Annotated in this window: 106 protein-coding genes and 1 pseudogene (2 of these 107 only partly in view); 44 read left to right on the forward strand and 63 right to left on the reverse strand. The window is 69.0% G+C overall.

Translation table 11 applies throughout. The annotated features are described in order from the left end of the window. The 4 genes from AC3EO7_RS17850 to AC3EO7_RS17865 all read left to right on the forward strand — a co-directional run. On the forward strand, positions 1-330 hold the 3' portion of the coding sequence (locus AC3EO7_RS17850; RefSeq protein WP_435591798.1) for a haloalkane dehalogenase. The gene continues 549 nt to the left of window position 1, outside the view; the window shows 330 of its 879 coding nt (coding positions 550-879); its start codon lies off the left edge, out of view; its stop codon occupies positions 328-330. Positions 331-444: 114 nt separating this feature from the next. Next, entirely contained in the window at positions 445-1,332 is an 888-nt protein-coding gene (locus AC3EO7_RS17855; protein WP_431969207.1) for an RNA polymerase sigma factor, read from the forward strand. Positions 1,333-1,438: 106 nt separating this feature from the next. Continuing rightward, on the forward strand, positions 1,439-2,311 hold the full coding sequence (locus AC3EO7_RS17860; protein ID WP_431969209.1) for a haloalkane dehalogenase: 873 nt from the start codon (positions 1,439-1,441) through the stop codon (positions 2,309-2,311). A 20-nt stretch (positions 2,312-2,331) separates the two neighbouring features. After that, complete coding sequence (locus AC3EO7_RS17865) at positions 2,332-3,330, forward strand: RNA polymerase sigma factor (protein ID WP_435591799.1); 999 nt, start codon at positions 2,332-2,334, stop codon at positions 3,328-3,330. 6 nt (positions 3,331-3,336) lie between these two features. Here the strand turns inward: AC3EO7_RS17865 and AC3EO7_RS17870 are convergent, their stop codons facing one another. The 7 genes from AC3EO7_RS17870 to AC3EO7_RS17900 form a co-directional block, all read right to left on the reverse strand. Then, positions 3,337-4,356 carry a hypothetical protein gene (locus AC3EO7_RS17870; RefSeq protein ID WP_431969213.1) on the reverse strand — a complete coding sequence of 340 codons (1,020 nt, stop codon included), beginning with the start codon at positions 4,354-4,356 and terminating at the stop codon, positions 3,337-3,339. After that, the gene (locus AC3EO7_RS17875) at positions 4,349-5,671 is read right to left on the reverse strand and encodes a sensor histidine kinase (RefSeq protein ID WP_431969215.1); all 1,323 of its coding nucleotides are present in this window, start codon (positions 5,669-5,671) and stop codon (positions 4,349-4,351) included. Before AC3EO7_RS17875 ends, AC3EO7_RS17870 begins: the two co-directional genes overlap by 8 nt. Next, positions 5,635-6,324 carry a response regulator transcription factor gene (locus tag AC3EO7_RS17880; protein WP_435591800.1) on the reverse strand — a complete coding sequence of 230 codons (690 nt, stop codon included), beginning with the start codon at positions 6,322-6,324 and terminating at the stop codon, positions 5,635-5,637. Before AC3EO7_RS17880 ends, AC3EO7_RS17875 begins: the two co-directional genes overlap by 37 nt. Positions 6,325-6,434: 110 nt before the next feature. Continuing rightward, on the reverse strand, positions 6,435-6,887 hold the full coding sequence (locus AC3EO7_RS17885; protein WP_431969221.1) for a flavodoxin family protein: 453 nt from the start codon (positions 6,885-6,887) through the stop codon (positions 6,435-6,437). Between the two features lie 6 nt (positions 6,888-6,893). Beyond that, positions 6,894-7,397, reverse strand: a complete 504-nt coding sequence (locus AC3EO7_RS17890; RefSeq protein ID WP_431969223.1) for a hypothetical protein — start codon at positions 7,395-7,397, stop codon at positions 6,894-6,896. A gap of 52 nt (positions 7,398-7,449) precedes the next feature. Beyond that, positions 7,450-8,196: a 4-hydroxy-tetrahydrodipicolinate reductase gene (gene dapB, locus AC3EO7_RS17895; protein WP_431969225.1), complete on the reverse strand. Its 747-nt coding sequence runs from the start codon at positions 8,194-8,196 to the stop codon at positions 7,450-7,452. A gap of 217 nt (positions 8,197-8,413) precedes the next feature. Then, on the reverse strand, positions 8,414-8,830 hold the full coding sequence (locus AC3EO7_RS17900) for a MarR family winged helix-turn-helix transcriptional regulator (RefSeq protein ID WP_435591801.1): 417 nt from the start codon (positions 8,828-8,830) through the stop codon (positions 8,414-8,416). 33 nt (positions 8,831-8,863) lie between these two features. Between AC3EO7_RS17900 and AC3EO7_RS17905 the strand changes: the two genes are divergently transcribed. After that, complete coding sequence (locus AC3EO7_RS17905; protein WP_431969229.1) at positions 8,864-9,343, forward strand: MarR family winged helix-turn-helix transcriptional regulator; 480 nt, start codon at positions 8,864-8,866, stop codon at positions 9,341-9,343. Here the strand turns inward: AC3EO7_RS17905 and AC3EO7_RS17910 are convergent. Together AC3EO7_RS17910 and AC3EO7_RS17915 are read right to left on the reverse strand one after the other, a co-directional pair. Next, positions 9,324-10,208, reverse strand: coding sequence for an NAD(P)-dependent oxidoreductase (locus AC3EO7_RS17910; protein ID WP_435591803.1), 885 nt, complete (start codon positions 10,206-10,208; stop codon positions 9,324-9,326). The two genes, AC3EO7_RS17905 and AC3EO7_RS17910, sit on opposite strands and share 20 nt — an antisense overlap. Before the next feature lie 154 nt (positions 10,209-10,362). Next, the gene (locus tag AC3EO7_RS17915) at positions 10,363-11,469 is read right to left on the reverse strand and encodes a zinc-binding dehydrogenase (protein ID WP_435591804.1); all 1,107 of its coding nucleotides are present in this window, start codon (positions 11,467-11,469) and stop codon (positions 10,363-10,365) included. A gap of 194 nt (positions 11,470-11,663) precedes the next feature. On the opposite strand from AC3EO7_RS17915, the gene AC3EO7_RS17920 reads away from it, so the two are divergent. After that, on the forward strand, positions 11,664-12,059 hold the full coding sequence (locus AC3EO7_RS17920) for a VOC family protein (RefSeq protein ID WP_435591885.1): 396 nt from the start codon (positions 11,664-11,666) through the stop codon (positions 12,057-12,059). A 145-nt stretch (positions 12,060-12,204) separates the two neighbouring features. Here AC3EO7_RS17920 and AC3EO7_RS17925 read toward each other — a convergent pair whose 3' ends face one another. Further along, positions 12,205-13,605 (reverse strand): pentapeptide repeat-containing protein, encoded by a 1,401-nt coding sequence (locus tag AC3EO7_RS17925; protein ID WP_435591805.1) that lies wholly within the window; start codon positions 13,603-13,605, stop codon positions 12,205-12,207. A gap of 143 nt (positions 13,606-13,748) precedes the next feature. Between AC3EO7_RS17925 and AC3EO7_RS17930 the strand changes: the two genes are divergently transcribed. Further along, the gene (locus AC3EO7_RS17930; protein ID WP_435591806.1) at positions 13,749-14,144 is read left to right on the forward strand and encodes a hypothetical protein; all 396 of its coding nucleotides are present in this window, start codon (positions 13,749-13,751) and stop codon (positions 14,142-14,144) included. 28 nt (positions 14,145-14,172) lie between these two features. Here the strand turns inward: AC3EO7_RS17930 and AC3EO7_RS17935 are convergent, their stop codons facing one another. Next, positions 14,173-15,444 carry an MFS transporter gene (locus tag AC3EO7_RS17935; RefSeq protein WP_435591807.1) on the reverse strand — a complete coding sequence of 424 codons (1,272 nt, stop codon included), beginning with the start codon at positions 15,442-15,444 and terminating at the stop codon, positions 14,173-14,175. Positions 15,445-15,494: 50 nt separating this feature from the next. Here AC3EO7_RS17935 and AC3EO7_RS17940 point away from each other — a divergent pair, with 50 nt between their 5' ends. After that, positions 15,495-15,836: an ArsR/SmtB family transcription factor gene (locus AC3EO7_RS17940; RefSeq protein WP_435591808.1), complete on the forward strand. Its 342-nt coding sequence runs from the start codon at positions 15,495-15,497 to the stop codon at positions 15,834-15,836. On the opposite strand, the gene AC3EO7_RS17945 is transcribed toward AC3EO7_RS17940, so the two are convergent. From AC3EO7_RS17945 to rpsO, 4 genes are all read right to left on the reverse strand, one after another. After that, positions 15,837-17,216: a tetratricopeptide repeat protein gene (locus AC3EO7_RS17945; RefSeq protein WP_435591809.1), complete on the reverse strand. Its 1,380-nt coding sequence runs from the start codon at positions 17,214-17,216 to the stop codon at positions 15,837-15,839. 344 nt (positions 17,217-17,560) lie between these two features. Continuing rightward, the gene (locus AC3EO7_RS17950) at positions 17,561-18,856 is read right to left on the reverse strand and encodes a M16 family metallopeptidase (protein WP_431969243.1); all 1,296 of its coding nucleotides are present in this window, start codon (positions 18,854-18,856) and stop codon (positions 17,561-17,563) included. Between the two features lie 95 nt (positions 18,857-18,951). Beyond that, entirely contained in the window at positions 18,952-21,222 is a 2,271-nt protein-coding gene (locus AC3EO7_RS17955) for a polyribonucleotide nucleotidyltransferase (RefSeq protein ID WP_435591810.1), read from the reverse strand. Between the two features lie 479 nt (positions 21,223-21,701). Continuing rightward, positions 21,702-21,971: a 30S ribosomal protein S15 gene (rpsO, locus tag AC3EO7_RS17960; RefSeq protein ID WP_067847364.1), complete on the reverse strand. Its 270-nt coding sequence runs from the start codon at positions 21,969-21,971 to the stop codon at positions 21,702-21,704. A gap of 162 nt (positions 21,972-22,133) precedes the next feature. On the opposite strand from rpsO, the gene AC3EO7_RS17965 reads away from it, so the two are divergent. Further along, a complete protein-coding gene (locus AC3EO7_RS17965; protein ID WP_431969248.1) occupies positions 22,134-22,367 on the forward strand; it encodes a nuclear transport factor 2 family protein in 234 nt (77 codons plus the stop codon). A gap of 2 nt (positions 22,368-22,369) precedes the next feature. Here the strand turns inward: AC3EO7_RS17965 and AC3EO7_RS17970 are convergent, their stop codons facing one another. Together AC3EO7_RS17970 and AC3EO7_RS17975 are read right to left on the reverse strand one after the other, a co-directional pair. Beyond that, entirely contained in the window at positions 22,370-23,362 is a 993-nt protein-coding gene (locus AC3EO7_RS17970; protein ID WP_431969250.1) for a bifunctional riboflavin kinase/FAD synthetase, read from the reverse strand. A gap of 224 nt (positions 23,363-23,586) precedes the next feature. Beyond that, positions 23,587-24,006, reverse strand: a complete 420-nt coding sequence (locus AC3EO7_RS17975; RefSeq protein ID WP_435591811.1) for a LuxR C-terminal-related transcriptional regulator — start codon at positions 24,004-24,006, stop codon at positions 23,587-23,589. Between the two features lie 782 nt (positions 24,007-24,788). Between AC3EO7_RS17975 and AC3EO7_RS17980 the strand changes: the two genes are divergently transcribed. Next, on the forward strand, positions 24,789-25,457 hold the full coding sequence (locus AC3EO7_RS17980) for a metal-dependent transcriptional regulator (protein WP_431969538.1): 669 nt from the start codon (positions 24,789-24,791) through the stop codon (positions 25,455-25,457). 56 nt (positions 25,458-25,513) lie between these two features. On the opposite strand, the gene AC3EO7_RS17985 is transcribed toward AC3EO7_RS17980, so the two are convergent. Together AC3EO7_RS17985 and AC3EO7_RS17990 are read right to left on the reverse strand one after the other, a co-directional pair. Next, on the reverse strand, positions 25,514-26,323 hold the full coding sequence (locus AC3EO7_RS17985) for a hypothetical protein (protein WP_435591812.1): 810 nt from the start codon (positions 26,321-26,323) through the stop codon (positions 25,514-25,516). Between the two features lie 380 nt (positions 26,324-26,703). Further along, positions 26,704-27,813, reverse strand: a complete 1,110-nt coding sequence (locus AC3EO7_RS17990) for a LuxR C-terminal-related transcriptional regulator (protein WP_431969256.1) — start codon at positions 27,811-27,813, stop codon at positions 26,704-26,706. Positions 27,814-28,031: 218 nt separating this feature from the next. Between AC3EO7_RS17990 and AC3EO7_RS17995 the strand changes: the two genes are divergently transcribed. Next, complete coding sequence (locus AC3EO7_RS17995) at positions 28,032-29,483, forward strand: FAD/NAD(P)-binding protein (protein WP_435591813.1); 1,452 nt, start codon at positions 28,032-28,034, stop codon at positions 29,481-29,483. Between the two features lie 53 nt (positions 29,484-29,536). Here the strand turns inward: AC3EO7_RS17995 and AC3EO7_RS18000 are convergent, their stop codons facing one another. Both AC3EO7_RS18000 and AC3EO7_RS18005 read right to left on the reverse strand, forming a co-directional pair. After that, positions 29,537-29,959, reverse strand: coding sequence for an EF-hand domain-containing protein (locus AC3EO7_RS18000; protein ID WP_431969260.1), 423 nt, complete (start codon positions 29,957-29,959; stop codon positions 29,537-29,539). 161 nt (positions 29,960-30,120) lie between these two features. Then, positions 30,121-30,519 carry a DUF4345 domain-containing protein gene (locus AC3EO7_RS18005; protein ID WP_431969262.1) on the reverse strand — a complete coding sequence of 133 codons (399 nt, stop codon included), beginning with the start codon at positions 30,517-30,519 and terminating at the stop codon, positions 30,121-30,123. 138 nt (positions 30,520-30,657) lie between these two features. Here AC3EO7_RS18005 and AC3EO7_RS18010 point away from each other — a divergent pair, with 138 nt between their 5' ends. Beyond that, positions 30,658-31,248, forward strand: coding sequence for a TetR/AcrR family transcriptional regulator (locus AC3EO7_RS18010; protein ID WP_435591814.1), 591 nt, complete (start codon positions 30,658-30,660; stop codon positions 31,246-31,248). A gap of 58 nt (positions 31,249-31,306) precedes the next feature. Here the strand turns inward: AC3EO7_RS18010 and truB are convergent, their stop codons facing one another. The 5 genes from truB to AC3EO7_RS18035 all read right to left on the reverse strand — a co-directional run bounded on the left by truB (position 31,307) and on the right by AC3EO7_RS18035 (position 38,578). Continuing rightward, positions 31,307-32,233: a tRNA pseudouridine(55) synthase TruB gene (truB, locus tag AC3EO7_RS18015; RefSeq protein ID WP_435591815.1), complete on the reverse strand. Its 927-nt coding sequence runs from the start codon at positions 32,231-32,233 to the stop codon at positions 31,307-31,309. Beyond that, a complete protein-coding gene (npt, locus tag AC3EO7_RS18020; protein ID WP_431969268.1) occupies positions 32,233-32,901 on the reverse strand; it encodes a 4'-phosphopantetheinyl transferase Npt in 669 nt (222 codons plus the stop codon). The genes truB and npt overlap by 1 nt, the downstream gene beginning before the upstream one ends. Positions 32,902-32,998: 97 nt before the next feature. Continuing rightward, entirely contained in the window at positions 32,999-33,955 is a 957-nt protein-coding gene (locus AC3EO7_RS18025) for a metallophosphoesterase family protein (RefSeq protein WP_435591816.1), read from the reverse strand. A 114-nt stretch (positions 33,956-34,069) separates the two neighbouring features. Next, entirely contained in the window at positions 34,070-36,889 is a 2,820-nt protein-coding gene (locus AC3EO7_RS18030) for a SaeA-related protein (protein WP_435591817.1), read from the reverse strand. Between the two features lie 6 nt (positions 36,890-36,895). Then, positions 36,896-38,578 (reverse strand): Hsp70 family protein, encoded by a 1,683-nt coding sequence (locus AC3EO7_RS18035; protein ID WP_435591818.1) that lies wholly within the window; start codon positions 38,576-38,578, stop codon positions 36,896-36,898. Between the two features lie 104 nt (positions 38,579-38,682). Here AC3EO7_RS18035 and AC3EO7_RS18040 point away from each other — a divergent pair, with 104 nt between their 5' ends. Continuing rightward, entirely contained in the window at positions 38,683-39,177 is a 495-nt protein-coding gene (locus AC3EO7_RS18040) for a nucleotide exchange factor GrpE (RefSeq protein WP_431969276.1), read from the forward strand. A 7-nt stretch (positions 39,178-39,184) separates the two neighbouring features. Here AC3EO7_RS18040 and AC3EO7_RS18045 read toward each other — a convergent pair whose 3' ends face one another. The 10 genes from AC3EO7_RS18045 to rimP all read right to left on the reverse strand — a co-directional run bounded on the left by AC3EO7_RS18045 (position 39,185) and on the right by rimP (position 49,562). Beyond that, positions 39,185-39,889: a TIGR03943 family putative permease subunit gene (locus tag AC3EO7_RS18045; protein WP_435591819.1), complete on the reverse strand. Its 705-nt coding sequence runs from the start codon at positions 39,887-39,889 to the stop codon at positions 39,185-39,187. 23 nt (positions 39,890-39,912) lie between these two features. Further along, positions 39,913-40,914: a permease gene (locus AC3EO7_RS18050; protein WP_435591820.1), complete on the reverse strand. Its 1,002-nt coding sequence runs from the start codon at positions 40,912-40,914 to the stop codon at positions 39,913-39,915. Between the two features lie 53 nt (positions 40,915-40,967). Next, the gene (locus AC3EO7_RS18055) at positions 40,968-42,359 is read right to left on the reverse strand and encodes an MATE family efflux transporter (RefSeq protein WP_435591821.1); all 1,392 of its coding nucleotides are present in this window, start codon (positions 42,357-42,359) and stop codon (positions 40,968-40,970) included. A 3-nt stretch (positions 42,360-42,362) separates the two neighbouring features. After that, positions 42,363-43,364, reverse strand: a complete 1,002-nt coding sequence (locus AC3EO7_RS18060; RefSeq protein ID WP_435591822.1) for a DHH family phosphoesterase — start codon at positions 43,362-43,364, stop codon at positions 42,363-42,365. Between the two features lie 13 nt (positions 43,365-43,377). Beyond that, entirely contained in the window at positions 43,378-43,821 is a 444-nt protein-coding gene (gene rbfA, locus AC3EO7_RS18065; RefSeq protein WP_435591823.1) for a 30S ribosome-binding factor RbfA, read from the reverse strand. Between the two features lie 47 nt (positions 43,822-43,868). Next, the gene (locus AC3EO7_RS18070; RefSeq protein ID WP_068062976.1) at positions 43,869-44,159 is read right to left on the reverse strand and encodes a DUF503 domain-containing protein; all 291 of its coding nucleotides are present in this window, start codon (positions 44,157-44,159) and stop codon (positions 43,869-43,871) included. 112 nt (positions 44,160-44,271) lie between these two features. Further along, positions 44,272-47,292 (reverse strand): translation initiation factor IF-2, encoded by a 3,021-nt coding sequence (gene infB, locus AC3EO7_RS18075; RefSeq protein ID WP_431969289.1) that lies wholly within the window; start codon positions 47,290-47,292, stop codon positions 44,272-44,274. A 109-nt stretch (positions 47,293-47,401) separates the two neighbouring features. After that, entirely contained in the window at positions 47,402-47,680 is a 279-nt protein-coding gene (locus tag AC3EO7_RS18080; protein WP_431969291.1) for a YlxR family protein, read from the reverse strand. Between the two features lie 188 nt (positions 47,681-47,868). Beyond that, on the reverse strand, positions 47,869-48,897 hold the full coding sequence (gene nusA, locus AC3EO7_RS18085) for a transcription termination factor NusA (protein ID WP_068069413.1): 1,029 nt from the start codon (positions 48,895-48,897) through the stop codon (positions 47,869-47,871). Then, on the reverse strand, positions 48,894-49,562 hold the full coding sequence (gene rimP / locus AC3EO7_RS18090; protein WP_431969293.1) for a ribosome maturation factor RimP: 669 nt from the start codon (positions 49,560-49,562) through the stop codon (positions 48,894-48,896). Before rimP ends, nusA begins: the two co-directional genes overlap by 4 nt. A 291-nt stretch (positions 49,563-49,853) precedes the next feature. Between rimP and AC3EO7_RS18095 the strand changes: the two genes are divergently transcribed. Then, positions 49,854-50,381 carry a hypothetical protein gene (locus AC3EO7_RS18095; protein WP_431969539.1) on the forward strand — a complete coding sequence of 176 codons (528 nt, stop codon included), beginning with the start codon at positions 49,854-49,856 and terminating at the stop codon, positions 50,379-50,381. Next, positions 50,378-50,812 carry a ferritin-like domain-containing protein gene (locus tag AC3EO7_RS18100; RefSeq protein WP_431969295.1) on the forward strand — a complete coding sequence of 145 codons (435 nt, stop codon included), beginning with the start codon at positions 50,378-50,380 and terminating at the stop codon, positions 50,810-50,812. The genes AC3EO7_RS18095 and AC3EO7_RS18100 overlap by 4 nt, the downstream gene beginning before the upstream one ends. 224 nt (positions 50,813-51,036) lie before the next feature. On the opposite strand, the gene AC3EO7_RS18105 is transcribed toward AC3EO7_RS18100, so the two are convergent. Both AC3EO7_RS18105 and AC3EO7_RS18110 read right to left on the reverse strand, forming a co-directional pair. Next, positions 51,037-52,788 (reverse strand): acyl-CoA dehydrogenase family protein, encoded by a 1,752-nt coding sequence (locus tag AC3EO7_RS18105; protein WP_431969297.1) that lies wholly within the window; start codon positions 52,786-52,788, stop codon positions 51,037-51,039. A 291-nt stretch (positions 52,789-53,079) separates the two neighbouring features. Next, entirely contained in the window at positions 53,080-54,837 is a 1,758-nt protein-coding gene (locus AC3EO7_RS18110; RefSeq protein ID WP_431969299.1) for a proline--tRNA ligase, read from the reverse strand. A gap of 288 nt (positions 54,838-55,125) precedes the next feature. Here AC3EO7_RS18110 and yaaA point away from each other — a divergent pair, with 288 nt between their 5' ends. After that, the gene (yaaA, locus tag AC3EO7_RS18115) at positions 55,126-55,869 is read left to right on the forward strand and encodes a peroxide stress protein YaaA (protein ID WP_431969301.1); all 744 of its coding nucleotides are present in this window, start codon (positions 55,126-55,128) and stop codon (positions 55,867-55,869) included. 279 nt (positions 55,870-56,148) lie between these two features. On the opposite strand, the gene AC3EO7_RS18120 is transcribed toward yaaA, so the two are convergent. Then, complete coding sequence (locus AC3EO7_RS18120; protein WP_435591824.1) at positions 56,149-56,826, reverse strand: NADPH-dependent F420 reductase; 678 nt, start codon at positions 56,824-56,826, stop codon at positions 56,149-56,151. 745 nt (positions 56,827-57,571) lie between these two features. Then, positions 57,572-58,207, reverse strand: coding sequence for an HD domain-containing protein (locus AC3EO7_RS18125; RefSeq protein WP_431969305.1), 636 nt, complete (start codon positions 58,205-58,207; stop codon positions 57,572-57,574). A gap of 395 nt (positions 58,208-58,602) precedes the next feature. On the opposite strand from AC3EO7_RS18125, the gene AC3EO7_RS18130 reads away from it, so the two are divergent. Both AC3EO7_RS18130 and AC3EO7_RS18135 read left to right on the forward strand, forming a co-directional pair. Continuing rightward, complete coding sequence (locus tag AC3EO7_RS18130; RefSeq protein ID WP_435591825.1) at positions 58,603-59,334, forward strand: DUF7873 family protein; 732 nt, start codon at positions 58,603-58,605, stop codon at positions 59,332-59,334. 450 nt (positions 59,335-59,784) lie between these two features. Beyond that, a complete protein-coding gene (locus AC3EO7_RS18135) occupies positions 59,785-60,198 on the forward strand; it encodes a PPOX class F420-dependent oxidoreductase (RefSeq protein WP_431969309.1) in 414 nt (137 codons plus the stop codon). A 10-nt stretch (positions 60,199-60,208) separates the two neighbouring features. On the opposite strand, the gene AC3EO7_RS18140 is transcribed toward AC3EO7_RS18135, so the two are convergent. Beyond that, positions 60,209-61,669 carry an MFS transporter gene (locus tag AC3EO7_RS18140; RefSeq protein ID WP_431969540.1) on the reverse strand — a complete coding sequence of 487 codons (1,461 nt, stop codon included), beginning with the start codon at positions 61,667-61,669 and terminating at the stop codon, positions 60,209-60,211. A gap of 233 nt (positions 61,670-61,902) precedes the next feature. Next, positions 61,903-63,138, reverse strand: a complete 1,236-nt coding sequence (cobA, locus tag AC3EO7_RS18145) for a uroporphyrinogen-III C-methyltransferase (protein ID WP_435591886.1) — start codon at positions 63,136-63,138, stop codon at positions 61,903-61,905. Positions 63,139-63,850: 712 nt separating this feature from the next. Here cobA and AC3EO7_RS18150 point away from each other — a divergent pair. Further along, positions 63,851-65,350, forward strand: a complete 1,500-nt coding sequence (locus AC3EO7_RS18150; RefSeq protein WP_435591826.1) for an MDR family MFS transporter — start codon at positions 63,851-63,853, stop codon at positions 65,348-65,350. A 52-nt stretch (positions 65,351-65,402) separates the two neighbouring features. Here the strand turns inward: AC3EO7_RS18150 and AC3EO7_RS18155 are convergent, their stop codons facing one another. Together AC3EO7_RS18155 and AC3EO7_RS18160 are read right to left on the reverse strand one after the other, a co-directional pair. Beyond that, complete coding sequence (locus AC3EO7_RS18155; protein ID WP_435591827.1) at positions 65,403-66,758, reverse strand: DoxX family protein; 1,356 nt, start codon at positions 66,756-66,758, stop codon at positions 65,403-65,405. Continuing rightward, the gene (locus AC3EO7_RS18160) at positions 66,755-66,910 is read right to left on the reverse strand and encodes a hypothetical protein (RefSeq protein ID WP_431969315.1); all 156 of its coding nucleotides are present in this window, start codon (positions 66,908-66,910) and stop codon (positions 66,755-66,757) included. The genes AC3EO7_RS18155 and AC3EO7_RS18160 overlap by 4 nt, the downstream gene beginning before the upstream one ends. A 339-nt stretch (positions 66,911-67,249) precedes the next feature. Here AC3EO7_RS18160 and AC3EO7_RS18165 point away from each other — a divergent pair, with 339 nt between their 5' ends. Together AC3EO7_RS18165 and AC3EO7_RS18170 are read left to right on the forward strand one after the other, a co-directional pair. Further along, positions 67,250-68,380 (forward strand): phosphotransferase family protein, encoded by a 1,131-nt coding sequence (locus AC3EO7_RS18165; RefSeq protein WP_435591828.1) that lies wholly within the window; start codon positions 67,250-67,252, stop codon positions 68,378-68,380. Between the two features lie 7 nt (positions 68,381-68,387). Continuing rightward, positions 68,388-69,491, forward strand: a complete 1,104-nt coding sequence (locus AC3EO7_RS18170) for an Rv3169 family protein (protein ID WP_488186275.1) — start codon at positions 68,388-68,390, stop codon at positions 69,489-69,491. A 255-nt stretch (positions 69,492-69,746) separates the two neighbouring features. Here the strand turns inward: AC3EO7_RS18170 and AC3EO7_RS18175 are convergent, their stop codons facing one another. The 6 genes from AC3EO7_RS18175 to mqo form a co-directional block, all read right to left on the reverse strand. Next, on the reverse strand, positions 69,747-70,103 hold the full coding sequence (locus AC3EO7_RS18175; protein ID WP_431969321.1) for a cobalamin biosynthesis protein: 357 nt from the start codon (positions 70,101-70,103) through the stop codon (positions 69,747-69,749). A 165-nt stretch (positions 70,104-70,268) separates the two neighbouring features. Then, positions 70,269-71,954, reverse strand: coding sequence for a cobyrinic acid a,c-diamide synthase CobB (locus AC3EO7_RS18180; RefSeq protein ID WP_435591829.1), 1,686 nt, complete (start codon positions 71,952-71,954; stop codon positions 70,269-70,271). A 37-nt stretch (positions 71,955-71,991) separates the two neighbouring features. Continuing rightward, a complete protein-coding gene (gene cobO / locus AC3EO7_RS18185; protein WP_431969325.1) occupies positions 71,992-72,606 on the reverse strand; it encodes a cob(I)yrinic acid a,c-diamide adenosyltransferase in 615 nt (204 codons plus the stop codon). A 40-nt stretch (positions 72,607-72,646) separates the two neighbouring features. After that, positions 72,647-74,641: a magnesium chelatase subunit D family protein gene (locus AC3EO7_RS18190; RefSeq protein ID WP_435591830.1), complete on the reverse strand. Its 1,995-nt coding sequence runs from the start codon at positions 74,639-74,641 to the stop codon at positions 72,647-72,649. A gap of 520 nt (positions 74,642-75,161) precedes the next feature. After that, positions 75,162-75,611, reverse strand: a complete 450-nt coding sequence (locus AC3EO7_RS18195) for a GNAT family N-acetyltransferase (RefSeq protein ID WP_431969329.1) — start codon at positions 75,609-75,611, stop codon at positions 75,162-75,164. An 18-nt stretch (positions 75,612-75,629) separates the two neighbouring features. Next, entirely contained in the window at positions 75,630-77,138 is a 1,509-nt protein-coding gene (gene mqo, locus AC3EO7_RS18200; protein WP_435591831.1) for a malate dehydrogenase (quinone), read from the reverse strand. A gap of 295 nt (positions 77,139-77,433) precedes the next feature. Between mqo and AC3EO7_RS18205 the strand changes: the two genes are divergently transcribed. Continuing rightward, on the forward strand, positions 77,434-78,498 hold the full coding sequence (locus tag AC3EO7_RS18205) for an alpha/beta hydrolase (RefSeq protein ID WP_435591832.1): 1,065 nt from the start codon (positions 77,434-77,436) through the stop codon (positions 78,496-78,498). Here the strand turns inward: AC3EO7_RS18205 and AC3EO7_RS18210 are convergent. The 4 genes from AC3EO7_RS18210 to AC3EO7_RS18225 form a co-directional block, all read right to left on the reverse strand. Next, complete coding sequence (locus AC3EO7_RS18210; protein WP_431969335.1) at positions 78,478-79,041, reverse strand: alpha/beta hydrolase; 564 nt, start codon at positions 79,039-79,041, stop codon at positions 78,478-78,480. The two genes, AC3EO7_RS18205 and AC3EO7_RS18210, sit on opposite strands and share 21 nt — an antisense overlap. A 55-nt stretch (positions 79,042-79,096) precedes the next feature. Next, positions 79,097-79,489, reverse strand: a complete 393-nt coding sequence (locus AC3EO7_RS18215; protein ID WP_435591833.1) for a type II toxin-antitoxin system VapC family toxin — start codon at positions 79,487-79,489, stop codon at positions 79,097-79,099. Continuing rightward, entirely contained in the window at positions 79,486-79,752 is a 267-nt protein-coding gene (locus AC3EO7_RS18220) for an AbrB/MazE/SpoVT family DNA-binding domain-containing protein (protein WP_435591834.1), read from the reverse strand. Before AC3EO7_RS18220 ends, AC3EO7_RS18215 begins: the two co-directional genes overlap by 4 nt. A 171-nt stretch (positions 79,753-79,923) precedes the next feature. Continuing rightward, positions 79,924-81,156 (reverse strand): serine hydrolase, encoded by a 1,233-nt coding sequence (locus tag AC3EO7_RS18225; protein ID WP_435591835.1) that lies wholly within the window; start codon positions 81,154-81,156, stop codon positions 79,924-79,926. Between the two features lie 319 nt (positions 81,157-81,475). On the opposite strand from AC3EO7_RS18225, the gene AC3EO7_RS18230 reads away from it, so the two are divergent. Continuing rightward, entirely contained in the window at positions 81,476-81,952 is a 477-nt protein-coding gene (locus AC3EO7_RS18230; RefSeq protein ID WP_431969343.1) for an LppP/LprE family lipoprotein, read from the forward strand. A gap of 85 nt (positions 81,953-82,037) precedes the next feature. On the opposite strand, the gene AC3EO7_RS18235 is transcribed toward AC3EO7_RS18230, so the two are convergent. Both AC3EO7_RS18235 and map read right to left on the reverse strand, forming a co-directional pair. Next, a complete protein-coding gene (locus tag AC3EO7_RS18235) occupies positions 82,038-83,615 on the reverse strand; it encodes a cobyric acid synthase (RefSeq protein ID WP_435591837.1) in 1,578 nt (525 codons plus the stop codon). A 49-nt stretch (positions 83,616-83,664) separates the two neighbouring features. Further along, positions 83,665-84,528, reverse strand: a complete 864-nt coding sequence (gene map, locus AC3EO7_RS18240) for a type I methionyl aminopeptidase (protein ID WP_435591838.1) — start codon at positions 84,526-84,528, stop codon at positions 83,665-83,667. A gap of 119 nt (positions 84,529-84,647) precedes the next feature. Between map and AC3EO7_RS18245 the strand changes: the two genes are divergently transcribed. Then, positions 84,648-85,658, forward strand: a complete 1,011-nt coding sequence (locus tag AC3EO7_RS18245) for an LLM class flavin-dependent oxidoreductase (protein WP_435591839.1) — start codon at positions 84,648-84,650, stop codon at positions 85,656-85,658. A 1-nt stretch (position 85,659) separates the two neighbouring features. Here AC3EO7_RS18245 and AC3EO7_RS18250 read toward each other — a convergent pair whose 3' ends face one another. Further along, positions 85,660-86,310: a GntR family transcriptional regulator gene (locus tag AC3EO7_RS18250; RefSeq protein ID WP_435591888.1), complete on the reverse strand. Its 651-nt coding sequence runs from the start codon at positions 86,308-86,310 to the stop codon at positions 85,660-85,662. Between the two features lie 215 nt (positions 86,311-86,525). Between AC3EO7_RS18250 and AC3EO7_RS18255 the strand changes: the two genes are divergently transcribed. From AC3EO7_RS18255 to AC3EO7_RS18285, 7 genes are all read left to right on the forward strand, one after another. Beyond that, positions 86,526-87,653, forward strand: coding sequence for a TIGR03364 family FAD-dependent oxidoreductase (locus tag AC3EO7_RS18255; RefSeq protein WP_435591840.1), 1,128 nt, complete (start codon positions 86,526-86,528; stop codon positions 87,651-87,653). Between the two features lie 11 nt (positions 87,654-87,664). Further along, positions 87,665-88,354 (forward strand): phosphonatase-like hydrolase, encoded by a 690-nt coding sequence (locus AC3EO7_RS18260; RefSeq protein ID WP_435591841.1) that lies wholly within the window; start codon positions 87,665-87,667, stop codon positions 88,352-88,354. Positions 88,355-88,403: 49 nt separating this feature from the next. Continuing rightward, positions 88,404-89,471 (forward strand): 2-aminoethylphosphonate ABC transporter substrate-binding protein, encoded by a 1,068-nt coding sequence (locus AC3EO7_RS18265; RefSeq protein ID WP_435591842.1) that lies wholly within the window; start codon positions 88,404-88,406, stop codon positions 89,469-89,471. Position 89,472: 1 nt separating this feature from the next. Beyond that, on the forward strand, positions 89,473-90,693 hold the full coding sequence (locus AC3EO7_RS18270) for an ABC transporter ATP-binding protein (protein WP_435591843.1): 1,221 nt from the start codon (positions 89,473-89,475) through the stop codon (positions 90,691-90,693). A gap of 49 nt (positions 90,694-90,742) precedes the next feature. Further along, entirely contained in the window at positions 90,743-91,639 is an 897-nt protein-coding gene (locus AC3EO7_RS18275; protein WP_435591844.1) for a 2-aminoethylphosphonate ABC transporter permease subunit, read from the forward strand. Positions 91,640-91,641: 2 nt separating this feature from the next. Further along, positions 91,642-92,439 (forward strand): ABC transporter permease, encoded by a 798-nt coding sequence (locus tag AC3EO7_RS18280; RefSeq protein ID WP_435591845.1) that lies wholly within the window; start codon positions 91,642-91,644, stop codon positions 92,437-92,439. A 239-nt stretch (positions 92,440-92,678) separates the two neighbouring features. After that, complete coding sequence (locus tag AC3EO7_RS18285) at positions 92,679-93,281, forward strand: DUF4126 domain-containing protein (protein ID WP_431969363.1); 603 nt, start codon at positions 92,679-92,681, stop codon at positions 93,279-93,281. Positions 93,282-93,622: 341 nt separating this feature from the next. Here AC3EO7_RS18285 and AC3EO7_RS18290 read toward each other — a convergent pair whose 3' ends face one another. Further along, positions 93,623-93,982, reverse strand: a complete 360-nt coding sequence (locus AC3EO7_RS18290; protein WP_435591889.1) for a DUF4254 domain-containing protein — start codon at positions 93,980-93,982, stop codon at positions 93,623-93,625. Between the two features lie 857 nt (positions 93,983-94,839). Between AC3EO7_RS18290 and AC3EO7_RS18295 the strand changes: the two genes are divergently transcribed. The 4 genes from AC3EO7_RS18295 (at position 94,840) to AC3EO7_RS18310 (ending at position 98,724) form a co-directional block, all read left to right on the forward strand. After that, complete coding sequence (locus tag AC3EO7_RS18295; protein WP_435591846.1) at positions 94,840-95,967, forward strand: tyrosine-type recombinase/integrase; 1,128 nt, start codon at positions 94,840-94,842, stop codon at positions 95,965-95,967. Between the two features lie 222 nt (positions 95,968-96,189). Then, positions 96,190-96,930 (forward strand): hypothetical protein, encoded by a 741-nt coding sequence (locus tag AC3EO7_RS18300; RefSeq protein ID WP_435591847.1) that lies wholly within the window; start codon positions 96,190-96,192, stop codon positions 96,928-96,930. A 220-nt stretch (positions 96,931-97,150) separates the two neighbouring features. Further along, the gene (locus AC3EO7_RS18305; protein ID WP_435591848.1) at positions 97,151-97,324 is read left to right on the forward strand and encodes a hypothetical protein; all 174 of its coding nucleotides are present in this window, start codon (positions 97,151-97,153) and stop codon (positions 97,322-97,324) included. Between the two features lie 791 nt (positions 97,325-98,115). Next, entirely contained in the window at positions 98,116-98,724 is a 609-nt protein-coding gene (locus AC3EO7_RS18310) for a hypothetical protein (RefSeq protein WP_435591849.1), read from the forward strand. 127 nt (positions 98,725-98,851) lie between these two features. Here the strand turns inward: AC3EO7_RS18310 and AC3EO7_RS18315 are convergent, their stop codons facing one another. Beyond that, on the reverse strand, positions 98,852-99,163 hold the full coding sequence (locus AC3EO7_RS18315) for an ATP dependent DNA ligase (RefSeq protein ID WP_435591850.1): 312 nt from the start codon (positions 99,161-99,163) through the stop codon (positions 98,852-98,854). 232 nt (positions 99,164-99,395) lie between these two features. On the opposite strand from AC3EO7_RS18315, the gene AC3EO7_RS18320 reads away from it, so the two are divergent. From AC3EO7_RS18320 to AC3EO7_RS18330, 3 genes are all read left to right on the forward strand, one after another. Continuing rightward, entirely contained in the window at positions 99,396-99,605 is a 210-nt protein-coding gene (locus AC3EO7_RS18320; RefSeq protein ID WP_435591851.1) for a hypothetical protein, read from the forward strand. Positions 99,606-99,748: 143 nt separating this feature from the next. Then, entirely contained in the window at positions 99,749-100,081 is a 333-nt protein-coding gene (locus AC3EO7_RS18325; protein ID WP_435591852.1) for a hypothetical protein, read from the forward strand. A gap of 309 nt (positions 100,082-100,390) precedes the next feature. Continuing rightward, positions 100,391-100,795 (forward strand): hypothetical protein, encoded by a 405-nt coding sequence (locus AC3EO7_RS18330; protein WP_435591853.1) that lies wholly within the window; start codon positions 100,391-100,393, stop codon positions 100,793-100,795. On the opposite strand, the gene AC3EO7_RS18335 is transcribed toward AC3EO7_RS18330, so the two are convergent. Next, positions 100,706-102,073: an AlbA family DNA-binding domain-containing protein gene (locus AC3EO7_RS18335; protein WP_435591854.1), complete on the reverse strand. Its 1,368-nt coding sequence runs from the start codon at positions 102,071-102,073 to the stop codon at positions 100,706-100,708. The genes AC3EO7_RS18330 and AC3EO7_RS18335 overlap by 90 nt on opposite strands. A 564-nt stretch (positions 102,074-102,637) precedes the next feature. Beyond that, positions 102,638-103,612, reverse strand: a complete 975-nt coding sequence (locus tag AC3EO7_RS18340) for a hypothetical protein (protein ID WP_435591855.1) — start codon at positions 103,610-103,612, stop codon at positions 102,638-102,640. A 438-nt stretch (positions 103,613-104,050) separates the two neighbouring features. Between AC3EO7_RS18340 and AC3EO7_RS18345 the strand changes: the two are divergent. Then, positions 104,051-104,169, forward strand: a pseudogene (locus tag AC3EO7_RS18345) (YnfA family protein); the annotation flags it as partial. A gap of 25 nt (positions 104,170-104,194) precedes the next feature. Here AC3EO7_RS18345 and AC3EO7_RS18350 read toward each other — a convergent pair. Next, the gene (locus AC3EO7_RS18350; protein ID WP_435591890.1) at positions 104,195-104,419 is read right to left on the reverse strand and encodes a hypothetical protein; all 225 of its coding nucleotides are present in this window, start codon (positions 104,417-104,419) and stop codon (positions 104,195-104,197) included. Between the two features lie 39 nt (positions 104,420-104,458). On the opposite strand from AC3EO7_RS18350, the gene AC3EO7_RS18355 reads away from it, so the two are divergent. Continuing rightward, complete coding sequence (locus AC3EO7_RS18355) at positions 104,459-104,716, forward strand: hypothetical protein (protein ID WP_435591856.1); 258 nt, start codon at positions 104,459-104,461, stop codon at positions 104,714-104,716. 66 nt (positions 104,717-104,782) lie between these two features. Here AC3EO7_RS18355 and AC3EO7_RS18360 read toward each other — a convergent pair whose 3' ends face one another. Continuing rightward, a complete protein-coding gene (locus AC3EO7_RS18360; protein ID WP_435591857.1) occupies positions 104,783-106,795 on the reverse strand; it encodes a DUF4209 domain-containing protein in 2,013 nt (670 codons plus the stop codon). Positions 106,796-107,117: 322 nt separating this feature from the next. On the opposite strand from AC3EO7_RS18360, the gene AC3EO7_RS18365 reads away from it, so the two are divergent. The 4 genes from AC3EO7_RS18365 to AC3EO7_RS18380 form a co-directional block, all read left to right on the forward strand. After that, positions 107,118-110,789, forward strand: a complete 3,672-nt coding sequence (locus tag AC3EO7_RS18365; RefSeq protein ID WP_435591858.1) for an NACHT domain-containing protein — start codon at positions 107,118-107,120, stop codon at positions 110,787-110,789. Then, the gene (locus tag AC3EO7_RS18370) at positions 110,786-111,892 is read left to right on the forward strand and encodes a hypothetical protein (RefSeq protein ID WP_435591859.1); all 1,107 of its coding nucleotides are present in this window, start codon (positions 110,786-110,788) and stop codon (positions 111,890-111,892) included. Before AC3EO7_RS18365 ends, AC3EO7_RS18370 begins: the two co-directional genes overlap by 4 nt. Before the next feature lie 851 nt (positions 111,893-112,743). After that, a complete protein-coding gene (locus AC3EO7_RS18375; RefSeq protein ID WP_435591860.1) occupies positions 112,744-114,135 on the forward strand; it encodes a tyrosine-type recombinase/integrase in 1,392 nt (463 codons plus the stop codon). Then, positions 114,135-115,343, forward strand: the 5' portion of a protein-coding gene (locus AC3EO7_RS18380; RefSeq protein WP_435591861.1) for a hypothetical protein. Its footprint extends 555 nt past the window's final position; only the first 1,209 of its 1,764 coding nucleotides appear in the window; it begins with the start codon at positions 114,135-114,137; its stop codon lies beyond the right edge, outside the window. Before AC3EO7_RS18375 ends, AC3EO7_RS18380 begins: the two co-directional genes overlap by 1 nt.

A 115,343-nucleotide genomic window follows, 5' to 3' on the forward strand; every position in this document is an offset into this window, starting at 1 on the left:
CCCGCCACGCGCAAGCCGCTGCTGGCGTGGCCGAGGGAGATCCCGCTGGGCGGCGAGCCCGCCGACGTGGTCGCCACCATGCACAACTACGGCCGATACCTGGCCGAGACGCCGGGTATCCCGACGCTGATCATGGCGCTGGAGAACGGCGTCGGCCTCGGCTCGCCCGAGACGGCGCGCTGGGCCGCAACCACTTTCGCCGACACCGAGCTGGTGTCGATCCCGCCCGCCGGGCACCACGCGCCGGAGGATCGGCCGGACGAGATCGGCGCGGCGGTGTCGGAATGGCTGCGCAGGCGCGCGCTGGTTCCGGCCGTCGCGCGGGCCTGAATCCCTGTCGTCCGTGGCGTCGTTCGGGGCGACCGAGCCGGGCCGTCGGCCCGGTCGCCCCGCGCCGAACCGTCGCGCTTGCGACACCGCCGCGCGCTGGCGAAGATTGCCCGAATGAGCAGTGCAGACACCACGGCGGGCGATCCGGACCACGAGGCGGCGACGGACGTCCGCCGCGCGGAGGCGGCGTTGGTCGCCCGCGCGGTGGACGGCGATCGGGACGCGGTCGCCGACATCGTTCGCATGTTGCAGGATCCGCTGTATCGGCTGGCCCTGCGGATGGTGGGGCGACCCGCCGAGGCGGAGGACGCCACCCAGGAGATCCTGATCCGCGCGGTCACCCGTCTCGCCACCTTCCGCGGCGAGGCGAAGCTGCTCACCTGGGCGTACCGCATCGGCGTCAACTACTTGATCAACCTGCGGACCCGGTCGCCGCAGGAACAACACGAGCTCAGCCTGGAGGAGTTCGGCGCCGGACTCACCGACGGCTTGGCCGCCGAGGACTACCGCGGGCCCAGGGCCGCCTTGCTGTCCAGCGAGGTCCGGCTCAACTGCAGCCAGGGCATGCTGCAATGCCTGGCCCGCGAGGAGCGTGTCGCGTTCGTGCTCGGCCAGGTCTTCGAACTCGGTTCGGCGGACGCGGCGTGGATTCTCGACATCACCCCGGCCGCCTACCGAAAACGATTGGAGCGCGCCAAGAAACGTCTCGGCGCGTTCCTGAGCTCCGCGTGCGGTGTGGCCGACCCGCGTGCGGCGTGCCGTTGCTCGCGGCGGGTCGAGAAGGCGGTCGCACTCGGCCGCGTCGACCCGGCCGCGCCGCGGTACGCCACCCATCCGGTGAGCCCCGGCGGTCGGACGGTGCTCGAGGCCGAGGAACAGATGATCCGGCTGCACGACGTCGCGGCGGTCCTGCGCGGGCATCCGGATTACGCCGCGCCCAGCGAACGGATGGACGCCATCGCGACGCTGTTACGGTCGGGGCAGTTTCCGCTGCTGGCCTGAGCGCCCCGCGTCCAGTGGCGCACATCACAGACCGGAGTTGTCGGACGGCGTCGAAATCCGGTGTCGAACCGGAGTGACAGGGCACAACACCGGAAAGGACGCCCCCATGGCCACCATCGACGTTCTCGACTCCTACCTCCACTACCACGACACCGGGTCGGGTGAGACCCCCGTCGTCTTCCTGCACGGCAACCCGACGTCGTCCTACCTGTGGCGCAACGTGATTCCGCATGTCGCCGACCAGACCCGGTGCTTGGCACCGGATCTCATCGGCATGGGCGCCTCGGGCAAGCCGGACATCGCCTACCGGCTCGACGATCACGCCCGGTACCTCGACGCGTGGTTCGACGCCCTCGGCCTCGATAGGTTCGTCGTCGTCGGCCACGACTGGGGCGGCACGCTCGCGATGGACTACGCGGCCCGCCACCCGGGCCGGGTCGGCGGCATCGCGCTGATCGAGACGTTCCTGCGCCCGACGCGCTGGGACGAACTGCCGCAGGGATCGGCCGAGATGTTCCGCACCTTCCGCTCGCCGGAGGGCGAAAAGGCCGTGCTGGAACAGAATCTGTTCATCGAATACAACCTGCCCAAGCTCATCGCCGGACTCACCGAGGCCGATCTCGACGCCTACCGCGCGCCCTACCCCACCCCGGACACGCGCAAGCCGATGCTGGCGTGGGCCAGGGAGTTCCCCCTCGACGGCGAGCCCGCCGACGTCGCCCAGCGGGTCCGCGACTACGGACGCTGGATGGCGGAGAGCCCGGAGGTGCCCAAGCTGCTGATGCGTGTCGAGCCGGGGGTCGGCCTCGGTTCTCCGGAGGTGATCGACTGGGCGGCACGGACTTTCGCCGCCGTCGAGGTCGAGTCGGTCGGACCGGGCGCCCACCACAGCCCGGAGGACCAGCCCGACGCCATCGGGCGGGCGGTCGCGAACTGGCTGCGCAGGCACGCGCTGACCGCGCAGCCGACCGCGGTGTGAAACAGAGAGGATCGATAACGATGCGCGACGCTTCCGAAAGGGCGGCGGCCACGCCGCCGAGCGCTCGTCGGCGGGAACGGGGCACGCACGAGCCCGTCGACAGCCCGGCCGGAAGCGCTCCGTCGGGGCCGCTCGAGGCACGGACCGTCGAAGCCGACCAGGTCCCCGGCCATCAGGTGACGGGCCCGGATCAGGAAGAGCTGCGGCTCGTCGCGCGCGCCGTCGACGGTGACCAGGCGGCGCTGCGGGAGGTGATCGGCCGCCTGCAGGATCCGCTGTACCGGCTGGCGCTGCGCATGGTCGGCCGCCCGCCCGATGCCGAGGACGCCGTGCAGGAGATCCTGCTGCGCGTCGTCACCCGGCTGTCCACCTGGCGGGGCGAGGCGAAACTGCTGACCTGGGCCTACCGCGTCGGCGTCAACTACCTGCTGAACCTGCGCAGGCGGTCACCGCAGGAACGCGATCAGATCGGCCTGGACGATCTCCGCGACGACCTCGCCGACGGACTCGCCGCCGTCGACTACGCGGGCCCCGAGGCCGCCCTGTTGGCCGAGGAAGTGCGGCTGAGCTGCACGCAGGCGATGCTGCAATGCCTCGGCCGCGACGAACGCGTCGTCTTCGTGCTCGGCGAGATCTTCGAACTGACCGCCGCCGAGGCCGCCTGGATCCTCGGCACCACACCGGCGGCCTGCCAGAAGCGGCTCGAACGCGTCAAACAGCGTCTCGCCGCATTCCTGCGGTCGACCTGCGGGGTGGTCGAGCCGAAGGCGTTGTGCCGCTGCCCACGTCGCGTCGACAAGGCCATGGCCCTCGGCCGCGTCGACATCGGCAACCCGGCCTTCGCCGGTCACCGGGTCAGCGCGGGCGGGCGCGGGGTCGCCGAAGCCGCCGCCCAGATCCATCGCCTCCGCGACGCCGCCGCCGTGCTGAGCGCACACCCGGATTACGCCGCGCCGCAAGCGAAGATCGATGCCATCACCGGGCTGCTGACCTCGGGCCGTTTCCCGTTGCTCGAATGACCGGGGTCAAATCGTGACGGCGACCTCGCCCGCCGCGTCGATCTCGGTGCGGCGCGCATTGGCGGGGGCGTTCGCGAGCACCGTGGCGAGGATGCGGCGGCCCATCGGAAGCACGCGGACCGTGATCGAGCCCGCGTTCGCCGCGTCCAATTCCCTGATCGCCGCGTCGATCACCCGCTGCCGCACCCAGCGCGGCACACCGGCGAAACCACCGTCGTCCAGCAGCACCACCTCGACACCACGCGAGCGCGCGCCGCGGGCGGCGCTGCTGAGTTCGTCGGTGACCAGCTGGGGCGCGCGCAGACCGTCGCGCAGTTCGGCTTCCAGCAGCCTGCACTGTTCGCGCTCGGCGGCGGTGAGTTCGACGCCGTCGGCGATGCGCTCCAGGATCGGACGCGCCACCTTGTCCAGCCGGGCCAGCTGTCGATCGCGTTCGCCGTTCTCCGCGGCCATCGTGGCCTCGGCCGCCGCGCGCATGGTCGCTTCCTCGCGCAGCAGGCGCAGCGAGCGCTGGGTGGGCCGCATGATCGCGGCGCACACCGAGACGCTCGCGACCGTCGCGATCGGCACCACGGTCCCCGCGAGGACGCCGCCGCGCAGCCCGGCCGTCGCGCTGACGGTCGCGACCACCGCGGCCACGCCGGCGACGCCGAGCCAGGCGGCTCCGAGCCTGCCGCGCAGCACCAGCACCGCGAGCACATACGAAGAGGCGAACGCCGACCACACCGGCTTCGACCAGGCCTCATCGATGTGCAAGGTGTTCAGTGCGGTCGCGGCGGGCCCGGAGGCGGCCACGAAAACCGTTGCGGGCCACGGCAAGGGGTCCACCGGGATGACGAGCACCAGGACCCCGGCCACCACGAGCAGGACGATCCCGGTGATGGCCGCGAACGGCGACGCGTCGGAGAAGTTGCGGACCATGTACAGGACGATGGTCACCTCGAGGATGATCAGGAACAGCCAGGCCGCCGCGTCGCGCAGGCCGAGCAGATCGCGCACCCCGAGATCGGAATCGGCGTCAACCATCGCTCCCCCACACCAGCGTCACCGACGTGCCTTCCCCCGGCTGTGATTCGACGAACGCCGCGCCGCCCGGCAGCCTGCGCATGCGGCCGAGGATGCTGACCGAGATGCCGAGCCGGTCCACCGGCACCTTGGCCGGGTCGAAGCCAGCGCCGTCGTCGCGGAAGACCACCCGGATACCGCCCGCGCTCACTGTGACGGTGACCGCGCGCTGCACCGCGCGCCCCGGCACCGTGGCGTGCCGCAGGCTGTTGCGCACCGCCTCCGCCAGCGCCGCGGCGATGGTTCCCGCCGCGTCCACCGGCAGCCGCAGGTCGTCCACTCCGGACCAGCGGCGCGCGCTGAACGCGATGCCCTGGTTGACCTCGTGCACCGACGCGCGCAGGAAGCCGACGGCCCCTTGGGCATTGAGCCGGTCGGGTTCGGCTTCGCTGCCGCGCAGTTCGTCGAGCTGGGCGAGGGTGCGTTCGGCCTGCTTGCGCAGCACCGGGGAATCGGTGCCGGTGCGCGAGGCGTCCAGCAACGTGGAGAGCACCGCGTCGTGGATCAGCGCCGCGAAGCGGGCGCGTTCCCGGTCGCGGGCGGCCGCGCCCGCCGCGGCGGCGGCCCGGCTGCTCGCGATCGCCGATTCCCGGTCGACGCGGGCGGCGGCGGCCCTGGCGTAGACGGCACACCAGAGGAACAGCGCGCACAGCCCGACGGCACGCGCGAAATCGCTGAGCAGCGACCAGCCCGTGCCGTGCGGCACCACGGACATGTTGGCAGCGGACGCCACCGCGCCGCCGAAGACCAAGTAGCACACCGCGATCGGCCGCCGCCAGGCCAGCGCCGCCGCCAGCACGCCCAGCGCGAACACCCGGTACAGCCACACCGAGGTGGCGTCGGTCACGGGCTGGTGATACGCGAACGGGATGAGCGCCATCGCGACGATGTAGCTGATCGCCGCGGCGCCCGCGACGAACTGGATGACCCGCCTGCTCATGCGGACCGACACGATGGCGAGCACCGGGGACCACCCGAAGGCCAGCGCGAACGCGAGCACCGTCCAGCCCAGCGGCGCGAACCGGCTTTGATCGGCGATCTCCGGCAGCTCGACCACCGCGGCGATCATTCCGGCGATGGCGAAGGTCAACCCGAGCCTGCGCAGGATGCGGTCCGAGGCGGCCTCGTCGATATGGTTGGCGCCCACCACTCCCCGTACGCGACGCCACCGGCTCGCCGACGTCGAGTCGGGTCCGGGCGCGAGCGCGCTCGATGCGGTGTCCAGCGTGCTGGACGGGATCATCCGCGCGGGTGCCGCTCGGGAACCGGAAGCCATCCGTCCTCGACGGCGCGCTTGTAGAGGTCGGTCTTGGTCGGGGCGGGACGGCCCGCGTCGGCGTACTTCTGGCGGATGCGGCCGAGGTAGTCGTTGACGGTCTGCTCGGAGAGGCCGGTCAAGCGTGCCACGCGGGAGGCCTTCTCGCCCGAGGCGTACAGGGTGAGCACTTCCTCCTGGCGGGGGCTGAGGCCCACGTCGGACAGTTGCGGGTCGCCATCGATGGCGGCGGCCCAGTCGGTGGTGACCACCTGCTCACCCGAGGCGGCGCGGCGCACGGCCGCCACCACGGTCGGGACGTCCTCGGATTTGCGCACCACGCCGAGCACGCCGGCGCGAGCCGCGGACCGCACCAAGAACGCGTTGTCGGCTCCGGTGAACACCAGCACCTCGATGCCGCGTTCACGCAGCGCGCGCACGTTGTCCTCGGGTGCGGAGCCGTCGGCCAGCCGCAGATCCAGCACCACCAGATCCAGCGCGGCCGCCGGCCCGGCCGCCGTGAGCAGGTCGGGCACGGTTCCCGCCGTGTACACCAGATCGAGATCCGGTTCCGGCGCGAGCATCGCGGCGAGCCCTATCGCGACCGATTCGTGGTCCTCGACCAGCCCGATCCTTCGCGCTACCCTCTCGCCGCCGCCGTCGGCCCACGTCACCTAGACACTCCCATCCCGAGCAACTCGTCCACAGCCCCCCGCTTCAACGTCACCTCGCAGTATGACGGCACTGTGGGCAAGCCGGTCAGACACCAAAAATCGGGGCCGATCTATTCCATCAGCTGTGCGGCGACCGTGGCGCCCAGCTCCCAGCATTGTTCCAAGTCCGCCTTGGTCGGCGCGCCCATGACGATCACCGGCGCGACCGCTTTCACCCAGCCGAGCCCGGTGGTCACGCGATCGACACCGCGTTCGGCGCCTTCGGTGCCTTCGTTGCCGTGCAGGTACAGGCCGTAGGGGCGACCCTTGGTGGAGTCCAGGCACGGGTAGTAGAACGTGTCGAACGCATGCTTGAGCGCACCCGACATGTAGCCGAGGTTCGCCGGGCTGCCGAGCAGATATCCGTCGGCGGCGAGCACGTCGCTCGCGGTGACCCCGAGCGCCGCACGACGCACCACCTCGACGCCCTCGATCTCGGGATCGGTCGCGCCGGACACCACCGCCTCGAACATCGCCTGCATGTGCGGCGACGGGGTGTGGTGGATGATCAACAGTCGGGCCACTGTTCGCTACCCTTCGCGCTGCTCGCGTTCCAGTTTCTCCAGTGCCACCGCGCGGCGCATGGTTTCGCGCGCCCGGGTGCGGTCGCCCGCGTAGTCGTAGGCGCGGGCCAGGCGATAGGAGACCCGCCAGTTGTCCGGGTCGGCCTCCCATTCCTGCTTCACCTGCTCGAACAGTTCGTCGGCCGCGGCGCGTTCGATGCGGCCGGACGGTCGCCGCGCGAGCGTGGAGGTGTCCAGTTCCAGGCCCTCCTCGTGGATGCGGCGAGACAGGTGCTGGTGAGCGAGTGCCGCGCGCACGGTGGCGACCACCACCCACACGCCGACGATCGGCAGCAGCAGCACGCCGATACCCATCGCGACGCCAGCGGGTTCGCCGGAGCCGATCAGGGCGAACGCGATTCGGCCGAGCAGCAGGAAGTAGAAACCGAGCGCGAGTACCAGCGCGGCGATCAGTCCGACGACGCGCACGATCTCACCGCGGCTGGCATTCGCCTCCGGTTCGGCGTTCACGGGTGCGCCTTCGACGGGGCCGTCGACCGCACGGCGCGCTCGCTCATCCCGCTCATAGATCGAGGAACGGATCGAGTCCGACGGTCAGGCCTGGTCGACCCGCGATCTCCCGGACGCCGAGTAGCACGCCCGGCGCGAACGAGGAGCGATCGATCGAGTCGTGCCGGATGGTCAGGGTCTCGCCCTGGGTGCCGAACAGCACCTCCTGGTGCGCGACCAGCCCGGCCAGGCGCACCGAGTGCACCCGTACGCCGTCGACGTCGGCGCCGCGCGCGCCTTCCAGTTCGGTGGTGGTCGCGTCGGGGCTGCGGCCCACACCCGCGCGCGCCCTGGCCTCGGCGATCAGGCCCGCGGTGCGGTAGGCGGTGCCCGAGGGCGCGTCGGCCTTGTTCGGGTGGTGCAGCTCGATGACCTCGACGGATTCGAAGAACCGCGCCGCCTGCTCGGCGAAGCGCATGGACAGCACCGCGCCGATGGCGAAGTTCGGGGCGATCAGCACGCCGGTCTCGGGGCGGTCGGCCAGCCAGCCGCGCACCTCGTTCAGCCGCGCCTCGTCGAAGCCCGTGGTGCCGACGACCGCGTGAATGCCGTGCTCCACCAGGAACTTCAGGTTCCCCATCACCACGTCGGGGTGGGTGAAGTCGACCACAACCTGGACGCCGTTCGCCGCGAACGTCTCCAGCGCGTCGCCCTTGTCGACCTCAGCGACCAACTCCAGGTCGTCCGCCGCCTGTACCGCCGCGCAGATCGCCTGTCCGACCTTCCCGCGTGCTCCGAGCACTCCGACCCGAATGGTCACCGCACCTCCTCGTTCCGCTGGTGTTGGGGCAAGCCTATCGAGCGGTGGGGGAGCGCGACTTCCCCGGGCGTCCACTCGCCTCGCAATGCATCGATTGATGCGCATAACTCGATAGGGCTATGTCCACGGACAGGCGACTCGCACCCCGGTAGAGCTGAAGTGCCGAACATTGCGGGTGACGATGTCCACCCCGTGCGACTCGGCCGTCGCCGCGGTTTCACCCATTCCGAGTGCCAGCGAGATTGCCGATCATCCGTTCCAAGACTCGCAACGTGGTCGCGAACTGGTCGGGTTCGACCCCCGACGCCATCGCGCGGCGGCGTTCGCCGATACGGACGAAAGTTTCGTCGTGGATCGTCCGGCCCGCGGCGGTCAGGGCGAGTGCGCCCGCATCGCCGTCGATCAGCTCGGCCGAGGACAAGTCGCGAATCTCGATGCGCCATTCCCCCTCGGTTTTCCAGAATGGCGCCAAGGCTTCGCGCAGCTCGTCGGCCGAGCGCGGCCCCTCGGACAGTGTGTGCAGCAGCTGCCAATGGCGACGACTCAGCCCGCCTGCCGCGAGATCGTCGTCGAATCGCGCCTCGATCAGCCGGTCGAGTTCCTTGAGCAGGTATCCGATTCTGTGCTCGGCCATCAGTCCTCCAAGTACATGTACTATGACATTTATATGCAGTCTTACATGGAAATAGGTGCGATGGAAGAGCACAGCGCGTACACCGAGGCGGTCGCGGCGGCCATGGTCCGCATCCGGCACAGGCAGACGCGCGGCGCGCTGGCGGGCGAGAGCCGGGTTCCCGCAGCGGTTTTCCGGGTTCTCGATGCGGCATCGAGCATCGAGAACGCCACCGTGGGAGCGCTTGCCCCGGCACTGGGCGTCGACCAGCCGCGCGCGAGCCGCCTTGTCGCCCATGCCGTTTCGGAGGGATGGCTGGAACGTGTCGCCGACCAGCGCGACGGACGCAAGGCGGTGCTGCGGCCGACAGAGCTCGGCCGCAGGATCCTCGCCGCGGCCCACCGCAGGCGCGCGGCGGCGACGGCGGCGGCGATGGCGCACTGGACCGAGCGCGAACGCGCCGAATTCGCCCGGTTGCTAGGCCGTTTCGTGGACGCGATGGACGCGGCCGACGCTACGCCGCCGGAGTCTTGAGCACCTCGATCAGCGCCGTCACACTGTGTTCGCGATACCCGCGCGCGACCGCACGGCGCAGCAACTCCGCCATGGGCGCGTGCCACGACATGTCGACGCCCAATTCCGCGCCCACCGCCAGGTCGTCGCCGACGGCGTCGTGGAAGAGCCCCACCGAGGAGCCAAGCTTCGTGTAGTCGCCGGTGTCGATCTCCTCGGCCAGCAGCGGGAGCAGCGACTCGATCATCCGCAGCCACTTCGCCGAGTACGGCACCATCGCGTGGGCCTCGATACCACGCGCGGCGAGCACCGCGGCGCCCTCGAAGAAGCCGAGCAGGGCGGGCAGCAGGGTCGCGCCGACGGCCGACTCGTACAGCGCGGCGAGATCCGGTTCGTCGCCCAAATGCACTGTCTCGCCGCCGAGTACACCCAGCGTGGGCAGGTATTCGTCGTACACGGCGCGGTCACCGCCGTAGTACAGCAGCGTGTCGGCGGCGCCGACGGCCGCGGGCACGTTCTTGATCGCGCCGCCGAGGAAGCGCGCCCCGCGCGCCTCGGCCCACGCGGCGACGCGCCGTGCGCCCGCCGGTGTACCGCTGTTGAGGGTGATCAGGGTGCGTCCGGCCAGCGCCTCGCCCGCCGGGGCGAGCGCGTCGAGCGTGGCCTCGAATCCGGTGAGCACCGACACGATCAGCGGGCTCGCCGCGACCGCGTCGCCGATCGTCGTCGCCTGCCTCGCGCCGAGCGCCACCAGCGCGGCGGCCTTGCCGGGGGTGCGGTTCCACACCGTGGTGGGATGTCCGGCCGCGACGAACGCCGCGGCCACGGCACCGCCCATCGAACCGAGTCCCACTACGGTCACGGGCCCGCGCGCTCCGTCGGTCATCTTGCCTCCCAAGCCGTTTCGTCCCCGTCCGGGGCTTGCGGAGGCGAGTCTGCGCGGGGCCGCGACGACCGACAAGTACCTACTTTTCGGTCGAATACGCACGTCCAGGTAAGCAACGAGCGCACGGCGCGGCAGCGGTGACGACGATCACCGGTCAGTCGAAGACGATCACCTGACGCAACGCGTGCCCGGCCGCGAGCTCGTCCATGGCGCGGTTGATGTCGTCCAGGCCGACGTGCGCCGACACCAGCCGCTCCACCGGAAGCCGCCCCTCCCGCCACATCCGCACGTACTCGGGGATGTCGCGCGAGGGCACCGCCGAACCCAGGTAGCTGCCCACGATGGAGCGTCCCTGCGCCACCAAGCCCAGCGGCGAGATGCTCGCGCGGGCGTCGGGGGCGGGCAGACCGACGGTGACCGTGGTGCCGCCCGGCGCGGTCGCCGCGACCGCGGTCTCGAACGCGCGCACGTTGCCCGCCGCCTCGACGACCACCTCGGCTTGCACGCCCTGTTCGGCGATCTCGGCCGGGGTGTATGTCGCCGTAGCGCCGAGCTCCTTTGCCATAGCGAGCTTTTCGGGGACAGTGTCGACGGCGATCACCTCGGGAGCGCCCAGTGAGACGGCCACCAGCACGGCAGCCATGCCGACACCGCCGAGGCCGACCACCATGATCCGATCCGCGGGCCCGGGTCGCGCCGAATTCAGCAGCGCGCCACCGCCGGTGAGCACCGCGCAGCCGAGCACCGCCGCGACCTCCGGCGGCACGTCGTCGTCGACCGGGACGACCGAGCGGCGGTCCACCACCGCGTGCGTCGCGAACGCCGAGACGCCAAGGTGGTGGTGCACCTCCGCGTCGTCGCGGCGCAGCCGGCGTCCGCCGTTGAGCAGTTCTCCCGCGTTGTTGGCCGCGCTGCCCGGCACGCACGGTGTGCGGCCCTCGCTGGCGCAGCCCGCGCACTCGCCGCAGCGGGGCAGGAAGGTCATCACCACGCGCTGCCCGAGGGCGATATCGCTGCCGCCCGCACCGACCGCCACGACGCGGCCCGCCGCCTCGTGCCCGAGCAGCATCGGCACCGGGCGCACCCGGTTGCCGTCCACGACCGAGAGGTCGGAGTGGCACAGCCCGGCGGCCTCGATCCGCACCAGCAGTTCACCCGGTCCCGGTTCGCCGAGCTCCAGCTCACAGACGTTGATCGGCGCCGACTCGGCGAACGGTGCCGGCGCCGCGATCCGCTCCAGGACCGCTCCACGAATCTTCATGGTTGCGACGCTACCGCGCGCCGCGCGGAGTGGCGCCGACACCGCCGAAACTCGGGCGACGCGACGACCTCCGGAGAAGCGGAGGGTGGCGCGGCCGGGGATCCGCCGCTATTGTCGTTCGGCGTGACGGTGCTCCTGTAGGCCGCCTTGTACCGAGCCCAGGGTCGGGACCGTCACGATTCGAGGAGAATATCCTGTCCATTCAGTTCAACCACACCATCGTCGGCTGCCGCGACAACCGAGTTTCCGCGGAATTCTGGGCCGATATCCTCGGCCTCCAAGTCGGCAAGGAATGGGGACCGTTCATCGAGCTTCCGATGAGCAACGGCGTCGATTTCGACTTCGCGGCCGTGCCCGAGGATGTCACCGAGATCCAACCCCAGCACTACGCCTTCCTCGTCTCCGAGGCCGAGTTCGACGCGGCCTACGCCAAGATCCAGCGCTACGGGCTGGACCACTGGGCCGATCCGCGCCAGCAGGCGCCCGGCGAGATCAACCACAACGACGGCGGGCGCGGCGTGTACTTCCTGGACCCGAACGGCCACTTCATGGAATTGATCACCGTTCCGTACGGGGGTTGGCGGGAGTAGTGGGCCGTCCGCCGGAAGCCGGTGCAGGGCCGGGTGAAGGCGGAGCCACGAGTAGTGCGCGAGCGGGCGGCATCCACTTCGGGTGCCGCCCGCTTGTGCTCGAAGCTCCAGCGCGGGCTCGGCTACCGCGCCCCGGCCCGCGGTGCTAGGCGCTCGGCGTGGGCGCGGTCTCCGGGGCAGGCGGCCACAGATTCGGTTGTACCGAAGCGGGTTTGCTGGTGGGGTTGTCGTCCCAGTCGAAACGTACGCCGACCCATGCCTTGGGGCGGTCGAAATGCGTTTCCCCTGCGATGAATCGGGTGGCGACGAAGGAGATCTCGCCGAAGAAATCGCCGGTGCGGAAGTCGGCGGTGCGTCCGGCGATGGTGCTGCGAGCGAAGCTCACCGCGCCGTGGAATTCCGCTCCGACGAAATCGATTTCGCGGGTACTGCGGCGGCGCAGGCGCTGGGCGGCGCCGAGTTCGGCTTCCTCGAAGGTGACGGCCGTGGCATAGAGTTGCGCCGCGGTGAACGCGACACGTTGACCGGAGAAGACGGCCCGCTCGAAGCAGACGTGCTCGCCGTCCAGGGTCGCCTGCGCGAAGGAGGTCAGTTCGGCCCGGAACACGGCCGCCCGCCACGATGTTCGCGCGCCGAGGAATCGCGCGCCGACGAACCCGGTGCGCGCGCCCGCGAAGGTCGCGTCGTCGAAGCAGGTTCGCTGACTCTCGAAGGTCACGCCGTCGAAGGTGGTTCGCTCGGTGCGGAATTCGGTGTTCTCGAAGTTCACGATCGGAACGGCGAAGGCGGCGTCGCGGAAGGTTACGTGGTGCCCGGTGAACCGGGTCCGGTTGAAGTCGGCGAAACGGTCGCCGACGAACCTGGCTCTGGCGAAAGTGGTCCAGCGCCCGCCGAATTCGGTCGCCTCGAAGTCCGCGTTCTCCAGCACCGCGCCGGTGAAATCGAAATCGCAACGCGACCAGGACGCTTCGGTGTACGGCCGTAGGTGTTCGGCGATCACGCGCACGATGGTGGCGCGCACCTCGCGATCGTTGTGCCGTATCCGATAGACGCGCTCGATTTCGCGGCCCGATTCCTGGGCGGTCTCGGCGCGCGAGATCAGGTGGTTGGCGCCGTCGTCCGGTTCGTAGGGCAGGCGCAGGTATCCGCACAGCACATCGATGCACTGCTGACGCCGCACCGGAGCCGAGAACTCGTCCGCCACACCGGCCATCGCGTAGACACCGGCCAGCCGAACGGCCGGATCCTCGTCGCCGAGTTGCCGCGCCGCCGCCCCGAACAGCTCGGCGAACCTGCCGCGCTCCAGGTCGCGCTGCCGCCGGTATGCCACGACCAATGCCACCGCGCCGCCGACGCCCGCCGACACCGACAACGCAATCTTGGTGAGCTCCACCTGATTCGGCGTCTCGGCCTTCGCACCGAGCCCCCACCACAACAACCACCAGGTCAACCCCGCGACGGCCAGTCCACCGAGCACCGCACCGAACACCGCGAGCAACAACGCCGCACGGTGCATCCGGCGTCCCAACTTCCCCCACCATCGCATGAGCTGCATGGTAACCCGATCACCGCGCCCCCACTACCGGGCCGATTCCGTCCTCGCAGAGCTTCGCTACACCGCGCGGCATTCGTAGTTGCCCGCGAGGTGCGCGAAAACGCTGCGAGGCAATTCATTCGTATGATTCGGAGATGACCGGACAGGAGAAGGACATCGTGAGTGTGGTCGAATCGCTGCACGCCGACCTCGCTGCTTGGCTGGGATCGGCCGCACCGCTCGAGGTCTTCGAGCGGTTCGCCGAAGCGCAGCACGAGCGGTTCTCGATGGTGGCCATGTGCGGTACGGTGCTCGGCCGCGACGAGTTGCTGACCGGGTTGCGGGAAGCGCGAAATACGGAGCCGGGCTTGCGGATCGAGGTGGCCGAGCTGACGGAGCTGTACCACGAGGGTGAGCTCGTGGTGGTGCGATTTCTGGAGCGCCACCTTTCCGATGAGGGCTCGTCTTCGCGCCGGGTGTCAGCCGTGTTGGAGGATTCGAGTTCCGGGTATCGCTGGTTGACCGTGCACGAGACCGCCGTGGAGGAGTGATTCGGCAGCCCCGGCCCGGGGGCCGGTCCTAGTCCGAAACCGCCACCGCCTCGACTACTTCCGCCTGACTCCCCCGAACCCCCAACCCAGCCGCCACCAGGCAAGCCACCGCCACCACCCCGACGAACCACGGGAACACCGTGTCCAACCCCCAGGTCGTAGCCGCCCAGCCCGCCAGGATCGTCGGCAACGCCATCGCCGAGTACGCGAGCAGGTAGTACGCCGACATCGTCTCGCCGCGCTTGTGCTGCGGGACGACATTCGACAGGTGGCGTAGCGATCCGCCGAAGCCGAGGCCGAAGGTGGCGCCGAGGGCGACGCCGGCGCCGAGCACCGCGATCCAGCTGTGCGTGGCCAGCGCGGGCACCGTGAGCAGCAGCGCCAGCGCCATGCCGGTGTCGCCGAGGACGGCGGCCCTGCGCGCGGGGATGCCGGTCGCGAACAGCTGCGCGGTGGCGCCGGACAGGGCGGTCGAGGCGACGACCGCACCGCCGAAGACCAGGTTGTGGATGCCGGTCTGCTGTGCGGCCAGCGACGGATACAGCGAGAGCAGCACGCCGAGCACCGACCAGGCGGCCATCACGCCGATCGCCGAGAACCAGAAGTCCGCTCGGATCTCCTGCGGCACGGCCGGTTTGGCGATGCGGATCCGTCCCGCCTGCCGGGCGCTGTGCGGTTCCTGCAGGGCGAGCACGCCCGCGGCGATCGCCAAGCAGACCACCGTGATGACGACGTAGGGCGTGCGCAGGGGGTGCGGCGCGTACTGCGCGAGCAGCGCCGAACCCAGAATCGCCACGGCCATACCGACATTGAAGGCGACGCCGCTCAGCTGTCCGGAGCGCGCGCCGCGGTGCGGACGCAGGTCGAGCAGCGCGGCGGCGCCCGCCACCACGGTGGAGCCAACGGCCATGCCGTGCAATGCCCTGGCCAGCAACAGCATCGGGACCGAGTCGGCCAGCACGAACACCACCAACCCCGCGATCATGGTGGCGAATGCGCCGAGCAGCACGGGCTTTCGGCCGACCACATCCGAGATGCGGCCGGACACCAGGACCGCACCCAGCGCAGCGATGGCGTACACCGCGAAGACGATGGTGGTGGTGAGCGGCGAGAGGTGCCACTGCGTTTCATAGATGCCGTACAGCGGCGCGGGCACGCCCGACACGCCGAGCGCCACGCCGCTGGCGACCAGCACCAGCGCGTAGGCCCAGCGTTGCGTGGTCCTTTCGTCGGCGGCCACTGCCGTTGTCGCTGCCATCGATACCCCGATCAGGTAAGTTTGATATTGATCGAACTCCATCGACCATACAACCGGTTCGATGATCATCAAACCCCCTAGTGAGGTAGATCATGACCGACGCGAAAGAAGCCGCTCCGCCCATCGCACCCTTGCCCGCGGTGCTGGGCGCGCTTCAGGATCCGGTGCGCCTGGAGATGGTGCGCCGCCTACGCAACGCGGGGACCGCCGTGCGCTGCGGCGCGCTCTACGACGTGATCAACAAGTCCACCGCGACCCACCACTTCAAGATCCTGCGCGAGGCGGGCGTGATCGAGCGCCTCGTCATCGAGGGACAGACCTGTCAGCGGCTGCGCGCCCAAGACCTCGACGCCGCGCTCCCCGGACTGCTCGACGTGGTCGTCGATGCCGCCAACCGGGCGCACGAGGACGCGACGGTCGACATCACCCGGTGATCAGGACGGCCCGGTGAACGTCTCGGCCGCCATCCGCAGAAAGCTCCACCGGGTTCCGAGCACCGCCAGAGCGAGCAACGTCAGCAGCACGGCGCAATAGGCGACCGGCCGCCGCCAGTACCTCGGCCCCACCGCGAAGACGAGCAACAGTTCGAGCAGCAACGTCACCACGACGACGCCGAGCGCCGCGGCGAGCACCGGAAAGGCTTCCGGCGCCCGCGACCACGACCGCAGTGCGCCGAGCACGCCTAGCACCACGAGTCCGAAGCACACCACCGCGGTGACGCTCAGCAGCGCGTAGCTCTCGGCGGCGTCGCGGTCGGTCTCGTCACCGAACCGGCGCAGCCACGCCGCGAAGAGCAGCAGGTGCGCCAGGCACGCACCGAACACCCCGACGATCAGCAGCGCGTAGCCGACGCCGACCAGCGAACTGCGCAAGACCACCGCGCCGAGGTCGGCGATCAGGCTCGCGAACACCAGCACGCACAGTCCGAGCAGCGCTTCGGGGCGGCGCAGCAGCCGCTTGCGCAGATAGCGCGGCGGCAACTGCCCGCGCAGGGAGCGGAACACTCGAATCCACGCGGCGAACACGACGAGGAACAGCACCGGGGTCACGACCCGCAGCACACCGGGACCGACCCACATCGACAGCGCGACGACCGCGACCACGAAGAACCACACCCATGCCGCCAGACGCAACAGCGCCCGCCACATGATCTCGGCGAGGAGCCGCCGTGCGGGCGCGTGGTCCGGGCTCGCGCCGAGCAGTCCGCGCAGCGTCGCCACCGCCTTGTCGCGGGTGGAGAAATCTTCGAACTCCAGCCGGGCGCGCATCTCCAGCAGTTCGACGTGCAGCGGATTCTCGGCGAGCCCGCGCTCCACATGGCGGCGCGCCTCGGCCGAATCGGCCAGCTTCCGGTAACTTTCGGCCGCGTGGGCGAGGACGTCCGCGTCGTGCGGCGCGTATTCGCACGCGGTTCGCAGCGCGGCGCGGGCCTCGGCGCGCAGCTCGTCCGTCTTCGGACCGCCCGCGATGATCTGGGCGAGGGTGAGCAGCGCGCTGACGCTGTACGGCGCGATCCGCAGCGCGGCGCGGGCGAGCCGCAGCGCCTCGTCTCGTTCGTCCTCCAGATGCAGGACGAGGGCGGCCGTCAGGTAGGCGTCGACCCGGTTCGGGTCGGCGGCGATCGCGGCCCGCGCGCCCCGCAGCGCCGCGGTGTGGTCGTCCAGCCGGTAATCGATATCGGCCAGTTCGGTGAGCAACAGTGGATCGAACGGCTCCGCCGACAGCGCCTCGCCGAGAATGCGCCGCGCCTCGGGCAGCCGATCCAGATCCCGCGCGGCGCGCGCCCGCCCCACCGCCTCCCATACCGTGCTCATCGACTCCCCCTCGCCAGATCGGTCGCCCGCACGCTACCCGGTCGGCCTCGATGAACGCACATCGACAACCGGACAGGGCAGCGTCGCGCTCAGCAGCTCTTCGCCGCCAACTCGGCAATGCCCCACCACATTCCGAGGACCACTGCCGAACGTCGACCGAGGGGCGCGCGGGCGTCGTATCGTTCAGCGGCTCGACGGCCTCCGCGGCGTCGACCACCTCAGCCGCAGCAGCTTCGGTCGGTCGACCCGCCACCGAGGATTCGCCGCCCCAATTCCTCAGCCACTCAGGCCCGCTCGATCCCAGTACCGCTACTCAGCCGCACAACGACTTACGTACGCGCGGCTCAATGATCGACGAGACGGCGCACCGCAACGGGCAGATCGCGGGATCGGCGATACGGTCCGGCGACCGCCGCACCGAACGGCCGGGCGAGCAGCGTGCGAGCGATGGCGGTGACTTCCTCGGTGGTGACCGCGTCGATCCGCGCGAGCGTCTCCGAGACGCTGCGGTGGTTGCCGTAGCTCAGTTCGCTGCGACCGATCCGGTTCATCCGGGAAGCCGAATCCTCCAGGCCGAGCACCAATCCGCCGCGCAGCGAGCCCTTCGCGCGAGCGCATTCGGCATCACTGATGCCGTGCTCGGCGACCTCCTCCAGTACGCCACGCGCCAAAGAGGCCACCTTGCCGAGGTTTTCGGGCTGGCAGCCGATGTACACCGAGAACGCGCCGGTGTCGGCGAAGGTGTCCACGCTGGAGTACACCGAGTACGCCAGGCCGCGTTCCTCCCGGATCCGTTGGAACAGACGAGAACTCAGCCCACCGCCGACGACGGTGTTGAGCACCGACAGCGGCCACCGGCGATCGCCCTCGTGGCGGCCGAACGCGCGGACGCCGAAGGCGAGGTGGGCCTGTTCGCTGTCGCGGTAGTTCCACTCCAATTCCGGGACACCGTGCGGACGGAACCGTCCCTCCCGGCGCGGCGCCGGTTCGGCTGCCAGGTCGAGGCGGCTTTCGAACGCGCGGTGCACCAGTTCCACCGTGTGGTCGTGCTCGACATTGCCCGCGACCGCGACGACCATCCGGTCCGGACGGTACCTGCGCACGTGAAAGCTCCGCAGCTGACCCGTCTGCATGGCCTCGATGGACTCCACCGAACCGATCACCGGTCGTCCGATCGGGTGGTCGCCGAAGAGCGCGGTGAGGAACGCGTCGCCGACCAGATCCTCCGGGTCGTCGTCGCGCATCGCGATCTCCTCGAGCACCACCTGACGCTCGACGTCCACGTCCACCGCGCGGCACAGGCCGTTGAGCACGACGTCGGAGACGAGATCGACCGCCAGCGGCAGATCCTCGTCGAGCACGTGCGCGTAGTAGCAGGTCTGCTCCTTGGCGGTGAAAGCGTTCAGTTCACCGCCGACGGCGTCCATGGCCTGCGCGATGTCCAGCGCGCTCCTGGTCGGAGTCGCCTTGAACAGCAGGTGTTCCAGGAAGTGCGCGGCGCCCGCCACCGTGCGCCCTTCGTCGCGCGAGCCGACGCCGACCCAGACGCCGATCGAAGCCGAGCGCACGCCCGGCACGTGCTCGGTGACCACCCGCAGCCCCCCGGGTAGCACGGTGCGCCGCACCCCGGTATCCGCCATCCGTGCCTCGTCCACCCGCCGCTGTAGTGACGAACCCCCCTGCCCGGTCGGGAGCAGGGGGGTTGCCGTCTTCTTCTTCGTCACACCGACAAGTACTACTCGGTTCCGGCGTCGACGGCATCCGAGTCGCCGGGCTCCTCGGCGCTCTCGTCGACCGGGATCAGCGAGATCTTGCCGCGGTTGTCGATGTCGGCGATCTCCACGCGCAGCTTGTCGCCGACGTTCACCACGTCCTCGACCTTGGCGACCCGCTTGCCGTTGCCCAGCTTGGAGATGTGCACCAGACCGTCGCGACCCGGCAGCAACGAGACGAACGCGCCGAAGGCAGTGGTCTTGACGACCGTGCCCAGGAAGCGCTCGCCGACCTTCGGCAGCTGCGGGTTGGCGATGGCGTTGATCGCGTCGATCGCGGCCTGCGCCGACGGGCCGTCGGTCGCGCCGACGAACACGGTGCCGTCGTCCTCGATGGAGATGTTGGCGCCGGTGTCCTCGGTGATCTGGTTGATGACCTTGCCCTTGGGGCCGATCACCTCGCCGATCTTGTCGACTGGGATCTTGATCGCGGTGACGCGCGGCGCGTACGGGCTCATCTCGTCCGGGGTGGTGATGGCCTCGGCCATCACGTCCAGGATGGTGGTGCGGGCGTCGTGCGCCTGGCTCAGCGCGCCGGCCAGCACCTGCGAGGGGATGCCGTCCAGCTTGGTGTCGAGCTGCAGCGCGGTGACGAACTCGCGGGTGCCCGCGACCTTGAAGTCCATGTCGCCGAAGGCATCCTCGGCGCCGAGGATGTCGGTCAGCGCGACGTAGCGGACCTCGTCTTCGCCCTTGTCGTTCTTGACGGTGTCGGAGACCAGACCCATCGCGATACCGGCGACCGGGGCCTTCAGCGGCACACCGGCGTTCAGCAGCGCCAGGGTGGAGGCGCACACCGAGCCCATCGAGGTGGAACCGTTGGAGCCCAACGCCTCCGAGACCTGACGGATCGCGTACGGGAACTCTTCCTGGCTGGGCAGCACGGGGATCAGCGCCCGCTCGGCCAGCGCGCCGTGGCCGATCTCGCGACGCTTCGGCGAACCGACGCGACCGGTCTCACCGGTGGAGAACGGCGGGAAGTTGTAGTGGTGCATGTAGCGCTTGGAGGTCTCCGGGCCGAGCGAGTCGACCTGCTGCGCCATCTTCACCATGTCCAGCGTGGTGACGCCCAGGATCTGGGTCTCGCCGCGCTCGAACAGCGCCGAACCATGCGCCCGCGGCACCACGGCGACCTCGGCGGACAGCGCGCGGATGTCGGCCAGGCCGCGGCCGTCGATGCGGAAGCCGTCGGTCAGGATGCGCTGACGCACCAGCTTCTTGGTGACCGAGCGGAAGGCGGCGCCCAGCTCCTTCTCGCGGCCCGCGAAGTCGTCGCCGAGGCGGGAGAGCACGTCGAGCTTGATCTCGTCGATCTTCGCCTCGCGCTCCTGCTTGTCGGCGATGCTCAGGGCCTCGTTCAGCTCACGCTTGGCGGTGCCCTCCACGGCCTCGAACACGTCGGCCTCGTAGGGCGGGAACAGCGGGAACTCGCCGGTCGGCTTGGCGGACAGCTCGGCGAGGTCGGCCTGCGCGCGGCACAGGCGGGCGATGAACGGCTTGGCGGCCTCCAGGCCCTCGGCCACCACGGCCTCGGTCGGCGCCTGCGCGCCGCCCTCGATCAGGGCAATGACCTTGTCGGTGGCCTCGGCCTCGACCATCATGATCGCGACGTCGCCGGACTCGACCACGCGACCCGCGACCACCATGTCGAACACGGCGCTCTCGAGCTGCTCCACGGTCGGGAACGCGACCCACTGGCCCTCGATCAGCGCGACGCGCACGCCGCCGACCGGGCCGGAGAACGGCAGGCCCGCGATCTGGGTGGACGCGGACGCGGCGTTGATCGCCACGACGTCGTACAGATCCTTCGGGTCCAGGCTCATGACCGTGACCACGACCTGGATCTCGTTGCGCAGGCCGTCGACGAAGGACGGACGCAGCGGACGGTCGATCAGGCGGCAGGTCAGGATCGCGTCGGTGGACGGGCGGCCCTCGCGGCGGAAGAACGAGCCGGGAATGCGGCCCGCGGCGTACATGCGCTCTTCGACGTCGACCGTCAGCGGGAAGAAGTCGAACTGATCCTTCGGCGCCTTGCTCGCGGTGGTCGCCGACAGCAGCATGGTCTCGTCGTCCAGGTAGGCGACGACCGAACCGGCGGCCTGGCGGGCCAGCCGACCGGTTTCGAAACGTACGGTGCGGGTGCCGAAGGAGCCGTTGTCGATCAGCGCGACGGACTCGAACACACCCGGCTCGACCTCTACGGCCGAGGACTTGCTTTCAGTTGTTTCGGACATTCTCTTCTCTCAACCTCTCGTCTCGCCGGCTCGAGCGCGCAGTGGGCGCGATCCGGCTGTCGTCAGCCGTACCCGGAGACGGACGCGCGGCAACCCTCCTGGCTGCGACGCGCACACCCGGCCGAAATCCCCTTGGATACGGCGACGCGGAGGCGGTCATCGATCGAAGCCCGCCGGCGCTGCGCCGGGAGGCCACTACCGAAGACCGACGCCACGCGGCGGGTGCATACGGCTGTCCATGTTGTCGTACGACGGGATGCGGTCCACCCCTCATACACAAATAGCCAACGGGGAGATTGTACGTCTCGCCGTTGGCGATATGACGACCGCCTCTGGCAGGCAGCGTGTCGCACGTCCGTTCGGACGGATTCACCGCCTCGTGCGAGGCCGTCGATCACCGTTCGCGGCCCCGGCCCGAGATCGTCGGATCCCGGGCCGGGAAGCCGCGGAACTCGCCGCGCCGACGGCGCGGCGGGAGATCACCTGCGCAGGCCCAGGCGCTCGATCAGCGAGCGGTAACGCGCGATGTCGTTGTCCTGCAGGTACTTCGAGAGGCGCTTGCGACGACCGATCAGCGCCATCAGGCCGTGGCGGGTGTGGTGGTCGTGCTTGTGCTTCTTCAGGTGCTCGGTGATGTCGGCGATCCGCTTGGACAGCAGCGCGATCTGCGCTTCCGGCGAACCGGTGTCCTTCTCGTGCAGGCCGTACTCGGCGAGAATCGCCGACTTCTGCTCGGTGGTCAGCGCCACGAGGCATCCACTCCTATTTCTCAGTTCCGCGTTCGAAGGTTCCGGTTTCCCGGGTCGGGCGCCACCGCGGACCGCAGCAAACCCGAGGATCCACCTTACCGGAGCGCATCGCGCGAACCCAATCGCGGTGCGGCCACCGGATCGGCGTGCTGCAATCGAGCCATGGATCCCGCCGTACGCGACGTGCTGGACACCTTGGCCCGCGGGGACTACGCGTCCCTGCGTCCGCTGCTGCACCCGTATCTGCGGTGGACCGACGGCGCGGACACGATTCGCGGGCGCACCAAGGTGCTCGCCCACATCGCCGCGAACCCGACCAGCGCGCCGCCCGTCTCCTACGAGCTGCGCGACGGTCAGATCTACCGCTGGACGGTGCCGAGCGAGGATCAGGACTGAGCTCAGGACTCGGTGCTCGACCGAGCTCCCGCGTCGGCGGCGGCGAGCACCTTGCGCGAATTCTCGACGTCGCGGCCCATGGCCTCGATGAGGTCGTGCATGGTGTCGAACTTGCGCATGCCGCGCAGATGCTCGACGAAGTCCACCGCGACGTGCTGGCCGTAGAGGTCGGCGTCACCGTCGATGACGTACGCCTCGACGGTGCGGGCGCGGCCGGAGAACGTGGGGTTGGTGCCGACCGAGATGGCGGCCATCGCCCGCTCGCCCGGCGTGACGGTGCCGATCGTGGGGCCGGGCCCGAGCACCGTGAACCAGCCCGCGTACACACCGTCGGCCGGGATCGCCGCGTGCATGGGCGGCGCTACGTTGGCGGTGGGGAAGCCGAGTTCGCGGCCGCGTCCGTCGCCGTGCACGACCACGCCCTCGACGCGATGCGGGCGGCCGAGCGCCTCGGCGGCCGCGGCCATGTCGCCCGCGTCCACGCAGGCCCTGATGTAGGTGGAGGAGAAGGTCACCGCGTGCTCAGCGAGCAGCGTCACGCCGTCGACCTCGAAGCCGAAGCGCTCGCCCAGTTCGCGCATGGTCTCGACGGTGCCCGCCGCCTTCTTGCCGAAGGTGAAGTTGTCGCCGACCACGACCTCGGTCACGTGCAGCCGCTCGACCAGCAGGTCGTGCACGTAGCGGCCGGGGGTGAGCTTCATGAATTCGTGGGTGAACGGCATCACGCAGAACACGTCGACGCCCAGTTCCTCGACCAGTTCCGCCCGCCGCGTCAGCGTGGTCAGCTGCGCGGGGTGCGATCCGGGCCGCACCACCTCCATGGGGTGCGGGTCGAAGGTCATCAACACCGAGGGGACGCCGCGCGCGGCCGCGGACTTCACGGCCCGGCTGATCAATTGCGCGTGGCCGCGGTGCACTCCGTCGAACACGCCGATCGTGAGCACGCACCGTCCCCAGTCCGCGGGCACCTCGTCGAGGGATCGCCATCTCTGCACGTTCGCAGCCTACGCAAGTCGAGGTGCGAACAGTATTCGGGCGTACCAGATGTCACAGAACGTCTGCCGCACCGTCACGCGGACATGTCCGATTCCTTCAAGACTTCCTGGCCCGGCGTGGGGCATCTACGCCGGTTATTTCGCCGACCCGGACGGGCATCTGCGGGAGGTCGTCCACTTCCTGGACGGCAACGGCCCGACTGGACGCCGGGCGGGTGCGCTGATCAGGACTCGGCGCGCAGATACGTCAGCACCGCGAGGACGCGGCGGTGGTCGTCGGGTTCGGGCTGGAGGCCGAGCTTGACGAAGATGCTGCGCACGTGCGCCTCGACCGTCGGCTCCCCCAGGAACAGCGCGGCGCCGATCGCCCGGTTCGAGCGTCCTTCGGCCATGAGCCGCAGGACTTCTCGTTCGCGCGGCGAGAGTTCGTCGAGCGGGCGGTGGCCACGATGTGGCCTGCCGACGAGGCGGGTGACGAGGTCGGGATCGATCGCCGATCCGCCGCAGGCGACCCGGCGCAGCGCGGCCACGAAGTCGTCGATGTCGGAAACCCGGTCCTTCAGCAGATAGCCGAGGTGGTCCGCGCCGTCGCGGAGGAGGTCCAGCACGCTGTCGGCCTCGATGTACTGCGAGAGCAGCAGCACGGCCGTCCCCGGGCAGTCGCGCCGGATGGTGGCGGCCGCGACGACACCCTCGTCGGTGTAGGTGGGCGCCCGCGGTGAACGGCAGCGGGTCGCTGGAGCGGCGCACGCCCGCCGCCAGCCACGTCAGACCCGCCACGGCCAGCAGCGGACCGGCCAGGTCGTAGCGGCCGCTGGTCCAGATCCACAGTCCCGGCACCACGACCGCCGCACCGGCCAGGAGGTAGAGCACGAGTTCGGCGGACGTGAACGCGGGCCACGCCGGATGCTGCGCCGCCGCGAAGGCCTCGCGCGGCCCGAGCAACAGAGTGCGCGCCGGATCGCGCACGGCCGCATCGCTCCAGTCCACGGCGAGCACCACACCCGTGCTCAGCACGGCGGCGAGTGCCGCCACGCTCGTGACGAGAGGGGATCGCACGTGGGCCCACCGAACCATCTTCCGACGGCCCCGACTCTCTCAGCTTCCTCCGAGCAAATCGCGGACACAACCGACCCGGTCCGGAGCGGGCCGTCAGCTTTCGCGGTCGCGCCGCGCCGGAACGACCGCGCTCGTCCAGGCACACGCCGACCTGCGGTTCCGTCCGGGACATTGCCCGCGGGCGACCGGGCCACGACCGGCGAGAACACGAGCGGTGAACGAGTTCGACGCATCCCGGTGTCCGACTGTGTGAATCGGGACCGAAGTGCATAAGCTCGGGTATGTGCCTGGTAAACGAGACATCGCCACCCGCCGCGAGCTGACCGACAGCACCGCGCCGGGCGAGCCGAGCGGCAGCACCGCGACCCTGGCGCCGGAGCTGACCTCGGTCGCCCAGGACTACCTGAAGGTCATCTGGACCGCCCAGGAGTGGTCGCAGGAGAAGGTGTCGACCAAGCTGCTGGCCGAACGCATCGGCGTCTCGGCCTCCACCGTCTCCGAAGCCGTGCGCAAGCTCGCCGACCAGGGCCTGGTCGAGCACGCCAGGTACGGCTCGATCACGCTCACCGAGCACGGCCGCCGTGCCGCGGTCGCGATGGTGCGCAGGCACCGGCTGATCGAGACCTTCCTGGTCAACGAACTCGGTTACGGCTGGGACGAGGTGCACGACGAGGCCGAGGTGCTCGAGCACGCGGTCTCCGAACTGCTCATGGCCCGCATCGACGCCAAACTCGGCTACCCGGACCGCGATCCGCACGGCGACCCCATCCCGTCGGTGGACGGCGCGGTGCCGACGCCGCCCGCGCGCCAGCTCAGCGATTTCCAGGCGGGCCAGTCCGGCCGCGTCGCCCGCATCTCCGATTCCGACCCGGACATGCTGCGCTACTTCGACTCCGTCGGCATCGCGCTGGACACCACCATCGCCGTCGTCGAACGCCGCGACTTCGCGGGCACCATCGCCATCCGCATCGGCGATGCCACCGCCACCACCGATCTCGGCCGCCCCGCCGCCGAAGCCATCTGGCTCACGGCCTGACCTACTGCCTCGCAAGCCATTTCGACGCCTCGCAGGGGCTACACCTGCCGCGTGCGTCAGCAGGAGTGGAAGTACGGTTCGAGGCGACTCGGGACGCTGTCGGCTGCGGCGGTGGACCAGCAGGTGTCGTGCGGGAAGGCGACGTAGGTGCGCCAGCCGCCGGGACCGCGGTGGACGATGCGCCGGCTGTCGCCGGGGATGTCCCAGGCGATGACCGCCCAGGCTCCGTCGCATTCACCGACCGTCGCCGCGTGGGCCGCGAGGTCGCCCGCGTCGTCCAGCTCGTCGACGATGGTCGCGGCGGCGCAGGCCGCGGGCGCCGGATCGTTGAAGCGCAGCGTGCCGGTCACGACCTGACCGGATTCGGTGACGAACAGCGTGTGCATTCCCTCGGGCACCGGGTCGGTGCCGGGCGGCGGGTCCATCCGGAATCGGAAGCAACCGACCGGCACCACGAAGACGGCCCGCCCGTCGTCACCGGTCACCGCGTCCCAGTGCGCGATCTCGGTGGCGCCCAACGGAATATCGCGCTGCGCGGTATCGCACGGCCGCATCTGGCGCACGCTGACCGGGACGTCTGGTACCGCGACGCCGCCGAGCGTCACGGTCTCGATGACGGCGGTGCCGTGTACGGGCGAAGCGGGCGGTCGCGGTGCGGGAGCGGGCGACGGCGGCGCAGGGCGCGGTTGCGGGGAGTTGGGGGCGGCGGGCGCCTCGGCGATCTGGGGTGTACGGCCCGCGGTGGTCGCGCTCACGCTCACCGTGGCGCTCGCCGCCGGACGATCCGCCACGTCGGCGTCTCGGCCGCATCCCGCCACGAGCGCGAACACCGCGCACACCACCCCGACGATTCCCACCGCCCGCATCGCCCTAGCCTCCGGATCGAGCCACTCTTACCGACGTATCGACCGAGCGGGAAACGCGTTAACGCAGGTCAACAGGACTGTACGGGGTGTTATGACGGTGCGTCGCGCCTGTGACCGGACCGTGCCGTACGAGGTCCGCGCCGAGCCTCCGTGGGCACGAACGCGGCGGCGAAACCACGCCGTCCTCGCCGAGGTTCGGGCGGCGCGTCGCGCGCGACCGATCGCGCCGTGGTCGAATCGCCCGACACCGCAATCGGTCGCGGGCGTGGCGTCATCGCGCACCGGTCGGCCTGGCCCGCGCGGCGCGTCGTGTTCGGCGGCCAGCCGCGCCCTGCGGCGCAGAGCGCGGGTGATCGTCTGGTAGCCGCCGCTGTGTCGGTCTAGCTCGCGGCATCGAGAACGCGGACCGTGGCGGCGGCCGTCAGGGGTTCGCGATGCTCGGTGAAGAGTTTGGCGACCAGTTCGCCGCGGCTGGTGACGCCGACCTTGTCGAAGACCGACTTCAGATGGTCGCGCACCGTGTGCGGGGAGAGGAACAGCCGCGCGGCGATATCGGCGGTGGGCAGGCCGCGGGCGACGAGTTCGGTCACCTCGAGTTCCCTAGAGGTGAGTTCGTAGGCGGCGACGATCAACTCGGCCACCTCGGCGGGCTTGGCCTGCTCGATCACCAGAGCCGTTGTGCCCGAACGCCCTTCGGCGTCGCGCAGGCAGGTCGCGTGGCACACCAGCCAGCGCCCCGCGGTGGTGCGCACCCGGATCCGCGACGCGACTCCGGTGAGCCGGGCGCGGCCTGCGGTGCTGAGGATCCAGACCGGCAGCGGCAGATCGATGCCGAGCGGGGTCTGCGTGGCAGGGCCGGGCGGCATCTCGGCCAGCAGCTCGCGGGCCTCGTCGTTGAGGGACAGCAGTTCGCCGCCCGCGCCGAACAGCAGCAGACCGGGCGCGGCGGCGAGAGCGGACGGCGGTGTCGCGCTGGGCAGCGCGAAGGCGCGCAATCGCTGCGCCATCGGCGTGCAGAGAACTTGGACCAGGGCGATGTCTTCGGCACGGAACGGCGGCCTGCCCCGCTCGCGGAACAGGCTCAGCTGTCCCCACGGCTGCCCGTCCACCCGGAACACCGCGCGCAACTCGTCGTCGAACCCGCGCGGACGCATGAAGCTGCGGTACAGCGGACTCAGCGTCGGCCGGTCTCCTGTCACCTCCCGCAGCCCGGCCACCGGGACCTTCGCCAGCGCCAGATCGCGGAACAGATTGACGTGTTCGGCGAAAAGCTCCGACTCCCAGTAGGTTCCGCAGCCGCCCTCGTGCAGGTTCTCCACCCGCACCGGCGCCGTGGTGAGCCCGTTGACCGGATCGGTGGCCACCCACACGGCGGCGTCGAACGGCGCGATGCGCCGCAGGCGGGCCGACGCGTCGGCGAACAGCGCGTGCGCGTCGGGCGCGGCGGCGATGCTCGCGAGCAGTGCGTCCAACGCGGTCGTTGCGGTCATGCGTGTCATCCTCGGCCGCCTGTCGCGCGCTCGCCATCCCACATATGAGGGGTAAGCGCCCGCCGCGCGGTGAAATTCCGGCCCACGGAGACCTCGGCCGCGAACACTCGACCCGTCGATCGCGCGTCGCCGGTGGCGAACCCCCTCGATCGCGGGATGTTCCGCGCCGCCGAACCCCGGGACGCTGGGTGCCGCACACACGAAACCGAAGGAGCCCCATGCACATCGGAATCATCGGAGCGGGCGCGGCCGCCGTCGCGCTGCTCGACGCGCTGGCCCTCGCGGACGACAAGCCGAGCGGCGTCACCGTGTTCGACGGCGCGCCCGCGCTCTGGCGGGGCCGCCCGTACCAGCCCGACCTCGACGCGGTGCGGGTGAACGCGCCGCCGCCCATCATGTCGGTGCGCGCGGGCGACCCCGGGCACTACCAGCGCTGGCTTGCGAATCGCGAGGTGGCCGACTACCTCGACGAAGGGCTGGGCCAACCGCTCGTCCCGCGCGCGGTCTACGGCGAGTACCTGGAAGACACCGCGCGCGACGCGATCGCACGACTGGGTCTCGCGGGCTGCCCTGTCCGCGTGGTGCGTTCGGCCGTCACCAGATTCTCCCGCGACGAGCGGGCGGTCCTGCACACCGCGAGTGGCCATCACGTCCCGGTGGACCGGGCCGTCCTCGCGGTCGGCAGCGGCGGCCCGCGTGACCACTACGGGCTCACCGGCACACCCGGCTACGTCAACGAGCCCTATCCCCTCGCCCGCACCGTGGCCGGACTCCCCGCGGACCACCATGTCGCCGTCATCGGCAGCGGTCTGACCGCGGTGGACATCGCCGTCACCCTGGCGGCGAACGGGCACACCGGGCCGATCACGCTGCTCTCACGCAGCGGGCAACTCCCCTTCGTCCAGCAGCGTCCGGTCCGCCTCGACCCCGTGCACTTGACGCCAGGGGCGGTGCGGGAACTGGCTGCGGAGCACGGCGAACTCCACTTCTCCCACTTGGTTTCGCTCATGCGTACCGAACTCACGGCACTGGGACAGGATTTCGACACCCTGGCCGCCGAGATCACCGGCTCCGAGGATCCGGTGATTCGCCTGCGCCGCCAGCTCGACGCGGTCGACGCACCGCACCACGGGCGGCGCCTGCTGGCCATGGTCATCCGCGTCGTCGGCCCGACCGCGTGGCCGCTGTTGGCCGAGCGGGACCGAGAGATGTTGCGCACCGGACACTTCCGCACCATCAACAGCCTGAGCTCGCCGATGGTCCCGCACAACGCGCGCATCGTGCTGCGGCTGCTCGATTCCGGCCAGCTGCGGTTGCGCGCGGGCGTCACCAAGATCGAGGCGCGGTCCGGCGGCGGGTTCACCGTGTACGACGCGCGAAACTGGTCCGCGGACACCGTCTTCAACGCGGTCAACCCGCCCGCCTACACGACGCCCTCGGAAACCCAGCCGCTGGTGGGCGCTCTGCTCGCGGCGGGCGCCGCCGAACCGCATCCGGCGGGTGGCCTGCGCGCCGAACCGGGCACTCGGCGTGCGATGGTCGGCGGTACGCCCGATCCGAGCTGGCATGTGCTCGGCAATCTCGCGGCCGACTCCATGTTCATCGCCACCAACCCGCCCGGACTGGCAGCCGAGGCGGCCGGACTGGTCCGAGGACTGTTCGGCGCGTGACGAATGAACAACGACTCGTGCTCATCCGGTTCCGGGACCGACTCTGCCCCGGATCAGCGCGCGAGTTCGTCCAGCAGAGAGCGGAATTCGGCCGGTGAGAGATAGCCGTCGGCGTCCCGGTCGGCGGCGGCGAGCAGGTCGGCGGCGGGGACGTCGATACGGCCCGCGCCGACGTGCCGGATGAGGGATTCGAGTTCCTCGACCGAGATGCGCCCGTCGCCGTTGGTATCGAAGACGCGGAAGGCGGCGTCGGCGTCGGTCACCTCCAGGCGTCCGGTCACCAAGGCCGCGTCGAATTCGGCCTTGGAGACCAGGAAGTCGCCATCGGTGTCGGCCGCGGCGACCAGCCGCTCTACGGCATCGGCGTCGACCTCCAGCCCGAGCGCGCGGATGCCGTCGGTGATGTCCTGCACGGAGACGAGCCCGTCGTCGTCCCGGTCCCACAGCTCGAACGTATCGACCGGATGTTCACTCATGCCCACTGCCTTCCCACGGCCGCCGACGGTTTCGGACGACGAACCCACGACCACTGTACGGTTCGCCTCCGATTCCGTTGCCGGCGTCCGGGGTCCATCGCGACGGGTGTCGCTCCGCCGGACCGACGTGCGCGAGATCGGCGTGGGCACGCTCGGCCGAGTCATCGGACAGCCACGGCCGCCGCCCGCTTCTCGTCGGCGTCGGCCAACCAGAAATACACCGGCGGGAGAACGAATTCGATGACGGTGAGCACGATCTGGAACCAGTGCGGCCACCCGTACACCGCGAGCGACAGCACCCGGCCGAACGCGCCGAGCAGGAAGATCCCCGCCAGCCAGCGCACGGCCACCGCCGGAATGGGCGTGCGGCGCGCGGTCCAGATCCACGCCACGCCGTAGCCGACGAAGACGGCCCCGAAGAAGCGGCTCTGACTGTCGGCCGTGACACCGGACGAGCCCATGCCCGGCACCGAGTCGATGCCGAGCGCGATGTGGAACACGCCGATCGCCACGCAGGCGACGCCCATCACCAGCGCCAGGACCTTCAGCAGTTTCGCCATGGTCGTTCTCCCTCAGCAGGACGGTATCCCTCTGCCGCGCATCAAGCTTCACGATCCACGGCCACCTTAGTAGACATATGTCTACTAATAGGGATGCTACGACCGCTAGTAGACACACGTCAACTAATATCGTCAGTGATGAGTACCCGCCGCCGCCTCTCCCCCGACGAACGCCGCCGCCTACTGGTGGCGGCGGGCGCCGAGCTGTTCGCCGCACGCGCCTACGACACCGTGCTCATGGAGGACGTGGCCGCCGCGGCGGGCGTGTCCCGCGCCCTGCTGTACCGCCACTTCCCCAGCAAGCGCGACCTGTTCGCGGCCGTCTACCAGCAGGCCGCGGATCGATTGCTGGTGGCGACCGAACTGGACGCCGGGACCCCGCTGCGCGACCAGCTGACGGCCGGGCTGGACGCCCACCTCGACTACTTCGAGGCCAACGCACGCACTGTCATCGCCGCGAACCGGATGCTGGCCGGGGACCCGACCATCCAGTCGATCATCTCCGGGGAACTGGACGAACTGCGCGGTCGCCTGCTGAACGTGATGGGACTGGGCGAGGCCGAACGGGCCGCGGCCTCGTCGGTGTTGATGAGCTGGTTGACGTTCGTCCGCGTCCTCACCGTCGACTGGCTGGAGCACCGCGCGATCAGCCGCACCGACGTACGCGACATCAGCGTCGGCGCGCTGCTCGGCGCGCTCGAGCCTGTCCTCGGGCAGCACGGCGAATAGCGTTGGGCCGGTATACGTTCGGGCACGGCGTCACCGAAGCGATCCGGCGCGCCCGCTGTCAGTCGACCAGGCCGCGCGGGCGGATCACGAAGACCGGCGAGGAGCGCTTGCCCTTCTCCTCGAGCAACGCGATGGCCGTACCATCGGCGGTGAGCGCGGCGTGCACGCCCGCGATGCCGATCGGATCCAACCACCGTCCGTCGCGCAGGGATTCGGCTTCGCGGTCGTCGATCGTGCGGTGCGGGAACGCGATTCGGACCGCCTCGTCGATGCCGAGGTTCAAGGTCGGGTCCTCGGCGAGCTCGTCCAGCGTCCTGGCGTGTTCGAGCGTGAAGGGGCCGACCCTGGTGCGGCGCAGCGCCGTCAGGTGGCCGCCGACCTCCAGCGCGGCGCCCAGATCGCGGGCCAGCGCGCGCACGTAGGTGCCGGACGAGCATTCGACCACGACATCGAGATCGACGAACTCACCGTCCGGAACATCGCGCCGGGCCAGCACGTCGAAGCGGGACACGGTGACCGGCCGGGCGGCCAGCCGCACGTCCTCACCCGCGCGGTGGCGGGCGTAGGCGCGTTCGCCGTTCACCTTGATGGCGCTCACGGTGGCGGGCACCTGGTCGATGTCGCCGGTCAGGGCCGCGATCCGCGCGGCGATGTCGGCGTCGGCGAGGTGCAGCGCGGAGGCGGTCACCAGGGTCTCGCCCTCGGCGTCGTCGGTGGTGGTGGACTGGCCGAGCCGGATGGTGGCGGTGTACGCCTTCGTGGTCAGCGTCAGCAGGCCGAGCAGCTTGGTGGCCCGTTCGACGCCGAGTACCAGCACGCCGGTCGCCATCGGGTCGAGCGTGCCCGCGTGCCCGACCTTCTTGGTGCGCAACAACTTCCGGCACTTGGCCACCATGTCGTGGCTGGTCCAGCCGCCGTCCTTGTCGACGATCAGCAGGCCGCCGAGCACGTCGGGGCGCTGCGCCTGGGTGGTCGGTCCGGTCATCAGGCGTGCGCGATCGCGGTCAGGATCAGCCCGTCGGCGATCAGCCAGCGTCCGTCGAACGAGGTCAGCGGCAGCCCACCGTCGTTGGTCTGGCCCGGCACCAGCAGCTGGCTGCGGAAGGTGCCCGAGCCCGTGCCGTCGGCGTTCTCCTCGACGGTGAAGGTGATGTGCGCCTCCTCGAAACCGAGCCAGCGGGTGGTCAGCGGGAACCACGCCTTGTAGGTGGCTTCCTTGGCGCAGAACAACAGCCGATCCAGGTGTAGTCGAGAATCGGTGTCGTGCAACCAGTCCCGTTCGGCGGGCAGGCTCACCGAATCGAGCACGCCGTCCGGCAGCGCGCCGTGCGGCTCGGCGTCGATGCCGATCGAGCGGAAGCGCATCTTGTGCGCCAGCGCCGCGGCGCGGTAGCCGTCGCAGTGCGTGAGGCTGCCCACGATGCCGCGCGGGAACACCGGAGCTCCCCGCTCGCCCTTGCCGATCGCGACCGGCGGCTCGCCGAGCTGCTCCAGGGCCAGCCGGGCGCAGTGGCGGGCGCCGATGAAGTCGCGCCGCCGCTTCTCCACCGACTTCGCGATGAGATGCTCTTCGGCCGGATGCGGCTTCAGATCCTCCGGGTACGCCAACAGCTCGGCCGAGGCGACATCACTGGGCAGAATGTTCTCGATCATCGGCTCCGAGCCTAGTCGAGGCGTACCGCCGCATCGGCTCCAGCCATGCGCGAGGTCGGCGACGGACTCCGTCCCCGAGCGCCTGCCGGTGGCCGGTTCAGACGCCGCGCCTGCGCTGGGCGCGGCTGCGCATCTCGGCCGCAGCCGCCTCCATCTCGGGGGTGACCTTGAAGTGGCCGCCCCACTTGTTCAGCGTGCCCGGCGGGTACTCCGGGGCGGGCAGGATCTGGCGCAGCAGCTTGTCCGGCAGACCGCGGCGCTGCCATTCGCGCGGATAGCCGAGCGAGACCTCCTCGAAGCGCACGCCGTCGTAGTAGGAGGTGCGCGGAATGTGCAAGTGCCCGTACACCGAGCACACCACGTTGTAGCTGGTGTGCCAGTCGGCGGTCAGATCGGTGCCGCACCACAGCGCGAACTCGGGGTAGAACAGCACATCGGTGGGCTGGCGCACCAGCGGGAAGTGGTTGATCAACACCAGCGGCGTCTCCGGCGGGAGCGCGTCCAGCTTGCGCTTGGTGACCTGCACCCGGGCGTGACACCAGGCATCCCTGGTCAGATACGGATCCGGGGACAGCAGGAACTCGTCGGTGGCGACCACGTTGCGCTCGCGCGCGATGGCCAGGCCCTCGGCCTTGGTGGTGGCGCCCTCCGGGAGGAACGAGTAGTCGTAGAGCAGGAACATCGGGGCCAGCGTCACCGCGCCGCCGTGCGCCTCGCTGCCCGGGCCACGCCACACCGGGAACGGGTCCTCGGGCGTGACGACGTCCAGGTCGCGGCAGATCGACACCAGATAGTCGTAGCGCGCGACGCCGTGCATCTGCACGGGATCCTTCGCCGTGGTCCATAGCTCGTGATTGCCGGGCACCCAGATCACCTTCGCGAACCGGCTGCGCAGCAGTTCCAGCGCCCACCGGATGTCCTCGGTCTTCTCGCCCACGTCGCCGGCCACGATCAGCCAGTCCTCCGGCGAGTCCGGCTGGATCTGCTCCACGATCGGCCGGTTCCCCTGATGCCCGACGTGTACGTCGCTCACCGCCATCAACTTGGGTATCACCAGACCCACCTTGTCACATCCGAGGCGACCACCGGCCGCCTGCCTCCATCGACACCATTCGTCCCCGATCCGAACACGCCGGGCGGGCGCGGCATTCCGGCGGGCGAGGTCGCGTCAGGCGTGCGTCCAGTGGATCCGGGCATTCGGCGCGAAACCGGCGGCCACGGTGAGCGTGCCGTTGGGTTCACGGCGGCACGACGCCACGCCGATGTGGCACGGGCGCGGGAGATCCGGCGGTACCCGGACGCCACCGTCGATCTCGTACCGCGTGTTGGTGACCTTCCACGCGCGCGCCTCCGGCTCATCCGGGGTAGCCGGTGGGCGATCGGTGCACGCTACGACCATCACCTCGGTGATTCCCGTCGGCCATACGAAGGTCAGCAGACCCGCGCGTTCGGCTAGGCCGGTGACGACGGGGATGCCGCTGGGCATCGGATCGTCCTGTGCGACCGGGGAGGCGGCTTGCGGCGCGGCCCACCCCGGCCGGGCAGCAGCCGGATCAGGCCGGGCGACGCCGCCTGCCTCGGCGACCGAGCCGGGTCCCTGCGGAATGACGGGGTGCGGCTGCGTCCCCTGCACGGGCGGGACGGCCGAGTTGTACGGTACGACCGGGGAGGCAGCTTGCGGCGTGGCCCGCTCCGGCCGGACAGCAGCCGGATCAGGCCGGGCGACGCTGCCCGGCTCGGTGAACGCACCGGGGCCCTGCGCAACGACGGGGTCCGGCTGCGTCCCCTGCACGGGCGGGACGGCTGAGTTTGGCTGTACGACCACGCCAGGGTCCTGCGCAACGACAGGGTGCGGCTGCGTCGTCTGCGTGGGCGGGGTAGCCGAGTTGTGCTGACCGACCACGCCGGGCTCGGCGCTTGCGCCCGGCTCGAGCGTCGAACCACCGGAGCCACCGACAAGACCGGGCTCGGTATTCACAGCGGGCTCGACGGTCGAACCGCCGACAGCGCCGAAGCCGGAGCTCCCACCGGGCTCGCTGGTCGAAGCACCAGAGCCGACCGGACCGGGCTCGGTTCTCGTAGCGGGGTCGGTCGGACCGCCAACCCCGCCGGGGTCGAAGCTCGCACCGGGCTCGCTCGTCGAACCTCCCGAGCCGACGGCGCCGGGCCGTGCCGAACCGGAAGAGTTTGCCGCGGTTTGAGCAGTGCGGTCGGCGCGGGGTTCGGGAGGGGCGTCGGAGCGCACGGTGTCGGAGTAGCGACCGGAGGTGGCGGCGGCGACGGCGTAGACCGGGGTTTCACCGGTCGGCGCTCCGCCGTCTTCGAGTTCGGTGCCGCGGGTGCGGCCGACCACACGCCACGAGCCGTCCGGCTGGAGACGGGTGATGCGGTAATCGACATCGTCGGCCGATGCGGGCGACCACGTCACTCGCACCGAGCCGTTCGTCATGCGGGTAGCCGTCACTCGCCCGGGGGCGGGGAGAGGGGTGGCGGCCAGCGCCTCGCTCGCCCCGGGGTGATCGAGGCACGCGGCTTGGGCGGCGCGCAGTGTGCGCGAACGTTCGGCGGGCGGGCCCGCCGCCGCGGCGGCGACCAAACGGTCGGCCTCGGCGACGGCCCGTTCGGCTTCGGCGAGCAGTTCGTCGAGGCCCGTGGTGGACCCGGTGGGCGGCGGCACGTCGGCGGCGACGCGACGCAGCTCGCGGAGATGTTCGAGCGCCTCGACATAGCGGGTGGCCGCGCGCGCCGCGAGGGCGACGCGCCAGTGCCGCGCCGCCTCGGCGAGCACCCGTTCCACGTCGTCGGACACCGAGCGGATGGGCGTCGTGCCCTCGTTGTGCGGGTCCAGTCCCCTGGCCTCGGCGATGTACCGCGCGGCCTCTTGCGGGTGCCCGTTGCGCAGCGCCGCCCGCGCGGCCTTCAGCGGCTCCTCCCACAGCCGTCGCGCCGGCGCCGGGCTCGGAGTCGACGGGGCGGGGGTGTGCGCCGGCGGTGCGGGCCGCGCGGATCCCACAGCGCGCGAACCCAATTCGGCGGCGAGATCTTCGAGCAATCGACTCGCGTCGCGCGGGTCCATACCGAGGGCGATCGCCTCGTCGAGCAGGAACTCGTAGTCCTCCCCCACCAGCTCGTCCTCGATGAGCACAGCCGCACGCACCTTGGGCCGCAGTTCCGCGGTGACGTCCTCGACGATCGAGGCGACGTACTCGGCCACCACCGGCCCGCCCGGCTCCAGCAGATCCTGCACGTGCACCAGCAGTTCGTCGAGCACCACCCGCATCCGCCCCGGCGGCAGCTCGCGCGACCGCGCGCGCAACGCGTCGGCGCGCAGCCGGATCTCGCCGGTGTGGGTGGCGCGGCTCGGATCCAGCCCGAGCAGCCCGAGCAGTGTCGGCGCGGGCGGACCGTCCACCAGCCGCGCCCATTCGGCGAGCAGCCCGCGGATCTGAGTGCGTCGCTGGTCGGAGAGTGCGCCGGTGGCCTGGGGCGCGGCGGGCGGCTGCTCGTTCTGGATGATCCGATGGCGGCGCAGGCGGGTGGCGACCTCGGCGGCGGTGAGCCCGCCCATCGATCCGATCTCCTCCAGCCCCGGCACTTTCGCGGCGGGCACCCCGCCGTGGCGCTGCACCAGCCGGGAGATCGCGACGTCGAGCATCTCGTACCGTTCCGCGTCGCGCTGTTCGCGCTCCTGCCGGATTCGGATCGCCTCGGCCCGTCGCGCGGACGCGTCGAGCAGCAGGAAGGACAGCCGGTCGTGGCTTTCCACCAGCAGCCCGACCAACACGCGGTACTTCGGATGGTCACGCTGGCGCTGCCAGAAGCCCCACACCTCGGCCACCCGGGCGGACACCTCGGCGTCGCCGAGGGTCTCGGCTTCGTCGAGCGGAATGTCGTAGAGCTCGAACGGGTCGGAATGCTCGATGCCGCCGCGGCGCTCGACCGCGGCGAGCACCCGCTTGCGGTAGTCGTTGGGGTCGAATGCGTGCATGGCGGCTCAGCTGTCGCGGCGCCGGGAGCGCTGCACCTGGTCGAGTTCCCGCGCGACGTCGGACTGGGACAGGGTGGCTCCGGTCTGCGCCGACAACGTCAGCGGCATGTCGGCGTCGACGTGGTGCGCGGTCACGTGCAGCACGCCGTCGAAACCCATCTCGAAGGTGACGCGCACCTCGCTGCCCGCGGGATAGCCCGGGGGAATGCCGCGAATCCGGCCCTCCACAAGTACTTTCGTGTCCTCGGGACGCACCGAGGCGGCCTGCCCCTGCTGTTCCACGATGGTCAGCTCGATCTGGTCCTGGTCCTCGCGCACGGTGCCGAACGAACGGCGCACCCGCACCGGCAGCGTCTGGTTGCGGTGCACCAGCCAGGCGGCCGCCAGCCCGTAGTGCGAATCCAGCGCCAGCACACCGAATCCGCGCGATACGACGGTGTCGACCTGGATCTCCAGCATCCGCCGCACCAAGCTCACCGGCTGGCCGAACGACTCCGCGACCCGGGCGATCGACTGGTCCAGATCCGCGGGCGCCGCCTCGTTCAGTCCGGAGCCGTCCCGCAGCCTGCCGCGGGTGACCAGGTCGGCGACGATCAACCGTTCCATCTCGAGCTTCTCGCCGTAGAGCGCCGCACCGCGCGCCACCGACAGGTCAGGGTCGCGCAGCTCGCCGATCAGGCCGAGTTCCTTGGTCAATTCGCGTGCGACCATCGGCATCCGGGAGGAGCCGCCCACCAGCAGCAGCCGGTCGATCGACGTCACGCCGCGCTTGCCCGCCGCGGCGAGGCAGTCCCTGGTGAGATCGAGGGTGCGGCGCATCAGCGAGGCCGTCATCGACTCGAGTTCGTCCCTGGTCAGCGTGACGACGGCGCGCGCTCCGTCGTGCGCGACCACCACCTCGGTGCTCTCCAGTTCACTGAGTTCGCGTTTGGCCCGCTCGGCGGCCAGCACCAGCATCTGCGAACCGGCCGAATCGTCCAGCGGGTCTTCGGCATCGGGGTTGGCCGCGCAGAACCGCTGGGACAGGTACAGGGCGATCCGCTCGTCCCAGTCCGCGCCGCCCAGCTGATGGTCGCCTTCCACGGCGAGCACGGAGATACGCCGGTCGGCCAGCTCGATGACGGTGGCGTCGAAGGTGCCGCCGCCGAGGTCGTAGACGAGAACGGTCTCGCGCGCACCGGATGTGCCGATGTCCACGCCGCCGTCGAGCCTGCCGAACCCGTAGGAGAACGCCGCCGCGATCGGCTCGGACAGCACGCCGGCGACGTCGAAGCCCGCGTAGGCGCCCGCCTGGATCGTGGCGCGGCGCTCCTCGTCGCCGAAGTACGCGGGCACCGTGATCACGGCGCGCAGCACCGGTTCGCCGCCGCCGAATTCCGCGTCGGCGGCGAGACTCTTGAGGATCAGCGCCGACACGGCGGGCGCCGACCAGGTCTCGCCGTGCGCCGCGAAACGCCACTCCGAGTCGCCCATCCGGCGCTTCACCAGCGAGCACACGTGCTCGGGATCCAGCCGGGCCTGCCGCCGGGCGCCCTCGCCCACCAGATGATCGAAGGCGGATGCGAACAGCACGACGGAGGGAACCGTCGGTTCCCCGTTCATGCCGATCATTACTTCGGGCCGACCGTCGGCGTCGATCCGCGCGATCGCCGAGTTCGTTGTGCCCAGGTCGATGCCGTAGACCCCCATGGCAGGCGATGGTATCAGCCGGGTCCGACAGCGGCGCAGCGACCGTTCGGCGAATCCGGCTGACGCCCAATCCAATAGCCGCGCGCCCCGGCTATGGTGCGATCATGACGGAACCAGTCGCGGAATCGCTCGCCCAACTCGTCGAACGCGTCGACGACCTGTCCCGGGTCGTCGCCCGCCAGGCCGCCACCATCGAGCGCCTCGCCGACGAGGCCAAGGCCCGCGCCCGCCAGGACCGCGCGGGCGCCGATCTGCCGCTGGTGGTCGAGCTGTTCGCGCTGCACGGCGACACCGCCGCCTGCGCCGCCACCGCCGAGACCCCGAGGGAGCGAGCGGCGTTCGAGGCCATCGTCGCGCGCGTCGAGCGGCTGCTCACCGGCCGGGGCGCGGCGCTGGTCACGCCGCGACCCGACGACCCTTTCGACTCGCTCACCATGGAGGCCGCCGACGTCACCGCGACCGCCGACCCGGATGCCGACCGCACCGTCGAGGCGCTGGTACAGCCCGGCCTCACCGTCGCGGGCCGGTCGGTGCGTCCCGCGGGCGTCGTCGTCCGCCGCTTCCGCGCGACCGAGAACGCCGCGGTGAATTTGGCCTGAGTCCGCGTCAGCGACCGCGCTCATAGGAGTGATCGGGTCGTTCGACCCGCCGGAATTCGTGCACCACGAGCGTCGGCGTCCCGTCGCGATCGCGGCGCGCGCTGTCTTGTTCGACGACGCCGCGCACCTCCAGCCAGGTGTCCTCGTCGAGTGACTCCTCGATACCGGTCAGGTGCAACCGGATGTAGCGGGCGTCCGCGACACAGCAGGTGATGACCACGCGGGCCAGGTCGATCCCGTAGCCGCGCATGCGGCGCAGCACGAAACCGCTGACGGTGATCTCGCGGCCGTCCAGCGACCGCGTGGCGTCGAGTGTCGCGCGGTTCACCACCTCGCTGATCGAGACGATGGGAGCGGGCTCGTCGGGCAGCGGCGGGTAGTCGATCAGCTCGGGTTGCGCCACAACGGGATCCGGCGGGCGGATCGCCGAACTGGTCACCGCGGCTCCCGCGCCGAGCGCGGGCGGCGCCACCAGCAGGAGCACGGCGACCGGCGCGAGCAGCAACCACTGGACACGCCCGTGCTCGTGCTCGTGGCGATGGTTGCTGCCGCGCGACGACCCGCGATACAGGTCGCCGATGATGGCCGCGGTGCCGAGCGCGACGATGCCGATCCCGCTGACCAGCAGGAACGGAAAGAGCCCCGGTTTGACGTAGCGCAGGTAAGTGCCGTCGAAAGTGATGCGCAGCACCGCGATTCCGATCAGCAGCACGAGCAGATTCTGCGTTTCCCGCCTCATCGCGTACCCCCGAGGAAGACATAGCCCGCCACCGTCGCGCAGACGATCGCGACGACGAAAGTCGACGGCGCGAACCACATCGCGAACCGCCGCCCGAACGCGCCGGCCTGCATCGCGAACAGCTTGACGTCCACGGCAGGCCCGACAACGAGGAACACCAGCCGCGGCAGCAGCGGCAGCGTCGACATACTCGCCGCGACGAACGCGTCGGCCTCCGAGCACAGCGCGAGCACCACCGCCAGCACCGCGAGCACCAGGACGGCCAGCAGCATCTGGGTGGCCAGCTGCTCGAACCATCGCGGCGGGACGAGCACGTGCAACGCCGCCGCGGTGGCCGCGCCGAGCACCAGGAACGCGCCGGCTTGCAACAGGTCGTGCCGGGCTGCCTCGGCGAAGACCTCGGCCCGACTGCGGCCGGTTACGCAGTGGCCGGGCCCGCCGCGCGGCAGCATCCAGGCGGGGCTGCCGAAACGCGACCACAGCAGTCCCATCACGAGCGCGGTTGCCAATGAGCCCGCGAACCGCGCCGCCACCATCCCGGGCTCGCCGGGAAACGCGACCGCGGTGGCGACCAGCACCACCGGGTTGATCGCGGGCGCCGACAGCAGGAAGGCCAGCGCCGCCGAACTCGGCGCACCCTGATCGATCAGCCTGCGCGCCACCGGTACCACGCCGCATTCGCACCCTGGCAGCGCGACCCCCGCCAGCCCGCCGACTCCGATCGCCGCGGTCTCGTTGCGGGGCAAGACCTTCCGCAGCAGCGCGGGCGAGACGAACGCGGCGATCGCGCCGCTGACAACTACCCCGAGCACGAGAAAAGGAATGGCCTGCACGAAAACTCCGACGAACATCGTCAGCGCGGTCTGTAGCCGCACTTGCGCGTCGATCGCCGAGGCCAGCTGCGCCTGCCAGGCGATGCCCGCCACCAGCAATCCGGCGAGAACGTAGGTCGACGACACCCGGGTTCGCGCGCGGCGCGCTGTCAGCTGCTCGAGCATTCCCACATCTTGCCAGGAATGAATATCGTTATCGAACTACCGCACCCGGTCGGTCAGGCACGCCCCCGCGGGATCTCCGCGCCCACCTGCGCCCAGCGGCCCGACAGTGTCCGCCAGACGACCGCCGCCAAGCGCAGCACCATGAACGCGACCAAGCCGGACCAGATGCCCGCGAGCCCCCAGTCGAAGACGAGCGAGAGCCAGATGGCGGGCAGGAACCCGGCCAGCGCGGCGCCGAGCGTAGCGGTCCGCAGGAACGCCGCGTCACCGGCGCCGAGCAGCACGCCATCGAGCGCGAAGACCACACCGGCGACCGGAATGATCCCCACGAAGTACCACCACGCCACGTGGGTGCGATCAAGCACGGCCGGGTCGTCGGTGAACAGCGTCGGGACGACCGCGTACCCGGCCGCGAACGCAGCGGACAGCGCGAGCGCGAAGACCTCCGACCACCGCGTGACGCGCCGCGCGAGCCGCCGCGCCCCCACGGCGTTGCCGCTGCCGAGCGCCGCACCCACCAGGGTCTGCGCGGCGATGGCCAGCGAGTCCAGGGTCAGCGCAAGGAAATTCCACAGCTGAAGGACCAGCTGGTGCGCCGCGACGGAGGCCGCCCCGAACCGCGAAGCCACGGCCGCCGCCGATACGAAGCAAGCTTGAAAAGCCAGGCTGCGCAGGATCAGGTCGCGGCCGAGCACCAACTGGGCGCGCATCACCGACCAGTGCGGAACCAGCGAAACCCGTTCCCGCATCAGGGCGCCGAGAAACAGCACGGCCGTCACCGCCTGCCCGGCGAGGTTCGCCACCGCCGAGCCGGGCAGCCCCAGCGGCGGCGCGCCTAGCAGTCCGTGCACGAGCATCGGACACAGGACGGCAGAAAGCGCAAGACCGGCAACCACATACAGCAGCGGACGGCGGGTCTCCTGGACACCGCGCAACCACCCGTTGCCCGCCATGGCGATCAGAATGAGCGGCACGCCGAACAGCGCGATCCGCACCCACGGCAGCGCCTCGGCGGCGATGTCCCCGCCGCCCGCGATCGCCTCGGTCAGCGGAACGGCGAACGCCTGCACCGTGATCAGGATCAGCAGACCGACCAGGACCGCCAGCCAGGTGGCCTGCACGCCCTCGGCCACCGCACCACGCTCGTCACCGGCGCCGTGCCTGCGCGCCGCCCGAGCGGTCGTCCCGTAGGACAGAAAGGTCAGCTGGGTGCTCACCTGCGCGAGAATCAATCCCCCGACGGCAAGTCCGGCCAGCGCCAGCGCGCCGAGCCTGCCGACCACCGCCAGATCGAACAGCAGATAGAGCGGTTCGGCGACCAGGACGCCCAGCGTGGGCAGCGCGAGCCCGAGTATGCGCCGCGGCCCGGCCTCAGCGGGATCGGCGCCGCTACCGACCGGATCCGCGCGGACTTCCTCGGCGTCGCCGACATCCTGTCTGCTCATCCGCTATCCCAGCGCGGCGAGCAGCGCCCGCACCACATCCTCCGGGCGTCCGTCGGTGGTGTACCCGGCCGCGTAACGATGGCCACCGCCACCGAGCGCGGTCGCCACCTCGGCGACGTCGACGCCGTCCCGCGCGCCGGGCCCGGAGTCCCGCGACCGCAGCGACACCGTCCAGCGGCCGTCGACGGTGCGCGACTCCTTGAACACCGCAGCCACCCCGGCCTCCGCCGTGGTGCGGACGATATCGATGACGCTCTCGACCTCCTCCGAGCGCACCCCCGTCGCGTCGTCGCGGCGCACGAACACATACGCCAATCCGGTGCCGCCGCGCGCCCCCGGCTCCAACCGGGCGGTGCCGAGGACCCGCGAGAGCATCGGCAGCCAGTCGAACGGATGCGTGTCCAGCAACGTGCGCGCGATCTCCGCACCGTCGATCCCGGTGGCCAGCAGCCGTTCGGCCAGTCGATGGGTGCCCGGCTGCACCCAGCGGAACGAGCCGGTGTCGGTGACCAGGCCCGCGTACAGGCAGTGCGCCACCTCGGGATCGATCGGAACGCCCCAGGCGTCGAGCAGCCGGGCGATCAGGCTGGTCGTGGACTCGGCGCCGGGGTCGACCACGTTGATCGCGCCGAAGCTGGTGTTCGAGCGGTGATGGTCGACCACCAGAGTCGTCGCGGCGCCGGACAATCGGTCGGCCAGCGCGCCGAGCCGACCCGCGCTGCCGCAGTCCACCGCGACGAGCAGGTCCACCTCGCGCGGCACCTCCGCGGGCGCGACCAGATGCTCGATCCCGGGCAGCGAGCGCATGGAGGCAGGCAGTTCGGCCGGCTCGGCGAACGAAACCCACACCGGGATGCCGCGCCGATGCAGCACGAGTGCCAGTGCCAGGCCGCTGCCGATGGTGTCGGCGTCGGGTTGCACGTGACACAGGATGGTGACCGATCCGGCGGCCGTCAGTGCCACGACGGCCGCGTCGAGCTCGGCCGCGTTACCGCTCGTCGTCATCCGCGCCCGCGCGTCACTCGGCGCTGTCGCGCTCGACCTTGTACGGGTCTGAGTCGCCCGCGTGGGTGGCGTTGGCGGCCGTCCTGGCCACCGCGTCGTCGGAGGCCCTGGCGCGGGCGAGCAACTCCTCCATCTCACGCGCGGCGTCGGGCACCTTGTCCAGTACGAAGGCCAGCGTCGGTGTGAACTTCACCCCGGTCCCCGCCCCCACCTTGGAACGCAGCACCCCCGTGGCCTTCTGCAGACCGGAGGCCGCGGACGCGTAATCCGGTTCGGCGTCGAGGGTTTCACCCATCACCGTGTAGTACACCGTGGCCTCGCGCAGATCACCGGTGACCTTCGCGTCGGTGATCGTCACGAAACGCAGCCGCGGATCCTTCACCTCGTATTCGATCGCGGTCGCCACGATCGAGGAAATCCGCTTCGCGAGTCGGCGTGCCCTGGCTTGATCCACCATGGCCGTTTCCTCCTCACTGTTGTCAGTATTCGGTTGGCGTCGCGGCCCTAGTCCTCGGGCCCGAAGATCCGGCGGCGTACTGCCAGCAACTGTAGCTCCGGACGCGCCGCGACGTGCCTTTCACATTTGTCGAGCACTTCGGTCAGGTGATCCATGCCGGCGCTGACCATGGCCACCCCCAGCAACGAGCGCCGGTACCGATCGTGTTCCCCGCCCTCGGCCGCGCTCACACCGAAGCGTTGCAGCTCGGCGATCACCGGCCGGATGACCGACCGCTTCTCCTTCAACGAATGCACGTCGCCGAGCAGGATGTCGAATTCCAGTGCACCTAGGTACACCCACACACCTTCCAGTGTCGAAGGCCGAACCGAACACCGCACCTCGCGCCCGGCGCCCCGCCGTACGGGCGGGGCCTCGGACACAGGTGCGGTGTTCGCTAGTTCGGACCGATCAGTCGCGCGGCTTCTCGCGCAGCTCGTACGCCTCGATGACGTCGCCCTCCTTGATATCGGAGTAGGTCAGCGTCATACCGCATTCGAAGCCCTCGCGGACCTCGGTCGCGTCGTCCTTCTCGCGCTTCAGCGAGGAGATCGTCACGGTCTCGGCGATCACCACGTTGTCGCGGAGCAGACGCGCCTTGGCATTGCGCTTGACCGACCCGGAGGTGACCATGCAGCCCGCGATGTTGCCGACCTTCGACGAGCGGAAGATGGCCCTGATCTCGGCGCGACCCAGCTCGACCTCTTCGTAGATCGGCTTGAGCATGCCCTTGAGGGCCTTCTCGATCTCGTCGATGGCCTGGTAGATCACCGAGTAGTACCGGATGTCCACGCCTTCGCGGTTGGCCAGCTCGGTCGCCTTGCCCTCGGCGCGCACGTTGAACCCGATGATGATCGCGTTCGACGCCGAGGCCAGGTTGACGTTGGTCTCGGTGACGCCACCGACACCGCGGTCGATGACCCGCAGGCGCACCTCGTCGCCGACCTCGATACCCATGAGGGCCTCTTCGAGGGCCTCGACGGTACCGGAGTTGTCGCCCTTGAGGATCAGGTTCAGCTCCGAAGTCTCCTTCAGCGCGGCATCCAGATCTTCCAGGCTGATGCGCTTGCGGCTGCGCGCGGCCAGCGCGTTGCGCTTGCGCGCATTGCGACGGTCGGCGATCTGGCGAGCGATGCGGTCCTCGTCGACGACGAGCAGGTTGTCACCCGCGCCCGGCACCGACGTGAAGCCGACGACCTGGACGGGCCGCGACGGCAGCGCCGCATCGACGTCGTCGCCGTGCTCGTCGACCATCCGGCGCACGCGACCGTAGGCGTCGCCCGCCACGATCGAGTCGCCGACGCGCAGCGTGCCGCGCTGGATCAGCACGGTCGCCACCGGGCCGCGGCCGCGGTCGAGGTGCGCCTCGATGGCGACACCCTGGGCGTCCATGTCCGGGTTGGCGCGCAGGTCGAGGGCGGCGTCCGCGGTGAGCAGGACCGCCTCGAGCAGTGCTTCGATGTTGGTGCCCTGCTTGGCGGAGATGTCGACGAACATCGTGTCGCCGCCGTACTCCTCGGCCACCAGGTTGTACTCGGTCAGCTGCTGCCGGATCTTCTCCGGGTTCGCGCCTTCCTTGTCGATCTTGTTGACCGCCACCACGATCGGCACGTCGGCCGCCTGCGCGTGGTTGATCGCCTCCACCGTCTGCGGCATGACGCCGTCGTCGGCGGCGACCACCAGGATCGCGATGTCGGTGGCCTTCGCACCGCGGGCACGCATGGCGGTGAACGCCTCGTGACCCGGGGTGTCGATGAAGGTGATCAGGCGGTCGTCGTCGCCGAGGTGGGTCATCACCTGGTAGGCGCCGATGTGCTGGGTGATACCGCCCGCTTCGCCCTCACGGACGTTGGCCTTGCGGATCGTGTCCAGCAGTCGGGTCTTACCGTGGTCGACGTGACCCATGACGGTCACCACCGGCGGGCGGACCTGCAGGTCCGTCTCGTCGCCCTCGTCCTCGCCGTAGGTGAGGTCGAAGCTCTCCAGCAGCTCGCGGTCCTCGTCCTCGGGGCTGACCACGTGCACGACGTAGTTCATCTCGCTGCCGAGCAGCTCGAGGGTCTCGTCGTTCACCGACTGGGTCGCGGTGACCATCTCGCCGAGGTTGAACAGCGCCTGGACCAAGGCGGCCGGGTTCGCGTCGATCTTCTCCGCGAAGTCCGACAGCGACGCGCCGCGGGCGAGCCGGATGATCTCGCCGTTGCCGCGCGGCAGCCGCACGCCGCCGACGGCGGGCGCCTGCATGCTCTCGTACTCGGCGCGCTTCGCCCGCTTCGACTTACGGCCACGACGCGGCGCGCCACCGGGACGACCGAACGCGCCTGCCGCACCGCCACGGCCACCGGGACCGCCGGGACGACCGCCGCCGCCACCACCGGGGCGACCACGGAAACCACCGGCCGCGGGAGCGCCTGCGCCCGCACCGGGTGCACCGGTACCGCCGCCACCGCCGCCGCGGTAGCCGCCGCCACCGCCGCCCGGACGACCGGCGCCACCGGCGCCGCCACCCGGACGACCGGGACGACCGGCACCGGCGCCGCCCGGACCCGGACGCGCCGAACGCTGCGGCATGGCACCGGGATTCGGACGCGGCGGCATCGAGCCGGGGCTCGGACGCGGACCACCCGGACGGGGGCCGCCACCCTGAGCGGCTGCCGGACGCGGACCACCCTGACCGGGACCAGGACGCGGACCGCCCTGAGCCGGACCGGGACGCGGGCCACCCTGGGCCGGACCCGGACGCGGGCCACCCTGCGGGCCGGGACGCGGACCACCCGGGGTCGGGCCGGGACGCGGACCGTGACCGGGGGCCGGACGCGGGGCGCGCTCGGGCGCGGGCGTCGACGAGTAGGGATTGTTACCGACACGCGGGGTCTTCGGACCGGGCTTCGGACCACCGGGACGCGGACCACCCTGCGCGGACGCGCCGGGGCGCTGCTGCTGGCCGGGACGCGGACCACCTGGAGTGGGGCGCGGACCGGACGGCGCGGGCGCGGGCGCGGCCTTGGCGGCGGGCGCCGATTCCTGCGCGGGCGTCGCGGGGCCGGGCTTCACGGCCGGACCGGGGCGCACACCGTCACCGGGACGGGCGGTGGCCGGGCTGGGCGCCGCGGCGGCCGGGGAAGCGGCCGGGGACGACGCGGCGGCCTGCGCCGGAGCCGGGGTACGTGGGCCGGGGCGCGGACCGCCCGCGGCGGGCTTCGCGGCCGGTCGAGCCGACGAAGCGGGCCCGGGGCGAGCCCCGGACTTGGAGTCTGCCGCCGGCGCGGACTTCGCCGCCAACGACTCGCGCAGCCGACGCGCGACGGGCGCTTCCACCGTCGAGGACGCCGACTTCACGAACTCGCCCTGCTCCTTGAGCGTTGCGAGTAGTTCTTTACTCGTGACACCGAGTTCTTTTGCCAACTCGTGCACGCGGGCCTTGCCTGCCACTGCTCTCCTCACTGAGAGGTCGAGCAGTGCCACCGTTTCAGGGGACGGCGGCCCGCACGACCTCGGGTTATCTCCGATGGACGTTCATCGTTGGTACTTCACGGTGTGCTCATGAGTGCTCGTGCCTGTTCTCGAGGTAATGCTCCAGGGCTGAGATATCCAGATGTCCGGACACTCGTAGTGCTCTGCCGAATGCTCGGCGCCGTTCTGCAGTGCTCAGACAAGACGAAAGGGGGTGCAACCAGGCACCCCTCCCGGGAAGTCTGCGCCGCGGATCGGGAACGATCACGACGATACGGGATCCGTCTCCGGCGTCCCGATCTTGTGCCACGATCCGCAACAGATCGACGGCCAACTCGCGCTTCCGGCATCCGATACACGTACGCACCGGAACCGATCGCCGCGCGGGCGCGGGGTGTTGCTCGGTGGTGCGTTCGGGCGAAGGTGCCGAAGGCTCGTGCTGAACCTTGGACCACTGTACCGCTGCCCGGCCCCGAACGCCGAACCCCTCCCCCGCGGAAGTTACCAACATGTCATCCCCGGGGCGGGATTCCCTGTTCGCGGTGTGAGCTCCGCTCAACTGCGATGCGCCTCCGTCCGCACGCCACCGCCCACGTCGGGGGCCGCGTCGCTGCGGATATCGATGCGCCACCCGGTCAGACGCGCGGCCAGGCGGGCATTCTGCCCCTCCTTGCCGATCGCGAGCGAGAGCTGGAAATCGGGCACGACGACCCGGGCCGCGCGCGCGTCGGCGTCCACGATAGTGACGGAAACCACTTTCGACGGCGACAGCGCGTTGCCGACGAAGGCGGCCGGATCCTCGGCGTAATCGATGATGTCGATCTTCTCGCCCGCCAGTTCGCTCATCACATTGCGCACACGCTGACCCATCGGGCCGATACACGCGCCCTTGGCGTTGACGCCGGGCACGGTGGAGCGCACCGCGATCTTGGAGCGGTGCCCGGCCTCGCGAGCCACCGCGACGATCTCGACCGAGCCGTCGGCGATCTCGGGGACCTCCAGCGCGAACAATCGGCGCACCAGGTTCGGGTGGGTGCGCGACAAGGTGATCTGCGGTCCGCGCGGGCCGCGGGAGACACCGACCACGTAGCACTTGATGCGGTCGCCGTGTTCGTAGGTCTCGCCGGGCACCTGCTCGGCGGGCGGGATCAGGCCCTCGGTGCCGTGCAGTTCGCTGCCGATGCGGACCACCACCGTGCCGCGGGCGTTGGCGCGCGCGTCGCGCTGCACCACGCCGCCGACGATGTCGCCCTCGTGGGTGGAGAACTCGCCGAAGGACTTCTCGTTCTCCGCGTCGCGCAACCGCTGCAGCACCACCTGGCGCGCGGTGGTCGCCGCGATCCGGCCGAAACCCTCTGGGGTGTCGTCCCATTCGGAGATCACGTTGCCGTCGGCGTCGAGTTCGCGGGCCATCACCCGCACCACGCCGGTCTTCTGGTTGATGTCGATACGCGCGTTGGGCTGGTGGCCCTCGGTGTGCCGATACGCGGTCAGCAGCGCCGACTCGATCGCGGAGATCACCGTCTCGATCGAGATCCCCTTGTCGGCCACGATCGCGCGCAGGGCTTCGATTTCGATGTTCATTCCACGATCCCTTCGGTCGAATCGGACGCTGTTACAGGTAATGCTTCGGTGTTTCCTCGGACATCTGCGGCATCGTCGACCGCGAGGGCATCGTCGTCGTGCCCTGGCCTCGGCCGACCTGGCGCCACTCCGCCCGCCAGCTCCAGCTCCCGCGCGCCGGGCGGGGAGAACTCGACCTGGACGACGGCGTCGGCGATATCGGCCAGCGGCACGTGCACCCGGTGCGGATTGCGCTTGCCGCCGAACACCAGCGCCACCGAATCCTGCCCCAGCGCGCCCACCCGCGCCTCGAACCGCGCCGAGCCGCCCGGTTCCGGTGGCTCGGCCCCCGGTCTCAGCGTGACGCGCACCTTGCGGCCCTGCGCGCGGCGCCAGTGCCGGTCGGCGGTGAGGGGGCGGTCGATGCCGGGCGTCGACACTTCGAGCAGGTAGGGCGTCTCACCGAAATCGCCCGCGTCGTCGAGCAGCAGCGAGAGGTCCGAACTGAGGGTGGCGATGGTGTCGAGGTCGGCGGTACCGTCGCTGTCGACGGTGACCTTGACTTTGGCTTGCGCGTCCGCGTGCCCGGCTGCCGTCGAGATATCGACGCCCTCGAGGTCGAATCCCCGGCGTTCGACGAGTCCAGCAACGAGCTGGCTCACCCTTTCCTCGGTCGGCATCGGCATGTGGGGCGGCTCCTGGTTCAGTTGTGACGCGGTCGGAATTTTCTGTACCGAAGGTCTAGCGTAACGCGCCACGAGAGTGTAAAGGACCATCGGCCCGCGGCAAGCGTCCCGGGTCCCCGGCGCGCGCAGCGGGTCGCGCGGGCCGCCCTCGGGATGGTCGGAGCGGTCGGACCGGTCTGGCACGATAGTGCCGTGCCCCTCCGCCTCCCCGCCCCGCCACGAGCCGGGCGCACCTTCGGCAGCCGGGTCGACCGGCACACCTCCCAGGACACCGTCGCGCACCGTGTCCCGCTGGTCGACCGCCGCACCGCGTTGCGGCTCGCGGGCGGCGGCACGGTCGGCGCACTCGCGCTCGGCGCCGCCGCGGGCTGCGCGGACGAGCCCGTACACGAGCCCGATCCGCTTGCCGCACAAGAGGTCATGGCCCGCACCGACGCCGCCGCGGCCACCGCGGCGATCGCGCTCGCCCCGCAGCGGCAGACCGCGTTGAGCACGATCGCGATCGAACGCACCGCGCACGCGGACGCGTTGCGCGCGGAAATCGCCCGCGTGGTCGGCGTCTACGGCGACGGGACCACCCCGGCCCGCAAGACCAAAGACCTGGCCGCACCGTTCGCCGCGAGCACGACCGGCCCCGAGGCGACAGGTACGGCCGTGCCACCGATCTCGCCGCCGAGCGTCGACCAGTTGCGCGAGCAGCTCGCCCGCTCGCGCAAGTCCGCGGCCGATCTCGCCGTGACGCAGTCCGCCTACCGCGCGGGTCTGCTCGCCTCGATCAGCGCGGCCTGCGCCGTCCACGCGGGGGTGCTGCTGGCATGACCGACGCCGAACGCCAGGCCCTGCTCGGCGCGCTCGCCGCCGAATACGCCGCGGTCTATGCCTACGGTGTGATCGCGGCCTTCGCCTCGCCCGACCGCGACCGCCTCATCGCCGAGAACACCGCCGCGCACCGAGCCCGCCGCGACACCACCGTCGACGCGCTCCGTGCGGCGGGGACGACCGCGCCGCCGCCCGAACCCGCGTACACCATCCCGTTCCCGGTGGACGATCCCGTGGCCGCCGCCCGGCTGGCCGTCACCGTCGAGAACGACACCGCCGTCGCCTGGCGCGCGGTGGTCGAGCACGGCGAATCCGGGGAGGCGCGCCGGACCGGAATCGACGGGCTGACCGAATGCGCGCTGCGCGCGGCCGCCTGGCAGGCGATCCTCGGCGCGACCCCGCCGACCGCCGCTTTCCCCGGCAAGCCATGAGCCGAGCGGCGCTCTCGACAGGTTCCACGCCGAACGCCGACCCCGGCGAGTAGCGCCACGCTCGGTAAGTCACCCGCCGCAACGCAATCCCGGCAAGCCTCGTGCACCGTCGAGCCTCGCGCCGCACACATCCGCGCCGAGCGCCTCGGGCGGACAGATCCGGACCGGTGCGACGCGGCCGAAATCGGGTACGGCCGAGACGAACTCGGCCGTACCCGGCTCACTCAGGGACGCATCTCGTACGCGCCGTCGTAGGACGCCACCTGCGCCCACACCCGGTCGAAGCGTTCCCGGTCCACGCTCGGGGTGCGCAGCGCAGCCACGGCCCACTCACGCTGCGCCGAGGTAGCCGACGCCTTGCCGTACAGCGTGGTGGCGTGCGTGTTGAAGTCGCGGATCTGGAAGTCGAAGATCTGGTCGAGCACGTCGCGGTCCAGACCCGTGATCGCGGCCTGCTCCAGGATCAGCTGGCCGTACACCACCAGCGAGAAGAGGTGGCCGATGGTGAGCATGAAGTCCAGGTCCTGCTGCTGTGCCTCGTCGGGAGCCGCGGTGGCGAGCAGCTCACGCAGCGCCTTGGCCTGCTCGTAGAAGCGCGCCACGTTCGCGACGTCGGAGTGCTTCTCGTACACCGGGTTCCAGTCCGCGAACTGCACCCGGCCCGCGCCGCGGGCCGGGCCCTGCCGCCAGAAGAACTCGTCGTCGGCCGCGTCCAGGCGGGTGCCGACCTCGGGGTAGTCCTTGGCGTTGAACAGGTAGTTGGGCAGGAACTTGAGGATCTGGCCGACGTTCACGTGCACCGTGCCCTCGAGCCGGGGCAGGGTGTTGATCAGGCGCTGCACCTCGTTGAAGTAGGTGTTCTTCTCGAATCCCTTGGCCGCGAGCACATCCAGCAGCAGGGTCATGACCACCTCGCCCTCGGAGGTGACCTTCGACTTGGTCATCGGGTTGAACAGCAGGTAGCGCCGGTCGTCCAGGCTCGCGGTGCGGAAGTAGTCGACGGCCCGGTCGCTGAACAGCTTCATCGCGACGATGCGGGAGTAGGCGTCCACGAAATTGCCGCGCACATGCGGGAAGTCGGTGACGTGCTTGCCGTAGAGGACGCGGTTGTTGGCGTGCGTGATGGCCTCGTAGAAGGAGTGCTCCACCATGCCGATGCCGCCGTGGCAGAGGTTGAACTTGCCGACGTTGACGGTGTTCAGCGCCGCGGAGAACGCCTCGGGCCCGGTGTGCAGGATGTCCTCGGCGCGCACCGGGTAGTTCTCCAGCCGGAACGTGCTCACGTACATCTGCTCGGCCACGACGTTGTCGATGAGGTGATAGTTCTCGTGGCGGCTGTCCGCGGCGAACCAGATGTAGCCGTCCGCACCCTCGATGTCGCCGCGGCGGGAGAACACCGAGACCATGCTGGCCACGTTGCCGTTGCCGATGTAGTACTTGACGCCGTTGGCGCGGAACAGGATTCCGGCCTCGGCGTCGGCGCTGCCCGGCTCGGTCGGCGTGAGCACCATGTCGGTGTTGTAGATGTCGGCGCCGTGCGACTGCTCGGACAGACCGAAGGCCATCACCTGCCCGTCGGCTAGGTCGGCGGCCGCGCGGCGCTTGGCCGCCTCGTTGTCGCTCTGCCAGATCGGCCCGAGGCCGAGGATGGTCACCTGCTCGGCGTACCAGTAGGCCAGGCCGTAGAAGCCGAAGATCTCCGAGAGCGCGGCGTTGCGCGCGGCGTCCCAGCGGCGGTTCGAATCGCCGTCGGCGTAGGCCGCGGGGGTCAGGAACGTCGCGAAGAGCTTCTCCTTCGCGACGAACTCGAGGAAGTCGGCGGTGAACACGGCGCTCTGGTCGTCGGCTAGCAGTTGCCGCTTGCCGCGGCTCTCGAACCACTCGATGGTGGCCTTCAGCAACCGCCGGGTCTCCGCGTCGAAGTGCTGCGGATCGTAGGTGGCCGGGTTGAACAACAACGCCTCGGTGCTTGTCATGGCGGTTAACTTACCAGCGGGTAACAGCAGCGTGTGGCGGGTCTGCCGGTTCTGCGATCAGCAAATTCAGCCTACGGAAGCGTAAGGAGAAAGTGACTGCCCCACCTTCTCACGCGCAAGGCATCGGAGCCCGGATACCGAGTCGACGAGAGCAGCGCGCGGACGCCCACTCGACATGCGCCAAGCGTTGGAGCGCGCGTCGCCGTGCGCCCTCGACGGTCTCGGTCGAAAACGGCCGCCGCCCCGGTCCCTGTGCGGGACCGGGGCGGCGAACGAGAATCTCGGAGCGGATCAGCCGCGAATCTTCGCGACCACCGTTTCGACGGCGGAGGCGGCCGGAATCTCCTCGGCCTCGCCGGTGAAGCGGTTACGCAACTCCACCTTGCCCTCGGCCCAGCCGCGCCCGATGACGAGAACCCAAGGCATGCCGAGGAGTTCGGCGTCCTTGAACTTCACGCCCGGCGAAGCGGTGCGATCGTCGAAGAGCACGTCCAGCCCCTGGGTGTGCAGACCGGACACCACGTCCTCGGCGCCCGCGCGGGCCGCCTCGTCCTTGTTGGCGATGACCACGTGCACGTCGAACGGCGCGATCTCCGCGGGCCAGCGCAGGCCCTTCTCGTCGTGCTGCTGTTCGGCGACCACCGCGACCATGCGGGACACGCCGACGCCGTAGGAGCCCATGATCAACCGCACCGGCTTGCCGTTCTCGCCGAGCACATCGACCTCGAAGGCGTCGGTGTACTTGTAGCCGAGCTGGAAGATGTGCCCGATCTCGATGCCACGCGCCGACACCAGCGTGCCGCGCCCGTCGGGCGAGGGGTCGCCGTCGCGGACTTCAGCGGCCTCGACGGTGCCGTCCGGGGTGAAGTCGCGGCCCGCCATCAGGCCGACCACGTGCTTGCCCTCGCTGTCCGCGCCGGTGATCCACGAGGTACCCGCGACCACCCTGGGGTCGACCAGGTAGCGGATGCCGTTCTCCTGCAACGCCTTCGGCCCGATGTAGCCCTTCACCAGGAACGGGTTGGCGGCGAAGTCGGCCTCGGTGATCAACTCGACCTCGGCGGGCTCGACCGACGCGCCGAGGCGCTTGTCGTCGACCTCGCGGTCGCCGGGGATGCCGATGCCGACGATCTCGGTCTTGCCGTCCGGGAGGCGCAGCTTGACCATCACGTTCTTCAGGGTGTCGGCCGCGGTGACCGGCCTGCCGTACTGCTCGCCGATGCCCGCGGCGTTGGCCCAGTCCACCAGCGTGGCGATGGTGGGGGTGCCGGGCGTCTCGTGCACGACGGCCGCGGGCTTGCCCTCGATCGGCTGCGCTTCGGGAGCGGGCGTGACCACGGCCTCCACGTTGGCCGCGTAGCCGGACTCGCGGCAGATCACGTAGGTGTCCTCACCGACCGGGCTGTCGGCCAGGAACTCCTCCGAGGCGCTGCCGCCCATCGCGCCCGAGGTGGCCGCCACGATCACGTACTGCACACCGAGCCGGTCGAAGATGCGCTGATAGGCCTCGCGATGGGCGCTGTAGCTGTTCTTCAGGCCGTCCTCGTCGAGGTCGAAGGAGTAGGAGTCCTTCATGACGAACTCGCGCCCGCGCAGGATGCCTGCGCGCGGCCGCTCCTCGTCGCGGTACTTGGTCTGGATCTGGTACAGCGTGACCGGCAGATCCTTGTACGAGTTGTACTCGCCCTTCACGGTGAGCGCGAACAACTCCTCGTGGGTGGGGCCGAGCAGGTAGTCAGCGCCCTTGCGGTCCTGCAGCCGGAACAGGCCGTCGCCGTATTCGGTCCACCGGTTGGTGGTCTCGTACGGGTCGCGCGGCAGCAGCGCGGGTAGCGAGATCTCCTGCGCGCCGATGGCGTTCATCTCTTCCCGGACGACGTCCTCGATCTTGCGCAGCACCTTCAGACCCAGCGGCAGCCACGAGTACACGCCGGGGGCGACGCGGCGGACGTATCCGGCGCGCACGAGCAGTTTGTGACTGGGCACCTCGGCGTCGGCGGGGTCGTCGCGCAGGGTACGCAGGAAGAGGTGGGAGAGGCGGGTGATCACGGGTGCACAGCGTAGTCGCCGGCCACGAGGCGTCCGCAACGCGTTATCCATTTCGGCCTGCGGCGGAGCAGGGCCAAGATCACTCCACGCCACCGCCTCCGGCCCTGACCGGCTCGCGCGGTGCCCAACTCTGCACGAGCCGGGGGCCTACATGGTCACGCTGCGCTACCGCCTCCGGCCCTGACCGGCTCGCGCGGTGCCCAACTCTGCACGAGCCGGGGGCCTACATGGTCACGCTGCGCTACCGCCTCCGGCCCTGACCGGCTCGCGCCGGTACGGTATCGCTTCGTGCTGGTGCTGCTCCCTCCCTCCGAAACCAAGTCCGACGGCGGCGCTGGTCTGCCCCTCGACCTGGACGCACTCGCGATGCCGCAGCTCACGCCGGTGCGGCACAAGCTGGCGACCGAACTGGGGCGGCTGGCCGCCGATGCGGACGCCTCCCGCGCGGCGCTCGGGCTCGGCAAGGGCGCCGACGCCGAGATCGCCAGGAACGCGGCGCTGCGCACGGCCCCGACCCGCCCCGCGCTGGAGCGCTACACCGGCGTCCTCTACGACGCGCTCGACGCGAAGTCGTTCACCAAGGCGCAGCGCGCCAAGGCGTACGCGCGGCTCGGCATCGGCTCCGCGCTGTTCGGCGCGGTGCGCGCGGGCGACCCGATCCCCGCCTACCGGCTCTCCGGCGGCTCCAAGCTGCCGGGTCTGCCCACCCTCTCGGCGGTCTGGCGCGACGTCCTGCCCGAGGCCCTGCTGGCCGAGGCCGCGGGCGACCTCGTCGTCGATCTGCGCTCGGGCACCTACCAGCAACTCGGCCGCGTCCCCGGCGCCATCACCGCCAACGTGCTCACCGAGCACCCCGACGGCACCCGCACCGTGGTGAGTCATTTCAACAAGCACCACAAGGGCCTGCTGGCCCGCGCGCTCGTCCTCACCCGCGCCGAACCGGCCGACATCCGCGCCGTGGCCCGGGTCGCGGAGAAGGCCGGACTGCGCACCGAAATCGCCTCCCCCACCGAACTTCTCATCATCACCTGAGCCCGCCACCGCCCGGATCTGCCGGGGCCCGAGCAATCGGTGCGAGCCCACACCCCGGCCGACCGGCGACCCGGCAGCGCCGTGCCTCCGAGTGTTACGCCGCCATCAGTGATTTCGTTCTGCGCGGCAAGCGGAAGCTTCGCAAACCTTCTGTTCGCCTCGCAGAGGCCACAGCGTCTGCGAGGCGTGGAAAGGGCCTGCGTATCGGAAGGCACACTCAGCCAGGCGGCTCTGCGCGCAATTGGCACGAGCCGACACCCGGTTGGAACGACGGGTCTGTCAGCGCTGGGCGGCAGCGAGGGCCGTGCGGATCGTTTCGACCGGGGCGGGCGCAGGGTCGTGTTCCCAGAAAGGGGTGCCCGCGGCGTAGGGGGTGCCGTACACCGGGGTGTTCACTTCCGAGCGCCAGCTTTCGCGCAATGGACCGGCGTCGACGGTGTCGTAGCCGAGCGCGTCGAGCAGTTGCGCGACAGCGGCTTTCGCCTCGACGTCGTCGCCCGCGATCGGCAGGGCGGAGCGGTCGCCGGAACCGGCCGGGCGGGCCAGCGCGCCCAGGTGTGCGAACAAGATGTTGTTGAACGCCTTGACCACCTTGGACGTCGGCAGATGCTTTTGCAGGAGTTCGCTCGAGGTCGCTTCGCCTGCATCGAGGTCGGGGATATTGCCGTCGCGGGCCGGGGCGTAGTTGTTGGTGTCGATCACGACCTTGCCCGCCAACGGCTCCACCGGCACCTCCCGGTAGTTCTTCAACGGCATCGTGACCACCACGATGTCGCTCGCCGCGGCCGCATCCGCCGCGGTGGCCGCCCGCGCCCGCGGCCCGAGTTCGGCCACCAGATCCGCCAGCGTCTCCGGCCCCCGCGAGTTGCTCAGCACCACGTCCAGCCCAGCGTCCACCGCCAATCGCGCGACAGTGCCGCCGACATGCCCGCTACCGATCAATCCAATCGTCGTCATGCCGACATGAAACCATCTGCGCCCCAACACTGTTCCGCACCCCGGGCGCCACCTGGCCCGCACTCTCCGCGCAACACCTACGAGGCGTGCGGACGCTCCGCGCCACCAGGATGAGGCCCAGCACAGCGGCTCGGCCCGAATGGCGAGCGCACCAGCGCTGAGCGGCGCAGCAAGGTCGAGTGCGCAGACCTTCCATACGCCTCACAGAGACTAGATCGTCTGTGAGGATTGTGAACGGCCTGCGCATCCGGGGTACGCCCAGCGAGGCGGCGCGCAACACCAGCGCGAAATAGCTCGGTTCGAGGCTAGGCCGAGCTCAACACGGCAACCACGGCTCGGTAGTGCAGACACCGCAGATCAGCGACACATAGCCCGCACACTCCGCACAGAGGCGTAGCGCCTGCGCGGAGTGCGAAGGGTGTGTGCCGAAAGGCTCAGCGCAGCGGCTCGGCCGATGGCGAGCCCGATGCAGCGGAGCGGAACGGCAAGGCTGGGCGCGCACACCTTCCACACCCCACGCCGAGACCACAGGGGCTGCGAGGCGTGCGCACGGGGCGCTCAGCGAGGCTGCTCACCGCGTCAGTCCAGCGCGCGACAGCTCGGCACGAGGGCTCGACCGAGGTCGACACGGCGATCACGGCGCGGTTGCACAAGCACAGCAGCTCGGCGATGCATAGCCCGCGCACTCAGCACAGAGGCACAGCGCCTGCGAGCCGCGCAAACGGTATGCGTCACGTGGGTGCGTTCAGCGGGGCGGCTCGGCCAATGCGGCGAGTTCGCGGCGGAGGTTGGCGCGGGCGGTGGATTCGTAGCGGTGCCGGGCGATTTCGGTGTGGAACAGGCGCGGCTGGCGGGCCAGGGCCTCGAGGACTGCGGTGCGGCCCGCGCGGTACAGATCGTCGGGTACGTGGGCGTATTCGGCGCGGACCGCGGCGGTGTACGCGGCGTAGCCGGGTTCGTCGGCGGCGAGCACCGCGAGATCGGCGTCGCAGAGCACCCCGCCGTTGCGGTCGTCGTGTGCGGGGTCATGGGTGGTCGTGAGACGCACCAGGCGTGCCACTTCGCGGACGAGTTCGGTTGGCGCGCCGAGCTTCTCGAGGACTGCCTCGGCCAGTTCGGCGCTACGCTCCTCGTTGTCGGCGCGGTCGACGGCGTAGACGGCGTCGTGGAAGAACGCCGCATACCGCACCGCAGTCGCGTCATCGGCCTGGTCGGCCAGCTCATCGATCACGCGGAGCATGGCCGCCAAGTGCTCGACGGTGTGATAGCGCCGATGCGGCTCGCCGTAGCGGCGCACCAGGTCGGCTCCGACAGGCTCGGCCGCGGGCCCGGCCAATGCCGTCCAGCGCTCCAGCAGCTCCCGCTCCACCTTCGAGGACATCGGTCCAGTCTTCTCGACCGCGCGGCCGCCGACAACGCCTCCGGTCAGTGGAATTCGCCACCGCGGCACACCTGACCACCACCGCGGTGGCGAACTGCACCGCGGGAATCGTGTCGGCGACCGCTCGTGTGTCGCGATGGCTCGGGCCTTCCGCTATGCGCAGAGTGTGTGGGCTACATGTCGCCGAGCTGCTGTGCTTGTGCTATCTGCTGTGTTGAGCTCCGCACGACAAATCCCACCGTGGCGCGCGCAAGGAAAATGGGATGCGGCTCCCGCCGGGGCGCCGGTACCGTTGCCGCAGCGACGACGGGGGGTTACCGAAATCTGGCGTCGCGGACGACGAATCGAGCGACCGGCGGCCGAGTACAGGAGTCGCGGCGCGACGGGGAGGACGAATGACCAAGCTGAATCAGATCATCGCGGTGGAGAAGGGCGTGAAGAGCGGCGCGCTGCGCGAGCTCGCCGAGACCCAGAACCTGCTGCAGAAGCCGACGCTGCTGGCCGGCATCTCGCGCGTCTACCAGCCGAAGGACGAAGAGGGCGAACAGCTTCCGCCGGAGTCGACGCGCGTCCAGGTGAAGTCGGAGGAGGTGCTGCGGCAGACCGCCGCCACGCTGACCCGGCTGTTCGACGTGACCGCGACCAAGGACTGGGCGAACCGCACCGCCGCGGCCGATGTGGTGGTGGACGGAGAGACGCTGCTGGACGACGTCCCGGTGCCGTACCTGCTGTTCCTGGAGAAGCAGCTCGCTGATCTGCTGGCCTTCGTGAAGCGGCTCCCGGTGCTCGACGCCGCCGAGGCCTGGGCGTTCGACGATTCCTCCGACGCCTGGCGCACCGAGCAGGTGCGCACCATCCGCACCAAGAAGGTGCCGCGCAACCACGTGAAGGCCGAGGCCACCGACAAGCACCCGGCCCAGGTCGAGGTGTACTACGAGGACATCGCCGTCGGCTACTGGACGACGGTGAAGTTCTCCGGCGCGCTGCCTGCGCGGCGGGTCAACGAGGTGGTCGGCCGGATCGAGAAGCTGGCGCAGGCGGTGAAGTTCGCTCGCGAGGAGGCCAACGCCGCCGAGGTCACCGATCGCAAGACCGGCAAGGTGGTCTTCGATTACCTGTTCCGCTGATGCCCCACGAACTCCCCCGCGCCGCGGGGGATGCGCGAAGAGCGCAAGCTCAACCTGAAGATCAGCCTGAAGCCACGGACCGGCCGCCGAGCGGGCGAGCCGTGGCACAAGCTCAGACTATCGCTCCAGATTGAGTATTCGCCGCCGACGACCGGGTCTCGAGGAGCGGACGCGATGCGACGAGGTGCGGGTTCAAAACCCGCTCTCCGCGCCCATGCGGAGGTGGTCCAAACGTAGGACGCGTCGCGGTGAGAGTGATCCGATCCCACCGATACCGGTAGGCGACATGGGCGGCACACCGAGACCCGGGGGCGGGCAAAGGCCCCCGGGTCTTCCATGTTTCGGCCCGAAGCCGTTCCTGGACAAGCGAATACCGCGAAGGATGCAATTCGGACGAGGAGCGAGGACACGCCGGGAATGCGCGGATGCGTCCAGGTGTTCCACCGGGACATGACCGGTACAGCTGTGCTCTCCGATGACCTGAAGAAGTACCTCGACGAGTCGAACGTGTTCGCCACCGTGGCGACCGTCGGCGCGAACGGGCAACCGCATCTCACCGTGATCTGGCTGAAGCGCGACGGCGACGACCTGCTGTTCTCCACCACGGTGGAGCGTCAGCAGGCCAAGAACCTCGCCAAGGACCCGCGGGTGACCCTGCTGATCAACCCGCCCGAGAACCCCTACGTCTACGCCGAGATCCGCGGCACCGCGACCCTGACGCCGGATCCGGACAAGACCCTGCCCAACGAGCTCTCGCTCGAGTACACCGGCCAGCTGTACGCCGACTTCAACCCGGCCTCGGTGCACGACGCCGCCCGGGTCATCGTCCGGGTCACCCCGCGCAAGGTCGCCGGGCGGTTCTGAAGCGCGGCGCTCAGGCTCGCTGCGCCTCTTCCTGGGCGTGGTGGGCCTGCGCGATCTGCTGCGGCGTGAAGCGCAGCGTCAGGGCGATCAGCCCGATCAGCACCGCGACGCCCGCGCAGACCGCGAGCACGAGCGTGTACCCGCTGCCGAGCGCGTCGATCTCCGCCGAGGTCATGCCCGAGACATTGCCGGTCTTGCCGCCCAGCGACAGCGTGCGCGACACCGCGATCGGGGTCAGCACGCCGATCGCCAGCGGCGTGCCCAGGTTCATGAACATCTGCCCGACCGCGGCGAGCGGGCCGATGTCGTTGGGCGGCACGCCGACCAGCACGCACAGCGGCGCCACCACCATCGCGATGCCGACGCCGAAACCGATGACGATCAGCAGGATCAGCAGCGTCGGCAGGTACGTCACGTCGCGGTCGAGCGTCGAACCGAACAGCAGGCCGAGGGCGAGCACCACGGCCGCACCCGCGAGCAGCCAGCGCGGCGCGACCATCATCGCCAGTTTCGAGGCCAGCGCGCCGCCGATGCCGATGCCGACGGTGAACGGGATCGACGCGACACCCGCCTCCAGCGGACCGTAGCCGATGACGTTCTGCAGGAACTGCGCGACGAAGTACGTCATCGCGCCGAGCACGCCGCCCGCGAGCAGGATCAGCAGGAAGGTGGTGACGCGGTCACGGCTGCCGAACAGCGACCACGGCAGCAGCGGGTCGTCGACATTGCGTTCGGCGAGCACGAACACCACGAGCAACACCAGGCCGCCGATCAGCGAGCCGATGATGGCCGGGCTGGTCCAGCCCATCGCCGGTCCTTCGGTGGCCCCGAAGACGATGGCGGCGCAGGCAAGGGTGCCGAGCACGGCGCCGCGCACGTCGAGGGCGACGCGGTGGTGCCCGGTGTCGGCCAGGCAGTAGACCGCGCCGAGCACGATGAGCAGGCCGATCGGCACATTGATCAGGAAGATCCAGCGCCAGGACAGCTGCGTCAGCGCGCCGCCGACCACGAGTCCGCCGACCGAGCCGATGCCGACCATGGACCCGACGATCGCGATCGCCTGGTTCCGCGCTTTACCCGGCGCGAAAGTCGTTGCCACCAGGGCCAATGCGGCGGGCGCCGCGACCGCGGCCCCGGCGCCCTGCACCGCGCGGGAGGCGATCAGCATCGCGGGTCCCTGGGCGAGGCCGCACGCCAGCGAGGCCAGCGTGAAGAGGGCGACGCCGTAGATCAGCATGCGTTTGCGGCCGAACGCGTCGCCGAGCCTGCCGCCGAGCAGCATGAGCCCGGCGAAGGTGAGGCCGTAGGAGGTGACCGTCCACGCACTGCCCGCGCTGGTCAGTCCCATCTGATCTTGCAGCCGCGGCAGCGCGAAGATCACCACCGTGCCGTCGAGCACGACCATGAGTTGCAGCCCGCTCAAAACTAGGATCGCGAGCCCGAAGGCCCGCTGCGTCACCGGGTACTGCATCGTCGCAGCGGGATTCTGGAGCACAGGGAGTCACTGTAATTGATAGCCGAAGTGCTCCGTTCCCACGGGCGTGACCGGATGAAGCCCCCGACAGCGCCCCGCGCCGCCGACTTCCTCGCCGGACGAAGCCCGTCGGCAACCCCGCGCACGGTCGGAGCGAACGCGGAGTACGCACGACGGGCGCGGCCGGACGAGATCCGTCGACAACCCCGGTACACCTGTTTCGCGGCCTGTCAGAGCTCCGCGGAGAATCCGGCGGTCGGGCCGATCACCACGATCGCGGGCGGGCGGATGCCTTCCTCGCGGACACGCGCGGCCACGGTGCCGAGGTCGGCGCGCAGCACTCGCTGGGTGCGCAACGTGCCCTCTTGGATGACGGTCGCCGGGGTGTCGGCGGGACGTCCGCCGTCCAGCAGTGCGGTGGCGAACTGCTGGATCCGCTCCACCGCCATCATCAGCACGAGCGTGCCGCGCAGCCGGGCCAGCGCGGGCCAGTCCACCAGCGAATCCGGGTGATCCGGCGCGACGTGCCCGCTGACCACGACGAACTCGTGCGTGACGCCGCGGTGGGTCACCGGGATGCCGGCGGCGGCGGGCACCGAGATGGGACTGGTGACGCCGGGGACGACGGTCACCGGAATACCCGCCTCGACGCAGGCCTCCAGCTCCTCGTAGCCGCGACCGAATACGTACGGGTCACCGCCCTTGAGCCGCACCACGAACTTGCCCGCCTTCGCGCCCTCGATGAGCGCGGCGTTGATCGCCTCCTGCGCCATCGCGCGGCCGTACGGGATCTTGGCCGCGTCGACCACCTCGACGTCTGGTCCCAGCTCGGCCAGCAGTTCCGGGGGCGCGAGACGGTCGGCGACCACCAGGTTCGCCCGAGCCAGCAGTCGGCGCCCGCGCACGGTGATCAGATCGGGATCGCCGGGTCCGCCGCCGACCAGCGCGACACCGGGGGTCATCGGCGACGAATCATCGCTCACCACACCGGATTGCAGCGCTTCCAGCAGCGCGTTGCGCACCGCGGCCGAGCGGCGGTGCTGCCCGCTGGCCAGCACACCGAGGGTGAGGCCGTCGTAGCGGGCCGTGGCCGGGGTGACCGCGGTGCCGAGCCGGGCGACATCGGCGCGCACGCAGAAGACGCAGCGCCGGTTGGCTTCCTCGACGACGGCGGCGTTGGTCTCGGGTTCGTCGGTGCAGGCGATCGCGTACCAGGCGCCCTCCAGATCGCCGTCGGAATAGGCGCGCAGCGTGACGGTGAGTTGCCCGGAGGTGGCCATCCCCTCGACCGCCGGGGTGACCTCACGGCTGATGACGTGCACGTCCGCGCCCGAGGCGATGAGCAGGCCGAGCCTGCGCTGGGCCACCGTTCCGCCGCCGATCACGACGACGCGGCGGCCGTTCAGATCGAGCCCCACCAGGTAGTTCGGATCGCCCGCAGGCTGGGCGGCGGCGTGGGATTCCACCTGTTCCTCGGTGTTGTCAGACGTGTTCGGCACAGTGTTCGAGCCTACGGCCTGCCCGGCGGGCGTCGGCACGCAGCGCCGCAAACCGCGCCGAATCCGAGCGATAGCTCACCGCGGCGCACCACTGGCGGTGCGAAAGGCGAGCGCCGACCGGAACGTCTCCACTACTCGCGCACGACCGGCCGCCACCGCGCCTCGTGCACCGCGCGTGCTCGCATTCATCCCGGCAACCGTTGCGGCACAAGCGAATCCACAGTTTCATCCGCCGAACCCCGGGCGTCGAAGCGACCCACGTCCAGCCGGGACCGTGGGGCGGCCTCGGCTATCCGAGGCTCGGCTACCCGGCCGCGCGGGACGCCGAGGCAGCAAGCGCTTTCCGCGCGGGTGACGGCGAGCTCTTCGCGTCCTCCCCCTATCGAGGGAGCGGCCGAAGTCGCCGACCGAAGGGCGCCACGCGATGTGACCAGCGTCACCATCGCCGAGACGCTCCGCTGAAAGCCGCTGGTCGGCAGGCTTTTTCCATGGCTCGATTCACCAGGAGCCCGGCAAAATCGAGTGATTTTCGTCGGTGGTGAGCGGAATACTGTCCCGCGCCCGATGAGTTGCGCCAACAGTTCTCGTCTGATCTCGTGTGGCGGCCGGAACACGGCTCGATAACTCGGCACCGGGCCACACGTCTTCGCACGCTCACGATCACCTCGGAGGTAACCCGATGCCCGCCGTCCCATCCGCCAGTCCGACCGGGCGGCGGACGCCGACCGTCATCCTATTGTTGGTGCTCGCGACCTTCGTGGTGATCCTGAACGAGACCATCATGATCAACGCGATCCCGCGCCTGATGACCGACCTGGATGTGACCGAACGGTCGGCGCAGTGGGTGTCCACCGCGTTCATGCTCACCATGGCCGCGGTCATCCCGGCCACCGGCTGGTTCCTCCAGCGGGTCACGACCCGCCGCGCCTACGCGATCGCGATGTTCGTCTTCCTCGCCGGCACCGCGCTGTCCGCCGTCGCCCCGGCGTTCGAGGTGCTGCTGCTCGGCCGGATCATCCAGGCCGGCGGCACCGCGGTCATGATGCCGCTGCTGATGACCACCCTCATGACGGTCGTGCCCGAGCAGGACCGCGGCCGGGTCATGGGCAACGTCACCCTCGCCATCTCGGTGGCGCCCGCCATGGGACCGGTCCTGTCCGGGCTGGTGCTGCAGGCAGGCTCGTGGCGCTGGCTGTTCGTGATGGTGCTGCCCATCGCCGCCGCGGTCACCTGGCTGGGGCTGAAGCGACTCGAGAACATCGGCGAACCGCAGTCCGGCGCGATCGACGTGTCCAGCGTGGCGTTGGCCGCGGTCGGATTCGGCAGCCTCGTGTACGGCCTCAGCCGGTTCGAGTCCGGCAACGTCACCGGCCCCGCGCTGATCGTCGCCGCCGGACTGGCGCTCATCGGCGTGTTCGCCGCGCGCCAGCTGCGCCTGCAGCGCACCGGCACGCCGCTGCTCGACCTGCGCATCCTGTTGATCAGCACCTACGCCAAGGCGCTGATCCTCATGTCGATCGCGTTCCTCGCGATGCTCGGCTCGATGATCCTGCTGCCGCTGTACCTGCAGAACCTGCGCGGTCTGAGCCCGCTCGAGACCGGCCTGCTCGTCATGCCCGGCGGTCTCGCCATGGGTCTGCTCGGCCCGACCGTCGGCCGCCTGTTCGACCGCTTCGGCGGCCGCGTCCTGGTGATCCCCGGTTCGATCGGCGTCGCCGCGTCCCTGGCCGGTTTCACGCAGATCTCGATGACCATGCCGTACTGGCAGCTGCTGGGCCTGCACGTCCTGATGATGGTGTCGCTGGCCGCGGCCTTCACGCCCGTCTTCACCCTGGGTCTCGGCGCGCTCCCGATGCACCTCTACTCGCACGGTAGCTCCATGCTCGGCACGCTGCAGCAGGTCGCCGCGGCCTTCGGCACCGCCTTGGTGGTGACCGTCATGTCCACCCGCAGCACCCAGTTGATCGACGAGGGCGCCGATCCCGTCGCCGCTCACCTCGACGGCATGAGCCTGGCCTTCGGGGTTTCCGCCGTGCTGGCGCTGGTCGTGATCGTGATGGCGGTCCTGCTGCCGAGCCGCTCCCACGCACCGGAAGCGGCGTCGGACGAGCACGCGCCCGAGGCAGCCTCGGACGAAGGCGAGGGCGAACGGCCCGCGGTCGAGCTGATGAAGAGCTGACCCGCTCCGCCGCTGACCCTGGGCCGGCCCGCAGTCCCGGGGGCCGGCCCTTTCAGTTCAGGTCCGGAACCTCCTGGATCCAGTGGAATCGCTCGCCGCGCAACGGAAGGTCGTTCAGGTCGAACTCTTCCAGGGTGAGCGTGACCGGCCGGCCGCCCAGATCGCCACGCAGGGTGAGCCGGTCGGGCTCGGGACGTTCGAAGGTGAAGGTCGCCACCCGCGTCGGCGCGACATCCGGTGCGGTCGACGGCGCGGTCATGGTGAGGGTGCCCGCGGCGGTGTCGACGTCGGCGAGGACGGGCACGAACGCGCCGTCCATGCGCTGGTAGCTGGTGGCGAACTTGTCGAACACCAGGCGCTGCCACCGGGTCGGCTCGGTGGTCAACGGCGGCAGCGGGTGGCCGCCCACGGTGAACTCGGTGACATTCCAGATGCCGTACAGCGCGGGCTTCGGTGCGCCGTAACCATATTCGTGCCAGGAGTCCCACGCGGTGTACACGGCGCCCGAGCACGTCCACAGGCCGAGCGCCACCTGCAAGGCGGCGGCGATCCGGTTGGCGCGCGCCGAGCGGAACAGCGACGGCTGCGTGGCCGGTTCCGAAGACCGTTCCAGCACAAGCACATTCGCCAGCCGCCTGGCCTGCGGCGCCAGCACCACCAGCGCGATGAGCATCAGGTGGAAGGACAGGATCTTGACCGGCACGTCGTAGGTCATGTTCAGCACGAAGACCTGCGCCATGCTCACCAGGCTCAGCATCGCCCCCGCGGTCGCGGTGCGCGGCCAGAACAGCAGCAGGCCGCCGAGCACTTCCGCGATGCCGAGCAGCACCTGATAGGACGGCGACGCGCCGACCTGATTCCACAGCACCTCGGTCATGCTGAGGTTGCCGTAGGGCTCGAGCAGTCGCGTCAGCGACGGGTAGGGCATCTGGTTCGGCACCGCCTTGGCGAAGCCGTACCAGAGCATCTGCCCGCCGAGGCAGAGCCGCAGGAAGGTGACGAACCACCCGCCGAGGGCGCCGTAGCCTGCGCGGCGACGGTCCAGTACCGACCAGATCACGGTGACGACGGCGGCGACAACCAGCAGGCAGAAGATCAGCACCCAGATGATGGTCTGGTCACCGCTACCGCTCTCGTGAATCACCGCGTCGACGCCGAAGACGTGCTCGCCCGTCCATCGGGCCACCGGCTCGACCACGTCCATCTGCCATCGGATCGCCGATTCCGGCAGCCAGCGCATGGCGACACCGGTGAAGACGAACAGGATCTGCGCGAACGTCAGACAGAACAGCAGCAGGTAGGCGAAACAGAACCGGAAGCCGATGCGGGCCGGTAGCAACCACCGGGGCGACGAATCGACCACGTCCTCGCGGTCTCGTTCCAGCACCTCCGTACCGATGGCGCTCACAGCGACACCTCGTCGACACTCGGCACCGCCGTGCCCGCGGACGCCGAGTTCATGGTTCGCCCGTCGCGCTCCCGCAGAGCCGCCCCTCGCCGATGCTCGACACCGCTGCGCCGGGGCACTGCGCTGATGGTCCCCTCGCTGCGATTCCGCACGGCAGCACCTCGCCGACACTCGGAGACGCTGCGCCTGGTTCGCCCGTCGCGCTGCCGCACGAATCCCTCCTCGCTGCCCTGGGTGACTTTCCGTGAGCGAAGGTAGCCGCGCGGGCCGCCTCGGCGCTTCCGGCGGCATCCCGATTTCCAGCTCCGTCGCACGGGGTAGCCGCGGTACTCCAGAAGGATGAGGGCGACCCCTGTCAACCCCGGAGTTCGGTCAGCGAACTATTCCCGACGATTCCCGGCGACACCGAATTAGAACGCGTTACAGTCACGTATCCCGGGCGGAATTGCCGGGTGGTGGGCGGCCCGCCGCCCGACTACAGGAGGACGATGATGGCCGACGAGCCCGATCCGACCGAGCGGCGCCAGCTCACTATCAGCGAACGCGATCTACAGGGACTCACCGAGGATTTGTCGCGCTGGCTCGCGGGCAAGGTCTCGGCCGACGAGCCGCCGCGCGTCCACGAGCTGACGCTGCCGCAGGGCTCCGGGATGTCGAGCGCCTCGGTGCTCTTCGATGCCGAATGGCGGGTGAACGGCCGCGACGAGGGCGGCTCGTTCGTCGCGCGGCTGGCCCCGAGCGCCGCCGATTTCCCGGTCTTCGAGACCTACGATCTGGCCAAGCAGTACCACGTGATGGCCGGGGTCGCGGCCGCCACCGACGTGCCGGTGCCGCCGCTGTGCTGGCTGGAGACCGACGAAAGCGTGCTCGGCACACCGTTTTTCGTGATGCGCCGAATCGAAGGACGGGTTCCCGCCGACAACCCGCCGTATGTCTTCTACGGCTGGCTGTTCGACGCCGAACCCGCCGAACGCGCGCTGCTCACCACCAAGACGCTCGCCGTAATGGCGAAGATCCACGCCATCCCGGACCCGGCGAGCCGTTTCCCGATGCTGGACGGGCCGGGGCAGGCGTTGCGCAGGCACGTGGACTGGCATCGCGCCTGGTACCGCTGGGCGCTGGCCGACGACGGGTATCCGGTCCCGTTGATCGAGCGCGCCTTCGACTGGCTGGACGCGCACTGGCCGGAGGACCCCGGTCCGGACGTGCTGTCCTGGGGCGACTCCCGGCCGGGCAACATCATCTACGACGGGTTCGAGCCGGTCGCCGTATTGGACTGGGAGATGGCGGGTTTGGGTCCGCGTGAGCTGGACATCGCCTGGATCGTCTTCATCCACCGGTTCTTCCAGGATCTCGCCACTCGCTTCGACCAGCCGGGCCTGCCCGACTTCCTGCGCCGCTCCGAGGTGGTGGCGAAATACCAAGAGCTGACCGGCTATACGGTGCGCGACCTGGATTTCTACCTGGTCTACGCCGCGCTGCGGCACGCGATCGTGATGGCCAGGGTCAAGCGCAGAATGATCCACTTCGGCGAGGACACCGACACTCCCGACCGGGACGACTACGTGATGCACCGGGCAAGCCTGGAGGCGCTGCTCGACGGAACCTACGACTGGACATGAGGAAACCGTGACCACACCCGCGCCGCTCGACGAATACCCGATCCACCAGACCCCGCTCCCGATGACCAGGGTCGGCACCAGCGACCGGAACTTCTACGACCGCAGCTATTTCAACGCCCACGACCGCGACGGCGGCACCCTGCTGATCAGCGGGCTCGGCGTCTACCCGAACCTGGGGGTGACCGACGCCTACGTCGCCGTCCGCCGCGGTGACGAGGTGCACTCGGTGCGCTTCTCCGACGCGCTCGGTGATCGCAGTCTGGACATGAAGGTGGGCGGGTACCGCGTCGAGGTGCTCGAACCGCTGCAGCGGGTGCGCGTCGTCTGCGAACACGACGAACTGAGCTGCGATCTCACCTGGACCGGAGCCTTCCCCGCCGTGCAGGAACAACCGCATCTGATCCTCAACGGCAGCAGGCCCATCATCGAGGCGTCCCGCTTCGCGCAGGTCGGTTCGTGGGCGGGGACACTGAGCGTGGACGGCACGGACATCACGGTCGACCCCGCGGTGTGGACCGGGACCCGCGACCGCTCCTGGGGCATCCGGCCGGTCGGTGAGACGGAGCCGCCCGGACGCGCCGCCGCCGAGCACTCCGGCGGTTTCTGGTGGTTGTACGTGCCGCTGCGTTTCGACGATTTCGCGATCGTGGTGATCGTGCAGGAGGAACCGGACGGCAGGCGCACCCTCAACGACGCGGTGCGCGTCTGGCCGGACGGCCGCACCGAACAGCTCGGCTGGCCGCGCGTCAGCATCCGATACCGTTCGGGCACCAGGATTCCCGTCGCCGCGCGGCTCGATCTCACCACACCGGACGGCAAGTCGCTGGAGGTCGAGATCACCCCGAGCGCCGGCGTCCCGCTGCACGTCGGCTGCGGCTACGGCGGCGACCCCGACTGGTTGCACGGTCAGTGGAAGGGCCGCGACTGGTCCGAGTCCCGCCGCTACGACCTCACCGACCCCGCGATCGCCGCCCGCGTCCCCTTCGGCGTCATCGATCACGTGGCGCACGCCCGCTGCGGTTCCGCCGAGGGCTGGGGTCTGTTCGAACACGCCTCCCTCGGACGCCACGATCCCACCGGGTTCGCCGATTGGTCGTCCGTGGCGCCCTGATCTGCGCGCCGCGCCTCGGCGTGGACCAGGGCGCGGCGACGGGCCCCTGTGAGCCCGTTCAGCGCAGGCGCGCCACGGCAGCGCGATATCGCCGTGAATCTCTTGGTCACGCATCCGAACTCCCCCGTTCGACCCGAAGACGGCCCCAGCCTCGGCGACGCCTGTCGCGGCGGCCATCGCAGCGCGCGGCCGTCGCACCAGGGGCCAGGTCCTGGCGTGTGCCTGGGCGCGGCGACAGTCCCAGTGCAGCCCTGTTCAGCCGATGCGCGCCACCGCCACGGTGACATCGCCGTGAATCTCTTTGGCGCGCATCAGAACTCCTCCATTCGATCCGAGAACGGCCGCGGCCTCGGCGACACCGGCCGCACCCACCGCCGCCTTGGTACGGGCCGCCGGTGTGGGCACCGTGACGGCGTCCAATTCGGCTGCGGTGAAGGTGCGCACGCGGACTCCCAGTTCTTCGGCGGCTGTCCGAAGGCCCGGTTCGTCGCCGCGCCGGTCGATGGTGGCGAGGCAAACGAGGGGTGCGTCGTCGAGCACGTGCCGGACGGCGGCCAGAATCGCCGCGGAGGCCGCGCCCGGTCGCATACCGACGCCGATCGCGACCGGCACAACTCCTGATCGGTGCGATGCGCCGGGAAGGTCCGGTGGCCGGGCCCCGGATCGGCCGCTCATCGGCGACCACCGAACAAACGGGCCGCGGGCAGCGGCGTCGACACGGCGGCGGTCCGCGGTGCAACCTGCCCCGCGTGGGCGGACGCGGCAGGCGCGGGGAGCTCAGTGCGGCACACGGGCGTAGTCGGCCGCCGCAGCGACGAAACGGGCTGTCGCAGTGGGGTTTCCGGCGGGGTGGGTGTGCAGGTAGGAGGCGTGGACGTGGCCGACGAGCGCGCCCTCGCGGACACGGGCGCCCGCGCCGTCGTGCCAGCCCCAGGCCGGGGCGTCGGTGGTGGCGACGACGAGCCTGGTGCGGTGGAACTCGTGGCCGCGCACCCGCTCCCCCGCCCGCCACAGCGCGGAATCGGCCAATGCGACGGCGTCCCGGTAGCCGAGGGTCAGGCGCGGGCCGAATTCGGCGTCGGCGTCGACGACGCCCGCCATGGCGTGGCCGTCGAGGGATCGGGTGAGGTAGAGCAGGCCCGCGCATTCGGCGTGGATCGGCAACCCGGCGCCTGCGTGCTCGCGAACGGCGGCGAGCAGGGCCGTGTTGGCCGCGAGATCGGCGGCGTGCTCCTCGGGGAATCCACCGGGCAGCACCAGACCCGCTGTGCCGGTGGGTAGTTCGTCGCGCAGCGGATCGAAGACGACCACCCGCGCCCCGGCCGCGGTCAGCAATTCACGATGCTCGGCATAGCCGAAGGTGAAGGCGGGACCGCCCGCCATGGCGATCACGGGCCCGCGGTCTGCCCGAATCGCCGCATCACTATCGGAATCGCCCTCGGCACCGGTCGGCCTGCCGCGTCCCGTGGTCGACCGTCCCGGACTCGGTGCATCGCCGCCCCACCGACCGGCGCGGCTCGTCTGGGTGGCATCGACCGCATCCTCGTCAGAAAGCTCCCGGCCGTCCCCGATCGACGACGCTGACGTCGACCCGGCAGGCTCGCGGCCACTTTCCTCGCCCTCCGCACGCCCGCCCGCTAGGTCCGAAGAGCTCATTTGGTCGGTGGAGACCGTGCCATTCGAACCGGAACGCAGGGCCGCGTCGCCCGCGACTTCCCGCACCGCCGCGACCGGATCCCACGCGACCGCGCCGAACGTCGGTCGTGCCAGCGCCGCAATGGCCGCCAGATCCACGTGGGCGGCAACGAGTTCCGTCATCGCCGCCACGGCCGCCGCAGCCGCCGCACCGTGCTCGACGGCGGGAATCAGACCCAGGTGGCGGGAGGGCACCTCGAGGGCGTCCATGCGGGGCAGCGAGCCGAGAACGGGCAGCCCGACCCGCGCGCACGCCGCGCGCAGCACCTGGTCGTGGCGTTCGCTGCCGACGCGATTGAGGATGACGCCGCCGAGCCGCACGCCGCTGCCGAAGGTGGCGAAGCCGTGCAACAGCGCGGCCAGGCTCTGGCTGTGCCCGCGGGCGTCCACCACCAGTACCACGGGCGCGCCGAGCAGGCTGGCCACCTGGGCGGTGGATCCCTCGGCGACGGGGCCGGTTTCGTGCTCGTCGATGCGGCCGTCGAACAGTCCCATGACGCCTTCGACCACCGCGAGATCACAGCCAGCGGCGCCGTGGTGGTACAGCGGCAGCACCCGATCGGCGCCGACGAGCACCGGGTCGAGGTTGCGGCCGGGCCGTCCCGCCGCGAGCCCGTGGTATCCCGGGTCGATGTAGTCCGGCCCGACCTTGAACGGCGCGACACGGTGTCCGGCCCGCCGCAGCGCGCCGATCAAACCCGTTGCGAGCGTGGTCTTCCCGCTCCCCGAGGCGGGCGCGGCGACGACGACCGCAGGCACACCGCCCATCACGCCACCGGACGGCGCGCGACCACACCGCGCCGGTTCACCATTCGATCCCCCGCTGCCCCTTGCGACCCGCGTCCATCGGGTGCTTGACCTTGGTCATCTCGGTCACCAGGTCGGCGGCGTCGAGCAACGCCTGCGGCGCGTCGCGACCGGTGATGACGACGTGCTGGTTGCCCGGCCTGCCGACCAGCGTCTCGACCACCTCGTCCACGTCGACCCAGCCCCATTTGAGCGGGTAGGTGAATTCGTCGAGCACGTAGAAGCGATGCTGTTCGGCGGCGAGCCTGCGCGCGATCTCCTGCCAGCCGGCGAGGGCGGCGGACGCGTGGTCCTCCTCGGTGCCGTGCTTGCGGGTCCAGGACCAGCCCTCGCCCATCTTGTGCCACTCCACGGCGCCGCCCGCTCCGGTCTCCTCGTGCAGCCGCCCGAGGGCGCGGAACGCCGCCTCCTCGCCCACCTTCCACTTCGCGCTCTTCACGAACTGGAAGACCGCGACGTCGAATCCCTGGTTCCAGGCCCGCAGCGCCATCCCGAACGCCGCGGTCGACTTTCCCTTACCCGGACCCGTGTGCACCGCGAGCACCGGCTGGTTGCGCCGCTGCCGCGTGGTCAGTCCATCGTCCGGAACCGTCTCCGGCACGCCCTTGGGCATCGAATCTCCTTGTGCGTCACTACCACCTGGCCCGCGCCGGTCAGGCCGCGCGGGCAGACCTCGCCGCCGGACCGTACACGGAGCCCGCTCGGACGATGTCCGCGACCGCGGCGCCGGTCAACTCCGCGAGCCGCAGATATCCGCCGCGCAGCGCGCCCGCCAACTCCGCCGCCAGCCCGAGCCGCACCATGCCCCGCTCGCAGTCCACCACCATCGCCGTGACCGCGTCCTTGGCGAGCAGGGCGGCGGCGGCGCGGGCGCGCGGCACCGGGTCGACGCCGCCGGTGGCGCGACCGTCGGTGAGCAGCACCAGCATCGGGCGGCGGCGCGGGTCGCGCACGCGTTCCCGGTGGATCACCTCGCGCGCCTTCAGCAGGCCCGCCGCGAGCGGCGTCTTACCGCCGGTGCGCAGACCCGCGAGGCGTCGGACCGCGATGTCGACCGAGGAAGTCGGGGGCAACACGAGTTCGGCGTCCTGGCCGCGCACGGCGATCACGGCGACCTTGTCGCGGCGCTGGTATGCGTCGCGTAGCAGGCTCACCACCGCGCCCGTGACGGCCGACAGCCGGTCCCTGGCCGCCATGGAGCCGGACGCGTCGACCACGAAGACCACCAGATTGCCTTCGCGCCCTTCGCGATACGCGCCGCGTAGGTCCTCGGCTTCGAGGGCGAGGGGGCCCGCGACGCGCCCCCTGCCGTGCTGGTGCGGCGCGGCGGCGAAGACGGTGCCGAGCAGATGCAGGCCCGCGGTGGTCTCGGTGGTGGAGCGGACGACCCGGCCGTGCCTGGTCTGGGCGCGGGACCTGCGGCCCGGCGCGCCTTCGCCGACGCCGGGCACCTCCCATCGCGGCGGCTTCGCGGCGCTGGGATTCGGTGCGCCGGTGCGTCCTTCGCGCGGGGCGGGACCGCCGCCGGGGCCTTCTGGCGGCGCGTCGGGTCCGCCGTCGGGGTCCTCGGGACCGCGATCTCCGTCGGAGCCTTCGGCCTCAGGGCGATCGCCGTCGAATTCGGTTGGCGGCGTCGGCTCCTCCGCGCGGTCGGCCTGCGCCGCGGCCTCTTTCATGGCTTCGTCGAGTTGCTCTTCGCTGATGCCGGGTTCGTCGAACGGGTCGCGCCGACGCCGGTGCGGCAGTGCGAGTTCCGCGGCGATCCGCACGTCGTCCTCGGTGACGGCGTCACCGCCGCGCCAGGCCGCGTGCGCGGTCGCGGTGCGGGCGACCACGAGGTCGGCGCGCATGCCGTCGACGTCGAAGGACGCGCACAGGGCCGCGATCCGCCGCAGCTCCACGTCGTCGAGCGCGACCTCGGGCAACCGGTCGCGGGCCGCCAGGATGCGCCCGGCGATCTCCCGGTCGGCGGCGGCGTAGCGGGCGGCGAACCCCGCCGGGTCGGCCTCGTAGTCGAGCCTGCGGCGCACCACCGCCATCCGCACGTCCACGTCGCGCGAGGCGGCCACCTCGACGGTGAGCCCGAACCGGTCGAGCAGCTGCGGACGCAGTTCGCCCTCTTCCGGATTCATGGTGCCGACCAGCACGAAGCGCGCGGGATGCGAATGCGAGACGCCGTCGCGTTCGATGTGCACGCGGCCCATGGCCGCGGCGTCGAGCAGCACGTCCACCAGATGGTCGTGCAGCAGATTCACCTCGTCGACGTACAGCACGCCGTGGTGCGCGGCCGCCAGCAGACCGGGCCGGAACGCCTGCTCGCCGTCGCGCAGCACCCGCTCCAGATCCAGCGATCCGACCACGCGATCCTCGGTGGCGCCGACCGGCAGCTCCACCAGCCGCGCCGGCCGCGCACCCGTCTCGTCCACCACCGGCGGCAGGAGCTGCGCGAGCGCCCGCACCACGGTCGACTTCGCGGTCCCCTTCTCGCCGCGCACCAGCACGCCGCCGATACCGGGATGCACCGCGCACAAGATCAACGCCAGCTGCAACCGCTCCTGCCCGACCACCGCCGAGAACGGAAACCCCGCCTCGGTATCCACACGAGACGAGCGAGACGACGGCGCGGTTTCTACCCGGGACAAGGACACGTCCCCCAGCCTAAGCGGCGCGCATGCCTTGTCCACGAACCACCCCGACCGAGCGCTTGCCAGACGGTCGAACCTGAACGAGCCCCTCGCAGACTCCCCACCACGCCCGGAGCGCGTCATATGACCCCGTCCGCAGCCTGCCTCCCGTGCTCGAAAGGTGGCACACGACACAGCCGAAAAGCCCCGACCGCCCAGCACCTCCACCAGCCAGAACACAACCCCCACGCACCACCGACAACCCCAGGAGCGAGTCTCACGAGCCCGTCCGCAGCCCATCTCACGTATCCGAAACGCACACGATCAGCCGCAAAGCCACTCAGCAACTGCAACAGCCACAACGCAACACCCACGCACCACCGACCACCCCCGGGGCGAGTCTTACGAGCCCGTTCGCGGCCCGTCTCGCGTCCGAGCGTTCGAGTCGCATGCGCCGCAGGCGCGAGACTCGAACGCTCGGACGCGAGACACCAGGGGGCCGCGAACACGCGCGCGCCAGCGCGCCAAAAACACAGCCCGCGATCTACCCCCGCCGCATGGGCACGTGCATGATCCCGTCGTCCTCGAACTCCTCACCGTCGGCCACGAAGCCGTGCTTGGAGTACATGTCGACGAGATAGGTCTGCGCGTTCAACCGCACCGTCGCCGAGCCGACCTCGGCCAGCGCCGCCTGTAGCAACCGGGTCGTGTACCCGTGCCCACGAGCGGCCACGGCGGTACACAACCGTCCGATGCGGAACGACTTGACGCCGTTCTCGTGCTCTTCCAGCAGGCGCAGGGTGCAGATGACCTCCCCCTCGTCGTCGAGCCAGAAGTGCCGGGTCTCCGGCAGCAGGTCGAGTCCGTCCAACTCCGGGTAGGCGCACTTCTGCTCGACGACAAAGACTTCGACGCGAAGTTTCAACAGCTGATACAGGGTCGCCGTATCGAGATCCTGCGCCCATGACCGTTTGAGAGCAACCGTTGACATCATCGCGCCTTGCTATCACACCTACGGCGTCAGCGCGACCCCTGCATGCCTCGGCGTGTTCGCGTTCGCGAGGTTCAGCGACTTGTTCGTCCAGTCCCAGATCTCGTGGAACAGGGCTTTGTCCTCGGAGAGCTTCACGCCGAGCGACGGGATCATCTCGCGCAGGCGCGGGGTCCAGTCGGCGTACTGGCCCGGGAAGCAGCGCTGCAGCACGTCGAGCATGGCGGTGACGCAGGTGGAGGCGCCCGGCGAGGCGCCGAGCAGACCCGCGATGGAGCCGTCCTTGGCGGCGATCACGGCGGTGCCGAGTTCCAGCACGCCGCCGATGCCCTTGCGGCGGATGATCTGCACGCGCTGGCCCGCGGTGATGAGCTCCCAGTCGCGGCCGTCGGCCCGCGGGATGAACTCCTCCATGGTGTAGACCTTGCCGGACTGCGACTTGAGCAGCTCGGAGACCAGGTACTTGACCAGCGACAGCTCGGTGACGCCGACGCCGAGCATGGGCGCGAGGTTACCGGCACGGATGGACTTGAACAGGTCGGTGTTGCTGCCGTCCTTGAGGAACTTCGGGGTCCAGCCCGCGTACGGGCCGAACAGCAGGCCCGGCTTGCCGTTGATGACGCGAGTGTCCAAGTGCGGCACGGACATCGGCGGGGCGCCGACGGCGGCCTTGCCGTACACCTTGGCCTCGTGCTTGTTGATCAGGTCCGGGTTGGTGCAGCGCAGGAACTGGCCGCTGACCGGGAAGCCCGCGAAGCCCGCGATCTCCTTGATGCCGGACTTCTGCAGCAGCGGCAGTGCGCCGCCGCCCGCGCCGACGAAGACGAACTTGGCCTCGACCGTGCGGGTCTGGCGGGTGCGCAGGTTGCGGACCCGGATCTTCCAGCTGCCGTCGGACTGCTTGCTCAGGTCGCGCACCTCGTGGCCGAAGGCCAGGTTGGCGCCGGTGGCGCCGAGGTAGGCGAGCAGTTCCTTGGTGAGCGAACCGAAGTCGATGTCGGTGCCGCCGTCGGTCCAGTTCAGCGCGATCGGGTCGGAGAAGTCGCGGCCCTTGGCCATCAGCGGCAGCCTGCGCGCGAACTCGTCGGGGCTGTCGATGTACTCCATGCCCTCGAACAGCGGGTGCGGCGCCAGCGCCTCGTAGCGCTTACGCAGGTACTGCACGTCGTCGGCGCCGTGCACGAAGCTGACGTGCGGGATCGGGTTGATGAAGCGCGACGGGTCGCCGAGGACACCGTTCTCCACCGCGTAGGCCCAGAACTGGCGCGACACCTGGAAGCGCTCGTTGATGTCGATGGCCTTGGTCACGTCGACCGAGCCGTCGGCGTTCTGCGGGCTGTAGTTCAGCTCGCACAGGGCCGAGTGTCCGGTGCCCGCGTTGTTCCAGGGATCGCTGCTCTCCGCCGCCGCGGCGTCCAGCCGCTCGAACAACGAGATCGACCATTCCGGCTGCAGCTGGCGAAGCAGCGCACCGAGGGTGGCACTCATGATCCCGGCACCGATGAGTACTACATCGGTCTTTTCAGTCATGGCAGCGTTCGGCACGGGTAGATCGACTTCCTTGTCACTTCTGGCGCGGCCACCGGCACGGTGGTCTGCCTGGGCACGGGCGCTATGCGGTTGTTGCGACGGGCGCAGGTATTCGTTTCGAGCCTGGCGTGACTCGGCGGTCGATAAGGTTACCCGCCGTTCACCTATCGCCAATTGTGCACCTCGCGACGTCGCATTCCAGCAACGAACCCGGTGAATGTGACATAGATACCTCCCCCGCTCCAGGTCGCGAGCGATCTTCTTTCCGGGCCGGACCTCGCCTACATTGGGTCTCGTGACGAACGAAACCTCGCTAGACGTGTCCGATATCACGGAGCGGACCGGAGGCAAGTGGCGGCCGGATGTCCTCGGAGCAGGGTACGAGCAGCGGTCCATCCCGCTGGGCGCCGACCCCGACGGCGAGGGCGACATCTCGGCAACCCTGGTGCGCTACCTCCCGGATTCCGGCGCGGCCGCCACCGAGGCCGCCGTGATCTACGTGCACGGCTTCACCGACTACTTCTTCCAGCAGCATCTCGCCGAGCACTTCGCCGCGCGCGGTCACCGCTTCTACGCCCTCGATCTGCGCAAGTGCGGCCGCTCGCTGCGCGACGGCCAGAGCCCGCACTACGTCACCGACCTGGCCTTCTACGACGAGGAGTTGAACGAGGCGCTGCGCATCGTCAAGGCGGAGGCCGGTGAGCAGGTACTGCTGGTCGCGCACTCCACCGGCGGCCTGATCCTGCCGCTGTGGCTGGACCGGCTGAACCGGACGGCGGGCGTCGCCGCTTCGGGCATCGTCGGGCTCGTGCTCAACAGCCCGTGGTTCGACCTGCAGGGTCCGTCCTACTACCGGACGATCGGCACGCCGATCATCGGCATGCTCGGCCGGTTCCGTTCCATGCTGGAGATGCCCAGCGGCGCGATCAGCACCTACGGCGACAGCCTGCACAAGAGCGCGGCGGGCGAGTGGGATTACAACCTGGACTGGAAGCCGCTGGCGGGTGCGCCGGTGCGCTTCGGCTGGCTGCGCGCGATCCGCCGCGGTCACTTCCGGCTGCATCAGGGCCTCGACATCGGGGTGCCCGCGCTGATCCTGCGTTCCCGGCTGACCAAGTTCCTGCGCGCGTACGGTCCGGCCGCCGACGTGGCCGACACGGTGCTCGACGTCAGGCAGATCCAGCGCTGGTCCGGCTGCCTCGGCGATCGCACCAACATCGTGCCGATCGAGGGCGCCCGCCACGACGTGTTCCTTTCCGCCGCCGAGCCGCGCGCCAAGGCCTTCGACGAGATGGACAACTGGCTGGACTGGCTGGCGGTGTACCGGCGCAAGGCCGAATCACCAGAGGCTGGTGCGTAGCACGATCTCGGTGGCCATTTCGTGGTCGGCTTCGGTGGCCACGTTGTCGACGTCGACCTGCACCACGCGGAATTCGCCGTAGACGAAGCGACCGGAGCCGTCGGCGACCGTCCGCGGCAACCGCTTGGTGACCAGCACGGTCACCGGGAGTTCCAGCGGACGGCAGCCGGGGTCGTCGACGGTGCCGTCGGCCGCGGGCGACGCGGGATGGCCGCGGTCGGCGACCACCAGGCTGATGAACCGCCCGAACGGGCCGGAGCAGGTCTGCCAGGCCACCGTGGCGCCCGCGCCGCGCGCCGCGACGTGCGCGTAGGGGACGCCGAGCTGGTCGAGAATCGCGTGCACCCCGGCCGAGTCGAGTCCTTCGACGGACTCCACGGCGAGGGTGCGCAGGTCGGAGGTGTGCAACCGCGCGGCGACCTGGTCGTATACGTCCACCGGATCGCCCGCGTCGGGCAAGAGCAATACCGTGTGCCGTGTTTCCGGGCCGTCGACCCGCACGGTCCAGGCCCGGTCACCGACCGTGATCCGCCGAGACTCCATGTCCGAGTACGCTACACCGCCGCTACTCACCCCCGCGGCGTGTCCGCCGCACCGCTCACACCATCAATCGCATCCCGGTGGTCGTCGCGGCCGCCGGGCTCAGGGTGACGGTGAGATCGCATCCCGCCTCCCGCCCCAGTTGTTCGACGAGCGCGTCCTCGAAGTCGGCGCCCTCGGCGCAGCGGCGCAGGGCTTGCCGGACGGTGTCGGCCCGCTCGATCACGATCTCGGCGGAGGCGAGCAGGCCGAGCACGATCTCGGTGACGGTCTCGGCGTCCAGCCCGTAGCGGCGGCGCAACACCCGGTGGATCTCGGCCAGCACGAGCACGGTGACGTAGCCGGGGTGGTTCTTGCTCAGCCCTTCGATGACCTGACCGGCCCGCTCCGCCTGATCGGGGTCGTCCTGCGCGAGGTAGCGGATCAGGATGTCGGCGTGCAGGCCGATCACGACGCGACTCCCCCGGTCTCCTCTCGGCCGAGCGGCACCGGCGCACCGGTCCAGCCGACGATTCCCTTGAGCGACTTGACAGTCCGGTTCTCCGGCACCAGTTCGTAGCTGCCCGAATCGGTCGGCACGAAGGCGACGACCACGCCGGTGCGCAGCCCGAGCGCCACGCGCACGTCGACCGGAATGGTGATCTGCCCCTTGCTCGTCACGGTCGCGGACACGACCTTTCCCCGCTCACCGATGGGTCTGCTGTCGATCGCCATACCCTGCACCTCATCCCGCTGGGCCATCGGCTCGGGCCGCGATCCCCTCCGAATCGCCTTACCCGCAACCGAATTCCTTACATGAAGGTAAGGCAGGCGAGAATTACGGTCAATGCCCGAAATCAGCGGCACGGACCGTGCCATCGAGCACCGGTGGGAGAGCTGTACGGTTCAGGACTCCTTGCGGGCGATGGCCGCCGAGATCTGGGCGACCAGCTGCCAGGGGCGGTCGGCGTCTGCTATCGCCTTGCCGTTGGTCAGGATGGCGCCGGAAAGGCCGCGGGCGGGATCGGCCCAGCCGTACTGGGTGGTCAGCCCGCTGCGGCCGAAATGGGTTTCGGTGTGGCGGCCGAACTTCGAGCGGCTCCCGCCGAGTTCGTAGCCCGCCACGCTGACCCGGCCCGCGATGCCGGGTATCCGCTTCGCGGGCCGCACCGCCGCGTTCAGGGTTTCCGGCCGCATGATCCGCACGCCATCGAGTTCTCCTCCGCGCGCGAGGATTTCGTAGAAGCGCGACAGTTCGTAGGCGGTGGTGACGAGATTGCCCGACGGCAGTTCCGCGGTGAGGAAGGCGCGGGTCGCCTCGTCGGTCATCGCCGCGCCCATGCCGCCGCCGAGCGCCTTGCGCGCCAGAAACTTCCACGCCCGCGACGGACCAGGACCGACCGGCACGCTCGGCACCACTCGATCGACCTCCTCGGGTCGCACGCCGAAGTTGGTCCAGCGGAAGCCCAGCGGCGCGAGCACCTGCTCGTGCAGATGCTCCCGCATCCGCTTCCCCGTCGCCCGCTGCACCAGCAGTCGCTGGATCAAGCCGCTGGTCAGCGCGTGATAGACGCGGAAACGACCGGGCGCCCAGCTGGGTCGCAGATCGGCCAGCGCCCGCACCGCCAGCTCCTCGTCGACCACCAGCTGGTACCCCCGATACGGCGGCGTCACGAACGGCACGCCCGCCGAATGCGACAGCACGTCACCGATCGTGATCCGCTGTTTGCCATTGGCGGCGAATTCCGGAATGTATTCGCACACTGGGTCGTTCAGCGCGAACGCGCCCTGCTCGACCAGCATGGCCAGCAGTGCCGCCGAGACTCCCTTGGCGGTGGAGAACCCGCAGAACGGCAGGTCCGGCGTGGCGAGCACCCGCGCGACCTCCGGCCCATCGCCCGGCCGGTTGCCCCACCCGTGCCCGATCGCCCGGTTCAGGACGATCTTCCCGTTCCGTCGCAGGCACACCTGAATCGCCGGCGTGGTCCCCAGCCGATACCAGTCGCGCACCGATTCCCACACCGCGGCGATCGCGGCGCGGCTCACCCCGGCATCGGCCGGATCGTCTTCGGGCCCGGCGGTCGTCACCGAATCCAGATCGGCGGCAACCGTCACCAACAAGCCAGCAGGCGCATTCACCCTGCCCAGCGTAGCGATGTCCGGTGCGGCCGCGATGGACCATACGAGCGTGCGATGGCACGGTCGCGACAGAATCGAGGGGACAATGAACCACAGGGTTCGACTGGCCGCGCTGGTCGCCGCGGCGGCAGCGCTGACAGCAGGCTGCGGGAGCGACGATTCGACGCAGCCGACACCGACTTCGCAGCGGACGACTGCGGTGGCCGCGCCGACATCCGCGCCCGGGGGGACGTCGGCGCCCGCGGGGCCCCGGCAACCCGCCCCAGACGATGCGGCCCCGCCCTCCGTCGCCGCGCCGGGGACGAACCAGCCGCAGCCCGTGACCCCTACGGCGCCGCAGCCCAGCCCGTCCACCCCTGGCACCGTCACCGCGCCGGACAACGGCATCGGCGGCCCCGGCCGCTGCGTCGACCCCGCGTCGCCGGGCGTGCGCAGCGCGCTGGCCGGACTGGGCGAGGGCTGGGTGGCGGACCGCGCCTCGACCGACCAGCCGGGCAGCTGCGGACAGCTGCTCTGGGTGCGCGCCGTGGGCGGGGTATCCGCGGGCGCGCCCATCCACGTGCTGTTCTTCCACGACGGAAAGTACCTGGGCACAGCCACTTTCGAGCCCTACGCGTTCACGCACGTGGCAGGCTCGAACGGCGACTCGGTCACCGTGCAGTACAAGTGGCTGGTCGCCGACGAGCCGTTCGCCGCGCCGCAGGGCGGTCCCGTGTCGATTACCTACACATGGACCGGCTCGGGGGTCGCCATGAGCGAGCCGCTGCCGGAGGAGGTCACCCATCCGCACCGTTAGCGGCCGTCGCTAGGCCCTGTCTCGAGGTCCGGCGGGATGCCTCCGTGGATCGGATCGTCGCCTGGCAAGGCGGAGGAGGAGCCACCTAGGGCTGGTACTGGACGTCCGGCGCGAGGAGATCCGAACGGAGCGTCGGCATGCCCTCCGGCACGCCCTCGGTGATTCGCGTTGCCAGCAGGTTCGTGTCGAGATGGCGCTCCATCAGGTCCGCGAGCAGGTCGAGTTGGGCGGCGCGCACGGCGGAGACCGAAGTACCTTCGGCGACGCGGAAACCCGTGCGCCGCGCGTGCCGCGCGACCTCGCGCAACCAGGCGCGCCGGAAGTCGTCGGACTCCATCAGCCCGTGCAGGTGCGTTCCCCAGACAGCGCCGCGCACGCTGCCTTCCGGCTCGCCCGCCGCGTCGAGCCAGGCCGAGTCACCGCTGCGCGTCACACGTCCGTGGTGGATTTCGTAGCCGTGCAACGGGATACCCGCGGTGCCGAGCGGCTCGGCTGGGTCCGGCCCCGGCGCGCCGCGACCATCAGTGCGGCGCAGCACCTTCGGCTCGGCGAACTCGACGTCCAAGTCGAGCAGACCGAGTCCGTCGATCGCGCCCGCCGCCGATTCCACGTCGTCGACGATGCGGCGGCCCAGCATCTGATAGCCGCCGCAGATGCCGAGGATGGGCTTGCCAGCCGCGGCGCGGTCGGCCAGCGCGGCGGCGATTCCGCTGCGGCGCAACCATTCCAGATCCGACACCGTCGACTTGCTGCCCGGCAGCACCACCAGGTCGGCGTCGGCCAGCCGGGAGGGATCGCGCACCCAGCGCACCGCGATGCCGGGCTCGCAGGCCAGCGCCTCGACGTCGGTGGAGTTCGAGATGCGCGGCAGCCGGACGGCCGCGACCGTCAGCCATTCCGTTCCCGCGGGTGCGGCCGGGCGACCGACCGGGGCGTCGGCGATCGTGCCGAGCGAATCCTCGGCGTCGATCCACAGATCCTCGGCGAACGGCACGACGCCGAGGGTGGGCCGCCCGGTCAGCTCGGTGAGCCGATCAAGGCCCGGCCGCAGCAGCTCGACGTCGCCGCGAAACTTGTTGATCACGAATCCCGAAACGAGCTGCTGGTCAGCGGGTTCCAGGACGGCGAGGGTGCCGAACAGATGCGCGAGCACCCCACCGCGATCGATGTCGCCGACGACGAGCACCGGCAGCCGCGCGGCCTCGGCCAGACCCATATTGGCCAGATCGGTGGCGCGCAGGTTGATCTCGGCGGGCGATCCGGCGCCTTCGCAGATGACCACGTCGAATTCGGCTCGCAGCGCGGCGAGTTCGGCGGCGACGACCGCGCGGAGCTCCTGCCGGTGTCGGAAATAGTCCGCGGCGCCGACGGTGCCGACGGCCTTGCCGCGCACCACGAGCTGCGAGCGGCGGTCGCTGCCCGGCTTCAGCAGGACCGGGTTGAAGCGCACGCTCGGCTCCAGACCGCAGGCGCGCGCCTGCAAGGCCTGAGCGCGCCCGATCTCGCCGCCGTCCAGCGTGACGACGGAGTTGTTGGACATGTTCTGCGCCTTGAACGGCGCCACCCGCACGCCCTTCCTGGCCAGCATGCGGCAGATGCCAGCCACCACAACGCTTTTCCCGGCGTCGGAGGTGGTGCCCGCGATCAGCAGCGCGCCCCTCATCGCGACCGCTCCGAAGCTCGGCCGGATCGGGCGCCGCCGCGCGCGGCGCTCACGGCAGGGTGAGGATGTCCGCGCCGGTCTCGGTGACGACCAGGGTGTGCTCGAACTGGGCGGTCCACTTGCGGTCCGTGGTGACCACGGTCCAGCCGTCGTCCCAGATCTCGTAGTCGATGCCGCCGAGGTTGATCATCGGCTCGATGGTGAAGGTCATGCCCGGCTCGATGATCGATTCCACGGCGGGCTGGTCGTAGTGCAGGATCACCAGGCCGCTGTGGAAGGTGGGGCCGACGCCGTGGCCGGTGAAGTCGCGCACCACACCGTAACCGAACCGGTTGGCGTAGGACTCGATGACGCGGCCGATCACATTGAGCGCCCGGCCGGGGCGGACCGCCTTGATGGCCCGCATGGTGGCCTCCTCGGTCCGCTCCACCAGCAGCCGGACCTCCTCGGCCACGTCGCCCGCGAGGAAGGTCTTGTTGGTGTCGCCGTGCACGCCGTCGATGTAGGCGGTGACGTCGATATTGACGATGTCGCCGTCCTCGATGACGGTGGAGTCCGGAATGCCGTGGCAGATCACCTCGTTCAGCGAGGTGCAGCAGGACTTCGGAAAGCCCTTGTAGCCCAGCGTCGACGGGTAGGCGCCGTGGTCGCAGAGGAACTCGTGGGCGATGCGGTCCAGTTCGTCGGTGGTGACGCCGGGCGCGACAGCCTTACCGGCCTCTTCGAGCGCCTGCGCCGCGATCGTGCCCGCGATGCGCATCTTCTCGATGGTCTCCGGTGTCTGCACCCAGGGCTCGCGCCCCTCGTTGACGGTCTTCTTCCACGCGTACTCCGGTCGCTCGATGGAGCGCGGCACCTCGCGGGTGGGCGAGAGCGTGCCGGGAACGAGTGGCTTACGGGTACGCACGGACATGGGACAAGAGTATCTGGACCCGGCCGGTGGCACCCGCCCGCCCGCGCCGGGGCGGAATAGAGCCGGACCGCAGTCCGTTAACCCTGGCACAGTAACTACGCACCGACGGGACTCGAACTGTGGAACTGGGACTGACGACGTTCGCCGAGCTGTATCCGGTCGGCGACCGGCCCGCGCCGAGCGCCGGGCAGCGCCTGCGCGAGGTGGTCGAGGAGGCAGTGACGACCGAGCGCGCGGGCCTGGACGTGTACGGCGTCGGCGAACACCACCGCGCGGACTTCGCCGCGTCGGCGCCCGCCGTGGTGCTGGCGGCGATCGCGGCGCGCACCGAGCGCATCCAGCTGACCAGCGCGGTCACCGTGCTCAGCTCCGACGACCCGGTCCGCGTGTACCAGGACTTCGCGACGCTGGACGGCCTGTCGAGCGGGCGCGCCGAGCTGATGGCCGGGCGCGGTTCGTTCACCGAGTCGTTCCCGCTGTTCGGCTACGACCTGGGCGATTACGACGAGCTGTTCGAGGAGAAGCTGGCGCTGCTGCTGCGGCTGCGCGAGGACGCGCCGGTCACCTGGTCCGGGAAGTTCCGCGCACCGCTGCGCGACGCGGTGGCCTATCCGCGCACCGACGACCGTCCACTTCCGGTATGGATCGCCGTCGGCGGCAGCCCGGAGTCGGTGATCCGCGCCGGGCTGCTCGGCCTACCGCTGGCGCTGGCGATCATCGGCGGCCAGCCCGCGCGCTTCCGGCCGCTGGTCGACCTGTATCACCGCGCGCTGACGGAGGGCGGGCACGAGCGGCAGCCGGTCGCGGTGCACGCGCACGGCTACGTGGCCGACACCGACGAGCAGGCCGTCGCCGACTTCTACCAGCCGTACGCGCTGGCCATGAGCACCATCGGCCGCGAGCGCGGCTGGGGCCCGATGACCCGCGAACACTTCGACGCCTCCCGCTCGCAGAGCGGCTCGTTGTTCGTCGGCACGCCGGACTATGTCGCCGAGAAGATCGCCGCGGTGCGCGACACGCTCGGCCTGGACCGGTTCATGCTGCACACCAGCGTCGGCACGCTGCCGCACGAAAAAGTGCTGCACAACATCGATCTGCTCGGCGCGAAGGTGGCCCCGCAGATCCGGTGAGCTACTCCGACAGTCGCGCCTCGAACGCGATCCGGTCGCCACGGTACAGGGCGCGCACCCGTTCGATCGGAGCTCCGTCGTCGTCGACGCTGCGCCGGTGCAGCAACAGCAGCGGCAGCGCCGTGGTGCATTCGAGCAGCGCAGCCTCGCGCGGAGAGGCCAGCACCGTCTCGATGCGTTCGGTGGCGGCGCCGAATTCCACGCCCGAGGCGCGCACCGCGGCGTAGAGCGAGGTCGTCGGGTCGTAGTGGTCGCGAAGGCCGGCGAAGCGCGTCAGCGGCAGGAAGGTGCTCTCCAGTCCGATGCGCTCGCCGTCGGCGAGCAGCACCCGCTCCAGGTGCATGACGGGCGTGCCCGCGGTCAGCCCGAGATCACGGGCGGTGTCCGCGTCGGCGGGGACGTCCTCCCAGGTGACCAGGATGCGGCCGGGCACCCGGCCCAGGCTCAGCGCGCCCTCGGTGTAGGAGCGCAGCGACAACGGCTGCACCATCTTCGGCCGCGAGACCACCGTCCCCCGGCCCTGCCGCCGAATCCGGCCCTCCACCAAGAGATCTCGCAACGCCTGCCGGACGGTCTCGCGGGCGACTTCGAACCGCACGGCCAGTTCGCGCTCCGAGGGCACGGGATCGCCCTCGTCCAGCTCGCCGATCATCCCCTCCAGCTCGGTGCGCACCCGATACGACTTCGGCAAGCGCTCCGGGATGGCCAATTCGGCGCTCCTGCCGAACGTCTCGCCGCGCCTGCCGCGCGTCACCTCCGTTGCTTCCATGCCCGACAGCCTACCCGCAATTGGTCTATACCAATTGTTAACCCGGCGTTCGCGCGGGGAACACCCATCGGTCTAGACCATTGCTCACCATGGGTCCCATGCGAGTGGTCATCATCGGAGGTGGAATTCTCGGCACCGCCCACGCCTGGGCCGCGATCCGTCGCGGGCACGAGGTCGTGCAGCTGGAGCGCGAGCCCGAGGCACGCGGCGCGACGGTGCGCAATTTCGGCCTGGTGTGGGTGTCCGGGCGGTCGGCGGCGGAGCTCGACCTGACCCTGCGTTCGCGCGAGCTCTGGGAGGAGATCGGCGGCAAGGTCCCCGGCGTCGGCTTCCGCCCGGCCGGATCCATCACGCTGGTGCGCACCCCCGAGGAACTGGCGGTGGCGGCCGCCGCGGCGGCGAGCGACAGCGCCGAGGCGCGCGGCTTCGACCTGCTGGAGCCCGAGCGGGTGCGCGCGATCAACCCGGCGCTGCGTGGCAAGTACCTCGCCGGTCTGCACTGCGCGACCGACGCCGCGGTCGAGTCGCGCCAGGCGCTGCCCGCGCTGCGCGCCTACCTCACGGCGACCGGCCGCTACACCTTCCACGACGCCACCGAAGCCCGGTCGGTCACCGACACCGGCTCCGGCACAACGGTTCTCGACGACCGAGGCCGCGCCTTCACCGCCGACCTGGCGCTGGTCTGCCCCGGCGCCGCGCACACCGGGCTGACCAGGGAGCTGGTCGGCACGATCCCCGTGCGCCGGGTTCGGCTCCAGATGATGCAGACCGCGCCGCTGGGCGAGCCGCTGACCACGGCGATCGCCGACGGCGACAGCTTCCGCTACTACCCCGGCTTCGCGGGACCCGAGGTGGACGCGCTCGAACGCGAGCAGTCCCAGACCGCCACCGCGGCCGAGCACAAGATGCAGCTGCTGTGCGTGCAGCGCCTGCACGGCGGCCTCACCATCGGCGACACCCACGAATACACCGAACCGTTCGCCTTCGACGTGGACGAGGCGCCCTACGAACACCTCACCTCCGTCACCGAGGAACTGCTCGGCCGCAAACTGCCGCCGATCGTGCGCCGCTGGGCCGGGGTGTACAGCCAAAGCGTCGACCCGGCCGCGATCGTCACCCGCGCCAAGGCCGACAAGCACGTCTGGGTGATCACCGGCCCCGGCGGCCGCGGCATGACGCTCGGCCCCGTACTCGGCGAGGACACCGCCGACCTGCTCGGACTCTGAGAGGAGCCATCATGCCGCACAACCCGATCGACCTCGCCGTCCTGGACATGGCAGGCACCACCGTGGCCGACGGCGGTCTGGTGCTGCGCGCCTTCGACGTGGCCGCGACCGCCGCGGGACTGGAAACCGAAGGGCCGCAGCGAGAACGGGCCCGGCAGTACGTGCTGGACACCATGGGCCAGTCCAAGATCGCCGTGTTCCGCGCGCTGCTCGGCGACGAGGACCGCGCGCAGACCGCCAACCACGCCTTCGAGGCCGCCTACGACGACCTGATCGACGAGGTCGACATCGCGCCGATTCCCGGTGCGGCCGAGGCCATCTCGGCGTTGCGGGCGGCGGGCGTACGGGTGGCGCTCACCACGGGCTTCAGCCGGGAGACCCAGGACCGGCTGCTCGACGCGCTCGGCTGGCGTGACATCGCCGACCTCACGCTGGCGCCCTCCGACGCCGGTCGCGGCCGCCCTTACCCCGACCTGGTCCTCACCGCGCTGCTGCGCCTGCGCATCGACGCCGTCGATCGCGTCGCTGTACTCGGCGACACCACCAGCGATATCGCCGCGGGCCTAGCCGCGGGCTCGCGCATCGTCGCGGGCGCGTTGACCGGCACGCACGACGAACCGCGGCTGCGCGCCGCGGGCGCCACCCACGTGCTGCCCTCAGTGGCCGAATTCGCCGAGCTGATCCGCGCCGAGCGCGCCTGAGTCCCGTCCCTCCGACAATTCGACACCCCAAGCGAAAGTTGCTCCCATCGTGCGTACTTCCCCCACGCGCCTGTCCCGCATCCTGACCAGGACCGCCGTGCTCGTCGTCGCCGCCACCGCGGTCGCCGCCACCGCGGCCTGCGGCGGCACGGGCTCCGGCGGCTCCGGCGGGCAGACGGTCACCGTCTACTCCGCCGACGGCCTCGACGCCTGGTACAGGACTCGATTCGACAAGTTCCGCGCCGAGACCGGCATCGCGGTCGACGTCGTCGCGGCGGGCTCCGGCGAGGTGGTCAACCGCCTCGAGAAGGAGCAGTCCAATCCGCAGGCCGACATCGTGGTCACCCTGCCTCCGTTCATCCAGAAGGCCGACGCCGCAGGGCTTTTGCAGCCACTGGGCGTGGACACCTCGGCCTTTCCCGCCACCGAGAAAGACCCGAACGGCAGGTTCGTCAGCCTCGCGGGCAACTATCTGAACTTCATCGCGAACAACTCCGTCGACGCCTCGAAGCTCACCTGGGAAGACCTGCTGAAGCCGGAATACCGAGGCAAGCTCCAGTATTCGACGCCGGGCCAGGCAGGTGACGGCACCGCCGTGCTGATCCTGCTGCAACAGCTGCGCGGCAAGGACGGCGCGCTCGACTACCTGAAGCGGTTGCAGGTCAACAACGTCGGCCCTTCGGCCTCCACCGGCAAGCTGCAGCCCAAGGTCGACAAGGGCGAGCTGCTGATCGCCAACGGCGACGTCCAGATGAACACGGAGTCGATCACCTCGAAGGGCTCCAAGTTCGGCATCTTCTTCCCCGCTTCGGCCGACGGTGCCAGGCACACCGTCGCGCTGCCCTATTTCATGGGATTGGCCAAGGGCGCCCCGCACGCCGACGCCGCCAGGAAGCTGATGGACTACCTGCTGAGCAAGGAGGTGCAGCAGACGCTCGGCCCGGACGCGTTCGCGGTCTCGGCCCGCACCGATCTGACCGGCGCGCCCGCCACCGGCTCCGGCACGACCCCGGCCGCACTACTGCACGGCGTCCAGGTCGTGCGTCCCGACTGGACCCAGGTCCTCGCCGGCCTGAACGACGACGTGGCCGCCTACGAGAAGGTCATCGGAGGCTGACATGACCCCCGGCGACACGCTCACCGAATCGTCCACCGCCACCGGGACGGCACGGACCGCCACCGACGGCGAACCCGCCATCGTGTTCGACCGAGTCGGCGTGCGGTACGGCTCCGGCCGCAAGACCACCGTCGCACTGGCCGATTTCAGCTTGCGCGTCGCCGCGGGCGAGACCGTCGCCCTGCTCGGCCCGAGCGGGTCGGGCAAGTCGACCGCGCTCGAGGTGCTGGCCGGATTCGTCCGGCCGACCTCGGGCGCGGTCCGGCTGGCCGGGCGCGACGTCACGCAGCTGTCCCCGGCCAAACGCGGCATCGGCGTCGTGGTGCAGTCCTACGCGCTGTTCCCCCACATGACCGTGTACGGCAATGTGGCCTTCGGGCTGAAGGCGCATCGCGTGCCACGCAACGCCCTCGCGGACCGGGTGAGCGAGGCACTGACCATGGTGGGCATGGCCGACTACGCCAAGCGGCTGCCGCGCGAACTGTCCGGCGGCCAGCAGCAGCGCGTGGCGATCGCCAGGGCGCTCGCCATCCGGCCCCCGGTGCTGTTGCTCGACGAACCGCTGGCCGCGCTCGACGCCCAGCTGCGCCAGTCCATGCTCGGCGAGTTGCGGCAGCTGCGAGAGGCGTTGCCGGACACCGCCATGCTGTATGTCACGCACGATCAGACCGAGGCGTTGGCCCTCGCCGATCGGATCGCTGTCATGCGCGACGCCCGGCTGGTCGACGTGGACACCGTCGAGAACCTCTGGCAACGGCCACCCAGCGATTTCACCGCCGCTTTCCTCGGCGGAGCGAATCTGTTGGCGTGCACCGTGAATCGGGTATCCGGGGGCACCGCGCTGGTCACCGCGGGCACGCACACGCTGCGCGCCCATGCGCCGGAGCCGGGCATCGGCAGCCTCCCTTGGGACCCGGATTCGGCCGCGCTGCTGTGCATCCGGCCGCACACGGTAACACTCACGACGGCGGCGGAGCGAAACGCATTGCGCGGCACGGTGATCACGAGCATATGGCGCGGCGCGTCGACGCGGCTGGAGGTCGACGTGGACGGATTGCCCGATCCGCTCGCCGTGGACGTACCCGGACATGCGACCGCGACACCCGGATCGGCGGTCGGCGTGCGATTCCCCGACCCGGCGGGCGTGCTCGTCCCGCGCCGGGTCGGTATCGAACCACCCACCACCACAGCGCCTTCCGATGGAAACGGAGCGCGGGCATGAGGGGTCCCGCGCTCGCGCCCCGCCGAACGGCCGCGCGAGGAGGAACGCGATGAGCGCGACACTGCTGGATCGCCCCGCGGCCAGTGCCGAACCCGACGCACCCGACACCCGGCGGCGGACCCGGCGCGCGGTACTCTGGACGCTGCCGCCGGTGCTCGTGGTGCTCCTCGTCGCCGGATACCCGATCCTGCGGGTGCTCACCGAGTCGACGGTCACCCCGGACGGGCGCGGGACCGAGGTGTGGTCCTCGGTCCTGGGTTCGGACTCGTTCCGAAACGCGTTGTGGCGCACCGTTTCCATCGCATTCACCTCGACAGCCGGGTGTCTCGTGCTCGGCGCGTTCCTCGCCGTCGTGCTGGCGTCCGTCCCGTTCCCGGGCTCGGCGCTGGTCGGCAGGCTGATCGACACCGTGCTGACCCTGCCGTCGTTCCTCGTGACGCTCGCGTTCACGTTCCTGTACGGCACGGCGGGCGCGGTCAACGCGCTGCTCGCCGACCTCACCGGCCGTGACACTCCCGCGCTGAACTTCCTGCACACCCCGCTCGGCGTGATCGCCGCGGAGATCACCTTCTTCACGCCGTTCGTGGTGCGGCCACTGCTCGCCGCCTTCGCCCAGCTACCCCGCGAACAGCTCGACGTGGCGGCCAGTCTCGGCGCCTCGCCGTGGCGGGTACTGCGCCAGATCGTGCTCCCGGAGGCGTGGCCCGCCATGGTCGCCGGCGGCAGTCTCGTTCTGTTGCTGACGCTCAACGAATTCGGCATCGTGCTGTTCACCGGCGCCAAGGGCGTGCTCACGCTGCCCGCGCTGATCTACACCCGCGGCATCGTGACCTTCGACCTGCCCGGCGCCGCGGTGCTCGCCTCGGTGCAGGTCGCGCTGTCGCTCACGCTCTACGCCGCCTACCGCTTCGTCTTCGCGCGCATGACCGCGCGGAAAGGACAGTGACCATGCTGGTGTGGACCCGAACCGGCCGCGCCGCGGTACTGGCGGTGTTCGGTCTGGTCGTCACGATCGTTTTCGTCGCCCCGATCGCCACCGTCGTCGCGGCATCGCTGGCCGGTAGCTGGACCGGTCCGCTCCCTTCGGATCTCGGCCTGGCCAACTTCCGGGAGGCGCTGTCGGGCGACGAGGCGGCCAGCCTGTCGGTGAGCTTGCAGACGGCGCTGCTGGCGGGCGCGGGCGCGCTCGTCGTCGGCACCTGGGCCGCGCTGGCCGCCAGGGAGACGCCGACCTGGTGCCGCAGGCTGACCGACGCCGTGTTCCACCTGCCCGTCGCGGTGCCCTCGGTCGCCATCGGCCTCGGCGTGCTCGTCGCCTTCAACGAACGCCCGCTGCTGCTCGGCGGTTCCCGGTGGATCGTCATCCTGGCGCACGCGGTACTGGTGCTCGCCTATGCCTTCAGCGCGGCATCGGCCGCCCTCGACCGGCTCGATCCTGCCTACCGGCAGGCCGCCGAATCCCTTGGCGCGGGACCTGTCCGGGTGCTCTGCCGGGTGACGCTGCCGTTGCTGCTGCCCGCGCTCGGCGCGGCGGCGGGGTTGGCGATCGCGCTGTCGATGGGTGAAGTCGGCGCGACCATCATGGTCTATCCGGCCACCTGGCGCACGCTGCCGGTCACCATCTTCGGGCAGACCGATCGCGGGGACGTGTTCGACGCGGCGGCCGGTACCACGCTGCTGGTGCTGGTCACCTTGGTGGCGCTGGTGCTGCTCGGCAGGCTGAAAGGCCGTGCGGCGCTGCGTTGATGCGTTCGGAGCGCTGTGTCGAGCGCGCCTGGGCGCTGTGCTGACTGTGCACGGGGCCCTGCGCTTAGCCTGCTCTAGGCGCGGCGGTGCGTGCTCTAGGCGCGGCGGTCCGTGCTCGAGGCTCGGTGCCGTACTGAAAGCAGCTGCGCTGTATTGGAAGCAGCTGGGCGAGGTCTCGACCGCTGTGGTGAGGGCGCTCGGGACGGTGCGACGAGCGCACTGCCGCATAGGATCACAGGGTGTCGCTGCTCCCCTTGATCTTCACCGCGGGCTGGGCCAGCGGTATCAACGCCTACGCCGTGGTGCTGCTGCTCGGGTTGTTCGGCATCACCGGACTTTCCGACGACGTGCCGGAGGGTCTGCAACGCACCGACGTGCTCGTCGCCGCGGCGGTGCTGTTCCTCGTCGAGGCGGTGGCCGACAAAATCCCCTACCTCGACACGTTCTGGGACACGCTGCACACCGTGGTGCGTCCGGCCGCGGGCGCCGTGGTGGCGGCGCTCCTCGCGGGTTCCGATGATTCGCTGCCGCAGCTGGCCGCGGCGGCGGTGGGCGGCACCGCCGCGCTGGTCAGTCACCTCGTCAAGGCCGGCCTCCGGATGGCGATCAACACCTCGCCGGAACCTGCCAGCAATATCGTGACCAGCACGCTGGAGGATCTCGGTGTTGCGGGCGTCATCACGCTCGCGATCTTCCATCCGATGGCCGCGGCCATGATCGCGGGAACGTTCCTGCTGATCGGCCTGACCCTGATCGTTGTGCTGGCCGGCCGGATTCGCCGCTTTCGACGTCGTCGGCGGGAACGGCGCCGAGCCCGCCTGCCGGCCGCGCAACCTGGCTGAGCCGAGCAAGCTGTGCGAACTCGTACCGAGTTCTACTCGGTCGGTAACTGGCTGAGCCGCGCGAGCTTCGCGAATTCCCGCCCGGCCCCACTCGATCGGGCAATCCGGATGAGCCGCACTGGCTTTGCGAATTCGTGCCAGGCCCGGCTCGGCCGAGCAACCATCGGGCGTGCCGCGCCAGTCGACCACGCGGCACGCCGGGCGGGGCGCCCCGTTGCGCCCGCCGTCACTACGGGCGGCGACGTTCGCGTCCGGGCGGACGCACTGGTCGGATGACATTCCGCCCGGGGACGTCGCCGTCGTGGCGGTGGCGCGGTACCCCGCCGGGCCGCCGGGAGCAGCTACTGCCCTGGCAGTCGACGGCGGCCTCCGGCCACGTCGGTTACCAGATCAGTGTAGCCGTCGACGAGTTCTGCCAAGTGGTACCAGTGTTTATGGGTGTTGTCACTGCGCGGCCCGTCGGCGTCGATCGCCTGGTTCGCTTTCACCCAGCTGCGCGCCATGCGGTCGACCACGGCGCCGAGGCTCTCGGTGTGCAGCGAGGCGCCGTTGCGGTGCTGCGGCACCTCCTGCGCGATCCAGTCGTTGATGTCGTCGACGAGTTCGCTACGTCGACAATCGATTTCGGCGACCAGGTAGGCGTCACGCACTTCCGCGCGCCGAGCGTGCAGCTCGGCGAGCGCATGCGCGGACCGTAACAGCTCGCGATCCTGGAAACGCCGTCCCTGAAACGCACACAGAATTTGCGGAGCCGTCGGCAGCACCCCCACCGTCGGCGCGCTCATGCCTTCGCCTCACTGACGCTCGGCTCCGGCATGTGCGATGCGCGCTGGCACAGGATTCGCTCACTGTGTTCGCTCATCGCCACACCCCTGATTCACCCGACACCAACCCTTTATGTACCAACATCATTGGCTCTCGATTCGGTAATCCCGGTCATCGGATCGGTTGTTCACACCTAGGCTAGCTGGATCATGCTCTTACAGATGCAAGAACACAATATTGCGTTCTCTTTGCTGCATCTGTTGGGTTCTTGCGGCGTTCTGCTGACCAGTCCTGCGCCTTCGTGACCTCGACGGCGCTGTTCGGAGAGGCGGAACAGCATGCGTAAGGGGACTTTCCAACCGCTGGTGCCACCTTCGGCAAACCCTCGGCAGAGTGTCTCGACGGCGCGCTCGCCCCTACCGCTTCCACTCGTCAAGTCCCATTCCACGCCGACGCGTCCTCGGACTGCCGCGCTGGAGGTTCGACCGATCGATGTCCGGGGCCGATTGGTGGCACAACACGTTCTGGCGGTGCTGGGTTGGGACGCCGAGACAGCACTGGATTGGCGGTTCGAGTCAGGGTGGATCGCGATCGTTCGGTCGGCGACTTCCCGGATTCGCCTGACTGATAGACGGCTGTGGCTGCCGGCCCAGGCGCGCTGTCGTCTTGGACTTGTCGCGAGGGACCGAGTAGCGCTGTTCGCCGATGTCGACGCCCAGCAATTGGCTATCTACCCCGCCGTCGTTCTGGAAGACCTGTTGCGATCGCACTCGAGGGCGGAAAGGACCGCTGAATGACGAGCACACGAACGCGCGCATCGGAAGCCGACATCGCCGCCGCTGCAGCGATTCTCGAACGCTTGAACGTCACCACCGACGATCTGATGGCCACCGTATCCAGGCCCACCGTCGTCGTGCCGACCTTCGCCGAGTACGCACCACGCGTGTATGCGGCGATGCCACCGACCCGCACCCGCGAAAACTACCGCTCCTACTGGAACAAGATCGCCGCCCTGTGGCCGGACCGACGTCTCGACGAACCCACGACCAGCGAACTCGCCGCACTGGTCAACCAGATTCGTCAGCAGCGAGCTATCCGACGTAGCGACCGCGGAGGAAAAGGGGTTGCCCGCGCGGCGGTCGACGCACTGCGTTGCCTATACCGGCACGCGGTCCGCGACCGGCTCATCGACGCCGCAAGCAACCCCACCACCGAACTCGACCGCAGCGCACCACCACGTCCCCACCGCCGAGCATTGCCCGACACCCTGCTCACCGACATCTATCGCGTCACCGCCGACGGTCCCGACCCCGAGCTTCACCAAGTACTGATCCGCTTGCACATAGAAACCGCATGCCGACGCGGCGGCGCGCTGGCCCTGCGGCCACAGGACCTCGACCCCACCGAGTGCTCGATTCGCCTGCGCGAGAAGGGCGCCACAGAACGCTGGCAACCCGTCTCGCCCACCCTGATGAGCGCACTACAGCACCTCGACAGCCAGCGTCGACCAGACCCCGACGACACACCGACCCACGCACGCAACGGTCGCCCCATCAGCAGCGACGCCAGCCAACGGCTCCTGCGGTATCGCAACGGCCACCCGATCACCATCGGTTGCTACGACGGGCTCTGGGGACGAATCCGCGCCGAGGTCCCCGCCGCCGACATCCTCGGTATCAGCACCCACTGGCTGCGGCACACAACGCTGAAGTGGGTCGAACGCAACTTCGGTATATCGGTTGCGGAAGCCTATGCCGGTCATGCCATTAACCACAGCCACGGAGCCACAGGAACCTACACGCGCGCTGAAATCGAAGAAGTCGCCGAAGCACTCTCCTGGCTCACCGGCGAGCAACACCCCCTCGCCCCACCCGCGGACTACGGCGCCGAGCGCGGCCTGCCCTCCTGGGCCGCCGCCTGATGAGGATCCCGGATGAGCGTGCGTCTCATCCGGGATCTTTCATGTTCATAGCAGAATGAGAGCCCCGCGAACAAACCCGGCCGGGCCGGGCACACACCGACTTCGGATTGACGCAACGTGCCGCGAGACACACTGCCGCCGAGGCAGCACGCGAAGGAACGGGTACTCCCGACTGTTGTCGTCGTCGTCAGAAGTGCCGTCGCGCCGACCTATGATCGCGAAGTGACCTCGGACGGAGATGCTCAAGTACAAGCTGTTGCGGCGGAGGCGTTCACCATGGCCTTTAGCGCTCGGGTGCAGATACGGCAGGGGTTTGCAACGCAGCATCTGTGGACGGCTAGGCACATGGCCAGGCTATGTGCTGAGCGGGAGGCTGAACTGTTGAAACAGGGGGTATCTTCTGACGTTCAGCACCGTTCGTACGCCGTGACAGCGGTTATTTCTGCTGTTGCGTTCCTTGAGGCCCATATCAATGAGGCATTCGCAGATGCCGCGGATGACAACCCCGTGGTGCGGCAACAGATTGCCAATGTCCCGCAGAACGCAGCCGATCTCATGGGGAAGCTGTGGGATGACAGGGAGGTGAAGGCGGGTGAGCGGCTTTCGATTCTGGCGAAGTACCAACTTGCGCTTGTCTGCTCCGGCAAGCCCATGATGGAGTCGGACCGCAATCCGTATCAACACGCTAGGAAGCTCATATCGCTACGGAACGCCCTTGTCCACTTCAAGATTGAGTGGCAGTGGCACGACGTCGCGTACAAGCTTGAGAAGGAATTGAAGCCAGCAGGATTCCAAGAGAATCAGCTCCACATCGGCGCGCCGTGGTACCCGAATAAGTGCCTTGGCGCTGGGTGCGCCCAATGGGCTTGTGACACAGCGCATTCGTTCGTGTCGGCCTGGCGGAATCAAATGGACATCGTCCGGGCCCATGACGAGGATTTGGCGAGCTGGGCAGCTCCCTAGCGACTGTGGACCGGCGCCTTCGGTGCCAGCACGTTGGCAACCCTGGTTTGGCTGGAAGCTGCTCAGCAGTGTCGCGGTGTAGACTCCGCTTCGGCATACTTCATGAACTGCCTCAGCCAGCAGGCCAGGCAGGAAACTCAAGACCTTTGAGTTGTGCGGTGCGTGGCCAAGCCAAGGCCGGATTTTTCTCGCATGACTGGTCCTTCTGAAAGGAACAGTCATGTCCTATCTGTCGGATGCCGGGTGGCTCATCGCAATCGGCCTCATCGTCCAGTCGAGTTTGCGTTTGCTGACTGCCCTGCTGCTTGGCCTGTTTGGTCTGAGGAAGGCGTTCCGAGGCGATGTCGTTGAGGTACTCCATGCGGCAGCAGCGTTGATCCGGCAACGGAAATAGTCAGCGGTAAGTGCCAGTAGGGCCTCGCGATTCGCCCTGGGGTGGGTGGGTCTGCGCTATAGGGGGCGGGCTACCCCGCCCGCTCCTCGGCCGACGACACCGCGAACTGTCGTCGGTCGTGTCGTCAACGGCGCTCGTGAGAGATTCGGAAATGACGAAGGCCAGGTCCGGAAACTTTCCGTACCTGGCCTTTTGTGCGAGCGGAGCTGAGGGGACTCGAACCCCCGACCCTAGCTCCCGAAAATCCCTGGTCAGTGACCTGAGATCGGCTTAGATCTGCTGCTCACCTGCCGTTTCACGACACGTCACTGCATTTCACGACCGAAAGTAGCGGCTTTGTGGTGACGGCGTCAACAGCGCAGGTCAGCGACCACTTCGTTCCATCGGCTGTGGCACCGTCCCCACCGATCTGGTGACGGCGTCACCACCTCAACAACTCCCGTGAGGGTTGGATCTCGGGCGGCAAGCGCTTCTCTTGCGTTCGCCGCGAGGCGCTGTTCGAGTGGGAATCTTCCGAAGGGTCGAACTGGCGATCTGAAGGCGGTCGAGGACGCCGCACCGCAGCACAAGGCGTCTGCGGACAACATGTCGAAGCGCCGGACCTCGTGCTGGGTCGACGTTGAGCGAGGTCTCGGCATGACATCTGGAAGGAGCAACTGATGCACTCGAACGCGATTCTCTCTCGACAGCGGTTGGTTGACGGTGTTGGATGTCCTGCAGAGCTTCTATCGCAGGCATCCACACCACACGCAGTCCGCGACGGCGGTCAGGCTTGGGAGGGGCGCACCCGCATGGATATTGACATCTCCTGTCCCAATTGCGGTCAGATCGACTTCGTCCAGAGCGTGCCCGCACTGCACGCCGGTGGGGTATCGACCAGCTACGGCACGAACCTCTACTCCGGAATCGGGGTCAGTTCCGCTGGGTTGGTCCCTGTAATCGGCACAGCGACTGTTGAGCGCACCCACACCACCGCCCTAGCCCGAAGCCTCGCCCGGGAGCCTTCCCAGCAGCCGTCCGGGCGCCTCACCGTGGTCGGTCTGCTACTGCTACTCCCTGCGCTGATCCTTCTCGCGCCAGCTATTGGCGCGATCGTGATGACACACCCGCAGGCGCGAACCTTAGGCACCTGGATCGGTGCTCTCTTCATGGTTGTTGTGGTTGCTATCCCGGGATCGCTGGTAATGGGCGCGGTCATTGCGCGTGATCTGCACAACGCCAAGATCAGACGCGGTCGTCCCAGAGCGCACACCGTATGGCAAGCCGGGTTCTACTGCCACCGCTGTGGCGTCGCGTACTGGCCCCATTCTCCCGCTCCGAATGTTCCGGCGAGGCAGCCGTTTACGCCCCCGCAGTTTCGCTGGTTCGTATGGAACGCCGGTGGCTACAACAATGTGTAGCTCCAAGATTCTCGGACTCAGGCGCCACACGGCTCTCCCGCTAGTCGGGCAAGCCGACGTTAGTGGCGTCGATCTCGAGACGCAGCCCGCGCCAGCTGGGATGCCGTAAGGCACCGACGTACTCGCGTTATTCGACTGTTCCCACGAGCCTTGGTTCTACCCACCGCGTGGAGACTGCCCGATGCCGCGATGTGGGCACGCCGAACGGGGACTCCGCTGCGGCAAAACCGGCAAGCCGATCACGCAGGGCGCGCCGAGCAGCGACACTGAAACCGGTGCCGACATGTCCGACGTAGACCAGACGGCTGGTTTCGTCGTAGGCACCGAGCACGAGCAGGCGCGGGAACGACGGCGCTCCGGTGGCCGGGTCGGGAGCGACAACTTCTCCGTCCAAGATCAACTCTTTCCTCCGAGCGGACTCGGCGATGGCCGGGAACAACTCAGGGAACGATGCGGTGACCTTGTTGCGGTTGCGGCTGTAGAAATCGACGCACCCACCCTAGGTCCGGCAAATGGTTCGCATGCCGTCCTATTTCATCTCGATCGCCCACTAACTGCGTCATTGGGGGGCGTCCGGCGGTTTGCCAGCATCAACTTGGGCACGGACACAAATGTCAGCGTAACCCGAGAAAATACCGACCTGTCGGTCCTTACGGCTAGGGTCACCGACCGTGGAGTTCAACAGCGGTGACCTCGTCCGGATCGGACGCGGCGGGGTAAGCGTGTTTCGTGTACTCGAACTCGGCGTCGACGGCGACCCCGGCAGGGCGCTGATCGAGGCCGTCGGCGAGCCCCGACCGGGAATCTATCCCTGGTCGATCCGGGTGGCGCACCTCGTGCCCGCCACCGATCAGTCCGCCGGATCCGAAACCGCCGATTAGAGGTCAGTCGGCCGGGCATCGGCAACGCCACCACCGTTCTGGGCTGGCCCCGTGACTGGCGACGGCGACGCCTCTGTGGCCGTCGGGCGTTTCGGTGCCGGGGGCGCTGATCCAGGCAGGTTCGCCGCCGGGTTGGCTCCGCTGTGGGTGTCGGTGCCGGCGCGTGCGGCGGTGATGAGTTGGCGGGCTTGCTTGGCGGTGATTTCCAGCAGGTCGGCGACGTCGTCGTCGGTTTGGCCTTGATCACGGATCGCTGCCGCGGCGAGCGCTTGCTGGGCGCGGTGTGCGGCGATCTGTTCGGCGGTCCGCTCCTGCACGCGAGCGATCTGCTCGCGCAAATCATCGATCTCGTGGTCGCGGGTGGTTTCGCAGACGGTGATGGCCTCCCAGGCGGCGATGTATTGGTTGACCGCCGCGGTGATGAGTTGCTCGCGTTGCCGAGTTCGCTGGCGGCGGGCTCGGACTCGCTCACGTGAACGCTCCAAGCGGGCACGGACTTCCGGACGCCGCGGTGTGCGAGACGGTCGCTTCGGACGTGATGTAGGCATGGGCGAACTCCATGTTTTCCGGGGGCCCGTCTGCCTGATTCTCCCGCACCCGAGCATAGCGCAAGACCGCCAGAGGGCGGGCCCTCGGCTCACCGCACGCCCCGGAAGTCCCTCCGCCACAACGTCTTCAGCCACGCCGATTGCTGGCATCCATCGCCGCCGTCGCGGCGCGTGAATCCGTTTACGAATCCTGTCGAGCTCACGCTCGCTCCCCCTGACGCAGAGAAAGGCGGTCCCATGCCCACCCCCGCTGCCCCGACCCGACGAAGCGGTCATCGCGACTGCGGTGTTCAGCGGTTGCTGGTGCCGCGCGGTGCAGTCGATTTCGCGGTGGCGCCCGGGCCGGATCTGCTCAGCTACGACCACTGCGTCATCTCGATCAGCGGCGGCAAGGACAGCCAGGCCAGCCTCGACGTCCTCGCGGAGCGGTTCTGCCAGCTCGGTGTCCTCGATCAGGTCACCACCGTTCACGCCGATATGGGTCGCTCGGATTGGCCGGGCACGGTCGATTTGGCGCGAGAACTTCTCTGCACCACGCAAGCTGGCTCGTCGTCAAGGCTTAGCGGATTGCACCCACTGCGAGATCGCGTTGCCACGTTCGATGTCGACGGCCGCCGTATTGAAGGTGCCATCTGCGCGTAGAACGACAGCATCGGCAACGGCGAACCGTCCCAGAATGTCGACGGCCAAGGCATGCGCGGTCCGCACCTGCGCTTTCCAGCTCTCGGCGAGTTCTTCGAGGCTAGAGGTGGTGCGGGCGTCGACGAACTCGGCGTCGACGGAGATCGATCGCCGGACCTGTTCGTATGTCTCGATCGATCCTGGGGTCGGCGCGAGCAACACTGTGGGTCGAACCGTGCGAATGCTGGCGTCCTTTCCCGCCATGTGTAGGGGCAGGCGCAGTTGGGCACGGAATTCGCAGTCACCGGCGGCGCCGGAGCTGGCGGCGTGGTTGGCCAGCAGCGACACCATTGCGTGCAGGTTGAGTTCGAGGACGTCGAGCGCGAGCGGTTCGGGCCAGTCGCCGTGGCCGGCGACGGTCATTGCCGTGTGGGTGACGAATCCTGCTCCGTTGAAGTGAAGTTCGGCGAAGGTCTCGTTCAACTCACCACCGTAGGTTGTCGAGCGGGTGATCAACGCCCGCCGGACCCCGGGATAGCCTTCAAGGTGACTGCCGAGGAAGTAGCCGGGCATAGACGGCGTTGCAGAGGCCCACTCGGTCACTTCGTCGGTGATCTGCTGGATGGTGGCGGAGCCTCCGACCCGGTGCGTGCCTGGAGCGCTGGGATAGGCCGACAGAGTCAACCACGGTTGTCCGGTGGCGGTATTGATGTGACTGACGCCGTCGTCGTGGACCAGGTCGAGGGCCGCGGTCAGTTCGGCGCGGCTGACGAATCGGTCTCGGTAGCGGCGAGCGATTTCCGCTTCGGCCAGCCAGCGCGTGGTTGCTCCGTCACGCAGGTGGTAGCTGAGCAGCGTGCCATCGCTGTTCCGCATCACGGCGTGCGGGGCGTCAGCGCTGCGTGGCACCGAGATCACGTAGTAGCCGCTGCCCTCCTTCGCCGGGTCGGGTACCTCTTTGATGCGAACTCCGGGCAAGAACGGCCGGATCCATGATTGGCAGATCTGCTGCATGCTCTCGGCCCCCTTCGCCGGGAGCGGAACCGGCTTCAGTTCATCCGCCACCGAGTTCCGTTCGGCGATGCCGAGGATCAAGACTCCGCCGCTGGCATTAGCCAGGGCCGAGACATCCTTGGCCAGTTCTTGTTTGGCCTCGGGCGTCTTGCCGTAGAGGGCGCTTTTGAAGTCCAGATCCTCGGCTTCGGGCACCTGGCGATCGACCGCCGCAGCGAGGTGGTCCTTGGTGAGGGCATCGAACGGAGCACCGAACAAAGCGGTCAATCGCGGGAAGCTATGCATGACCGCTTATTGTTCCCGCCACACCCGGGGGATGAGGGAAAGTCTGTTATGTCGGTGTCGCGCCGGAACGGAACTGCGCTGTGGGTGTGACCGATGACTGCGTTCCAGGTCCGCAGCCCTGGCTCACGGCCCGCTTTGCCACCTGGCCTTGCGCGGCGTCGACCGTGAAAGGCGGTCCTGTACATGCCACCTCGGTCCACCCACAACCAGTATCCGCCGCGCGGCGCGGTCGCTGCCGCCGTTTAGTGGGGCGGATTGTCGTTGGCCCCAGGTCCTGATCTGGGCGACTACGATCTCGATCTCGGCCGTTCTGTATCCAGTGAGTGTTGTAGCTGAGAGGTGTTGGTAGCCTTCGTAGTTGAGGTGGAACTGGGTGCCCGAAGAGCGTTGGCAGATGTACGAGTACGCCCAGAGTCGCATGGCTTATGGTCTGGCCGAGTTGCTCGCGAAGGTGTTAGCGGAACCTACGACGATCTGTAAAAATGCACCGGCCTAGCGGTAAACGCACCCCCATATCCTGAACGAATCCCAACACTCGGCACTGCCAAACAGTGCGCTCGGATATCAACCGCCGCGGCGCGACTCTGCATCCTCAGCGAGCATGCCAAAGTGCGCTGCATATTGCGCAAAGACTACAGCTGCTACCGGGTATCGCCTATCTGTTCGTTGACGGGTCACGTCAGCCGTCCGCAGCATTGTCTCCACGCTGTGCACCCAAGAGCCGAACGCCATCATCAGTGCCGCTAGCCGGAACACCGTGATATGAGCTCGGGCGGGATTCTCCGGGTCCACACTGATGTTTCCGTAAAGCTCGCTAATCACCACCGAGACAATCAAAAGGCGATCCAAGCAACCGGGGTGCGAATCAGGAGGATCTGCCGTCCACTCATCACGAAAATGAGCAACCGAAACGAGCGCTATACCCGCTCCCTTTATAGCAGTTTCTAGTAGATTGCTCGAAGTCTTTTCTGGAACAAAGTGGCCGCACAGCATCAGCGTCGCCAACAAGTCCGCCTCGACCTCGCACCTCTGATCTTCGGACATCGCCCTAAACTTCTCCGATATCAGACTGTTCGCCGTGACCTCGCGCAGAATCTTGGCAACATCTTGATCCTTCCTGCTCGACATGTCTCGTGCGAGGTGATGACTGAGTTCGTGCGCAAGTATCCAGGCTTCCGCAGCCGATGCCTCACTCTCGGCGGCTCGACGAAAGTGGTCGCTCGGAAAGACCATCGGCAAGGAACCCTTCATCGCGACCAGGCCGCCAACTCGATACGACGCGATAGCTGCCTCAAAGTCAGACCGCATACCCTTCCACATCGCTTCGACCTCAGAGTCCGTCATCTGTTTGCCGACGTCTACGCTGTAAATGAAGGTCCCGTGTATTGATGCGTACGCGTACATGATCTGTGTGAAGTTTTCGGACATCGAGATCATTCCACCACGCAGATTTTTGTCCGCAGCGGCTGTATCGACGTCCGAAAACGTTCGTCCGGCGTAGATGTTCCTCAGACGAGCGCGCCATTTCGCGTGTGCCATTTCCACAATGTGAACAAGCATATTATGCAACAGTGGACAGTTCGATCGACTGTCCTCGGCGCACGGGTCCCATTCTGTGAGGTATTTCGGGATCGCCCGTCCGCTCGCAGTCTTGATACGATCTACGAGTACGGGATTTGCCCAGTAGCTAACCCTTGGCTCTTTGGTTCGATCAAAAAATAACCCACGTGAGTTCTTCAATCGCATCATTTCGGCGAAGTCACTACCCTTTCGTGCACCCGACGGGAAGGCACCCCTGCTGAAGACTTGTCTACGCCCGCCGCTCGTATCATTTGGAACGTCGCTTCGGCGCCGCTTCCTGGTGATAGTAGCGGTGGGGCGATACCGAGCGCCCACCCGCATCTCTCGCTCCGCATGATCCTGCTACGTGCCAACGGTTTGAACAGAGCAAGTGCCCATCGGAGATGGTCTTCGCCCCTTGCCGCATACGGCGGGTATTCGTCGCCGGATCACTGTTGTGGGGCATGGCCCGGAGTTGTGGGCATGGCCCGGACAACTTCCGCTACGACGGCACCGGCGCCGTCCTATGCCTGGCCGCGCCGTACCACCACAGCCTCGAAGTCATTGCTGCCGCGGCGATCCGGGCATACCGATATCGGTCTGTCCGCTACCCGACCGGGCCATCCGGGTGGCCTGTGCTCGTTTGCCTCGAAGGAAGGTGAGGGTGAGTTCGAGCCCTTCGATCTCCCCTCGCCAATTCTCGTCACGGGCGCGGCGCAGCCGGGCGATGAGGTCTTGCTCGAGTTCATCCAGTCGCGGCAGCATCTTGGGGTTGACGCTCAGCATCGGGCAACGTATGCAGGCTTGAGATGTAGCCAGCTCCATGTGAACCCCAGCATGCTGGGACGACTCGACCAACTCGAAGCCGACCTCGAAGACCGCAAACGTCGCGCCACCGCGCAAGGATGGATCGGCGAGATCGAAGGCATCGACCGCACCCTGGAATGCCTACGCGACAAGCGATCCGACGCGCAGCGACTGACCCGGATAACCCAAACCGTCAGCTTGGGGTTCCCCACGCACAAGCCAACCTCGACGGGTCTCACCCAGCCCGAAGGTCGCACACCAAGAAACCAAGAATAGCTGTACACCCTCGGACATCCGGCAATGCCGATGATCGAGCGGGCACCGGACTCCGGCGCTGACCAGTTAGGTTTCCGGCAGGTGGCGTGCCCGCAGTTTTCTGCGGATGCCTTCTGCTGCGATGAAGATTCGAGATGCGGTCCGACTGGTTCTCGCGAGCACGGCGTCAAGGATCCGGTCGCGTCTCGGCGGCAGAGGGGCCGTGGCCGCTACCTCGATGTGCCGACCCGAACTGTCGGTAATAGGCGCTGCGGTGATGAGCACCACCGCGGCCCGCAGCAGCATCGCCGCCCGTATCGGACCGACATCGTCGATGAATCCGTGCGCGTACTCGTTGCGCAGGTTGAGTCCGATCGGCCCGAGCAACTGCCAGCGCAGAAAGTATGCCCAATCCTCGTCCAGTGCAAGCATTTCCAGCTCGTCAAGGAGGACGGGGAGGTAGGGGTAATTGCCGGGATTCTTGGCCGCTTGTACCTGATAGATGCCTTCGTCGAGTTCCCGGAGTAGGGCACGGGCGGCGGCTTCGATTTTCGGGATCACGATCCCTGCGACGGCTTCGTGGTCTCGGGCCCAGAAGTACCCGAAGCCCTTGGCCAGGCTACGGGCAAGCCGCGGATCGACGGCACCCAACTCGAGGAACAAGGCGGTGAGTTCATCGACGGCGGGGACACCGTATCGCTGGCTGATGCGTTGGAGGGCATCGGCCAGAATTCCGCCGTACAAGTCGGCCTGGATCCCGGCACTGCGAGCCACATCCTCCTTGTCCTGCTCCTCGTCGGTACTTAAGGTGTAGCGGGGCATCCCGTTCCTGATGAGCACGGTGGGCAGGCGCAGCAGGTCTTTGCCCATTGTCGCGGCGAGTGCGCGGTGATCCTGAATTCGCCCGGTCGGCGCGCAAGGGTCGGTGCAGAAGAGTCTGATACCCGTGCGCCAGTCCGATGCCTCGGTATACGGGTCGAGGTGGGATTCGATCATCCAGGTCGGAATCGAGCTCGATGTCCTGATCACCTCGATGCCGATGTCATCGAGGTTGATCGCCTCCATCTCCGCGACGAACTTCTTCGCCTCCTCGTGCAGGCCACGAGCGGTCGCGACTCTTGCCGCAGTCTCGAGTTGCATGAAGCGCACCGCGAGGTTGGGGGCATCGTGTGCTTGCCGGTACAGCCCAGCGACTTCGTCGGCATGTACGTTACGCAGTTCCTGCGTCAACTCCCCGGACCCGAGCAATTTTCGGCGCAGCCGAGCGACCTCAGTAATGAGGTGTTCCCGGGTTTCGGATGCAGCGAGAGTCTTCAGCACCGAGTTGACGTAGCACGACAGGTCCTCGACACGGGAGGAGTCCCGTGGCTTCTCGCACAGCACCCGCAGCAACGGATACAACACACCGGGCATGGACCGATTGCGGTTCGCCATGATGACGTCGACATGGTCGATCATCACGTCCAGCGCAGAGTTTTCCAGGCCCAGGTCCTTGAGTCGTCGTGCCAACGTCCATCCGCGTAGCAGATAAACGGTAGTGCGGGTGTCGATCTCGCGGTGATCGGCGGCATCGAGGTACGCCTGGGCGGCTCGTCGCCCATACCTGCCAGCTTTCGGGACCTTCCTGGCGAACAGCAGATCCGCCAGACGCGCATGAGCCGCCGGCACCGTGACCGCGTCGGCCAAGGCTGTCCACAGGGTGACTTCATCGTCGGCGACGTCGGCGACGCGGGCCCACAGCGTGGAGAGGGAAGCAGCATCGACGGCGAGCTCCGCACCCGCGAGGCCTGCGTTCTGCTTCAGAGGGCGGCAAGATAGCAGAGTAAGGGCCCGCTGACACGAACAAGATAGTGCTACACCAAGTTCCTTGACTGCGCGCTCAACAGCGCCCCACCCGTCGGCACCAACGAGCAGGACCTTGAAGGCGTGGTCCAGGACGCGAGCGGCGGCCGGAACATCAGCTGCGTCGAAGACGTAGCGCGCCGGTGGACTGGGGACATCGTCATCGACGAGGTCGCCAAGATCCATCTGGCCTGCAACGTCACCAGAGTCGAGATCGAGAGTCTCGCTGGGCAAGGCTCCCGGATCGGTGTCGGTCATGCCGTCCATACTCCCCCGGACGTCCAGCAGTTTTCGTGACCGTCCAGCCGACTCGGTCGGGGCTCAGTCGGAATGCGACCAGCGGCGGTCCACGCGCAGACGCGCACTCGGGTCGATCTTCGACCACGCAGGCGTGGTTCACACCAGTCGTCCTGCGACCATAGGTTCGTTCTGTGCCCACGAACCTCGAGAGAGGTCATACGTCCGCAATTCCGCACTCCATGGTGTGACGCACTGGCAGGCAACCGATTACAAGTGTCGGGCCATGACGTTAAGCTAGGATGGTGAATACGCAGCAACCGTTGCTCTGTTGCGGTGACGTATGGTGACGTCCCGAGCGTCGGCTGGTGGTGCCGGTGACGCTGTCGGCGGCGGGCTTCAGGATCGTGTGTTTGCGTGGGCGGCCACCGCGATGGTGGTTGAGGTTCCGCTGCTCGACCCCGGACTCGTGGCGGGCAAAGTTGTTCAAGTCGGCGCGCAGACCGGATTCCATGTCGATGACGTCGCTGTGCGGACCGACCTCGGCGGGTTCGCGCTGTTTCAAGCCAAAGCGGGCCTGTCGCTCGGCGAGACCAAGACGAGCGATCTCGGTAAAGCGCTCGATCAACTGGTCACTCAATATCTGAGCGGCCGTTTTCCGGTCGAGGACGGCACTGAACGGGCCTTCGACCCCGCACGGGACGCACTCGTGATTTGTACCGACAGTTCAGCGCCTTCCAAAGTCCGGGACGCTCTTCCCGCCGCGGTAGCCAGGACAGCATCGCAGCCACCTGGCACCGCTCTCGGGCATGAACTGACCAAGCCACAAGACCACGCGTTGCAGGTTGTCCTCGCTCATGTGCGGCGCCTATGGGTGGCGAAGGGCAGGGGCGAACCATCACACGAGCAGATCCGGGACTTCCTACGCGCTGTGCGGGTCATCACTCTCGCGTTGCAGGATGGCGAACCTGCACATGCGGCGGCGATCTCGCATCTGTCGAAAGTACTACCGACTGGAACCGACCTCGCATCGGCGTGGAATGTCCTGGTCGGGGAGGGACACTCTGCGGCGGAGAAACGGCAGTGGCGCGATCGCTCGGCGTTGGACCGAGCACTTTCCCATGTGCACATCTTCCTGGAGCCGCCGATCCGGTTTGCCGCTGACATCGCGAAGCTGCGCGACATGTCGACCTCCAATCTGGAGGTGCTGTCGTCGGATTCTTCTCTGCCGATCTCTACGGGTATACATATCCGACGCGACGTGAGTGACATCCTGGCCGCCCACGTCGACGAGCACAACCTGTTGATCGTCGGAGACGCGGGTGCAGGCAAATCCGCAGTGGCGGCATCGTTCGCGAGTGACCGTAGAAGTCGCCAAGAGGTCGTTGTTCTTCGCGCTGTCGATATGGTCGGTCTCAATCGGTTGCCACTGGATGCGCCGTTGGGCACTCTCTTCCGAGAGTGGACCGGCGCGCCCGCACTGCTTGTGATCGACGGCGTCGATGCGCTGCGTGGCGCCGATGACCGGGAAGTCCTCACTTCGATCGTGCGGGCTCTTGCCGGGACCCGATGGCAGATCGTGGTGACGGTTCGGACGTTCGACGCCCGTCACAATCAGCAAATCCGCCAAGCCTTCGCGGGTGCACCGCTGTCATCAGCGAGTAGCCAGCGGGATCCTCAACTGGTCGATGTTCGTCACATCGTGGTCGGTGACTTCACCGACGACGAACTCGGCACCGCCATGACGCCGCCCCTCGACACGCTGTGGCGGGAGGCGTCCGCGGATCTGCAGAATCTGCTGCGGAATCCGTTCAACCTGCGGATTGCAATCCGCATCATCGATCACTCATCGAGTGCTGAACGGGCTCGTCTGCTCGGCGTCCGCAGTCGGGTCGGGTTGCTCGACGCGTATTGGAAACATCGTGTGCACAGCGACGATGTCACCGCCCGCGACGCGGTACTCACACGTATCTGCCGAGCGATGGTATCCACGCGACGGCTGCGAGTCCTCGAAGCAGAACCAATCATCAACGGAACCGACAGCGCGGCAGTGACATCAATGCTCAGTGAGAACGTTCTCGCGATCGAACCGTCGCTGCCCCAAGCGCGCCGTGTTCTTGCGTTCTCCCACAACATTCTCTTCGATTACGCTGCCGCCATCTACGTACTGTTCGACCCAATCGATCCAGCCCGCCTACTCGATCTGCTCGATGAGGATCCGGTTCTACCGCTCACGGCACGACCCAGTGTCGAGGTCCTCGTCGAAATGCTATGGCAGCAAAGCAACCCCGACCTGTTCTGGACCTTGTGCCTGAAGATCATCGAGGCCGAACACATTCTGGCGTCATTGGCCTTCGCAGCCCGACTGCTGTCCATGGTCGATGACAGCAACGACCTGAAACCGCTATGGCCGACTGTCGGGCGCACCGACCGCTCGACAGGAATGTGGCCTGAACAGCAGTTGGCACGTCACCTCGTCGGGGCCCTGCGCACGCAGTCTCTCCTGCCGCAACCAGAACCGGCGGTGGCAGTCTTGTCGACACTTGCCCATCGGTTCGCCGTCAATACAGCAAATTCACGTATCGACGCCGCGCTCGCAATCGACCTGCTGAATGGCCTCGAATCCCGGGCACCCCTGCACTCCAACAGACCTGGTTCCGCTGAACGCGCTGAGGCAGTCTCGGCGCTGTTGGATGGCTGTCGTACCCACCCAGTCCAACTCGAAGATCTCGCTCAGATTGCCGCGAACCATCTCCAGAACGCAGTCGGTGTATGTCCTGCGATCTCTGCGGCGATTGAACGACTCCTCCAAGACGACCGGGCGTTGGCTCAATGGGGTGGCTCAGTGCTCAATGGTCTCGCACTGGCACTGGTCCCGCTGATGTCCGTCGACCCCGACCTGGCCTATCGCACGGCGTCAGTGATCTTGACGTTCAACGAGACCCGGGACGAGAACGTCCCGCTGAGCCGCAGTGTCATGGTTCCGATGCACGAGTCGCGGCGCCAACAAGCAGGTCACAGCATCTACACCTTGGGGCAGGCGTTCGATGCGCTCTGTTCCGCCAGCCTGCACACGGCCAGCAAGATCTTCTGCGATATTTCGGAGCTGCCGCCGACACCGGAATCATCTCACGCCTGGCCGCTGTCGTTCGGTGATGTCCGGGGGTGGCTTGGCTTCGGTCGTTACCCCGCTACGACCCCGCATCGTGTCGGTGAACTCGCTGCTCACGCGCTCTGCGCTGAGCTGACACGACGGGTAGAACCGGATGCTGAAGTTCTTTCCGTCTTGGTAGGCCGACTTCACAACGCCATGGCGTGGGACGCTCTGATAGCAGCTTCCGGCAACACCCTCGATCTGGGGAAAGCCCTCTTGCCAGTGTTGGATTCAGGGTCGCTGCTCGCCCATCCTGTCACCCACGCAGCCGCTGCGCAGTTGCTGGCCGCGCTGTCAGCTGCGGACCCGGCACTTGTCGATCGACTGCAAGAAATTGTTCTCCGGGCATACGACCTCCTCGATGCGAATGGTGGAAGCGACCACCACAAAGACGTCCTGGTGGGGTGTCTGAACCGGGGCCTGATCACTTCACCGGTCTTGCAAGCTCGGCTGGCAGCGATAGGACCGAGTGGCCCACCTCCGATCTCCAGACGGCCTGAGCTGATAGTCACCAGTCGAAGCGTGACAGTATTCGATGGATTGGCCGAGCAAGGCGTTGTCATAGAGCCGACGGTCGAAGCTGCCGGTCGTGCCCTGTGGGAGGAGTTGGGCATAGTCCGAGGAGGAAACGACACCCGTCCCGAGCACGAACGACAACTTCCCACCCTCTTCGAAGAGGCCGATGCCCTGTTCGCGACCTGTTCGCCGCTTCCCGCCGAACTCGCCAAACTCCGGGCAGAAGCTGCGGCAACGTTGTCCCGCGATAGCCGAGTTACTCCCAACACCCCTCTGGGAGACCGCATATTTGACATCCTGCGGGAGTCGGCTCAGAGCCCGGACACAGGAAACTTCATCGGATGAGTGCGATGTGGACTTCAGGCATGCGCGATACAGGAGTCCAAGGACTCGCCGCACTGTTCATACGCGCCGATTGGCGTGAGAGCCCCGCCGGTAACGAAATCGGCAGCATACTTTCCACAGCGCTACACGACAGTAGCCCACTGGTTCGGATGCAAGCCGCGTACGCTGCCAAGGCATTGAACCACAACAACGACCTTGCAGCCACCGCCACCGCCCTCGGTGACCTCTTGGTCTCTGAGGGCGATTCGGCGACCAGATTGGTTCTGCTGCAACACTTCACACAGATCACCTACGGTGCTAGTTCGGAAACGGACGCGATCCTCCGACAACTCCTCGAACGCATCGCTTTCTCCCCCGCGACCGACGAGGGTCGCCTCATCACCGGGCTGCTGACATACCTGGCACTTGTTCATCGGGCTCCGTTTGCCTCTGAAACTATTGCGCGATGGTGCAGCAACGCGATAGCGAATGCGGACGCCGTCGAGATATTCGCCCAATGTGCCCGCGATTACCTCTCGCCAGCCGGTGATGAGGGCCGCAGTGAGGCATTTCGGCTGCTGGCCCTTGCAGCACAGAGCTGCCAGGACACATGGACCCGGCACTCTTCTGCAACGGAGACCTCGCCCCAGGTGCAGACCGAACTCCAGCGCGCAGCGGAACTCACGCATGACATAGCCCAGCAGGTCTACTTCGCAAGCGGCGCTTACAACTCAGACCAACAGGCCCCTGCCCCGAAGCCCGGGCCACATGCGGCGTTCGCTGAACTCGCCTATCCACTGCTGGCAACCTGCACGGTCATACCGAACCCACAGTCTATCCACGCGGCCGTCGAAACTCTCATCTTTCTCGCCTCTCTTGACGAACCCCGCGCGCTGCAAGCCATCGCGAAAGCCATTCCTACACATAGCGTGTACGCCAGCGACACCATTACTGGCAACGACGTTATGTCCTACCTCGACCGCCTCGTCAGCGAGAACCGTCAACTGATCCTGGACAACAGCGACAACGCAAGAGCCTTCGCGCACCTATTGGCATGCTTCGCCGCTGCGGGAAACCACCGCGCCCTAACCCTCGCGTACACCTTCGCTGAGGTCTTCCGGTAGCAAATGCAGAGCAGACTGTGGGTTAAGGGTATCTCCGGCCGGATCTCTGTCGGTGGCCAGTGGAAACCGGTTGTTGGTGTCCGGTTCGCCCTATTGCGTGACCGAGCGAAAACGCTATCGCCAGCTCGCCCCTCGCCTCCAGGGTGACCAGCTCGCCCCTCGCCTCCAGGGTGACCAGCTCGCCCCTCGCCTCCAGGGTGATAAGACACGTGGATATCGTTGCCCACCAATCCGATGACGTCGGGTACCACCTGCAGTCGAAGGCATGCATGGTAATGCCGCATAGCGCAGGTTGAACCGCATGCGGCCCGCACCTGCGTGGCTGGATGGGTACCCGCGTGTGGATGTCGAGGTGCTCCCCATCCGGAAACACCTGTGGTTGGACTGAACATCTCGGTTCGACTTGCAAAGTGCAGAGAAGTTCGGCCAAGGCCAAGGGCGTACCTCTCGATGGCTGGCGTGCAACGCATTTGGGTGATCAGCCATATGTGCACGCGGTCGGCTACAACGCCGAGGAAACCCGCCGCATCGACGGTGACTCCTCGATCACCCTGGGTGGGCGCCGCCAGCCGATCTACCCGCTGCACACCGTGGGGTGGTCGAGGGAGCGGTGTCAGGGGTATTTGCTCGGGTTGTTCGGGGTGTGGTGGCCGAAATCGTGTTGCCGCCAGTGTTTTCTCTCCGCTTTGATGTCGTGTCTCGATAGAGAGCCGGACGGTCGGTGACCAGCGATATCTGTGTTGCACTCCAACCCGTCTCGAATGTATGTACGAGACGTGGAGTTGATCTTCTATTCGTCTGCAGGGTGGGAGTCCTGGGATGTCCGGCGGCGGCCGGTCATTCCGAACGGCATGCCTGTCCTCATCGATGGCGATCTGGTGTTCGAGGATGGGGCCGGTGCGCGGCCGTCGACGGTGGTGAATCGGTGGCTGCGCGAGTTGCCGTCGAGTGGTTGTCCGGCGCCGTCGTCGTGGGAGTCGTATGCGCGAGTGTTGCTGTCGTGGATGGAGTTCTTGGGCGAGTTCGGCGTGGACCTGTTCGATGAGCGGCGTCCGCTCAGGGACGCGTTGAGTGCGTATGCGGTGCACCGGGCGTGCGGCCCGATCGATGCTCGCTTCGAGGTGACGACCTGGGATCGGCATGTCAGCGTTCTGGCCGCATTCTACCGGTGGGCAGTCACCGAGGGACACGCTCAGGCCGAGCCGTTCACCTACACGCAAGCCAAAACCATTTATGGAGAACAGGTTCGGGAGGTCCGCAAGAATCTGGCCGTGCGTCGCCGTCCGAAGGCGCATGTGACGATCAAGTATCTGGAGCGCGATTTCGAGGCGTTGTTCCTCAAAGCCTTGGCGGGTCTGACGCCCGACGGTGCGGAAGACACCGGCTACCGCGGTCGCGAACTCGCCCGCAACGCCGCGATCGGGGGCCTGGGTCTGGCGACGGGGTTACGTCGCCAGGAGTTCACCTACCTATTGGTGCCGGAAATCCCTGCGCTGCCGCCGAATCCGTCGGCGTTGCCGATCCCGTTCCGGGTGCCGGCGGGAGTGACGAAGGGCCGCAAGTTCCGCGCGACCTGGATCACCTATCAGGCGTTGGCCGAGGTGCACCACTACCTCGACCTGGCTCGCCCGCTCGCGGTCGAGGGTTCGACGTGGCGGCCTTCGCCGCGGTCGGGTGATCCGTTGCTGGTCACTGAGGTCGGCCCGGTAGGCGGCCGGGTGAATGGCAAGCGGGTGCGGTGGGCGGCGCTTCGCCCGGCCGAGAGGCTGCGTCTGGTCGCGCCGGATGGCGGGTCGATGCTGGTCGCGGTGCGTGGTGATGGTGGCCCTTTCACAGCGTGGGCGACGGTTTTCGAGCGTGCCTCCGATCGCGTCCGGCAGCGGTTCGAGCCTCGGTTTCCCACGGTCAATCCGCACCGGCTGCGTCATCCGTTCGCGATCAGGACACTGGAGATGCTGGTCGAGGGCTACTACACCCAGGCGGCGAAGCTGGTGCGCGACATCGATGCTGATGCGGCGCTGGCGTTGTATCTGTCCAAGTCCGATCCGTTGATGGTGTTGCGGGATCTGCTCGGACATTCCTCGGTGTTGACCACGGAGATGTATTTGCGTCGGTTGGACATGACCCGGATCTACCGTGAAGCCTACGAGCGAGCGGGCCAGGACTACGGGCTCGCCGAGATGGCGGATGCCGAACGCGAAGCCGACGACGAATTCAGCGACGAGTTCGAGGACATCGTCTGATGCCCGCGGAACTGATCGAAAATCCCTTGGGTATCGAGTTCGTGTCCACCGCGCGGCGCTCGGCTGCGACCGTCTACATCGGTGAGACCCGCAATCCGCGATTGGCCCGCGAGATGCTGATCGGGCTGTGCAACATCGTTCATCCGCACGGACCGGTCGATGAGCTGAAGACCTTCCAGCAGTACGTCACCGCGATCCGCCGGTCCGTAGCCGAACTGGCCGAACACGGTCACGTCGGCGGCGCCGCAGACCTGACCCGGGCGAAGCTGGCGCAGTACTGGATAGGCGCCGGGTATGCCCGCGAGTACAAGACCCGACGGATGCTGGCCGCGTTGAACCAGGAGACCTCCGTGCTCGCCCCGGATGTGCGGGCGCTGGTCGACGGCCGCCACTTCAACGCGATACGTCGCCGAGACAAGCGGCCGTTCGTACCCTACAGCGACAGCGAGTGGCAGCAGATCCGGCAAGTGAGCCGGACGATCATCCGCGCCGCGTTCGCCGAGCACCGGGCGGCGCGGGCCGCAGTGGAGCGTGGCCGCGATCCGCGTGAGTTCGGGTGGTCATTCGACAACCTGTGCTGGTTGATCGATCGAGAAGGGCCGATGACGTGGACCACGTTCGTCCAACGACACGGGTACAGCACGGGTAAACGATGTGTCACGTTGTTGCCCAGGGTGATTGCGGCGTTGTTCGTCGACAGCGACGTGGCGTTGTCGTATCGCCTGTTGTTGGGCACCTACATCGGGATCGTCCCGGACGGCATCGAGGCGCTCGGCGTGGAGGATCTGGACTGGGCCGGTGATTCCACCATCCTGCTCGGCTATCTCAAGGGCCGCACCACCACCGAGAGCGTGACCCTCAACCGACGATCCGTGCGCCTGCTCGAACAATGGCTCGAGCACTCGACGCACACCCGGCAACTGGCTCCGCCGGACACACGAGCGAAGCTGTGGACCCGCTACTCCCCCCGCTACAACCGAGTCACCGCCGAGGCGTTCACCTTCAATCAGCTCGCCCGGTGGGTGCAATGCCGTCATCCAGCGGCGCACGAGGCCGGTCTGTCGTTGCTGGCCGATGACGGCGCGCCGTTGCGGATCGACCGGCGCCGCATCCGCACCACGTTTCTCTCGCTGCGGGACCGCAAGTCGTGGTTCGGCAGCGCCCGCTCAGCCGTCGATCCCAACCACACACCCGGGGTCGAGGGCGAC

This window comes from Nocardia sp. bgisy118, from assembly GCF_057708605.1.

Coding starts and splice junctions, on each gene's coding strand:
- AC3EO7_RS17965 (WP_431969248.1), top strand. CDS start 22,134: ATGGATCCCGCCGTACGCGACGTGCTGGACACCTTGGCCCGCGGGGAC.
- AC3EO7_RS18100 (WP_431969295.1), top strand. CDS start 50,378: ATGACCGACGCCGAACGCCAGGCCCTGCTCGGCGCGCTCGCCGCCGAA.
- AC3EO7_RS18000 (WP_431969260.1), bottom strand. CDS start 29,959: ATGAGTGAACATCCGGTCGATACGTTCGAGCTGTGGGACCGGGACGAC.
- AC3EO7_RS18235 (WP_435591837.1), bottom strand. CDS start 83,615: ATGAGGGGCGCGCTGCTGATCGCGGGCACCACCTCCGACGCCGGGAAA.
- AC3EO7_RS18295 (WP_435591846.1), top strand. CDS start 94,840: ATGACGAGCACACGAACGCGCGCATCGGAAGCCGACATCGCCGCCGCT.
- AC3EO7_RS17950 (WP_431969243.1), bottom strand. CDS start 18,856: ATGGCGGATACCGGGGTGCGGCGCACCGTGCTACCCGGGGGGCTGCGG.
- AC3EO7_RS18180 (WP_435591829.1), bottom strand. CDS start 71,954: ATGGGCGGTGTGCCTGCGGTCGTCGTCGCCGCGCCCGCCTCGGGGAGC.
- AC3EO7_RS17935 (WP_435591807.1), bottom strand. CDS start 15,444: ATGGAGTTCGATCAATATCAAACTTACCTGATCGGGGTATCGATGGCA.
- AC3EO7_RS18360 (WP_435591857.1), bottom strand. CDS start 106,795: ATGACCGACACCGATCCGGGAGCCTTGCCCAGCGAGACTCTCGATCTC.
- AC3EO7_RS18055 (WP_435591821.1), bottom strand. CDS start 42,359: ATGAGCAGACAGGATGTCGGCGACGCCGAGGAAGTCCGCGCGGATCCG.
- AC3EO7_RS18260 (WP_435591841.1), top strand. CDS start 87,665: ATGCCGCACAACCCGATCGACCTCGCCGTCCTGGACATGGCAGGCACC.
- AC3EO7_RS18030 (WP_435591817.1), bottom strand. CDS start 36,889: ATGCACGCATTCGACCCCAACGACTACCGCAAGCGGGTGCTCGCCGCG.
- AC3EO7_RS17905 (WP_431969229.1), top strand. CDS start 8,864: ATGCAGTCTTACATGGAAATAGGTGCGATGGAAGAGCACAGCGCGTAC.
- AC3EO7_RS17925 (WP_435591805.1), bottom strand. CDS start 13,605: ATGCGATGGTGGGGGAAGTTGGGACGCCGGATGCACCGTGCGGCGTTG.
- AC3EO7_RS18255 (WP_435591840.1), top strand. CDS start 86,526: ATGCGAGTGGTCATCATCGGAGGTGGAATTCTCGGCACCGCCCACGCC.
- AC3EO7_RS17985 (WP_435591812.1), bottom strand. CDS start 26,323: ATGCGGGCGGTGGGAATCGTCGGGGTGGTGTGCGCGGTGTTCGCGCTC.
- AC3EO7_RS18010 (WP_435591814.1), top strand. CDS start 30,658: ATGAGTACCCGCCGCCGCCTCTCCCCCGACGAACGCCGCCGCCTACTG.
- AC3EO7_RS18005 (WP_431969262.1), bottom strand. CDS start 30,519: ATGGCGAAACTGCTGAAGGTCCTGGCGCTGGTGATGGGCGTCGCCTGC.
- AC3EO7_RS18305 (WP_435591848.1), top strand. CDS start 97,151: ATGTCCTATCTGTCGGATGCCGGGTGGCTCATCGCAATCGGCCTCATC.
- AC3EO7_RS18050 (WP_435591820.1), bottom strand. CDS start 40,914: ATGCTCGAGCAGCTGACAGCGCGCCGCGCGCGAACCCGGGTGTCGTCG.
- truB (WP_435591815.1), bottom strand. CDS start 32,233: ATGACCGGACCGACCACCCAGGCGCAGCGCCCCGACGTGCTCGGCGGC.
- AC3EO7_RS18195 (WP_431969329.1), bottom strand. CDS start 75,611: ATGATGTCAACGGTTGCTCTCAAACGGTCATGGGCGCAGGATCTCGAT.
- AC3EO7_RS18335 (WP_435591854.1), bottom strand. CDS start 102,073: ATGCATAGCTTCCCGCGATTGACCGCTTTGTTCGGTGCTCCGTTCGAT.
- AC3EO7_RS17860 (WP_431969209.1), top strand. CDS start 1,439: ATGGCCACCATCGACGTTCTCGACTCCTACCTCCACTACCACGACACC.
- AC3EO7_RS18330 (WP_435591853.1), top strand. CDS start 100,391: ATGCCCACCCCCGCTGCCCCGACCCGACGAAGCGGTCATCGCGACTGC.
- AC3EO7_RS17990 (WP_431969256.1), bottom strand. CDS start 27,813: ATGACCGCAACGACCGCGTTGGACGCACTGCTCGCGAGCATCGCCGCC.
- AC3EO7_RS17870 (WP_431969213.1), bottom strand. CDS start 4,356: ATGGTTGACGCCGATTCCGATCTCGGGGTGCGCGATCTGCTCGGCCTG.
- AC3EO7_RS17855 (WP_431969207.1), top strand. CDS start 445: ATGAGCAGTGCAGACACCACGGCGGGCGATCCGGACCACGAGGCGGCG.
- AC3EO7_RS18365 (WP_435591858.1), top strand. CDS start 107,118: ATGGTGACGTCCCGAGCGTCGGCTGGTGGTGCCGGTGACGCTGTCGGC.
- AC3EO7_RS18310 (WP_435591849.1), top strand. CDS start 98,116: ATGGATATTGACATCTCCTGTCCCAATTGCGGTCAGATCGACTTCGTC.
- AC3EO7_RS18140 (WP_431969540.1), bottom strand. CDS start 61,669: ATGCAGTACCCGGTGACGCAGCGGGCCTTCGGGCTCGCGATCCTAGTT.
- AC3EO7_RS17945 (WP_435591809.1), bottom strand. CDS start 17,216: ATGAGCACGGTATGGGAGGCGGTGGGGCGGGCGCGCGCCGCGCGGGAT.
- AC3EO7_RS17865 (WP_435591799.1), top strand. CDS start 2,332: ATGCGCGACGCTTCCGAAAGGGCGGCGGCCACGCCGCCGAGCGCTCGT.
- AC3EO7_RS17955 (WP_435591810.1), bottom strand. CDS start 21,222: ATGTCCGAAACAACTGAAAGCAAGTCCTCGGCCGTAGAGGTCGAGCCG.
- AC3EO7_RS18210 (WP_431969335.1), bottom strand. CDS start 79,041: ATGGAGTCTCGGCGGATCACGGTCGGTGACCGGGCCTGGACCGTGCGG.
- map (WP_435591838.1), bottom strand. CDS start 84,528: ATGTCCGTGCGTACCCGTAAGCCACTCGTTCCCGGCACGCTCTCGCCC.
- AC3EO7_RS18135 (WP_431969309.1), top strand. CDS start 59,785: ATGACCGGTACAGCTGTGCTCTCCGATGACCTGAAGAAGTACCTCGAC.
- AC3EO7_RS18350 (WP_435591890.1), bottom strand. CDS start 104,419: ATGCTGAGCGTCAACCCCAAGATGCTGCCGCGACTGGATGAACTCGAG.
- rbfA (WP_435591823.1), bottom strand. CDS start 43,821: ATGGTGGATCAAGCCAGGGCACGCCGACTCGCGAAGCGGATTTCCTCG.
- AC3EO7_RS18370 (WP_435591859.1), top strand. CDS start 110,786: ATGAGTGCGATGTGGACTTCAGGCATGCGCGATACAGGAGTCCAAGGA.
- AC3EO7_RS17940 (WP_435591808.1), top strand. CDS start 15,495: ATGACCGACGCGAAAGAAGCCGCTCCGCCCATCGCACCCTTGCCCGCG.
- AC3EO7_RS17900 (WP_435591801.1), bottom strand. CDS start 8,830: ATGGCCGAGCACAGAATCGGATACCTGCTCAAGGAACTCGACCGGCTG.
- AC3EO7_RS17875 (WP_431969215.1), bottom strand. CDS start 5,671: ATGGCTTCCGGTTCCCGAGCGGCACCCGCGCGGATGATCCCGTCCAGC.
- AC3EO7_RS18280 (WP_435591845.1), top strand. CDS start 91,642: ATGCTGGTGTGGACCCGAACCGGCCGCGCCGCGGTACTGGCGGTGTTC.
- rimP (WP_431969293.1), bottom strand. CDS start 49,562: ATGCCGATGCCGACCGAGGAAAGGGTGAGCCAGCTCGTTGCTGGACTC.
- AC3EO7_RS17910 (WP_435591803.1), bottom strand. CDS start 10,208: ATGACCGACGGAGCGCGCGGGCCCGTGACCGTAGTGGGACTCGGTTCG.
- AC3EO7_RS17930 (WP_435591806.1), top strand. CDS start 13,749: ATGACCGGACAGGAGAAGGACATCGTGAGTGTGGTCGAATCGCTGCAC.
- AC3EO7_RS18270 (WP_435591843.1), top strand. CDS start 89,473: ATGACCCCCGGCGACACGCTCACCGAATCGTCCACCGCCACCGGGACG.
- AC3EO7_RS18120 (WP_435591824.1), bottom strand. CDS start 56,826: ATGACGACGATTGGATTGATCGGTAGCGGGCATGTCGGCGGCACTGTC.
- AC3EO7_RS18165 (WP_435591828.1), top strand. CDS start 67,250: ATGGCCGACGAGCCCGATCCGACCGAGCGGCGCCAGCTCACTATCAGC.
- AC3EO7_RS18125 (WP_431969305.1), bottom strand. CDS start 58,207: ATGTCCTCGAAGGTGGAGCGGGAGCTGCTGGAGCGCTGGACGGCATTG.
- AC3EO7_RS18130 (WP_435591825.1), top strand. CDS start 58,603: ATGACCAAGCTGAATCAGATCATCGCGGTGGAGAAGGGCGTGAAGAGC.
- AC3EO7_RS18250 (WP_435591888.1), bottom strand. CDS start 86,310: ATGATCGGCGAGCTGGACGAGGGCGATCCCGTGCCCTCGGAGCGCGAA.
- AC3EO7_RS18220 (WP_435591834.1), bottom strand. CDS start 79,752: ATGGCGATCGACAGCAGACCCATCGGTGAGCGGGGAAAGGTCGTGTCC.
- mqo (WP_435591831.1), bottom strand. CDS start 77,138: ATGACTGAAAAGACCGATGTAGTACTCATCGGTGCCGGGATCATGAGT.
- AC3EO7_RS18375 (WP_435591860.1), top strand. CDS start 112,744: ATGCCTGTCCTCATCGATGGCGATCTGGTGTTCGAGGATGGGGCCGGT.
- cobO (WP_431969325.1), bottom strand. CDS start 72,606: ATGCCCAAGGGCGTGCCGGAGACGGTTCCGGACGATGGACTGACCACG.
- AC3EO7_RS17915 (WP_435591804.1), bottom strand. CDS start 11,469: ATGAAGATTCGTGGAGCGGTCCTGGAGCGGATCGCGGCGCCGGCACCG.
- AC3EO7_RS18105 (WP_431969297.1), bottom strand. CDS start 52,788: ATGACAAGCACCGAGGCGTTGTTGTTCAACCCGGCCACCTACGATCCG.
- npt (WP_431969268.1), bottom strand. CDS start 32,901: ATGATCGAGAACATTCTGCCCAGTGATGTCGCCTCGGCCGAGCTGTTG.
- AC3EO7_RS18340 (WP_435591855.1), bottom strand. CDS start 103,612: ATGGCACACGCGAAATGGCGCGCTCGTCTGAGGAACATCTACGCCGGA.
- AC3EO7_RS18150 (WP_435591826.1), top strand. CDS start 63,851: ATGCCCGCCGTCCCATCCGCCAGTCCGACCGGGCGGCGGACGCCGACC.
- AC3EO7_RS18275 (WP_435591844.1), top strand. CDS start 90,743: ATGAGCGCGACACTGCTGGATCGCCCCGCGGCCAGTGCCGAACCCGAC.
- AC3EO7_RS18060 (WP_435591822.1), bottom strand. CDS start 43,364: ATGACGACGAGCGGTAACGCGGCCGAGCTCGACGCGGCCGTCGTGGCA.
- AC3EO7_RS18040 (WP_431969276.1), top strand. CDS start 38,683: ATGACGGAACCAGTCGCGGAATCGCTCGCCCAACTCGTCGAACGCGTC.
- nusA (WP_068069413.1), bottom strand. CDS start 48,897: ATGAACATCGAAATCGAAGCCCTGCGCGCGATCGTGGCCGACAAGGGG.
- AC3EO7_RS17995 (WP_435591813.1), top strand. CDS start 28,032: ATGCACATCGGAATCATCGGAGCGGGCGCGGCCGCCGTCGCGCTGCTC.
- AC3EO7_RS18035 (WP_435591818.1), bottom strand. CDS start 38,578: ATGGGGGTCTACGGCATCGACCTGGGCACAACGAACTCGGCGATCGCG.